Annotated in this window: 128 protein-coding genes and 2 tRNA genes (2 of these 130 only partly in view); 95 read left to right on the top strand and 35 right to left on the bottom strand. The window is 65.9% G+C overall.

Annotation, left to right across the window (positions count from 1 at the left end):
- A protein-coding gene (gene otsB, locus I5803_RS12285) for a trehalose-phosphatase (protein WP_196986635.1) crosses the window boundary here: on the bottom strand, nucleotides 1-102 show its beginning. It extends 630 nt beyond the left edge of the window; only the first 102 of its 732 coding nucleotides appear in the window; it begins with the start codon at nucleotides 100-102; its stop codon lies off the left edge, out of view.
- 136 nt (nucleotides 103-238) lie between these two features.
- Between otsB and I5803_RS12280 the strand changes: the two genes are divergently transcribed.
- From I5803_RS12280 to I5803_RS12250, 7 genes are all read left to right on the top strand, one after another.
- Entirely contained in the window at nucleotides 239-1,033 is a 795-nt protein-coding gene (locus I5803_RS12280) for an enoyl-CoA hydratase/isomerase family protein (protein ID WP_196986634.1), read from the top strand.
- Nucleotides 1,034-1,055: 22 nt separating this feature from the next.
- A complete protein-coding gene (locus tag I5803_RS12275; RefSeq protein WP_196986633.1) occupies nucleotides 1,056-1,412 on the top strand; it encodes a DUF2946 family protein in 357 nt (118 codons plus the stop codon).
- A gap of 58 nt (nucleotides 1,413-1,470) precedes the next feature.
- On the top strand, nucleotides 1,471-3,753 hold the full coding sequence (locus I5803_RS12270; protein WP_196986632.1) for a TonB-dependent receptor: 2,283 nt from the start codon (nucleotides 1,471-1,473) through the stop codon (nucleotides 3,751-3,753).
- Nucleotides 3,750-4,646 carry a copper chaperone PCu(A)C domain-containing protein gene (locus tag I5803_RS12265; RefSeq protein WP_231402399.1) on the top strand — a complete coding sequence of 299 codons (897 nt, stop codon included), beginning with the start codon at nucleotides 3,750-3,752 and terminating at the stop codon, nucleotides 4,644-4,646. Before I5803_RS12270 ends, I5803_RS12265 begins: the two co-directional genes overlap by 4 nt.
- Nucleotides 4,647-4,719: 73 nt before the next feature.
- Nucleotides 4,720-5,433, top strand: coding sequence for a PhaM family polyhydroxyalkanoate granule multifunctional regulatory protein (locus I5803_RS12260; protein ID WP_196986631.1), 714 nt, complete (start codon nucleotides 4,720-4,722; stop codon nucleotides 5,431-5,433).
- Nucleotides 5,434-5,437: 4 nt separating this feature from the next.
- Nucleotides 5,438-6,697 (top strand): FIST signal transduction protein, encoded by a 1,260-nt coding sequence (locus I5803_RS12255; protein ID WP_196986630.1) that lies wholly within the window; start codon nucleotides 5,438-5,440, stop codon nucleotides 6,695-6,697.
- A 2-nt stretch (nucleotides 6,698-6,699) separates the two neighbouring features.
- Nucleotides 6,700-7,857 carry a DUF535 family protein gene (locus I5803_RS12250; RefSeq protein ID WP_196986629.1) on the top strand — a complete coding sequence of 386 codons (1,158 nt, stop codon included), beginning with the start codon at nucleotides 6,700-6,702 and terminating at the stop codon, nucleotides 7,855-7,857.
- Between the two features lie 9 nt (nucleotides 7,858-7,866).
- On the opposite strand, the gene I5803_RS12245 is transcribed toward I5803_RS12250, so the two are convergent.
- Entirely contained in the window at nucleotides 7,867-8,598 is a 732-nt protein-coding gene (locus I5803_RS12245) for a helix-turn-helix domain-containing protein (protein ID WP_196986628.1), read from the bottom strand.
- Nucleotides 8,599-8,720: 122 nt separating this feature from the next.
- On the opposite strand from I5803_RS12245, the gene I5803_RS12240 reads away from it, so the two are divergent.
- The 4 genes from I5803_RS12240 to I5803_RS12225 are packed head-to-tail and all read left to right on the top strand — an operon-like array spanning nucleotide 8,721 to nucleotide 13,180.
- On the top strand, nucleotides 8,721-9,506 hold the full coding sequence (locus tag I5803_RS12240) for a hypothetical protein (protein WP_231402398.1): 786 nt from the start codon (nucleotides 8,721-8,723) through the stop codon (nucleotides 9,504-9,506).
- Nucleotides 9,503-11,428 carry an MFS transporter gene (locus I5803_RS12235; protein ID WP_196986627.1) on the top strand — a complete coding sequence of 642 codons (1,926 nt, stop codon included), beginning with the start codon at nucleotides 9,503-9,505 and terminating at the stop codon, nucleotides 11,426-11,428. The genes I5803_RS12240 and I5803_RS12235 overlap by 4 nt, the downstream gene beginning before the upstream one ends.
- A 39-nt stretch (nucleotides 11,429-11,467) precedes the next feature.
- The gene (locus tag I5803_RS12230) at nucleotides 11,468-12,682 is read left to right on the top strand and encodes a toxic anion resistance protein (RefSeq protein ID WP_354001657.1); all 1,215 of its coding nucleotides are present in this window, start codon (nucleotides 11,468-11,470) and stop codon (nucleotides 12,680-12,682) included.
- A 42-nt stretch (nucleotides 12,683-12,724) separates the two neighbouring features.
- The gene (locus I5803_RS12225) at nucleotides 12,725-13,180 is read left to right on the top strand and encodes a YiaA/YiaB family inner membrane protein (protein ID WP_196986626.1); all 456 of its coding nucleotides are present in this window, start codon (nucleotides 12,725-12,727) and stop codon (nucleotides 13,178-13,180) included.
- Nucleotides 13,181-13,183: 3 nt separating this feature from the next.
- On the opposite strand, the gene I5803_RS12220 is transcribed toward I5803_RS12225, so the two are convergent.
- Genes I5803_RS12220 through queA form a run of 3 tightly spaced genes read right to left on the bottom strand, consistent with a single transcriptional unit; the run spans nucleotide 13,184 to nucleotide 16,139 of the window.
- The gene (locus I5803_RS12220; RefSeq protein WP_196986625.1) at nucleotides 13,184-13,972 is read right to left on the bottom strand and encodes a hypothetical protein; all 789 of its coding nucleotides are present in this window, start codon (nucleotides 13,970-13,972) and stop codon (nucleotides 13,184-13,186) included.
- Between the two features lie 3 nt (nucleotides 13,973-13,975).
- On the bottom strand, nucleotides 13,976-15,103 hold the full coding sequence (tgt, locus tag I5803_RS12215; protein WP_196986624.1) for a tRNA guanosine(34) transglycosylase Tgt: 1,128 nt from the start codon (nucleotides 15,101-15,103) through the stop codon (nucleotides 13,976-13,978).
- Nucleotides 15,104-15,113: 10 nt separating this feature from the next.
- Nucleotides 15,114-16,139 carry a tRNA preQ1(34) S-adenosylmethionine ribosyltransferase-isomerase QueA gene (gene queA, locus I5803_RS12210; RefSeq protein WP_196986623.1) on the bottom strand — a complete coding sequence of 342 codons (1,026 nt, stop codon included), beginning with the start codon at nucleotides 16,137-16,139 and terminating at the stop codon, nucleotides 15,114-15,116.
- 60 nt (nucleotides 16,140-16,199) lie between these two features.
- On the opposite strand from queA, the gene recG reads away from it, so the two are divergent.
- From recG to ubiA, 4 genes are read left to right on the top strand one after another with little or no spacing between them, the layout of a single operon-like run.
- Nucleotides 16,200-18,263 carry an ATP-dependent DNA helicase RecG gene (gene recG / locus I5803_RS12205; RefSeq protein ID WP_196986622.1) on the top strand — a complete coding sequence of 688 codons (2,064 nt, stop codon included), beginning with the start codon at nucleotides 16,200-16,202 and terminating at the stop codon, nucleotides 18,261-18,263.
- A 3-nt stretch (nucleotides 18,264-18,266) separates the two neighbouring features.
- Nucleotides 18,267-19,220 (top strand): LysR substrate-binding domain-containing protein, encoded by a 954-nt coding sequence (locus I5803_RS12200; RefSeq protein ID WP_196986621.1) that lies wholly within the window; start codon nucleotides 18,267-18,269, stop codon nucleotides 19,218-19,220.
- 30 nt (nucleotides 19,221-19,250) lie between these two features.
- Nucleotides 19,251-20,162, top strand: a complete 912-nt coding sequence (locus I5803_RS12195; RefSeq protein WP_196986620.1) for a Dyp-type peroxidase — start codon at nucleotides 19,251-19,253, stop codon at nucleotides 20,160-20,162.
- Complete coding sequence (gene ubiA / locus I5803_RS12190; RefSeq protein WP_196986619.1) at nucleotides 20,162-21,028, top strand: 4-hydroxybenzoate octaprenyltransferase; 867 nt, start codon at nucleotides 20,162-20,164, stop codon at nucleotides 21,026-21,028. The genes I5803_RS12195 and ubiA overlap by 1 nt, the downstream gene beginning before the upstream one ends.
- On the opposite strand, the gene proC is transcribed toward ubiA, so the two are convergent.
- Complete coding sequence (proC, locus tag I5803_RS12185; protein WP_196986618.1) at nucleotides 21,025-21,849, bottom strand: pyrroline-5-carboxylate reductase; 825 nt, start codon at nucleotides 21,847-21,849, stop codon at nucleotides 21,025-21,027. The two genes, ubiA and proC, sit on opposite strands and share 4 nt — an antisense overlap.
- 50 nt (nucleotides 21,850-21,899) lie before the next feature.
- Between proC and I5803_RS12180 the strand changes: the two genes are divergently transcribed.
- The 20 genes from I5803_RS12180 (at nucleotide 21,900) to I5803_RS12085 (ending at nucleotide 33,129) form a co-directional block, all read left to right on the top strand.
- Entirely contained in the window at nucleotides 21,900-23,468 is a 1,569-nt protein-coding gene (locus tag I5803_RS12180) for a glycerol-3-phosphate dehydrogenase/oxidase (RefSeq protein WP_196986617.1), read from the top strand.
- A gap of 216 nt (nucleotides 23,469-23,684) precedes the next feature.
- Nucleotides 23,685-24,053, top strand: coding sequence for a 50S ribosomal protein L14 (rplN, locus tag I5803_RS12175; protein WP_048438475.1), 369 nt, complete (start codon nucleotides 23,685-23,687; stop codon nucleotides 24,051-24,053).
- Between the two features lie 13 nt (nucleotides 24,054-24,066).
- Nucleotides 24,067-24,384 (top strand): 50S ribosomal protein L24, encoded by a 318-nt coding sequence (gene rplX, locus I5803_RS12170; RefSeq protein WP_196986616.1) that lies wholly within the window; start codon nucleotides 24,067-24,069, stop codon nucleotides 24,382-24,384.
- A 13-nt stretch (nucleotides 24,385-24,397) separates the two neighbouring features.
- Nucleotides 24,398-24,937: a 50S ribosomal protein L5 gene (gene rplE, locus I5803_RS12165; protein WP_196986615.1), complete on the top strand. Its 540-nt coding sequence runs from the start codon at nucleotides 24,398-24,400 to the stop codon at nucleotides 24,935-24,937.
- An 8-nt stretch (nucleotides 24,938-24,945) separates the two neighbouring features.
- Entirely contained in the window at nucleotides 24,946-25,251 is a 306-nt protein-coding gene (gene rpsN / locus I5803_RS12160; protein ID WP_196986614.1) for a 30S ribosomal protein S14, read from the top strand.
- Between the two features lie 16 nt (nucleotides 25,252-25,267).
- Nucleotides 25,268-25,663: a 30S ribosomal protein S8 gene (gene rpsH / locus I5803_RS12155; RefSeq protein WP_196986613.1), complete on the top strand. Its 396-nt coding sequence runs from the start codon at nucleotides 25,268-25,270 to the stop codon at nucleotides 25,661-25,663.
- Between the two features lie 15 nt (nucleotides 25,664-25,678).
- Complete coding sequence (gene rplF, locus I5803_RS12150; protein WP_196986612.1) at nucleotides 25,679-26,212, top strand: 50S ribosomal protein L6; 534 nt, start codon at nucleotides 25,679-25,681, stop codon at nucleotides 26,210-26,212.
- A gap of 11 nt (nucleotides 26,213-26,223) precedes the next feature.
- Nucleotides 26,224-26,589, top strand: coding sequence for a 50S ribosomal protein L18 (rplR, locus tag I5803_RS12145; RefSeq protein ID WP_196986611.1), 366 nt, complete (start codon nucleotides 26,224-26,226; stop codon nucleotides 26,587-26,589).
- 18 nt (nucleotides 26,590-26,607) lie between these two features.
- Nucleotides 26,608-27,129, top strand: coding sequence for a 30S ribosomal protein S5 (gene rpsE / locus I5803_RS12140; protein ID WP_196986610.1), 522 nt, complete (start codon nucleotides 26,608-26,610; stop codon nucleotides 27,127-27,129).
- 14 nt (nucleotides 27,130-27,143) lie between these two features.
- On the top strand, nucleotides 27,144-27,329 hold the full coding sequence (gene rpmD / locus I5803_RS12135) for a 50S ribosomal protein L30 (protein ID WP_196986609.1): 186 nt from the start codon (nucleotides 27,144-27,146) through the stop codon (nucleotides 27,327-27,329).
- A 2-nt stretch (nucleotides 27,330-27,331) separates the two neighbouring features.
- Entirely contained in the window at nucleotides 27,332-27,763 is a 432-nt protein-coding gene (gene rplO / locus I5803_RS12130; protein ID WP_196986608.1) for a 50S ribosomal protein L15, read from the top strand.
- A 27-nt stretch (nucleotides 27,764-27,790) separates the two neighbouring features.
- A complete protein-coding gene (secY, locus tag I5803_RS12125) occupies nucleotides 27,791-29,110 on the top strand; it encodes a preprotein translocase subunit SecY (protein ID WP_196986607.1) in 1,320 nt (439 codons plus the stop codon).
- A gap of 89 nt (nucleotides 29,111-29,199) precedes the next feature.
- A complete protein-coding gene (gene rpmJ / locus I5803_RS12120; protein WP_011481465.1) occupies nucleotides 29,200-29,313 on the top strand; it encodes a 50S ribosomal protein L36 in 114 nt (37 codons plus the stop codon).
- Nucleotides 29,314-29,338: 25 nt separating this feature from the next.
- Entirely contained in the window at nucleotides 29,339-29,704 is a 366-nt protein-coding gene (rpsM, locus tag I5803_RS12115) for a 30S ribosomal protein S13 (RefSeq protein WP_196986606.1), read from the top strand.
- 18 nt (nucleotides 29,705-29,722) lie between these two features.
- Nucleotides 29,723-30,127, top strand: a complete 405-nt coding sequence (rpsK, locus tag I5803_RS12110; protein ID WP_013902952.1) for a 30S ribosomal protein S11 — start codon at nucleotides 29,723-29,725, stop codon at nucleotides 30,125-30,127.
- 85 nt (nucleotides 30,128-30,212) lie between these two features.
- Nucleotides 30,213-30,836 (top strand): 30S ribosomal protein S4, encoded by a 624-nt coding sequence (gene rpsD, locus I5803_RS12105; protein ID WP_196986605.1) that lies wholly within the window; start codon nucleotides 30,213-30,215, stop codon nucleotides 30,834-30,836.
- 125 nt (nucleotides 30,837-30,961) lie between these two features.
- On the top strand, nucleotides 30,962-31,951 hold the full coding sequence (locus I5803_RS12100; protein ID WP_196986604.1) for a DNA-directed RNA polymerase subunit alpha: 990 nt from the start codon (nucleotides 30,962-30,964) through the stop codon (nucleotides 31,949-31,951).
- 67 nt (nucleotides 31,952-32,018) lie between these two features.
- A complete protein-coding gene (rplQ, locus tag I5803_RS12095; RefSeq protein ID WP_196986603.1) occupies nucleotides 32,019-32,414 on the top strand; it encodes a 50S ribosomal protein L17 in 396 nt (131 codons plus the stop codon).
- Nucleotides 32,415-32,447: 33 nt separating this feature from the next.
- Nucleotides 32,448-32,524 (top strand) — tRNA-Met (locus I5803_RS12090).
- A 422-nt stretch (nucleotides 32,525-32,946) separates the two neighbouring features.
- A complete protein-coding gene (locus tag I5803_RS12085) occupies nucleotides 32,947-33,129 on the top strand; it encodes a hypothetical protein (protein ID WP_196986602.1) in 183 nt (60 codons plus the stop codon).
- Nucleotides 33,130-33,379: 250 nt separating this feature from the next.
- Here I5803_RS12085 and I5803_RS12080 read toward each other — a convergent pair whose 3' ends face one another.
- Both I5803_RS12080 and I5803_RS12075 read right to left on the bottom strand, forming a co-directional pair.
- Nucleotides 33,380-34,585 (bottom strand): ABC transporter substrate-binding protein, encoded by a 1,206-nt coding sequence (locus I5803_RS12080; RefSeq protein WP_354001656.1) that lies wholly within the window; start codon nucleotides 34,583-34,585, stop codon nucleotides 33,380-33,382.
- Between the two features lie 46 nt (nucleotides 34,586-34,631).
- Nucleotides 34,632-35,039, bottom strand: coding sequence for a response regulator (locus tag I5803_RS12075; protein WP_196986601.1), 408 nt, complete (start codon nucleotides 35,037-35,039; stop codon nucleotides 34,632-34,634).
- A gap of 200 nt (nucleotides 35,040-35,239) precedes the next feature.
- Between I5803_RS12075 and I5803_RS12070 the strand changes: the two genes are divergently transcribed.
- A complete protein-coding gene (locus I5803_RS12070; protein WP_196986600.1) occupies nucleotides 35,240-36,586 on the top strand; it encodes a sensor histidine kinase in 1,347 nt (448 codons plus the stop codon).
- 23 nt (nucleotides 36,587-36,609) lie between these two features.
- Here I5803_RS12070 and I5803_RS12065 read toward each other — a convergent pair.
- A tRNA-Arg gene (locus I5803_RS12065) sits at nucleotides 36,610-36,685 on the bottom strand.
- Nucleotides 36,686-36,823: 138 nt separating this feature from the next.
- On the opposite strand from I5803_RS12065, the gene I5803_RS12060 reads away from it, so the two are divergent.
- Nucleotides 36,824-37,747 (top strand): c-type cytochrome, encoded by a 924-nt coding sequence (locus I5803_RS12060; protein ID WP_196986599.1) that lies wholly within the window; start codon nucleotides 36,824-36,826, stop codon nucleotides 37,745-37,747.
- A 49-nt stretch (nucleotides 37,748-37,796) separates the two neighbouring features.
- Here the strand turns inward: I5803_RS12060 and I5803_RS12055 are convergent, their stop codons facing one another.
- Nucleotides 37,797-38,327, bottom strand: coding sequence for a DUF2946 family protein (locus I5803_RS12055; RefSeq protein WP_196986598.1), 531 nt, complete (start codon nucleotides 38,325-38,327; stop codon nucleotides 37,797-37,799).
- A 325-nt stretch (nucleotides 38,328-38,652) separates the two neighbouring features.
- Between I5803_RS12055 and I5803_RS12050 the strand changes: the two genes are divergently transcribed.
- Both I5803_RS12050 and I5803_RS12045 read left to right on the top strand, forming a co-directional pair.
- Nucleotides 38,653-40,095 carry an ammonium transporter gene (locus tag I5803_RS12050; RefSeq protein ID WP_196986597.1) on the top strand — a complete coding sequence of 481 codons (1,443 nt, stop codon included), beginning with the start codon at nucleotides 38,653-38,655 and terminating at the stop codon, nucleotides 40,093-40,095.
- Nucleotides 40,096-40,128: 33 nt separating this feature from the next.
- On the top strand, nucleotides 40,129-40,458 hold the full coding sequence (locus I5803_RS12045; RefSeq protein ID WP_196986596.1) for a hypothetical protein: 330 nt from the start codon (nucleotides 40,129-40,131) through the stop codon (nucleotides 40,456-40,458).
- On the opposite strand, the gene I5803_RS12040 is transcribed toward I5803_RS12045, so the two are convergent.
- Entirely contained in the window at nucleotides 40,455-42,086 is a 1,632-nt protein-coding gene (locus I5803_RS12040; protein ID WP_196986595.1) for a GMC family oxidoreductase, read from the bottom strand. The genes I5803_RS12045 and I5803_RS12040 overlap by 4 nt on opposite strands.
- Before the next feature lie 11 nt (nucleotides 42,087-42,097).
- A complete protein-coding gene (locus I5803_RS12035; RefSeq protein WP_196986594.1) occupies nucleotides 42,098-43,639 on the bottom strand; it encodes a CoA-acylating methylmalonate-semialdehyde dehydrogenase in 1,542 nt (513 codons plus the stop codon).
- A 120-nt stretch (nucleotides 43,640-43,759) separates the two neighbouring features.
- Between I5803_RS12035 and I5803_RS12030 the strand changes: the two genes are divergently transcribed.
- The 5 genes from I5803_RS12030 to I5803_RS12010 are packed head-to-tail and all read left to right on the top strand — an operon-like array spanning nucleotide 43,760 to nucleotide 47,871.
- Entirely contained in the window at nucleotides 43,760-44,878 is a 1,119-nt protein-coding gene (locus I5803_RS12030; RefSeq protein WP_196986593.1) for an MlaE family ABC transporter permease, read from the top strand.
- Nucleotides 44,878-45,702 (top strand): ABC transporter ATP-binding protein, encoded by an 825-nt coding sequence (locus I5803_RS12025; RefSeq protein ID WP_196986592.1) that lies wholly within the window; start codon nucleotides 44,878-44,880, stop codon nucleotides 45,700-45,702. Before I5803_RS12030 ends, I5803_RS12025 begins: the two co-directional genes overlap by 1 nt.
- Nucleotides 45,703-45,714: 12 nt before the next feature.
- Nucleotides 45,715-46,653, top strand: a complete 939-nt coding sequence (locus I5803_RS12020) for an MlaD family protein (RefSeq protein WP_196986591.1) — start codon at nucleotides 45,715-45,717, stop codon at nucleotides 46,651-46,653.
- Nucleotides 46,650-47,288: an ABC-type transport auxiliary lipoprotein family protein gene (locus tag I5803_RS12015; protein WP_196986590.1), complete on the top strand. Its 639-nt coding sequence runs from the start codon at nucleotides 46,650-46,652 to the stop codon at nucleotides 47,286-47,288. Before I5803_RS12020 ends, I5803_RS12015 begins: the two co-directional genes overlap by 4 nt.
- 16 nt (nucleotides 47,289-47,304) lie before the next feature.
- The gene (locus tag I5803_RS12010; RefSeq protein WP_231402396.1) at nucleotides 47,305-47,871 is read left to right on the top strand and encodes a Crp/Fnr family transcriptional regulator; all 567 of its coding nucleotides are present in this window, start codon (nucleotides 47,305-47,307) and stop codon (nucleotides 47,869-47,871) included.
- A gap of 12 nt (nucleotides 47,872-47,883) precedes the next feature.
- Here the strand turns inward: I5803_RS12010 and I5803_RS12005 are convergent, their stop codons facing one another.
- Together I5803_RS12005 and I5803_RS12000 are read right to left on the bottom strand one after the other, a co-directional pair.
- The gene (locus tag I5803_RS12005) at nucleotides 47,884-48,516 is read right to left on the bottom strand and encodes a MarC family protein (protein ID WP_196986588.1); all 633 of its coding nucleotides are present in this window, start codon (nucleotides 48,514-48,516) and stop codon (nucleotides 47,884-47,886) included.
- Between the two features lie 16 nt (nucleotides 48,517-48,532).
- On the bottom strand, nucleotides 48,533-49,279 hold the full coding sequence (locus I5803_RS12000; RefSeq protein ID WP_196986587.1) for an SDR family oxidoreductase: 747 nt from the start codon (nucleotides 49,277-49,279) through the stop codon (nucleotides 48,533-48,535).
- 69 nt (nucleotides 49,280-49,348) lie between these two features.
- On the opposite strand from I5803_RS12000, the gene I5803_RS11995 reads away from it, so the two are divergent.
- The 3 genes from I5803_RS11995 to I5803_RS11985 are packed head-to-tail and all read left to right on the top strand — an operon-like array spanning nucleotide 49,349 to nucleotide 51,574.
- Entirely contained in the window at nucleotides 49,349-50,032 is a 684-nt protein-coding gene (locus tag I5803_RS11995; protein WP_196986586.1) for a dienelactone hydrolase family protein, read from the top strand.
- 4 nt (nucleotides 50,033-50,036) lie between these two features.
- Nucleotides 50,037-50,927: an amidohydrolase family protein gene (locus tag I5803_RS11990; protein ID WP_435520851.1), complete on the top strand. Its 891-nt coding sequence runs from the start codon at nucleotides 50,037-50,039 to the stop codon at nucleotides 50,925-50,927.
- On the top strand, nucleotides 50,924-51,574 hold the full coding sequence (locus I5803_RS11985; RefSeq protein ID WP_196986585.1) for a glutathione S-transferase family protein: 651 nt from the start codon (nucleotides 50,924-50,926) through the stop codon (nucleotides 51,572-51,574). Before I5803_RS11990 ends, I5803_RS11985 begins: the two co-directional genes overlap by 4 nt.
- Here I5803_RS11985 and I5803_RS11980 read toward each other — a convergent pair.
- The 5 genes from I5803_RS11980 to hemB are packed head-to-tail and all read right to left on the bottom strand — an operon-like array spanning nucleotide 51,571 to nucleotide 55,901.
- The gene (locus I5803_RS11980; RefSeq protein WP_196986584.1) at nucleotides 51,571-52,164 is read right to left on the bottom strand and encodes a DUF1003 domain-containing protein; all 594 of its coding nucleotides are present in this window, start codon (nucleotides 52,162-52,164) and stop codon (nucleotides 51,571-51,573) included. The genes I5803_RS11985 and I5803_RS11980 overlap by 4 nt on opposite strands.
- Complete coding sequence (locus I5803_RS11975; RefSeq protein WP_196986583.1) at nucleotides 52,161-52,904, bottom strand: DUF72 domain-containing protein; 744 nt, start codon at nucleotides 52,902-52,904, stop codon at nucleotides 52,161-52,163. Before I5803_RS11975 ends, I5803_RS11980 begins: the two co-directional genes overlap by 4 nt.
- Nucleotides 52,889-53,776, bottom strand: a complete 888-nt coding sequence (locus tag I5803_RS11970) for a LysR family transcriptional regulator (RefSeq protein ID WP_196986582.1) — start codon at nucleotides 53,774-53,776, stop codon at nucleotides 52,889-52,891. The genes I5803_RS11975 and I5803_RS11970 overlap by 16 nt, the downstream gene beginning before the upstream one ends.
- A gap of 4 nt (nucleotides 53,777-53,780) precedes the next feature.
- Complete coding sequence (locus I5803_RS11965) at nucleotides 53,781-54,881, bottom strand: magnesium transporter CorA family protein (protein WP_196986581.1); 1,101 nt, start codon at nucleotides 54,879-54,881, stop codon at nucleotides 53,781-53,783.
- Nucleotides 54,882-54,899: 18 nt separating this feature from the next.
- Nucleotides 54,900-55,901, bottom strand: coding sequence for a porphobilinogen synthase (gene hemB / locus I5803_RS11960; RefSeq protein ID WP_196986580.1), 1,002 nt, complete (start codon nucleotides 55,899-55,901; stop codon nucleotides 54,900-54,902).
- Nucleotides 55,902-56,233: 332 nt separating this feature from the next.
- On the opposite strand from hemB, the gene I5803_RS11955 reads away from it, so the two are divergent.
- The 21 genes from I5803_RS11955 to I5803_RS11855 all read left to right on the top strand — a co-directional run bounded on the left by I5803_RS11955 (nucleotide 56,234) and on the right by I5803_RS11855 (nucleotide 70,700).
- Nucleotides 56,234-56,659 (top strand): CopD family protein, encoded by a 426-nt coding sequence (locus I5803_RS11955; protein WP_196986579.1) that lies wholly within the window; start codon nucleotides 56,234-56,236, stop codon nucleotides 56,657-56,659.
- Between the two features lie 6 nt (nucleotides 56,660-56,665).
- Complete coding sequence (locus I5803_RS11950) at nucleotides 56,666-57,793, top strand: VanZ family protein (protein WP_196986578.1); 1,128 nt, start codon at nucleotides 56,666-56,668, stop codon at nucleotides 57,791-57,793.
- Nucleotides 57,790-58,131: a (2Fe-2S) ferredoxin domain-containing protein gene (locus tag I5803_RS11945; RefSeq protein ID WP_196986577.1), complete on the top strand. Its 342-nt coding sequence runs from the start codon at nucleotides 57,790-57,792 to the stop codon at nucleotides 58,129-58,131. Before I5803_RS11950 ends, I5803_RS11945 begins: the two co-directional genes overlap by 4 nt.
- A gap of 4 nt (nucleotides 58,132-58,135) precedes the next feature.
- Nucleotides 58,136-58,765, top strand: a complete 630-nt coding sequence (locus I5803_RS11940; RefSeq protein ID WP_196986576.1) for an alpha/beta hydrolase — start codon at nucleotides 58,136-58,138, stop codon at nucleotides 58,763-58,765.
- A gap of 11 nt (nucleotides 58,766-58,776) precedes the next feature.
- A complete protein-coding gene (locus I5803_RS11935; protein ID WP_196986575.1) occupies nucleotides 58,777-59,934 on the top strand; it encodes a D-alanyl-D-alanine carboxypeptidase family protein in 1,158 nt (385 codons plus the stop codon).
- Nucleotides 59,935-60,124: 190 nt separating this feature from the next.
- On the top strand, nucleotides 60,125-60,502 hold the full coding sequence (gene rpsL / locus I5803_RS11930; protein WP_027101803.1) for a 30S ribosomal protein S12: 378 nt from the start codon (nucleotides 60,125-60,127) through the stop codon (nucleotides 60,500-60,502).
- Between the two features lie 161 nt (nucleotides 60,503-60,663).
- Nucleotides 60,664-61,137, top strand: coding sequence for a 30S ribosomal protein S7 (rpsG, locus tag I5803_RS11925; RefSeq protein WP_196986574.1), 474 nt, complete (start codon nucleotides 60,664-60,666; stop codon nucleotides 61,135-61,137).
- Nucleotides 61,138-61,204: 67 nt separating this feature from the next.
- Complete coding sequence (gene fusA / locus I5803_RS11920) at nucleotides 61,205-63,307, top strand: elongation factor G (protein ID WP_196986573.1); 2,103 nt, start codon at nucleotides 61,205-61,207, stop codon at nucleotides 63,305-63,307.
- Between the two features lie 144 nt (nucleotides 63,308-63,451).
- Nucleotides 63,452-64,642, top strand: coding sequence for an elongation factor Tu (tuf, locus tag I5803_RS11915; protein ID WP_196986572.1), 1,191 nt, complete (start codon nucleotides 63,452-63,454; stop codon nucleotides 64,640-64,642).
- Between the two features lie 4 nt (nucleotides 64,643-64,646).
- Entirely contained in the window at nucleotides 64,647-64,961 is a 315-nt protein-coding gene (gene rpsJ, locus I5803_RS11910) for a 30S ribosomal protein S10 (protein ID WP_196986571.1), read from the top strand.
- Nucleotides 64,962-65,175: 214 nt separating this feature from the next.
- Complete coding sequence (rplC, locus tag I5803_RS11905) at nucleotides 65,176-65,856, top strand: 50S ribosomal protein L3 (RefSeq protein ID WP_196986570.1); 681 nt, start codon at nucleotides 65,176-65,178, stop codon at nucleotides 65,854-65,856.
- Nucleotides 65,856-66,476, top strand: coding sequence for a 50S ribosomal protein L4 (gene rplD, locus I5803_RS11900; protein WP_196986569.1), 621 nt, complete (start codon nucleotides 65,856-65,858; stop codon nucleotides 66,474-66,476). Before rplC ends, rplD begins: the two co-directional genes overlap by 1 nt.
- Entirely contained in the window at nucleotides 66,473-66,808 is a 336-nt protein-coding gene (rplW, locus tag I5803_RS11895; protein ID WP_196986568.1) for a 50S ribosomal protein L23, read from the top strand. Before rplD ends, rplW begins: the two co-directional genes overlap by 4 nt.
- A gap of 3 nt (nucleotides 66,809-66,811) precedes the next feature.
- The gene (rplB, locus tag I5803_RS11890) at nucleotides 66,812-67,636 is read left to right on the top strand and encodes a 50S ribosomal protein L2 (protein ID WP_196986567.1); all 825 of its coding nucleotides are present in this window, start codon (nucleotides 66,812-66,814) and stop codon (nucleotides 67,634-67,636) included.
- Between the two features lie 12 nt (nucleotides 67,637-67,648).
- Nucleotides 67,649-67,927 (top strand): 30S ribosomal protein S19, encoded by a 279-nt coding sequence (gene rpsS / locus I5803_RS11885; protein ID WP_196986566.1) that lies wholly within the window; start codon nucleotides 67,649-67,651, stop codon nucleotides 67,925-67,927.
- Nucleotides 67,928-67,937: 10 nt separating this feature from the next.
- On the top strand, nucleotides 67,938-68,270 hold the full coding sequence (gene rplV, locus I5803_RS11880; RefSeq protein ID WP_141508352.1) for a 50S ribosomal protein L22: 333 nt from the start codon (nucleotides 67,938-67,940) through the stop codon (nucleotides 68,268-68,270).
- Between the two features lie 13 nt (nucleotides 68,271-68,283).
- A complete protein-coding gene (gene rpsC / locus I5803_RS11875; RefSeq protein WP_196986565.1) occupies nucleotides 68,284-69,198 on the top strand; it encodes a 30S ribosomal protein S3 in 915 nt (304 codons plus the stop codon).
- A gap of 2 nt (nucleotides 69,199-69,200) precedes the next feature.
- Entirely contained in the window at nucleotides 69,201-69,617 is a 417-nt protein-coding gene (rplP, locus tag I5803_RS11870) for a 50S ribosomal protein L16 (protein ID WP_196986564.1), read from the top strand.
- Between the two features lie 17 nt (nucleotides 69,618-69,634).
- Entirely contained in the window at nucleotides 69,635-69,841 is a 207-nt protein-coding gene (rpmC, locus tag I5803_RS11865) for a 50S ribosomal protein L29 (RefSeq protein ID WP_196986563.1), read from the top strand.
- A 12-nt stretch (nucleotides 69,842-69,853) separates the two neighbouring features.
- The gene (gene rpsQ, locus I5803_RS11860) at nucleotides 69,854-70,123 is read left to right on the top strand and encodes a 30S ribosomal protein S17 (protein WP_196986562.1); all 270 of its coding nucleotides are present in this window, start codon (nucleotides 69,854-69,856) and stop codon (nucleotides 70,121-70,123) included.
- 70 nt (nucleotides 70,124-70,193) lie between these two features.
- Nucleotides 70,194-70,700, top strand: a complete 507-nt coding sequence (locus tag I5803_RS11855; protein WP_196986561.1) for a peroxiredoxin — start codon at nucleotides 70,194-70,196, stop codon at nucleotides 70,698-70,700.
- Between the two features lie 12 nt (nucleotides 70,701-70,712).
- On the opposite strand, the gene I5803_RS11850 is transcribed toward I5803_RS11855, so the two are convergent.
- Both I5803_RS11850 and I5803_RS11845 read right to left on the bottom strand, forming a co-directional pair.
- Nucleotides 70,713-71,213 (bottom strand): GNAT family N-acetyltransferase, encoded by a 501-nt coding sequence (locus I5803_RS11850; RefSeq protein WP_196986560.1) that lies wholly within the window; start codon nucleotides 71,211-71,213, stop codon nucleotides 70,713-70,715.
- Between the two features lie 59 nt (nucleotides 71,214-71,272).
- The gene (locus I5803_RS11845; RefSeq protein ID WP_196986559.1) at nucleotides 71,273-71,959 is read right to left on the bottom strand and encodes a cytochrome b/b6 domain-containing protein; all 687 of its coding nucleotides are present in this window, start codon (nucleotides 71,957-71,959) and stop codon (nucleotides 71,273-71,275) included.
- 124 nt (nucleotides 71,960-72,083) lie between these two features.
- Between I5803_RS11845 and I5803_RS11840 the strand changes: the two genes are divergently transcribed.
- The 3 genes from I5803_RS11840 to I5803_RS11830 are packed head-to-tail and all read left to right on the top strand — an operon-like array spanning nucleotide 72,084 to nucleotide 74,048.
- On the top strand, nucleotides 72,084-72,539 hold the full coding sequence (locus I5803_RS11840; RefSeq protein WP_196986558.1) for a c-type cytochrome: 456 nt from the start codon (nucleotides 72,084-72,086) through the stop codon (nucleotides 72,537-72,539).
- Nucleotides 72,540-72,586: 47 nt separating this feature from the next.
- Nucleotides 72,587-73,417 (top strand): hypothetical protein, encoded by an 831-nt coding sequence (locus I5803_RS11835; RefSeq protein ID WP_196986557.1) that lies wholly within the window; start codon nucleotides 72,587-72,589, stop codon nucleotides 73,415-73,417.
- 43 nt (nucleotides 73,418-73,460) lie between these two features.
- Nucleotides 73,461-74,048, top strand: a complete 588-nt coding sequence (locus tag I5803_RS11830) for a YceI family protein (RefSeq protein WP_196986556.1) — start codon at nucleotides 73,461-73,463, stop codon at nucleotides 74,046-74,048.
- A gap of 12 nt (nucleotides 74,049-74,060) precedes the next feature.
- Here the strand turns inward: I5803_RS11830 and I5803_RS11825 are convergent, their stop codons facing one another.
- Both I5803_RS11825 and I5803_RS11820 read right to left on the bottom strand, forming a co-directional pair.
- On the bottom strand, nucleotides 74,061-74,558 hold the full coding sequence (locus I5803_RS11825) for a TlpA family protein disulfide reductase (protein ID WP_196986555.1): 498 nt from the start codon (nucleotides 74,556-74,558) through the stop codon (nucleotides 74,061-74,063).
- Between the two features lie 80 nt (nucleotides 74,559-74,638).
- Entirely contained in the window at nucleotides 74,639-75,874 is a 1,236-nt protein-coding gene (locus tag I5803_RS11820; protein WP_196986554.1) for a CaiB/BaiF CoA transferase family protein, read from the bottom strand.
- A 38-nt stretch (nucleotides 75,875-75,912) separates the two neighbouring features.
- Between I5803_RS11820 and I5803_RS11815 the strand changes: the two genes are divergently transcribed.
- From I5803_RS11815 to ptsP, 5 genes are all read left to right on the top strand, one after another.
- Nucleotides 75,913-76,431, top strand: coding sequence for a hypothetical protein (locus tag I5803_RS11815; protein ID WP_196986553.1), 519 nt, complete (start codon nucleotides 75,913-75,915; stop codon nucleotides 76,429-76,431).
- Complete coding sequence (locus I5803_RS11810; RefSeq protein WP_196986552.1) at nucleotides 76,428-77,642, top strand: MFS transporter; 1,215 nt, start codon at nucleotides 76,428-76,430, stop codon at nucleotides 77,640-77,642. Before I5803_RS11815 ends, I5803_RS11810 begins: the two co-directional genes overlap by 4 nt.
- Nucleotides 77,639-78,094, top strand: coding sequence for a PTS sugar transporter subunit IIA (locus tag I5803_RS11805; protein WP_196986551.1), 456 nt, complete (start codon nucleotides 77,639-77,641; stop codon nucleotides 78,092-78,094). Before I5803_RS11810 ends, I5803_RS11805 begins: the two co-directional genes overlap by 4 nt.
- Complete coding sequence (locus tag I5803_RS11800; protein WP_196986550.1) at nucleotides 78,063-78,332, top strand: HPr family phosphocarrier protein; 270 nt, start codon at nucleotides 78,063-78,065, stop codon at nucleotides 78,330-78,332. The genes I5803_RS11805 and I5803_RS11800 overlap by 32 nt, the downstream gene beginning before the upstream one ends.
- A gap of 82 nt (nucleotides 78,333-78,414) precedes the next feature.
- Nucleotides 78,415-80,178 carry a phosphoenolpyruvate--protein phosphotransferase gene (gene ptsP / locus I5803_RS11795; RefSeq protein WP_196986549.1) on the top strand — a complete coding sequence of 588 codons (1,764 nt, stop codon included), beginning with the start codon at nucleotides 78,415-78,417 and terminating at the stop codon, nucleotides 80,176-80,178.
- Here the strand turns inward: ptsP and I5803_RS11790 are convergent.
- The 5 genes from I5803_RS11790 to I5803_RS11770 are packed head-to-tail and all read right to left on the bottom strand — an operon-like array spanning nucleotide 80,175 to nucleotide 83,889.
- On the bottom strand, nucleotides 80,175-80,999 hold the full coding sequence (locus I5803_RS11790; RefSeq protein WP_196988541.1) for a DMT family transporter: 825 nt from the start codon (nucleotides 80,997-80,999) through the stop codon (nucleotides 80,175-80,177). The two genes, ptsP and I5803_RS11790, sit on opposite strands and share 4 nt — an antisense overlap.
- Nucleotides 81,000-81,009: 10 nt before the next feature.
- On the bottom strand, nucleotides 81,010-81,999 hold the full coding sequence (gene lipA / locus I5803_RS11785; protein WP_196986548.1) for a lipoyl synthase: 990 nt from the start codon (nucleotides 81,997-81,999) through the stop codon (nucleotides 81,010-81,012).
- A gap of 9 nt (nucleotides 82,000-82,008) precedes the next feature.
- Entirely contained in the window at nucleotides 82,009-82,686 is a 678-nt protein-coding gene (gene lipB, locus I5803_RS11780; RefSeq protein ID WP_196986547.1) for a lipoyl(octanoyl) transferase LipB, read from the bottom strand.
- Between the two features lie 2 nt (nucleotides 82,687-82,688).
- On the bottom strand, nucleotides 82,689-83,000 hold the full coding sequence (locus I5803_RS11775) for a YbeD family protein (protein ID WP_196986546.1): 312 nt from the start codon (nucleotides 82,998-83,000) through the stop codon (nucleotides 82,689-82,691).
- A 1-nt stretch (nucleotide 83,001) separates the two neighbouring features.
- The gene (locus I5803_RS11770; RefSeq protein ID WP_196986545.1) at nucleotides 83,002-83,889 is read right to left on the bottom strand and encodes an aminotransferase class IV; all 888 of its coding nucleotides are present in this window, start codon (nucleotides 83,887-83,889) and stop codon (nucleotides 83,002-83,004) included.
- A gap of 160 nt (nucleotides 83,890-84,049) precedes the next feature.
- Between I5803_RS11770 and I5803_RS11765 the strand changes: the two genes are divergently transcribed.
- From I5803_RS11765 to I5803_RS11725, 9 genes are all read left to right on the top strand, one after another.
- Complete coding sequence (locus tag I5803_RS11765) at nucleotides 84,050-84,529, top strand: ATP synthase subunit I (protein ID WP_196986544.1); 480 nt, start codon at nucleotides 84,050-84,052, stop codon at nucleotides 84,527-84,529.
- Between the two features lie 18 nt (nucleotides 84,530-84,547).
- A complete protein-coding gene (gene atpB, locus I5803_RS11760) occupies nucleotides 84,548-85,447 on the top strand; it encodes a F0F1 ATP synthase subunit A (protein WP_196986543.1) in 900 nt (299 codons plus the stop codon).
- A gap of 58 nt (nucleotides 85,448-85,505) precedes the next feature.
- Entirely contained in the window at nucleotides 85,506-85,769 is a 264-nt protein-coding gene (gene atpE, locus I5803_RS11755) for a F0F1 ATP synthase subunit C (RefSeq protein ID WP_231402395.1), read from the top strand.
- Nucleotides 85,770-85,840: 71 nt separating this feature from the next.
- A complete protein-coding gene (locus I5803_RS11750; RefSeq protein WP_196986542.1) occupies nucleotides 85,841-86,311 on the top strand; it encodes a F0F1 ATP synthase subunit B in 471 nt (156 codons plus the stop codon).
- Between the two features lie 9 nt (nucleotides 86,312-86,320).
- Nucleotides 86,321-86,851 (top strand): F0F1 ATP synthase subunit delta, encoded by a 531-nt coding sequence (locus I5803_RS11745; RefSeq protein WP_196986541.1) that lies wholly within the window; start codon nucleotides 86,321-86,323, stop codon nucleotides 86,849-86,851.
- 45 nt (nucleotides 86,852-86,896) lie between these two features.
- A complete protein-coding gene (gene atpA / locus I5803_RS11740; protein WP_196986540.1) occupies nucleotides 86,897-88,510 on the top strand; it encodes a F0F1 ATP synthase subunit alpha in 1,614 nt (537 codons plus the stop codon).
- A 25-nt stretch (nucleotides 88,511-88,535) separates the two neighbouring features.
- Entirely contained in the window at nucleotides 88,536-89,402 is an 867-nt protein-coding gene (gene atpG, locus I5803_RS11735) for a F0F1 ATP synthase subunit gamma (RefSeq protein WP_196986539.1), read from the top strand.
- A gap of 32 nt (nucleotides 89,403-89,434) precedes the next feature.
- Nucleotides 89,435-90,847: a F0F1 ATP synthase subunit beta gene (gene atpD, locus I5803_RS11730; protein ID WP_196986538.1), complete on the top strand. Its 1,413-nt coding sequence runs from the start codon at nucleotides 89,435-89,437 to the stop codon at nucleotides 90,845-90,847.
- Nucleotides 90,848-90,849: 2 nt separating this feature from the next.
- On the top strand, nucleotides 90,850-91,275 hold the full coding sequence (locus I5803_RS11725) for a F0F1 ATP synthase subunit epsilon (protein ID WP_196986537.1): 426 nt from the start codon (nucleotides 90,850-90,852) through the stop codon (nucleotides 91,273-91,275).
- A gap of 364 nt (nucleotides 91,276-91,639) precedes the next feature.
- Here the strand turns inward: I5803_RS11725 and I5803_RS11720 are convergent, their stop codons facing one another.
- The 3 genes from I5803_RS11720 to I5803_RS11710 are packed head-to-tail and all read right to left on the bottom strand — an operon-like array spanning nucleotide 91,640 to nucleotide 93,650.
- Complete coding sequence (locus I5803_RS11720; RefSeq protein WP_231402394.1) at nucleotides 91,640-92,155, bottom strand: TPM domain-containing protein; 516 nt, start codon at nucleotides 92,153-92,155, stop codon at nucleotides 91,640-91,642.
- 2 nt (nucleotides 92,156-92,157) lie between these two features.
- On the bottom strand, nucleotides 92,158-93,063 hold the full coding sequence (locus I5803_RS11715; RefSeq protein WP_196986535.1) for a TPM domain-containing protein: 906 nt from the start codon (nucleotides 93,061-93,063) through the stop codon (nucleotides 92,158-92,160).
- On the bottom strand, nucleotides 93,060-93,650 hold the full coding sequence (locus I5803_RS11710) for a LemA family protein (protein WP_196986534.1): 591 nt from the start codon (nucleotides 93,648-93,650) through the stop codon (nucleotides 93,060-93,062). Before I5803_RS11710 ends, I5803_RS11715 begins: the two co-directional genes overlap by 4 nt.
- A 47-nt stretch (nucleotides 93,651-93,697) precedes the next feature.
- Here I5803_RS11710 and I5803_RS11705 point away from each other — a divergent pair, with 47 nt between their 5' ends.
- The 9 genes from I5803_RS11705 (at nucleotide 93,698) to I5803_RS11665 (ending at nucleotide 101,367) form a co-directional block, all read left to right on the top strand.
- Complete coding sequence (locus I5803_RS11705; RefSeq protein WP_196986533.1) at nucleotides 93,698-94,441, top strand: hypothetical protein; 744 nt, start codon at nucleotides 93,698-93,700, stop codon at nucleotides 94,439-94,441.
- 24 nt (nucleotides 94,442-94,465) lie between these two features.
- Nucleotides 94,466-94,915, top strand: coding sequence for a YybH family protein (locus tag I5803_RS11700; protein ID WP_196986532.1), 450 nt, complete (start codon nucleotides 94,466-94,468; stop codon nucleotides 94,913-94,915).
- Nucleotides 94,912-95,904, top strand: coding sequence for a YheT family hydrolase (locus I5803_RS11695; RefSeq protein WP_231402393.1), 993 nt, complete (start codon nucleotides 94,912-94,914; stop codon nucleotides 95,902-95,904). Before I5803_RS11700 ends, I5803_RS11695 begins: the two co-directional genes overlap by 4 nt.
- A 98-nt stretch (nucleotides 95,905-96,002) precedes the next feature.
- Nucleotides 96,003-96,785: an ABC transporter ATP-binding protein gene (locus I5803_RS11690; protein ID WP_196986531.1), complete on the top strand. Its 783-nt coding sequence runs from the start codon at nucleotides 96,003-96,005 to the stop codon at nucleotides 96,783-96,785.
- Nucleotides 96,782-97,498: an ABC transporter ATP-binding protein gene (locus tag I5803_RS11685; RefSeq protein ID WP_196986530.1), complete on the top strand. Its 717-nt coding sequence runs from the start codon at nucleotides 96,782-96,784 to the stop codon at nucleotides 97,496-97,498. The genes I5803_RS11690 and I5803_RS11685 overlap by 4 nt, the downstream gene beginning before the upstream one ends.
- 14 nt (nucleotides 97,499-97,512) lie before the next feature.
- On the top strand, nucleotides 97,513-98,382 hold the full coding sequence (locus tag I5803_RS11680; protein WP_196986529.1) for a branched-chain amino acid ABC transporter permease: 870 nt from the start codon (nucleotides 97,513-97,515) through the stop codon (nucleotides 98,380-98,382).
- 67 nt (nucleotides 98,383-98,449) lie between these two features.
- Nucleotides 98,450-99,400 carry a branched-chain amino acid ABC transporter permease gene (locus I5803_RS11675; RefSeq protein WP_231402392.1) on the top strand — a complete coding sequence of 317 codons (951 nt, stop codon included), beginning with the start codon at nucleotides 98,450-98,452 and terminating at the stop codon, nucleotides 99,398-99,400.
- A 55-nt stretch (nucleotides 99,401-99,455) separates the two neighbouring features.
- The gene (locus tag I5803_RS11670) at nucleotides 99,456-100,682 is read left to right on the top strand and encodes an ABC transporter substrate-binding protein (RefSeq protein ID WP_196986527.1); all 1,227 of its coding nucleotides are present in this window, start codon (nucleotides 99,456-99,458) and stop codon (nucleotides 100,680-100,682) included.
- A gap of 88 nt (nucleotides 100,683-100,770) precedes the next feature.
- Complete coding sequence (locus I5803_RS11665) at nucleotides 100,771-101,367, top strand: DUF4337 domain-containing protein (protein ID WP_196986526.1); 597 nt, start codon at nucleotides 100,771-100,773, stop codon at nucleotides 101,365-101,367.
- On the opposite strand, the gene mrdA is transcribed toward I5803_RS11665, so the two are convergent.
- Genes mrdA through I5803_RS11645 form a run of 4 tightly spaced genes read right to left on the bottom strand, consistent with a single transcriptional unit; the run spans nucleotide 101,364 to nucleotide 105,968 of the window.
- Complete coding sequence (mrdA, locus tag I5803_RS11660) at nucleotides 101,364-103,442, bottom strand: penicillin-binding protein 2 (RefSeq protein WP_196986525.1); 2,079 nt, start codon at nucleotides 103,440-103,442, stop codon at nucleotides 101,364-101,366. The two genes, I5803_RS11665 and mrdA, sit on opposite strands and share 4 nt — an antisense overlap.
- A 1-nt stretch (nucleotide 103,443) precedes the next feature.
- The gene (gene mreD / locus I5803_RS11655; RefSeq protein ID WP_196986524.1) at nucleotides 103,444-103,962 is read right to left on the bottom strand and encodes a rod shape-determining protein MreD; all 519 of its coding nucleotides are present in this window, start codon (nucleotides 103,960-103,962) and stop codon (nucleotides 103,444-103,446) included.
- Nucleotides 103,959-104,876, bottom strand: a complete 918-nt coding sequence (gene mreC, locus I5803_RS11650; protein WP_196986523.1) for a rod shape-determining protein MreC — start codon at nucleotides 104,874-104,876, stop codon at nucleotides 103,959-103,961. The genes mreD and mreC overlap by 4 nt, the downstream gene beginning before the upstream one ends.
- 48 nt (nucleotides 104,877-104,924) lie before the next feature.
- Nucleotides 104,925-105,968: a rod shape-determining protein gene (locus I5803_RS11645; RefSeq protein ID WP_196986522.1), complete on the bottom strand. Its 1,044-nt coding sequence runs from the start codon at nucleotides 105,966-105,968 to the stop codon at nucleotides 104,925-104,927.
- A gap of 147 nt (nucleotides 105,969-106,115) precedes the next feature.
- Between I5803_RS11645 and gatC the strand changes: the two genes are divergently transcribed.
- Nucleotides 106,116-106,179: the start of an Asp-tRNA(Asn)/Glu-tRNA(Gln) amidotransferase subunit GatC gene (gatC, locus tag I5803_RS11640; protein ID WP_196986521.1), read on the top strand. Its footprint extends 236 nt past the window's final position; 64 of the gene's 300 nt are visible here — the first part of the coding sequence; its start codon is at nucleotides 106,116-106,118; its stop codon lies beyond the right edge, outside the window.

The raw sequence follows: 106,179 nt of genomic DNA, 5'->3' as shown, positions 1-106,179 counted from the left end.
CGGGACGATCACATCCTCGGGCGCCGGCGCGATGTCCACGAGGCTGCCGTCGAAATCGAGGAAGAGCGCGCAGGAGGGAGTCAGGAGGTCCGCCAGATTCATGGTGAACCACCCTAGCAGGGCCGCCCGCCGTGCGAAAGGCCGCAGTCGCGCTTGGCTGCGTAGGACCGCGCCTACGGCCGCATCGGAAAAGCCCCCCGGTTAAGCTTGCGCACCCCTTTTCTTGCGAGTGCCACCCATGGATTACGCCCGTTACCGCACCCTGTCCATCACCCGCCGCGGCCCCGGCGACTCCGTGCTCGACGTCCAGATGCGCGCGACCAACGGCAAGCTCCCGACGGCGGGACATGACGGGCACGCCGAGCTCGCGCAGATCTGGCGCGACGCCAACGACGATGACGAGGTGCGCTGCGTCGTGCTGCGCGGCGAGGGGCAGGGCTTCTCCGGCGGCGGCGACCTCGCGCTCGTGGAGGACATGGCGCGCGACTTCGAAGTGCGTTCCCGGGTGTGGAAGGAAGCGCGGGACCTCGTCTACAACGTGATCAACTGCGACAAGCCGATCGTGAGCGCGCTGCACGGCCCCGCGGTCGGCGCGGGGTTGGTCGCCGGGTTGCTGGCCGACATCTCCATCGCCGCGAGGACCGCGAAGATCGTGGACGGCCACACCCGGCTGGGCGTCGCGGCGGGCGATCATGCGGCCATCGTCTGGCCGCTGCTGTGCGGCATGGCCAAGGCGAAGTACTACCTCATGCTGTGCGAGCCGGTGAGCGGCGAGGAGGCCGAGCGCATCGGGCTCGTGTCCCTCGCGGTGGACGACGCGCAGCTGCTGGACAAGGCCTACGAAGTGGCGGACAAGCTCGCGAGCGGCTCGCAGAGCGCGATCCGCTGGACGAAGTATTCGCTGAACAACTGGCTGCGGCAGGCCGGGCCGGCGTTCGACACCTCGCTCGCGCTCGAGTTCATGGGCTTCGCGGGGCCGGACGTGAAGGAAGGCATCGCCTCCCTGCGTGAGCGGCGCGCGCCCAGGTTTTGAGCGCCCGGCGATAATCCGGGGGATGCAAGCCCTGCGCAACGCTGCCTTCCTCGCCCGCCTCGTGCTGGCGTGGTTCGCGTTGTCCATCGGCATCGCCGTGGCCGCGCCCGTGGTGCACCCGCAGGGCGTGGAGCTGATCTGCTCCGCGGGCGGCACCGTGAAGATGATGGCCAAGGGAGAGCCCGGCAACGCTGCGGCGGGCCACACGCTCGATTGCCCCTTGTGCGCGCCGTCGATGGCGCCGCCGGTTTCCGTGGCCGGGGTGGCGCAAGCGCAGCCTCTGGGTCATTCGGTTCAATCGATTCCGGCCGCGCGTATCGCGGCCCTGACCGCACCAGCCCTGCCTGCCCGCGGGCCTCCGCACGCCCTGGCCATCTGAAGCGTGCCCGTGTCCGCCTGCGGCGGCACGGGTGGTTCATGGTTCTGCCGGAGTCATCATGTTTGCTTCCCGGATCGCCGCGGGCATCGCCGCCGCGCTTCCATTCGCCGCCGCCGCGCACGACCCGGTGCCCGCGCCGGAACGCTCGCTCGGCACGGTGACCGTCACCGGCGGGCAGGCGACGTCGCTGCCCACCGAAATTCCCACCACGGTGGAAGGCATCTCGCGCGCGCAGATCGAACAGACGATCAACGCGACCGACAGCGAGGACGCCATCAAGTACCTGCCGAGCCTGCTCGTGCGCAAGCGCTACACCGGCGACTACAACCATGCGGTGCTGTCCACCCGGGCTTCCGGCACCGGCAACAGCGCGCGTTCGATGGTCTATGCGGACGGCATCCTGCTGTCCAACTACCTGGGCAACGGCGCGGCGTTCGCGCCGCGCTGGATGCTGGTGGCGCCCGAGGCGATCGAGCGCGTGGACGTCCTCTACGGGCCTTTCTCCGCCGCCTATCCCGGCAATTCGGCCGGCGCGGTGGTGGACTTCGTCACGCGCATGCCCCGTGCATTCGAGGCGCATGCGCGGGTGGGCTACACGCACCAGGCGTTCAGCCTGTATGCGACGGATGGGCCGTTCGACGGACGCCAGGCGAGCGCGTCGTTCGGCAACCGCAGCGGCGACTGGTCCTGGCGCTTGGCGGCCAGCCGGGGGGACGCTCAGGGCCAGCCGCTCACGTTCGCGACGCGCCTGCCCGCGCAGGGCGTGGCGGGGAGCGCCGGCGTGCCGGTGACGGGCGCCGTGCCCGGCAGCAACCGCGCCGGGCAGGACTGGTCGATCCTCGGCACGGGCACGCAGTACCGGTCCGTTCAGGACCAGCTCACCGCGCGGCTGGCCTACGAGTTCTCGCCGACGCTGCGCGCGACCTACACCGCGGGCTGGTGGCGCAACGTCAGCGAAGGCCGGCCGGAGACGTACCTGCGCGATGCGGCGGGCCACCCGGTCTATGCCGGGGCGGTGAACATCGCGGGCCGCGCTTACACGCTCGTGCCTGCCGACTTCGCGGCGTCGAACGAAGACCTCGGCCACCTGATGCAGGGCCTGTCGATCAAGAGCCATACGCACGGCGTGTGGGACTGGGAAGCCGCCTTCAGCCGCTATGACTACGCGCGCGATCGGCTGCGGGCTCCGGCGGCCGCCTACCCCGCCGCCGCTTCCGGTGGCGCGGGGCGCATCGTCGACATGCACGGCACGGGATGGACGACGATGGCGCTCAAGGGCACCTGGCGCCCGGACGGCAGGCAGGGCGCGCATGTCGTCGACATGGGACTGCAGCGCGACGCCTATGCGCTCCGCACCATCGAGAACGCGACGGCCGACTGGCTCGGTGGCGCACCCGGTGCGCGCAACCAGGCATTCGCCGGCAACACGCGGCTCACCAGCGCCTATGTGCAGGATACGTGGCGCCTGGCGCCTGGCTGGAAGACGGTGCTCGGCCTGCGCGCAGAGCGCTGGAACGCCTTCGGGGGCAGCACGTCGAATGCGCTCGTCTCGGTGGCGCAGGCCGATCGCGCGGAGACGCATGTGTCGCCCAAGCTCGCGCTGGCGTGGCAGGCGGACGAGCGCTGGGTCCTCAAGGCATCCGCCGGTCGCGCCGTGCGCATGCCCACGGTGTCGGAGCTCTACCAGGGCGGCGTCAACGCGGCCGGCGTGCTGGTCAACAACGACCCCGACCTGCGGCCGGAGCGCTCATGGACCGGCGAGCTCACGGCGGAGCGGGACCTGGGCGACGGCCTGCTTCGCCTCACCGCCTTTTTCGAGCGGACGAAAGATGCGCTGTATTCGCAGACCAATGTGGCCATTTCGCCGAACGTGACGAATATCCAGAACGTCGAGGAGATCCGCACCCGCGGCATCGAGCTTTCGCACCAGGCCGCCGATGTCGCGATCCGGGGCCTCGACCTCTCGTCCAGCCTGACCTGGACCGACTCTATCATCGCGAAGAACACCCACTTTCCCGCGAGCATGGGTCACTGGCAGCCTCGCATTCCGCGCTGGCGCGCGTCCGCCGTGGCGACCTGGAAAAGCTCGCCGCAGTGGTCCTGGACGCTCGCGGCGCGCTACAGCGGCCGGCAGTACAGCACCCTGGACAACTCCGACCCGAACGGCTTCGCCTACCAGGGCGCGAGCCGGTACTTCACGGTGGATGCGCGGGTTCGCTGGCAGGCCACGAAGACGGTGTCGGCGGCATTTGGCATCGACAACCTCAACAACTACAACTACTGGAACTTCCATCCCTATCCCCAGCGGACCTACAGCGCTGAACTTCGGTACGACCTATGAAAACACTCGCTCTCTCCTTCTTTGCCGCCGCCGTTCTGATGGCGAGCGACGGCGCGCTCGCCCATGTTTCCCTCCAGGATTCGCAGGCGCAAGCCGCCCAGCCTTACCGGGCTGTCTTCCATGTCGGCCACGGTTGCGACGGCTCGCCGACGAAGCGCATCGCCGTGCAGGTGCCGGCGGCCTTCCGCGGTGCCCGGCCGCAGCCGCGTCCCGGCTGGACGCTCGAATCGAAAGGCGGGACGGTGAGCTGGACCGCCGCCGCCGATGCGGCAGCCGGCGACAAGGAGCGCGCGCAATTCGTCCTGGAGGGTATGGCGCCCCCCAAGGCCGGCGCGGTGTGGTTCAAGGTGCTGCAGACCTGCGAGAAAGGCAGCATGGACTGGTCGCAGGTCCCCCCAGAAGGGACCTCCGCCGCGAGCCTCAAGACGCCTGCGGTGCTGCTCACCGTTTTGGGCAAGCGCGAATTTGCGGCCCTGCGGGCGCAGCCGCTGGTCGAAGGCGCGTGGGTGCGCAGCTCCGTCCCCGGACAGCAATCGACCGGCGCCTTCATGCGGCTGAAAGCGCGCGAGGCCGTGCAGCTCGTCGGTGTGGAATCGCCCGCCGCCGGCACGGCGGATGTCCATGAGATGAAGATGGACGGCGACGTGATGCGCATGCGCCCCCTTGCCGCGCTCGAGCTGAAGGCGGGCCAGACGCTCGAGCTGGCCCCCGGCGGCTACCACGTCATGCTGCAGGAACTCAGGCAGCCGCTCGCCGCCGGAGGCACGGTTCCCATGACGCTCACCTTCCGCAATGCGCAAGGCGTGCAGAGCAAGCTCGAGCTGAAAGTGCCGGTCGCCGCGCAGGCGCCGGGGGTCGCCGGCACCGCGCCGATGGAAGGACACAAACACTGACGCGGGCGGCATGGCCGTGCCGCGGCGATTGGGATAAGCTGTGGCGCACCCCCACCCTTTGCGGAGCCCGGCCATGAGCGACAACGAGAATTTCGGATTCGGCAAATTCGTCCCGGGCTTCGACTTCCTGCAGAACATCGCCAAGGGCGCGTCGCAGACCTTGCCGCAGATGCCGAACCTTTCCAACTGGATCGCGCCGACCCTGAACGTGGAGGAGCTCGACAAGCGCCTGCAGGAGCTCAAGGCCGTGCACTTCTGGCTGGACCAGAATTCCAAGGCGCTCGGCGCGACGATCCAGGCGCTCGAAGTGCAGAAGATGACCCTCGCCACGCTCAAGGGCATGAACTTCAACATGGGCGACGTCGCCAACGCGCTGAAGTTGAAGGCAGCCGACACCGTGTTCACCGGCGTGCAGAAGGCCGGGGGAAAGGCCGCGGACACCGCGCGCACGATCACGGACGCGGCCACCGGTGCGGTCGACAAGGCTCGTGCCGCGCGCAAGTCCGGGAAGGGCGCCGGGAACGCGCCGGCCGGCGTGGTCGATCCGATGCAGTGGTGGGGCGCGCTCACGCAGCAGTTCCAGCAGATCGCCGCATCCGCGATGAAGGACGCCGCAGCGCAGACCGCCATGGACACCGCGAAGAACATGGCCACCGGCGTCGCGAAGGAGGCGATGAAAACCGCCACCGGCATGGCGAAAGCCGCGACCGGCTCGATGGCCGGCAAGCGCAAGCCGGCTGCCAAGCGCGCCGCCCGGGCTCCCGCGAAGAAAGCGGCATCGCGCTGACGCCATGAAGCTCTTTCCCTTCGGTCACGCGACGCACCCGCAATGGCAGATGGCCGCCGGCCTGGTGCTGGCGCAGGTGCGCGCCCAGATGGCGCTGCACGATTACGCTCGCTCGCCCACGCTGGGCCTGCTGTACATCACGGACCATTACGCCGGGCACGCACAGGACATCCTCGACCACCTGGGCGCCGAGCTGCCGGAGATCACCGACTGGTCCGGCACCGTGGGCGTGGGCATCTCCTCGACCAACGTGGAGTATTTCGACGAGCCCGCGCTCGCGGTGATGCTGTGCGAGCTCCCCACCGACCAGTACCGCGTCTTCTCGGGCGTCGCGCCGCTCGGCGTGGGCGAAGGCATGGGCTTCGAGCCGCACACGGCGCTCGTGCATGCCGACGCTCGCACGCCCGACGTGGCGGAGCTGGTCGCGGAGATGGCGCAACGCACGGCCACGGGTTACCTCTTCGGGGGCCTCGCGGCGAGCCGCACCGACGCCGTGCAGTTCGCTGTCGGCGGCAACGGCAATATCAAGGGCCATGGGGCGGCCGGCGGGGTGTTTCGCGGCGGGCTCTCCGGGGTCGCGTTCGGCGAGGGCATCTCGCTGGTGTCGCGCGTCACCCAGGGATGCCAGCCGGTCGCGCCGCAGCGCGTGATCACGGGGGCCGACGGCAACGTGATCACCCAACTCGACGGCGAACCCGCGCTCGACGTGCTCCTGCGCGATACCGGCATTTCGCTCGACCGCCCGCAGGAGGCGATGGCGTTGCTGCGCGCCACGCTCGTGGGCCTCACGCAACCGGGCAGCGACGCGGTCGCGCGCACCGGCAACTTCGGCGCGGACGTGCTGGTGCGCCACATCATCGGGCTCGACCCGAATCGCAGCGGCGTGGCCGTGGCCGATCACGTCGAGGCCGGCATGCGCATGGCCTTTTGCCGGCGCGACGCGCAAGCCGCCCGCGCGGACCTGATCCGCATCTGCGCCGAGATCCGCGAAGAGCTCGAGCCCGAAGAGATGAGCCTTCCCGTCGCCGCTGCCCTGGCGGCGCCGGAAGCGCTGGCCGGTCCGAGCGCGGACCGCCGCATCGCGGGGGCGATCTACGTGAGCTGCGCCGGGCGCGGCGGCCCGCACTTCGGCGGCCCCAGCGCGGAACTGCAGATCGTGCGCCGTGCGCTCGGCGACGTGCCCCTGGTCGGGTTTTTCGCGGGTGGGGAAATTGCGCGCGATCACCTCTACGGCTATACGGGCGTCCTCACGGTATTCAGGTAGACATGGCAAGTACGTTCAAGCAGATCCCGGGCATCTGGGACGCGATGAAATGGGCGTGGCGGCCCGAGGCCGCCGGTGGCGGGACGTCGCGTGCGCGCATGGTGTGGCGGTCGCTGCGCGCGACTTTCGGGCATGCACCCGCCATGAAGCGATGGATGGCGGTCGCCTGCGAATTGCATTCGCGCGGTGTCGTTCAAGACCTGCGGTCCCACTACCTGCGGGCCATCCGTCCCTACGTGAAGCTCGGCACCGGCTTCAGCGAGCGCGTGGTGCAGTTGATCGACCACATGGACTGGCTCGAAACCGCGTTCCATCGCGCGGCCTTCGAGCAGATCGCCTCCGGCGGCGCGCTCGAGCTGGTCGAACTCACGGCGCCGCGCGGCTATGACTACATGCGCCTGCAGCTCGAGCCGGCGCCGCTGCAAAGCCCGGAGGGCGAAATGCTGCTCACGCTGACCCTGCAGCGCGCCGCGGACGTGCAGAACAGGGCGCAGCCGATGGAGATCGCGGTGCTGGCCTTCAGCCGGTTCCGCATCGACGACAAGGCCTGCCTCGTCATCGGCGGCGTGCGCGGCCAACGGCATCCGGTGCAGCGCCTGAGCCCCATGGAGCTGAACCAGGCGCTGCAGGGATGGAAGCCGGCGGTGCTGCTGGTGCGCGTCGCGCAGGAACTCGCGCGCTACTGGAATCTGCATCTGGTGGGGCTCGATCCGGCGGCGCACCGGCTGCACCACTGGAGCTATCGCCTGAAGAAGCGCAACCGGGACTCGGGGCAGCGGGTCTTCGCGAGCTACGACGCGCTGTGGGATCACTTCGATTGCAAGCCCGGGCCGCGCGGTTGGGTCGTGGTTCCGCTCAACTCGGACGAGAAGCTTGCCGCGACCGCGCTGTCGCCGGAGAAGCGTGCGCGCCAGACCCGCCGCGCCGACTACTGGATCCGCACGCGCAACGTGATGCGCGTGGAGTTCAAGCGCCTGCTCCAGAAACCGGAGCGCGAGGCGCGCTTCTCTCATCTCACGGAAACGATGGACCGCGAAAGCATGCGCGCGCGCCTGAACTACCTCGATGCCGATGAGCCCGAGGAGGATTTCGTGAGCGAGAGCAGCGACGACCTCGTGCCGTCACGCGTGCTGGAAACCGGGCCGGGTAGCCTCATCTGACGCGCGGGTTCAACGGCGCAAGGCCGTGAACGCCTCGAATTCCCAACTGCGCATCGCCAGGAGCAGCGTGTAGCCCTCCTTGTCTTTCTCCTGCATGCGCTGGTCCGCCTGGTGCTGTTGCGCGAAGTCCTGCGCCACGCGCTGCATGCGTTCCAGGAAAGACGGGGCGAGGCCGCGGCTCACGGAACCGTGCACGAGCAGCAGCCCCTCACCGGGCCCGTCGAAGCCGCCGGAAAAATAATCGAGCAACGCGTTTTCCCGGAAATAGTTCATCACCGGCCCGTGGGGCCGCCAGCGGAAGGTCTTGGCGAGCTTGAGCCGGTAGCGGTTGAGCGGGCGCAGCTCGATGATGCCGATGCGATCGAGCTGCACGAGGTACTTGACGCACTCGGCTTCGCTCAGGCGGTAGGTGCCCGTGACCTGCTCCAGCGTCCATTGGCTGAGGACGCAGATCGCGCAGAGCAGCAGTTTCTTGTCCGCGACCACGGCGCGCTCCTGCTCCTGCGTCAATTCCTTGAGCAGGGGCTGCGCATCCGCGACGCGCCGCGCCAGTTCCGCGAAATCCATCTTCAGCGCGCGGCAGATCGCGTCGATGCGGGACAGCGGCATGTCGCCCTTGGCGAGCATGCGTTTGACGCTGGACTCGGCCATGCCGAGGGCCACCGCGAGATCGGCGTAGGTCATTTGCGCGGACTTCAATTCCTTCTTGAGGAGGGTGACGAGATCTGCGGTGGTGCTCATGAAGGGGTGGTATCGGCAGGCGATACCCGAGGTGGAGGGATGCTGGAATTTAGCCCAATTGCGCGCCCTTCGAGCGGGGCGGCTGCGCATAGTCGGCGCGTTCGTCGATGAAAGGAATCTCCATGATGTCTCGTCTTTCGAAAGCGGAGCTCGCCTTGCTAGCCGCCGTCGCCTGCATGTCGCTCTTCGCGCTGCTTGGGCCCGCTGTGGCCTTACCTGCCGGATATCACCATTTCGCCGATGCGCGCGCCCTGGGGGGAATCCCGTTCGCCGGGGATGTTCTGTCGAACCTCCCCTTCGCCGTGATGGGCGTGGCTGGCCTGCTTTCGCTCGCACGGGCGGGCTCCGGCGCCCGTGTTACGGAACGCGCACTGGCCGGCCTGTTCTTTGCCGGCCTGGTTTTCACCGCCTTCGCGTCGAGCTGGTATCACCTGCAGCCGGACGACGAGAGCCTGGCTGTGGATCGCATCGGAATGTCCGTCGCGTTTGCCGGCTTGCTGGGTTTGGCAGCCGCAAATCGCGTCAGCGAACGCGCCGGCGCTCTGCTTGCTTTCGTCGTGCTGTGGGCTGCGCCGGCCGCAGCCTTGCACGCATCGAGTTCCGGTGACGCAGGGCCCTGGGCCGTGATCCAGTTCGGGGGCATGCTCCTCGTCGTGGCCTTTCATGGTGCGAACGCGCGGCACTCCGCCCTTCCCATCCGCTGGGCATGGGTGATCGCCGCCTATGCGCTGGGCAAAATGTTCGAAGTGGCCGACCACGAGGTGTTCGTGCTCACGGGTGGTGCAGTGTCTGGCCACACGATCAAGCACATGCTCGCGGCTCTCGCTGCCTTCCCTGTCCTGTCCGCACTTGGACCTGTTTGCAAACCAAGGCAGAATGTAACCCGAATTATGGAAACCAATTCATGACAACGCGTACCGCCCAAGGCGTCGCTGCCGCACCGGCCGGCGAGCACCCCAACCAGTTCGCGCTGCTGCGGCAACGGCGCTTCGCGCCGTTCTTCTGGACGCAGTTCGCGGGGGCCGCCAACGACAACCTCTTCAAGTTCGCCTTCACCGTGATGGTGACTTACCAGCTGCAGGTCGGCTGGCTGGAGCCGAAGATGGCCGGCCTCGTGATCGGCGCGCTGTTCATCCTGCCTTTCCTGCTGTTTTCGGCCACCAGCGGGCAGCTCACGGACAAGTACGACAAGACGACCATGATCCGCTTCGTGAAGAACCTGGAGGTCGCGATCATGATCATCGCGGCCGCCGGCTTCGCCACGGACAACGTCGCGATCCTCCTGCTCTGCACCTTCCTCATGGGCCTGCACTCCACGCTCTTCGGGCCGGTGAAGTTCGCGTTGCTGCCCCAGGTGCTGAACGAGCGCGAACTCACGGGCGGCAACGGCATGGTGGAGATGGGGACCTTCGTCGCCATCCTGCTGGGCAACGTGGTCGGCGGGTTGATCGTCGCCATCCCCGATACCGGCCGCCGCGACGTCGCCATCGCCTGCGTGCTGCTCGCCATCGTCGGGCGCGGCATCGCGCAGTTCATCCCGTCGGCGCCTGCCACCGATCCGGGACTGAAAGTCAATTTCAACCCGGTGACGGAGACGCTGCGCAACCTCAAGCTCGCGCACGGCAACCTGGTTGTATTCCGCTCGCTCCTGGGCATCAGCTGGATGTGGTTCTTCGGCGCGGTATTCCTCAGCCAGTTCCCCAGCTTCGCGAAGGAAGTCCTGCACGGGAACGAGCAGGTGGCCTCCTTGCTGCTGGTGGTGTTCTCCATCGGTATCGGCACGGGCTCGCTGCTGTGCGAAGTGCTGTCGCGCCGCCACGTGGAGATCGGGCTGGTGCCGCTCGGCGCGATCGGCATGAGCGTGTTTGCCGTCGACCTGTACTTCGCATCGCGCGGGCTTCCACCGGCGTCGGGCCTCACGCTGTCGCAATTCCTCGGCATCGGCGCGCACTGGCGTGTCATGGCGGACCTGGCGCTACTCAGCCTGTTCGCGGGCCTGTACAGCGTGCCGATGTACGCGCTCATCCAGCTGCGCAGCCAGCCCACGCACCGGGCGCGCATCATCGCTGCCAACAACATCCTGAACGCGCTGTTCATGATCGCGAGTTCCGTCATCGCGGGCGCCCTGCTCGGCGCCGGGATGACGATCCCGCAGATCTTCCTGCTGGTCGGGCTCGCCAATGCGGTGGTCGCCTTCTACATCTTCATGCTCGTGCCGGAATACCTGCTGCGCTTCGTCGCGTGGGTGGCTTCCCGCTTCGCCTACCGCTTCGACGTGAAGGGCGAAGAGAACATCCCGACGGAAGGCGCGGCCGTGCTCGTGTGCAATCACGTGAGCTTCGTCGATGCCATCTTGCTGATGGCCGCGAGCCCCCGGCCGATCCGCTTCGTCATGGACCACCGCATCTTCAAGGTCCCGGTGCTGGGCTGGCTGTTCAGGCTGGCGAAGGCGATCCCCATCGCGCCACGCAATGAAGACCCGGTGGCGTACGAGGCCGCATTCGATGCGGCGGCCAGGGTGCTGCGGGAAGGCGACCTGCTCGCGATCTTCCCGGAAGGCGCGATCACCCGCGACGGGAACCTGCAGGAATTCAAGGGCGGGATCATGAAGATCCTGGAGCGGGAGCCGGTGCCTGTCATTCCGATGGCGCTGACGAACCTGTGGGGCTCGTATTTCAGCCGCATCGAAGAGGGCGGCGCCATGGTGCGGCCGTTCCGGCGCGGGATGTTCAGCCGGGTCGGGCTGAACGTCGGCGCGGCGGTGCCCGCATCGCAGGTGCAGCCTGCCGTGCTGCAGGGCGCCGTCGCACGCCTGCTGGCCTCGGGCTGACTTCGCCCGCTGCGTTTTCTTAACCAAGGAGGAGGAACTGTGTCCACAGAAAGCGGGCCCGCGCCCATCACGAGTCCGGAATCGGCATTCCGGCTCACGCCACCCGAAGTCATCTTTCCCATCGGGGAGCAAGCCGCGAAGTCCGTGATGCCGCTCAAACCGGACACCAAGGCCGCGGTGGAGGACCAGGTCGACCGCTTCATGGACGGCCTGCTCCACGAGGACGTGCAGAGCGAGGCTTTCAAGGCCCGGCTGGATAGCGCGTTCGCGTTGGGCCGCGAGGAGGTGTCCGTGGCGTCCGGCCTTATGCAGGGGCGTCTCCTCCAGCGCAACTTTGCGGGGGTCGAGGACAGCAGCGCATTCAAGGCGATCCAGCAGATGCGCGCCCACCTCGACCAGTTGAACCCGGGCAAGGAAGGCGACCTGTTCCAGCCGCAGAAATTGCTCGGGCTGATTCCCTACGGCAACAAGCTGCAGGCTTACTTCCGCAAGTACCAGGGCGCCTCGGGCCAGCTCCAGACCAGCATGCAGCAGCTGTACGCGGCGCGCGACGACATGCAGCGGGATGTGGTCGACCTGGAGGCGACGCGGGCGAAGTTGTGGGAAGCCATGCAGAAGCTGGCCGCGGCGATTCACTTCGCGGCGACGCTGGACGAGCGCCTGCATGACAAGGTCGAAGCGCTGAAGTCCACCGATGCCGCGCGCGCCAAGGCGCTCGAACAGGAAGTTCTCTTCTACGCGCGGCAGAACCTGCAGGACATGCTGACGCAGCAGGCCGTGTGCACCAACGGCTACCTTGCACTGGACGTGCTCAAGAAGACAGGCCGCGAAATGATGAACGGGTGCAGCCGCATCGCCACGACCGGCATGAGCGCGTTGGCCGTGGCGCAGACGGTGGCGCGCGCGACCGGCAACCAGATCGCGACGATGGAGATGCTGCAGGGCGTCAACGCGTCGATCGAGGGCCTGATCGCGGAGACGGGCCGGCAGTTGAACACGCACGTGGAAAGGACGACCCAATTCGCCCAGAACCCGATGATCGGCATCGAGAAGCTCCAGGAGATGTTCGACCAGACCTTCAAGGCCATGGACGCCATGGACGACTTCCGGACCAAGGCGATCGAGGTGATGGGACAGAACAACACGATCATCAAGGAGCAGATTGCCAAGGCCGACCAGTACGTCGATCGCACGCGCCAGCGTCAGGCGCGCGAGGCCGCCACGGCGGCCCTGGCCGGGCCCGTCGCCCTCTGAACGCCGCATTCCATCGATCCATCCCCACAGAAAGAAAAAATCATGGCTACCCAATACATCATGCAACGCGACACCCACGGCTGGCGGCTCCAGGTGTGGGCGTCCTTCGCCATCGCCTTGTTTTCCGCGGGTGCCGGCGTGATCCAGTTGCCGGGTCAGGAACTGGACCGTGCCTTCCTTGCCATCGGGCTCTTCTTCTGCCTGTTCGCGAGCTTCACCGTCGCCAAGACCCTGCGCGACAACCGCGATGGCCAGGTCGATACCGCCGCCTGGGTGATGTCGGTGTGGGTCGCCTTCGCCGCCGCCATCGCGCTCACCGGCTGGGGCCTCTACCGCATGAACATCCCGGCATGGCAGAAGAACTACATGATCGTGGCGTGGTTGTTCCTCGTCAGCTCCACGTTCACGCTGGCCAAGACCGTGCGCGACAGGCACGAAGCGGACCTGATGGCGCGCGGCAGCGGCACCGTGAAAACGCAGCCGGGCGCGGCCGCCTGATCCTCAGGGCTTTCGCTTCGCCTGCAGGAAGCGTTGTTGCCGCAACAGCGAATCGGCGGCGCTTCTTGCGAGCCTGGCTTCGCGTTGTTCGAGTTCGCCTCTCAGCAACTCGAGTTGTTGCGCCAGCAGGTCCGCCGCGCTCCGGTTGCCCTCCAGCAAGACGGCATCGCGGCGATCCGACGGGATCGCGAGGTAGGCTTGCAGCGTGTCGGGCAGGTAGCGGCGCACGCACTCCGTGATGTACATGCGGTCTTCCAGGGTGAATTCGCCATCGGCGACCGCGGCCTGACCTGAGAGGCGAACAACCATCCGGTTGAACTCCGCCAGCTGCAAGGCGATGTGCTCGGGGATTTCCACGGCGACCTCGGCCAGCATCCGGTCGAGCGCCTGGAGACTGGCGTGGTCGAACAGTGGAGGTGCTTCGCCCGCCGGCGCTCGCGGGGGCCTGCGCTGTGCGTGCCACACCAGGAAGCAGCCGGCGATCACGCCCGCTCCCGCAGCCATTCCCGCCAGCGGCAAGCCCTGGATCAATGCGAAGAGTGCTGCGGCACCGCAGGCCGTGGCGAAGAGGGCAGCGGCGATAGCCGTTGGCTGAAGCCGCGTTGCATCGGGAGCGCGCGAACGAACCTGCTCCGCCAACGGACTTCCCAGGCGTGCCCTGGCTTGCGCCGCGGCAATGCGGTCGCGCAGCACGGTATTGACGGGCGGGTCGGGCGGCGCGGCGTCCCGCATGGCTGTCCGCAGATTCACCGGCCGGGAAGAAGTCACGTACTTCGATTCGCGGTCACCCATGGATCAAACGCCTCGTTGCCTGTCTTGCCTGAATCGCGCCACGAATGCGGCGAAGGCGCCGGCTTCCAGCGCGTCGCGCACCTCCTGCATCAGGTTCAGGTAGTAATGCAGGTTATGGATCGTGGCGAGCATCGGCCCCAGCATCTCGCCGCAGCGCTCCAGGTGATGCAGGTACGCGCGTGAGAAATTCGAGCACGTGTAGCAGGTGCACGTTTCGTCCAGCGGTCTCTCGTCAGTGCGGTGCTTGGCGTTTCGGATCTTCAAGTCGCCGAAACGCGTGAACAGGTGGCCGTTGCGCGCATTGCGCGTGGGCATGACGCAGTCGAACATGTCCACCCCCTGGGCCACGCCTTCGACCAGGTCTTCCGGCGTGCCCACGCCCATCAGGTAGCGCGGCTTGCCCGCCGGCAGCCGGTGCGGCGTGTGCGCCATGATGCGCAGCATTTCCTCCTTCGGCTCGCCGACGCTGACGCCGCCGACCGCGTAGCCGGGGAAGTCCATCTCGACGAGGGCGTCGAGCGATTCCTCGCGAAGGTGCTCGAACATGCCGCCCTGCACGATGCCGAAGAGGGCGTTGGGATTTTCCAGCCGCGCGAATTCGTCCTTGCAGCGCAGCGCCCAGCGCCGGCTCAGCTCCATGGAGACACGCGCCTCGGCCTCGGTGGTGACGTGACCTTTGGTGTCGTAGGGCGTGCACTCGTCGAACTGCATCACGATGTCGCTGTTCAGCAGGGTCTGGATCTGCATCGAGATCTCGGGCGTGAGGAACAGCTTGTCGCCGTTGACGGGAGAGGCGAACTTCACGCCTTCCTCGCTGATCTTGCGCATCTCGCCTAGGCTCCACACCTGGAACCCGCCGGAGTCCGTGAGGATCGGCTTGCTCCACGATTCGAAGCGGTGCAAGCCGCCGAATTGCTTCAGGACGTCCAGGCCCGGGCGCATCCACAAGTGGAAGGTGTTGCCCAGGATGATCTGCGCACCCATCTCCTCGAGCGAGCGGGGCGTGACGCCCTTGACGGTGCCGTACGTCCCCACGGGCATGAAGATCGGCGTTTCGACCACGCCGTGATTGAGCGTGAGGCGGCCGCGGCGCGCGTGGCCGTCGGTTTTCAGGAGTTCGAAGTGGAGCATGAGGTCGGTATCAAAGGCGATCGAGCAGCATGGCGTCGCCATAGCTGAAAAAGCGGTAGCCCCGCGCAATGGCATGGCGGTACGCGGCCATGATGCGGTCGTAGCCGGCGAAGGCGCTCACGAGCATCAGCAAGGTCGAGCGCGGCAGGTGGAAGTTGGTGATGAGCCGGTCGACGACGCGGTACTCGAAGCCCGGGGTGATGAAGATGCTGGTGTCGCCGCTGGCGATGCCGGTGGCCGCCCAGGATTCGAGCGTGCGGACCGTCGTGGTGCCGACGGCGACGATCCGCCCGCCGCCCGCGCGCGTCCGCGCGATCGCGTCCTGCGTCGCCGCGGGGATGTCGTACCACTCGCTGTGCATGCGGTGCTCCGCGATGTTCTCGGTCTTCATCGGCTGGAACGTGCCCGCGCCCACATGCAGCGTGACGCTCGCGCGCTGCACGCCGCGGGCCTCTAGCTCGGCGAGCAGCGCTTCGTCGAAATGCAGCGCCGCCGTGGGCGCCGCGACTGCGCCGGGGTTGCGCGCGAAGACGGTCTGGTAGCGCCGCTCGTCTTCCGCGGTGTCGCCGTGCTCGATGTAGGGGGGCAGGGGCACGTGGCCGTGCCGCTCCATGAGCGCGTAGGGGTCCTCGCTGAATCGAAACCGGAACAGCGGCCCATCCGCATCGGGCCAGCGCCCGAGGAGCGTGGCGCTGAATCCCCCGTGCATCGCGAGTGTCGTGCCCACCGGGGGCTTCTTGCTCACCTTCACGTGCGCGACCGCTTCGTTGTCTTGCAGCACGCGCTCGATCAGGAGTTCCGCCTTGCCGCCCGTGGGCTTTTCGCCGAAGAGCCGAGCCTTCACGACCTTGGTGTCGTTGAAGACCAGGAGATCGCCGCGGGACAGCAGCGCGGGAAGGTCACGGAAGATGCGATCGGCGGGAGCGTCCCCCGTGGCGTCGAGCAGGCGCGAGGCGCTTCGCTCCGGTGCGGGGTGCTGGGCGATCAGTTCGGGGGGCAGGGCGAAATCGAAATCGCCGGTGGTGAAGGTGCGCATGCTTGAGGGTTGGACGGACCCGTGCCAAGTTGGGGGGATGGGAGAAGGCAGAATTGTCCCATGCCCGCCGCCCCGGCCCTGTCCGCGCCCCAGAAAGCCTTGTTGAAGATGGGCCTCGCGCGCGACATCGACCTCGCGCTTCACCTGCCCCTGCGGTACGAGGACGAGACCCGCATCGTGAAGCTGCGCGATGCGCGCGAAGGGGAGTCCGTGCAGATCGAGGCGACGGTGACCGCCTGCGAGATTGCGTACCGGCCACGGCGGCAGCTGGTGGTGACGGTGGATGACGGCAGCGACACCTGCGTGCTGCGCTTCTTCAATTTCTATCCCTCGCAGCAGAAGGCGCTGGCGGTCGGCAGCCGCATCCGGCTGCGCGGCGAGCTCAAGGGTGGCTTTCTCGGCTGGCAGATGGCGCATCCCACGTTCAGGCCCGCGGGGGGCGATCTGCCGACGGCACTGACCCCCATCTACCCGACCGTCGCCACGCTGCCCCAGGCCTACCTGCGCAAGGCGGTGCTCGGCGGCCTCGCGCGCGCCGACTTGTCCGATACCTTTCCTCCCGGCGTCACCCAGGCGCTCAGGCCGCATCTGTGGGACCTGCGCGAGGCCCTGGCCTTCCTGCACCAGCCCGCGCCCGACGTGTCCCTGGCCACGCTGGAAGACCGGACCCATCCCGCCTGGCAGCGCCTGAAGGCCGAGGAACTGCTCGCCCAGCAGCTGTCGCAGCTCGAGAGCAAGCGCGAACGGGCCGCGCTGCGCGCGCCCGCACTGCCTGCGAAGCCGGACGGTTTGCACGAGCAGCTGCTCGCGGCCCTGCCGTTCCAGCTCACCGCGGCGCAGCGGCGCGTGGGCGACGAGATCGCGCGCGACCTCGCGAGGTCCGTGCCCATGCACCGCCTGCTGCAGGGGGATGTCGGCTCAGGCAAGACGATCGTCGCGGCGATCGCGGCGGCCGTGGCCATCGACGCCGGCTGGCAATGCGCGCTGATGGCGCCCACCGAAATCCTCGCCGAGCAGCATTTCAGGAAATTGATCGGATGGCTGGAGCCGCTGCTCGCGCCGCGGGGCCTTCGCGTCGCGTGGCTCACCGGCAGCCAGAAGAAGAAGGAACGCGCGGAGATGCTCGCGCTCATCGCCAACGGGGAGGCTGCCCTCGTCGTGGGCACGCACGCGGTGATCCAGGAGCAGGTGCAGTTCAAGCGGCTGGCGCTGGCGGTGATCGACGAGCAGCACCGCTTCGGCGTCGCGCAGCGCCTGGCCCTGCGGGCGAAGATGACGCACGATGAACAGGAGCCGCACCTGCTCATGATGTCCGCGACACCGATCCCGCGGACGCTGGCCATGAGCTACTACGCCGACCTCGACGTGTCCACGATCGACGAACTGCCCCCCGGGCGCACGCCGGTGGTCACCAAGCTGATCGCGGATGCGCGGCGCGACGAGGTCATCGAACGCATCCGGTCGCAGCTCGCGCAGGGACGGCAGGTGTACTGGGTGTGTCCGCTCATCGAGGAAAGCGAGGCGCTCGACCTCACCAATGCGACCGCCACGCACGAGAGCCTCGGCGCCGCGTTGCCGGGCGTGATGGTGGGATTGCTGCATTCGCGGATGCCCGTCCCGGAGAAGCGGGCGGTGATGCAGCTCTTCACCAGCGGGCAGATGGGCGTGCTCGTGTCGACCACGGTCATCGAGGTCGGCGTGGACGTGCCCAATGCGTCGCTCATGGTGATCGAGCATGCCGAGCGGTTCGGGCTCTCGCAGCTGCACCAGCTGCGCGGCCGCGTGGGCCGGGGAGCCGCGGCATCGGCGTGCATCCTGCTGTTTTCCGCCGGCGACAGCGGGCGCCTGGGCGAGACCGCGCGGTCGCGCCTGAAGGCGATGGCGCAGACGTCCGACGGATTCGAGATCGCGCGGCGCGACCTGGAAATCCGCGGGCCGGGGGAGTTCCTCGGCGCGCGCCAGTCGGGTGCGCCGCTGCTGCGCTTCGCGGATCTGGCCACCGACGGCGAACTGCTGTCCTGGGCGCGCGAGATGGCGCCGATGATGCTCGATCGCCATCCGCAATTGGCCGAGCGGCACGCCGGGCGCTGGTTCGGTGGAAAATCGGACTACCTCAAGGCCTGAACGATGACCCTCACCGAACTCAAGTACATCGTCGCCGTCGCGCGGGAAAAGCATTTCGGCAAGGCGGCGGAGGCGTGCTTCGTCTCGCAGCCCACGTTGTCGGTGGCGATCAAGAAGCTCGAGGATGAGCTGGAGGTCAAGCTCTTCGAGCGCAGCGCCAACGAAGTGACGGTGACCCCGCTGGGCGAGGACATCGTGCGCCAGGCGCAAAGCGTGCTGGAGCAGGCCGCGAGCATCAAGGAGATCGCCAAGCGCGGCAAGGATCCGCTGGCCGGCCCGTTGAAGCTGGGCGTGATCTACACGATCGGCCCCTACCTGCTGCCGGACCTCGTGCGCGAAGCGATCTCGCGCACGCCGCAGATGCCGCTGATGCTGCAGGAGAACTTCACGGTGAAGTTGCTGGAGATGTTGCGCACCGGGGACATCGATTGCGCCATCATGGCCGAGCCCTTCCCGGACACCGGGCTGGCGGTGGCACAGCTCTACGACGAACCTTTCCTCGCGGCGGTGCCGAGCAACCATGCGTTGGCGCAGAAGAAGACGATCACCTCGCAGGAGCTCAAGAGCGAGACGATGCTGCTGCTGGGCACCGGCCACTGCTTTCGCGACCACGTGCTCGAGGTCTGCCCGGAATTCGCGCGCTTTTCCAGCGATGCCGAGGGCATCCGCAAAAGTTTCGAGGGCTCGTCGCTCGAGACCATCAAGCACATGGTGGCGGCCGGCATGGGCGTGACGCTGGTGCCTCGCCTGTCCTTGCCGAAGGACGCGCTCGAGAGCCGTCCGCGGCGCCGCAAGGAAGACCAGTCCTTCATCAAATACATTCCGTTCGACGGGGACCCTCCTGTCCGGCGCGTGGTGCTCGCGTGGCGCCGCAGCTTCACTCGCTACGAAGCCATCGCCGCCCTGCGCAACGCGATCTACGCCTGTGAATTGCCGGGCGTCACGCGTCTTTCCTGAAACCCGATCCCCTTTTTCGAGCCTACGACGATGAATACGCTGTACCAACCCGGCATCCTCGATTCCGTGCCCGCCGTGGCGCGGTACGTGACTTTCCAGCTCTCGCACGACAGCGGAGGCGCGCAGGGCGTCAAGGATGCACTCGCGCGCCTGTCGCCGCTGGTCAATGGCAGCGATGTCGTGCTAGGCATCGGTCCCGCCCTGGTCGATGCGCTGGGCGCGGAGGTGCCGGGCCTCCACGAATTCCCGGACCTGTCGGGCCACGGCGTCAAGGTGCCGTCCACGCCCGGCACGCTGTGGTGCTGGGTCCGCGGCGACGACCTCGGCGACCTTCTGCACCTCACGCGCAAGGTGCAGAAGGCATTGGCGCCGACTTTCGCCGTGCGTCATGTGGTGGATGCCTTTCGGCATTCGCTGGGCAAGAGCGGGCATGGACGCGACCTGACTGGCTACGAAGACGGCACGGAGAATCCGACGGGTGACGCAGCGAAGGAAGCAGCATTCGTCGCCGGCCTGGGCGATGGCCTGGACGGATCGAGCTTCGTCGCCGTGCAGCAATGGGTGCACGACCTCGACGCGTTCGAGGCGCTGGCGGGCCCGGACCAGGACAAGCACTTCGGCCGCCGCCGCAGCGACAACGAGGAGCTCGACGATTCCCCCACGTCCGCGCACGTCAGGCGCACCGCGCAGGAAGATTTCGACCCCCCGGCGTTCATGCTGCGGCGCTCCATGCCCTGGATGATGAGCATGCAGGCCGGGTTGATGTTCGTGGCGTTCGGGCGCTCCCACTACGCGTTCGAGGCGCAGATGAAGCGGATGGCGGGCCATGACGACGGCGTGGTCGATGCCATGTTCGCGATCTCCAAGCCGGTCAACGGCGCCTACTTCTGGTGTCCGCCGATGCGGGGATCGCAGCTGGACCTGCGCCGTCTCGGCCTGTGATGCAGGCGCGGGCCAAGCTCTCGCTGTACCTGGACCTGATCCGCTGGAATCGGCCGGCCGGCTGGCTGCTCCTGCTGTGGCCGTCACTCTCCGCGCTGTGGATCGCCGCGCAAGGATTTCCAGGGTGGCATCTCTTGGCGGTGTTCTTCCTCGGCACGATCCTCATGCGCAGCGCCGGCTGCTGCGTGAATGACGTGGCGGATCGCGATTTCGATCGGCATGTCAAGCGGACCGCGCAGCGGCCCGTGACGCGGGGCGCCATCTCGACGCGGGAAGCCTTGGGGCTGGGCGCGGTGCTGGCGCTCGCGGCGTTCGGCCTGGTGTTGACCACCAACGCAGTGACGATCGCATGGTCCTTCGCCGCGTTGGCGATCGCGGTGGTCTATCCGTACGCGAAACGCTATGTGTCGATGCCGCAGGCGGTGCTGGGCGTCGCCTTCAGCTTCGGCATTCCCATGGCATTTGCGGCGGTTCAGTCGCGCGTGCCCCTCACCGCATGGGTGCTGCTGCTGGGGAACCTGTTCTGGGTGCTGGCGTACGACACCGAATATGCGATGGTGGACCGCGACGACGACCTGCGCATCGGGATGAAGACGTCCGCGATCACCCTCGGCCGCGCCGACGTGCCGGTGGTGATGGGCTGCTACGCGGTCTATCTGGCGATCTGGGCCTGCGTGCTGGTGGGCCGCATCGATGGATGGGTCATCGCGGCGACGTCTGCTGCGGCGGGGGCACAGGCCCTGTGGCACTACACGTTGATCCGGGGCAGGGGCCGCGAAGGCTGCTTCAAGGCCTTCCGGTTGAATCACTGGGTGGGGTTCGCCGTGTTCGTCGGCGTGGTGGCCGGCTACGCGCTGCGCGCCTAGGCGCCGAACTCGTCGCCCAGTTCCTTGGCGCGGTCGCGGGCGGCGTGCAGTGCCTTCGAGAAGAGCGCCTTCATGCCGTCCCGCTCCATCGAGGTGATCGCGGCGTAGGTCGTGCCGCCCTTGGACGTGACGCGCTGCCGAAGTACTTCGGGCGACTCGTCCGACGCGCGCGCGAGCTCGGACGCGCCGACGAAGGTGCCGACTGCGAGGCGATGCGCCTGTTCGCGCGTCAGGCCCATGTCGATGCCGGCATCCGTCATCGCTTCGAGGAAGAAGAACACGTACGCGGGCCCGGATCCCGACAGGGCGGTGACGGCGTCGAGGTCCTCTTCGCGGTTCACCCATAGCGAGTCGCCGGTCGTGGCGATGACGCGCTCCACCCAGGACTTGTCTTCCGGGGATACACCCGGCCGCGCGAAGAGGGCGGTCATCCCCTTGCCGACGAGGGCGGGCGTATTGGGCATGGAGCGCACGATGCGTTGGGTGCCGAGCCACGCGGCAATGCTGTCGGAGCGGATCCCCGCCGCGACGCTCAGGTGCAAGGCCGAGGCGGTGTGCACGCGGGATTGGAGTGCCGCTTCCTTGAAAGTTTGCGGCTTTACGGCCCAGACGACCAGGCCTGCGCGACGCAGGTGCGGACCTGCTTCGGGCTGGGCGCGCAGCCCGAATTGCGCCCGCAGCCTGTCGCGCGCCTCCGGAAAGGGCTCCACCACCTCGATCAGCCCCGCATCCATGCCCTGGCGTATCAGCCCGCCGATGATCGCGCTGGCCATGTTCCCGCCGCCGACGAACGCGATGGCCGAAGCAGTGTTTTCACTCATGCGGCGAGTCTACCGCCGCACACGGCGGATGCTCGGGGACAATCGGCTGCATGAATCGACAGGATCTGATTGCGCAACTCGGCCGCCCGAAGAAGTACGACGTGGCCATCATCGGGGGCGGTGCGACCGGCCTCGGCGTGGCCCTGGACGCAGCGGCTCGCGGCTTCTCGGTGGTCCTTGTGGAGGCCGAAGACTTCGCGAAGGGTACTTCCTCGCGTGCCACCAAGCTCGTGCACGGCGGCGTGCGCTATCTCGCGCAGGGAAACATCGCGCTGGTGAGGGAGGCCCTTCATGAGCGCACGACGCTGCTCCACAACGCGCCGCACCTCGCCCAGCCCTTGCCCTTCGTCATGCCTTCCTACCGCCTGTGGGAAACGCCTTTCTATGGCGCGGGCCTCAAGATGTACGACGCGCTGGCCGGCAAGGCCGGGCTGGGGCCGACGGAATTCCTGAGCCGCCGCGAAACGCTCGCATGCCTGCCCACCGCGCGGCCGGATGGCTTGAAGGGCGGGGTGAAGTATTGGGACGGGCAATTCGACGACGCGCGGCTGGCCCTTGCCTTGGCTCGCACGGCCGCAGCGCGCGGGGCGCTGGTCGTCAACTACTGCAGCGCGACCGGTTTGCGCCACGAATCCGGGAAGGTGATCGGCCTCACCTGCGAGGACAAGGAGACGGGCGCGCGTTTCGACATCGATGCGGGTTGCGTGATCAACGCGGCTGGGGTCTGGGTGGACGAATTGCGGCAGAAGGATGGGGAAGCGATCCACAGGCCCGTGAAGGCGATGGTCGCGCCGAGCCAGGGCGTGCACATCGTGGTGGACCGGGAGTTCCTGCCGGGCGACCACGCGCTGATGGTCCCGAAGACGGCCGACGGCCGGGTGCTTTTCGGGGTTCCCTGGCTGGGAAAAATCATCTTGGGCACCACGGACACGCCCAGGACGGACCTGCCGCGCGAGCCGCGGCCCTTCAAGGAGGAACTCGACTTCATCCTCAGCGAGTCCGCCCGCTATCTCGTTCGTGCGCCGCGCGTCGAGGACATCCGCAGCATCTGGGTGGGCCTGCGCCCGCTGGTCAAGCCGCAGAACGACGACGGCGAGGACACCAAGGCCCTCAGCCGCGAACATACGGTGCTGGTGAGCCGCAGCGGGCTCGTCACCGTCACGGGCGGGAAGTGGACCACTTACCGCGCCATGGCGGAGGACGTGCTGGACAAGTGCTTCGAACGCCGTCTGCTCAGGCCCTCCGGCAAGGGTGTGACCACTCACTTAATGCTGGTGGGGGGCGAGTCGCCGGGTACAGCCCGTCCGCGGATCAGTGAACCCCAAGGTCTGCACACGTATGGCGGCGAGTCCGCTGAAGTGGCGGCCCTGCCGGGCGCGTCGCGCCAGCTGGGCGCGGGATTGACGGAAGCCATGGTGCGGTTCGCGGCCCGCAAGGAGTACGCGAGGACGGTCGAAGACGTCCTGGCGCGGCGATGGAGGCTGCTGTTTCTCGATGCCAGAAAGGCCGGGACACTGGCCCCCGAGGTAGCCGCCATATTGCGGGAAGAGACGGGTATCGACCCCCGCGAGGAGGCGTTCCAGGAGCTTGCGCGCCTCTATGTGACCCTGCCCGCCTGACGCAGGTTGACAGCCCGGCCGGGCTGGGTCATAATCGCGGGCTGCGCTTTTAACGGCGCCTGCCATGTGGCGGGTACTTCAGGGAGCGCATTACCGCCTAATCGAAGGCTTCGCGAGTGGTTCGCGCTGCTACCGACAGGCCCAAGACTGATCCAGAGCCCGGGTTGTTGCTGTTTCGCAGTAACCGGCTCCGGGTACAAGTTGGGAATATTTGAAATGATCCAGACAGAATCCCGGCTCGAAGTCGCCGACAACACCGGTGCGAAGTCCGTTCTTTGCATCAAGGTGCTCGGCGGTTCCAAGCGTCGCTACGCAAGCGTTGGCGACATCATCAAGGTCAGCATCAAGGAGGCCGCTCCCCGCGGCCGTGTGAAGAAGGGCGAGGTCTACAGTGCCGTCGTCGTTCGCACCGCCAAGGGCATCCGCCGCTCCGATGGTTCCCTGGTCAAGTTCGACGGCAATGCCGCCGTGCTGCTCAACAACAAGCTGGAGCCCATCGGCACCCGCATCTTCGGACCGGTCACGCGCGAGCTGCGCACCGAGAAGTTCATGAAGATCGTGTCCCTGGCCCCCGAAGTTCTTTGAAGAGGACGCGTTCATGAACAAGATTCGCAAAGGCGACGAAGTCATCGTGCTCGCGGGCCGTGACAAGGGCAAGCGCGGCAAAGTGGTGCTGCGCAAGGACGATGACCATGTGGTCGTCGAAGGCATCAACCTGGTGAAGAAGCACACCAAGCCGAACCCGCTCAAGGGCTCGACCGGTGGCATCGTCGAGAAATCGATGCCGATCCACCAGTCCAACGTCGCGATCTTCAATGCCGCCACCGGCAAGGCTGACCGCGTGGGCATCAAGACCGATGGCGACAAGCGCGTCCGTGTCTTCAAGTCCAGCGGCGAAGAAATCAAGGCGGCCTAAGGGGTACACATTCATGGCACGACTGCAACAAATCTATCGCGAGAAGGTGGTCCCCGAGTTGACCGCCAAGTTCGGCTACAAGTCGCCGATGCAGGTCCCTCGCCTGACCAAGATCACGCTGAACATGGGCGTGGGCGAGGCCGTGGCGGACAAGAAGGTCATGGACAACGCCGTGGGCGACCTGACCAAGATCGCCGGCCAGAAGCCCGTGGTCACCAAGTCCAAGAAGGCGATCGCCGGCTACAAGATCCGCGAAGGCCAGCCCATCGGCACGATGGTCACGCTGCGCGGCGAGCGCATGTGGGAATTCCTGGACCGTTTCGTCACCGTGGCCCTGCCGCGCGTGCGTGACTTCCGCGGCATCTCCGGCCGTTCGTTCGACGGCCGCGGCAACTACAACATCGGCGTGAAAGAGCAGATCATCTTTCCCGAGATCGAGTACGACAAGGTCGACGCGCTGCGCGGCCTGAACATCAGCATCACCACCACGGCCAAGTCCGACGACGAGTGCAAGGCGCTCCTCGCAGGCTTCCGTTTCCCCTTCAAGAACTGAGGTTCCCAGTGGCAAAAATGGCTTTGATCGAGCGTGAGCTCAAGCGAGACAAACTGGTCGCCAAGTACGCGAAGAAGCACGCGGAGCTGAAGGCGGCATCCAACGACCAGAAGAAGAGCGAAGAAGAGCGCATGGCTGCCCGCCTGGCGCTGCAGAAGCTCCCGCGCAATGCGAACCCGACGCGTCAGCGCAATCGCTGCGCGATCACCGGCCGCCCCCGCGGCACATTCAAGCAATTCGGTCTGGCACGCGCCAAGATTCGCGAGATGGCGTTTGCGGGAGACATCCCGGGCATCATCAAAGCCAGCTGGTAAGGCAGGAGAGACAGACATGAGCATGAGTGATCCCATTGCCGACCTGCTGACCCGCATCCGCAACGCGCAGATGGTGGCGAAGGCCACGGTGTCGGTTCCGTCTTCCAAGGTGAAGGTGGCTATTGCCCAGGTCCTGAAGGACGAGGGTTACATCGACGGCTTCCAGGTCAAGACCGAAGCCGGCAAAAGCGAGCTCGAAATCGCCCTGAAGTACTACGCCGGCCGTCCGGTGATCGAGCGTATCGAGCGCGTGAGCCGTCCCGGCCTGCGCGTGTACAAGGGTGTCGGCGCCATTCCGCAGGTCCAGAACGGACTGGGCGTGGCGATCGTCACGACGCCCAAGGGCGTGATGACCGACCGCAAGGCGCGCGCTACCGGTGTCGGTGGCGAAGTTCTTTGCTACGTCGCCTAAGGGAAGGAAACAGATATGTCCCGAATCGGAAAAATGCCCGTCGATGTGCCGCAAGGCGTGGACGTGCAGATCAAGCAAGACCAGATCAGCGTTAAAGGTACGGGCGGCACGCTCGCCCTGACCCAGAACTCGCTCGTCAAGGTCACCAGCAAGGACGGCAAGCTGTCCTTCGAGCCGGCCAATGACTCCCGCGAAGCGAATGCCATGAGCGGCACGATGCGCCAGCTGGTGAACAACATGGTGCAGGGCGTGACCAAGGGCTTCGAGAAGAAGCTGTCGCTCGTCGGCGTGGGCTACAAGGCCGCCGCCCAGGGAGCCAAGCTGAACCTCACCGTTGGCTACTCCCACCCGGTCAACCTCGACATGCCTGCCGGCATCACCGTGGCAACGCCGACCCCGACCGAGATCGTGATCAAGGGTGCCGACCGCCAGCGCGTCGGCCAGATTGCCGCCGAAGTGCGTGCGATCCGCCCGCCTGAGCCCTACAAGGGCAAGGGTATCCGCTACGCGGACGAGAAGATCACGATCAAAGAGACGAAGAAGAAATAAGGAGCTGCAGCATGTTGACCAAGAAAGAGCAGCGTCTGCGTCGGGCACGCCAAACCCGGATCCGCATTGCGAACCAAGGTGTGGCCCGCCTCACGGTGAACCGCACCAACCTGCACATCTATGCCACCGTGATCTCCGGCGACGGCGCCAAGGTCATCGCGACGGCCTCCACCGTCCAGGCGGACCTGCGCAAGTCGCTCGGAGGCTCCGGCAAGGGTGCCACCACGGAAGCGGCCCAGCAGGTCGGCAAGCTGATTGCCGAGAAGGCGAAGGCCGCCGGCGTCGAGAAGGTCGCCTTCGATCGCGCAGGTTTTGCGTACCACGGCCGCGTCAAGGCGCTGGCTGAAGCCGCCCGCGAAGCCGGCCTGCAGTTCTAACGGACACGGAAACACATCATGGCAAGAGTTCAAGCGAAAACCCAAGGTGACGGTCCCGAAGACGGGATGCGCGAGAAGATGATCGCGGTCAACCGCGTGACCAAGGTGGTGAAGGGTGGCCGTATCCTCGGTTTCGCCGCACTGACCGTGGTTGGCGACGGTGACGGCCGTGTCGGCATGGGCAAAGGCAAGTCCAAGGAAGTGCCTGCCGCCGTGCAAAAGGCGATGGAAGAAGCCCGCCGCAACATGACCAAGGTGTCCCTCAAGAACGGCTCGCTGCACCATACCGTATTCGGCCAGTGGGGCGCAGCGCGCGTGATGATGGCCCCGGCGCCCAAGGGCACCGGCATCATCGCTGGCGGTCCCATGCGGGCCGTGTTCGAAGTCATGGGCATCACCGACATCGTGGCAAAGAGCCACGGTTCGACCAATCCCTACAACATGGTTCGCGCCACGTTCGACGCTCTGAGGAATTCCACGACTCCCTCCAACGTCGCTGCGAAGCGCGGCAAGTCGGTCGAAGAACTCTTCACCGCCTGACCGGAGCACATCAAATGGCATCCCAACAGAAAACCGTCAAGGTCCAGCTGGTGCGCAGCCCCATCGGGACCAAGGTCGACCACCGCGCCACGGTGCGCGGGCTCGGCCTGCGCAAGCTCAACAGCGTGAGCGAGCTGGAAGACACGCCCGCCGTGCGCGGAATGATCAACAAGATCGACTACCTCGTGAAGGTGCTTTGATCATGGAACTCAATACCATCAAGCCGGCAGACGGCGCCAAGCATGCTAAGCGCCGTGTCGGCCGCGGCATCGGCTCGGGCCTGGGCAAGACCGCGGGTCGCGGTCACAAGGGCCAGAAGTCCCGCGCGGGCGGCTACCACAAGGTTGGCTTCGAAGGCGGCCAGATGCCGCTGCAGCGCCGCCTGCCGAAGCGCGGCTTCAAGTCGCAATCGGCCAAGTTCAACGGGGAGATCTCGTTGGCTGCGCTCGAGCGCCTGGGCGCCGCCGAAGTGGATCTGCTCACGCTGAAGCAAGCGGGCCTGATCGGCCAGCTCGTGAAGTCCGTGAAGGTCATCAAGGCAGGCGAATTGAAGAAGGCCGTCAAGATCACCGGCCTGTCCGCGACGGCCGGTGCCAAGGCGGCGATCGAAGCGGCCGGTGGAAGCTTGGCCTGAACTTGAATAGCACGAAGGAACGTACGGGTGGCAACTAGCGCTGCACAAATCGCGAAGACCGGCAAGTTCGGCGACCTGCGTCGCCGGCTGGTTTTCCTTTTGCTCGCGCTGGTTGTGTACCGGATCGGCGCGCACATTCCCGTACCCGGCATCAACCCCGACCAGCTCGCGCAGCTGTTCAAGGGCCAGCAGGGCGGCATCCTGAGCTTGTTCAACATGTTCTCGGGCGGGGCCTTGTCGCGCTTCACCGTGTTCGCGCTGGGCATCATGCCCTACATCTCGGCTTCGATCATCATGCAGTTGCTCACATACGTCGTCCCGACGTTCGAGCAGATGAAGAAAGAAGGCGAAGCTGGTCGTCGCAAGATCACGCAGTACACGCGCTACGGCACGCTGGGCCTCGCCTTGTTCCAGTCCATGGGCATCGCCCTGGCCCTGGAAGGTTCGGCCGGTCTCGTCATGAATCCCGGCTTCGGGTTCCGCATGACTGCCGTGGTCAGCCTCACTGCCGGAACGATGTTCCTGATGTGGCTGGGCGAGCAGATCACCGAGCGCGGTTTGGGTAACGGGATTTCGATCCTGATCTTTGCTGGAATCGCGGCGGGCCTGCCCAACGCGATCGGCGGGTTGCTCGAGCTGGTGCGTACGGGTGCAATGAGCATCCTGGTGGCGATCTTCATCGTGGCGCTGGTGGCCCTGGTCACCTACTTCGTGGTGTTCGTCGAACGGGGCCAACGCAAGATTCTCGTGAACTATGCGCGGCGCCAAGTCGGCAACAAGGTCTACGGCGGCCAGTCGTCGCACTTGCCCCTGAAGCTGAACATGGCCGGCGTGATCCCCCCGATCTTCGCGTCCTCGATCATCCTGCTGCCGACCACAGTGGTGAGTTGGTTTGCCACGGGCGATAGCCTGCGATGGCTCAAGGACATCGCCGGCACTCTGACACCCGGGCAGCCGATTTACGTCATGCTGTATGCCAGTGCGATCGTGTTCTTCTGCTTCTTCTACACGGCGCTTGTGTTCAACAGCCGCGAGACCGCTGACAACCTGAAGAAGAGCGGGGCGTTCATTCCGGGGATTCGGCCTGGCGAACAAACGGCCCGCTATATCGACAAGATCCTGGTACGCCTGACGCTTGCGGGTGCGGTGTACATCACCTTCGTTTGCCTGCTACCGGAGTTCCTGATCCTGAAATACAACGTGCCGTTCTATTTCGGCGGCACCTCGCTCCTGATCATCGTGGTCGTGACCATGGATTTCATGGCGCAGGTCCAGAATTATTTGATGTCGCAGCAATATGAATCGTTGCTGAAGAAGGCGAACTTCAAGACTTCGCCCGGCGGTTAGCGTCCGCCTTCCCCGCCCTGCGATTTGTCGAGGGTACGAACAGTTTTCCGCGCGAAGTCGCGCATTGGTTGGTTTTAGGAGAAACGAACATGAGAGTTTCGGCTTCGGTCAAGAAAATTTGCCGCAACTGCAAGATCATCCGCCGCAAGGGCGTTGTGCGCGTGATCTGCACGGATCCGCGTCACAAGCAGCGCCAGGGCTGATTAGAGAGTTATAGGAAAGACGAACATGGCACGTATCGCTGGCATTAACATTCCGCCGCATCAGCACGCCGAAATCGGCCTGACGGCGATCTTCGGCATTGGCCGCACGCGCGCTCGCAAGATTTGCGAGGCCACGGGCATTCCGTATTCGAAGAAGGTGAAGGACCTGACCGACGCCGACCTGGAAAAGCTCCGGGACGCCATCGGACAGTTCACCATCGAAGGCGACCTGCGCCGCGAAACGACCATGAACATCAAGCGCTTGATGGACATTGGTTGCTACCGGGGCTTCCGTCACCGCCGCGGGCTGCCGATGCGCGGCCAACGCACGCGCACCAACGCCCGTACCCGCAAGGGTCCGCGCAAGGCCGCTCAGGCCCTCAAGAAATAATCGGGAAAGAGATAAGTCATGGCAAAAGCTCCCGCCAATAACGCCGCGCAGCGAGTGCGCAAGAAGGTCCGCAAGAACGTGTCCGACGGCGTCTGCCACGTGCATGCATCCTTCAACAACACAATCATCACGATCACCGACCGCCAGGGCAACGCCTTGTCGTGGGCGTCCTCGGGCGGCCAGGGCTTCAAGGGCTCCCGCAAGTCGACGCCGTTCGCGGCCCAGGTGGCTTCGGAAGTCGCTGGCCGCGCGGCGATCGAGCAGGGCATCAAGAACCTGGACGTCGAGATCAAGGGCCCCGGCCCGGGCCGCGAATCGTCGGTGCGCGCGCTGGCCGCGCTGGGCATCCGCATTACGTCGATCGCCGACGTGACGCCGGTCCCGCACAACGGCTGCCGCCCGCAAAAGCGTCGTCGTATCTGATTTTTTAACCAAGCCCACCGCCAGTCGCGCACGCGCCGCTGGCTCCCCCGGGAATAGCCCGGGGCAGAATTGAAAAGGAAGCAAAGTGGCACGTTACCTCGGCCCCAAGGCCAAACTCTCCCGCCGTGAAGGCACCGACCTGTTTCTGAAGAGCGCGCGCCGCTCCATCAGCGACAAGTCGAAATTCGACTCCAAGCCCGGCCAGCACGGCCGCACTTCCGGCCAGCGCACGTCCGATTTCGGCCTGCAGCTGCGCGAGAAGCAGAAGGTCAAGCGGATGTACGGCATCCTGGAGCGCCAGTTTCGCCGCTACTTCGAGGAAGCCGCCCGTCGCAAGGGCAATTCCGGCGCCAACCTCCTGTTCATCCTGGAGTCGCGCCTCGATAACGTGGTGTACCGCATGGGCTTCGGCTCGACGCGCGCCGAAGCACGCCAGCTGGTGTCGCACAAGGCGATCACCGTGAACGGCTCGCCGGTCAATATTCCGTCGTACTTGGTCAAGACCGGCGATGTGATCGCGGTCCGCGAGAAGTCCAAGAAGCAGAACCGCATCGTCGAGGCACTGGAACTGGCCAAGCAGGTCGGTATCCCGGCCTGGGTCGAGGTCAACGCTGACAAAGCCGAAGGCACCTTCAAGAAGGTCCCGGATCGCGACGAATTCGCTGCCGATATCAACGAGTCGCTGATCGTGGAGCTGTATTCCCGTTAAGGGAGCGAGGCAGCTTCGGCGCCCCGAGTTCGAGTTTTATTGTTCCCTGCCGCGGGGCACCGCTGCGGGGCACTTCACCAGCCTTACCGGTGTAACGAGCCGGGGGTATTGAGAGGAAGTCCTGAATGCAAACCAACCTGCTGAAACCCAAAGCCATCAACGTGGAACAGCTTGGCACCAACCGTGCCAAAGTGACCCTGGAGCCTTTCGAGCGCGGCTACGGCCACACGCTCGGCAACGCCCTGCGTCGCGTGCTGCTCTCGTCGATGGTGGGTTATGCGGCCACTGAAGTGACCATTGCCGGCGTGCTGCACGAGTACTCGTCGATCGACGGAGTCCAGGAAGACGTCGTCAGCATCCTGCTGAACCTCAAGGGGGTGGTCTTCAAGTTGCACAACCGCGATGAAGTCACCCTGTCGCTGCGCAAGGATGGCGAAGGTGTCGTCACCGCCGCCGACATCCAGACGCCGCACGACGTCGAGATCATCAACCCTGACCATGTGATCGCCCATCTGTCGCAAGGCGGCAAGATCGACATGCAGATCAAGGTCGAGAAGGGCCGCGGCTACGTGCCTGGCACGATGCGCCGCTATGCAGACGAGCCGACGAAGTCGATCGGCCGCATCGTGCTGGATGCCTCGTTCTCGCCCGTCAAGCGCGTGAGTTACACGGTCGAAAGCGCCCGCGTCGAACAGCGTACGGACTTGGACAAGCTGGTCGTCGAAATTGAAACCAATGGCGCCATCACGGCCGAGGACGCGGTTCGCGCCTCGGCCAAGATCCTGGTGGAACAGCTGGCGGTGTTTGCGCAGCTGGAAGGAAGCGAGCTGGCTGCGTTCGACGCGCCGGTGCAGCGCACGTCGCAGCAATTTGACCCGATCCTGCTGCGTCCGGTTGACGAGCTCGAGCTCACGGTGCGCTCAGCGAACTGCCTGAAAGCCGAAAACATCTACTACATCGGTGACTTGATTCAGCGCACCGAGAACGAGCTTCTGAAGACCCCGAACCTGGGTCGCAAGTCGCTCAACGAAATCAAGGAAGTGCTCGCATCGCGCGGCCTCACCTTGGGCATGAAGCTGGAAAGCTGGCCGCCTGCCGGCCTGGACAAGCGTTAATTACAACTGGTGAAACTGGCAGTACCTGATACGGCTGCCTTTTATCGATAACGAAAGGAACATCACCATGCGCCACGGACACGGACTCCGCAAACTCAACCGCACCAGCGAGCACCGCCTCGCGATGCTGCGCAACATGATGAATTCGCTGCTCGAGCACGAAGTCATCAAGACCACGGTCCCCAAGGCCAAGGAACTGCGCCGCGTCGTCGAGCCGATGATCACGCTGGCCAAGGAACCCACGGTCGCGAACCGCCGCTTGGCGTTCGACCGCCTGCGCGATCGCGACATCGTGACCAAGCTCTTCGGCGAACTTGGCCCGCGCTACCAAGCGCGCCCGGGTGGCTACACCCGCATTCTCAAAATGGGTTATCGCGTGGGCGATAACGCGCCGATGGCGCTGGTCGAACTCGTCGACCGCCCGGAGATTTCGGGTGAAACGGATGCCCCTACAGAAGCATAAGCCGGCGTGAGCCGCGTATAATTCAGACATCGACGCGCGATGGAGCAGCCTGGTAGCTCGTTGGGCTCATAACCCAAAGGTCGCAAGTTCAAATCTTGCTCGCGCAACCAAACATGCTGGCGATTTTCGCTGGCAGCAAACGCCCACTTGTTAGTGGGCGTTATTGTTTGTGGCGTGCGCAGCCGCCAATCCGCACACCAGGCGCTGGCCGCTCTGGCCATCAAATCTAGCTAAAGCGGTCCCTAGTGCCGCGTTATGCGTTGACTGACACTCCCGCGCAAGTCGCAGTTTTTAGCGACAACGGTCGGGGAGCGATCTTCATTCAGCGTGCCTTGTTGCGACCTACTGATCGTCAGTTGCGGGTAGACCTTGGCGAGTCGGCATCACTGGCGAAGGCCGTCCAATCAATTGCGAGCTGGTCCCCGTCCAGTTCGACGAAGACGCTCGTGCGCTCCCGTGGCTTCAATATTTTTAACTTACTCGTCACGCATCGGGGCAAAACGCTTGGCTACGCTACCACGGCGCCAAATGTATGGCAGGCACAGTCCCTGAACAAGGTTGCCGCCACCCCGACGATCTGGCCGCCACCTTCGCGTGCGGCGGGGAACCCATTGCGCACGCGCTGGTGCAATGCACGCTTCTGGAAATGGATGCGTCCGCGGAGTTGGTGCCGCCTGTCCTGAGCGGCTGGCTCGAAACCAAAATGCTCGGCTAGACACCGGGTCTCCGAGCTCACTTCGCGTCCAAAAACCGTCCAGATGGCCGGACGCGACCGCTGGGCTCGCGAGCTGGCACCTCCGCCATGCCGTGGTGAATTGCGTGGGTTCTCCCGAGTTATGAAGGCACGTATGCCGTGTGGTGCTGGTCGGTGCGCTGGGCTCGGGCATTGTGTCGAACCTGGCCAATGATCTTGGCGCCTGAGCTGGAGTTGTAGGAGCCGTCATCCGTCGCCGGACGAGGGCTCTTCAGCGAAGGATCTTGCCGTCCGGCGTGATCGTCACCAGATCCACGGCCCGCGCGGCGTCGCGCACGCCGGCGCGCAGGTTGATGTGGAAGCCGCCGACGTCGTAGTCGGTGACGGAGGACATGGCTTTCTGCAAGCTTTCCTTGTCGAAACTCTTGCCCGAGCGACGCACCGCTTCGGCCAGGGTCTTGGCCGCGATGAAGCCTTCGAGGCTTTCGTATGAAGGCGTCTGGTCGGAGCTGTCGATCGCCGCCAGGTATTCCTTGACGATGGGCGTGGCGGAACTGCGCGGCGAAGGCACCACTTGCGAGATGACGACGCCACCGATCTCCTTGCCGAGCGCCGTGAAGAGCGGGTCGATCCCCACGACCGAGAAGTTCAGGAATGTCCCGCCGTAGCCGGCCTTGCGCATCTTCCGGATGAAGGCCGCCGTGGTGTTGAAGAGGGAAACCTGGATGACCGCCTGGGGCTGGGACTTGAAGAGCGACGCCACTGCCGCATCGACCTTGTCGCTGCTTACGGGCACAAAGGCCGACGCTATCAGAGGCGGCAGCTTGTTCTCCGCCAACACCTGCGTTACTGCGGCAAGGCCGGCGCGGCCCATCGCGTCATCCTCCGCCACCACGGCAATACGCGTCTGTCCGAGTGTCGCGCAATGGCGCACCATCTTCGCGGCCTCGTCGGCTAGGCTTGGGCGCACATGGAACACGTTGGCGTGCGACGTATCGCGCAACGGGTCCGATGCGGCGAAGGGGGCAAAGAAAATTGCGCCTTCCTTGCCCGCGATCTCGGCGCCGGCTTCGCTGCTCGCGGTGCCGACGAAACCGAACAGCACGTCGGCCCCTTCGGCGAGCAGCTTCTGCGCATTCGCTGCGGCCTTCGCAGGGACGTAGCCATCGTCGAGCTGGCGAAGCTCCAGACTGAAACCGGGGCTTGCCTTGCGGCCGTTGAAGGTGTCGATGTACAGCTTGGCCCCGGCCGCGAACGCCAGCCCGATCTCGCTGGCGGGACCGGTGAGGGGTGCGGATTGCCCGAGGACGATCTTGCGCGTGGGCGATTTCGTCTGGCCCCAAGCGGGTACGGTGATGCCAAAGCCCGCAAGGCCGGCGGCCGCGAGGCCCGTTGCGAGCACTGTTCTTCGCTGCATGGTCATGACTCTGCGCCTCTCGGAGTGTTCGTCGAATGCTAGGCTGATTGCCGCGAACACTCATTTCCGTTCGATGACGAAGTCATGACGGAATCATCTGGTATCCCTATCCCGAAGACATGCTGCCCAGCTGCGGACTGAGGTAGCGGCCACCTTTCATGACGGCGTCCAGCGCAAGGACAAGTTCCTCGCCTTTGCCGTCCTTCAAGACGAACCCATCGGCCCCGGCGGCAGTGCCATCCTGTGCGAGCAGTGGCGAGGCCTCACCGGTCACGACCACGATCTTCAGCTGGGGAAATGTGCGGCGCAGGAGCGAGGTGAGGCCCAGGCCGGCGCAGTCGCTCAAGGACAGGTCCAGAAGCACGAGCTGTGCGTCGTGTGCACGCACCAGCGATTCCAGGTCCTTGCCGGCGGCGGTCTCTGCGACCACTTGGTACCGCCGGGTCCGCGTGAGCAGCATCCTCACGCCCAGCCTGACCAGCTCATGGTCCTCGGCCACCACAACGCGGATCATTGCTTCGTCACCCCGCCGTTTCCCAACGGTGACAATGTCATTAATTTGGCCCAAGAAGTGAGATCAAAATCGCACATGTTTGTACTAACGTTTCTTTTGCGGCGCGGGTTGACCGGCCCCCGCCGGGCGGAAGATTGCAGGCCTTGACCCCACTCCCACCTCACACATCGCCACGCGAGTCAGTGGATGCGCGCCTCTTCGTGGCGAAGATCGATCTGCTCGCGCGCCACATTCCTGCTCTGTCCGTCGGCAACTCGGTTCTTGGCGTTGGCGCGGCCTGCATCCTGATCTACCAGGGCTTGCCGGCGCGCCACGTCCTGGCCTGGCTGGCAACGTTGTTCGTCCTCACTGCCGCGCGGCTCCTGGCTTATCGCCACTATCGCCAACTGCCGGTGCCGGCGATCGACGCGAAGCGCTGGGCCTGGGCGCTGTGCGGCTTTTCGTTCATCGCAGGTGTCGTCTGGGGCATGTTGGGCGTGCTCTTCTTCGTTCCGCAGGACCCTCTCACGCTCGCGCTGGTGGTCATCCTGGTCGCCGCGATCCTGTCGGCTGCGCTCAACTCGCTTGGCCCCTATTGGCCGGCGCACCTGGCTTTCGCCCTTCCATGTGCCCTGCCCTTCGCCATCGAATGCGTGACCTCCGGCGTTCCGTCGCTGGCGGTCCTGGGCATACTCGCATTCTTCTACCTTGTCTTCGCCGAGACCTATGCGCGCTCCATCGCGCGCTCCATCGAGCGCTCATTGCGCCTGCGCTTCGAAAACCTGGACCTGCTGCGCGAGGTCACGCTCTCCAAGCAGCGCGCGGACGCTGCCAACCTGGCGAAGACACGCCTGCTCGCGGTGGTGAGCCACGATTTGCGGCAGCCGCTTCACGGGTTGGGTCTCGCGGCAGGGACAGTCGAGGCGGCTTTGCGCGAAGGACTCACGGGCGATCCTCGCGAGGTTTCGGATATCGCCGAAATCGTCCGCCGGATGCGCCAGGAGTGCGAGGGCATGGAACAGCTCGTGAACCAGCTGCTCGGCACGGCCCGCCTCGAAGAGGGCCGCATCCAGGCCAACCCGCAGCGCTGCGATGTGTCCGAGTTGCTGCGGACCATCACGGCGGGCGCGGGGCAACAGGCGAGAAACAAGGGTCTGGAATTGAGGCTGTTTGCGCGTGGCGCGCACTGGGTCTGGACGGACCCGGTGCTGCTCCACAGCATCGTCAGCAATCTCGTATCGAATGCAGTCAAGTACACGTCGTCGGGCGGCGTCCTCGTGGCCTGCCGGCGAGGCCGAGGCAGCCTTCGCATCGAAGTGTGGGACACGGGCATCGGCATCCCGGCGGATGAACTCGAGCTGATCATGGGCGACTACTATCGCGCGCGCAATGCCAACGAGGAGGACGGGGCGAGTCGCGGCTTCGGCCTGGGCCTGTCCATCGTGAGCCGCCTGGTCGCGGTGCTGGGCCTGAAATTCGAAGTCGCCTCGCGGCTCGGCAGGGGGTCGCGCTTTGTCGTCGAACTGCCGGGAGCAGGCGCTGCGGGGCCGGTCACGAAGCGGGAGTGATGCGCAGGGATTGCGCGAAGGCGTGGTGCGGCTGGCGGGGATCGAACCCACGACCCTTGGCTTCGGAGGCCAATACTCTATCCACTGAGCTACAGCCGCGCATGGAACTTGGGTGCAGCGCGCATTATCGCCCATGGCGCCTCCCGCTTTGCGCCGCGCCGGCTCGTGCGATCCCGCCAACCCCTCACAGCTATAATCAAAGGTTGATTTGCAACGCCCCGCCATTTTGAGGACGCCATGAGCGACAGCACGCACGAAGAAGCCCACACCGGCCCAATCAAGACCCCCCAACAGCTCCTGCTCGCGGTGTTTTTCTCGTTCGTCGCCCCGGTGTTCATCATCATCGGGCTCGTGGCGTACGTCGTGTCCGAGAACAAGCCTTCCGGCAGCACGCAGGCCGAAGCCCACGCGCTGGGCGGCGTGACCACCCAGGACCTGGATCGCGGCGTGGCCGAGCGCATCCGCAAGGTGGGCATGGTCGAGATCCGTGACGCCAACCGTCCGCTCAAGAGCGGCGAGGACGTCTTCAAGGCCCAGTGCACCACCTGCCATTCCACCGGCGCCGCCGGCGCGCCCAAGCTGGCGGACGCCGCCGCATGGGGCCCTCGCATCCGCACCGGCTTCGAAGCACTGGTTAATTCCGCGCTGCACGGCAAGGGTGCGATGCCCGCGCAGGGCGGCGGCGATTTCGACGATGTCGAAGTGGCGCGTGCCGTGGCCTACCTGGCCAATGCCGGCGGCGCGAAGTTCGCGGAGCCGAAGGCGCCGGCCGCGCCCGTCCAGGCGTCGGCTGCTTCCGGTGCCGCGATGGTGCAAACCTCGGTGCCTGCCGCCGCGGCGGCTCCTGCTGCTGCGGCCGCACCTGCCCCCACGACTGTCGTGGCAGCAGCTCCCGCTGCTGCCGCACCCCAGGCAGCTGCCGGCGGCGCGGGCGAGGCGCTCTACAAGCAAGCCTGCTTCGCGTGCCACGCCACGGGCGCCGCGAATGCTCCCAGGTTCGGCGACAAGGCCGCGTGGGCGCCGCGCATCAAGACGGGCCTCCCCGCCCTCGTGAAGAGCGTCCTCGCCGGCAAGGGGGCCATGCCCCCCAAGGGCGGTACCGCAGCCCCCGAAGCGGATATCCGCGCGGCGGTGGAATACATGGTGAACGCCGCCAAATAATTCGGCGGCGCATCGAACACAAGGCCGGTCTGTGACCGGCCTTGTCGTTTCAGGCGGCGGCTTTAGCGGCTGCGGGGCTTGCGATGAATCCAAAGCGCACCGGCAATTCGCTGGACTGCACCTCGGCGGGTGTCCATCGGCCCTGCTCGATCGCCTCGGCCGCCTGCGCGACGTCGAGCGTATGCACCAGGCCGAAGCCCACGTCGCAGTCGAAATAGAGTCGCCCGGCTTCATCCGTGAAGCACGCATGGGGCACGGCAGCTCTGCCCGTGTGCGCACTCACCGAAAAGTCCGCGTCGATCCTCCAGATGAAGGGCGCCGCTTCGAGTTCCACGTAGACGCGCTGCGGGCCGTTCTGGAAGAACCACTGGCCCCGGTCGTCGTGGTCGTAGTTGCGGTGGATGAATTCCACCAGCTTTTCATGGCGCAGCAGCGATCCCTTGCTTTGGGGAAACGGGCCCGCGGCCTGCATCCGGTCATCGCGCATGTACCAGTTGCCGCGCGCGTCGAGTCCGAGCCAACCGTAGCAGTGCGGCACGTTGGGCCACTTGGCGAGGGCCTGCCTGACGATGTCATCCATCCTCGAATTATCCGGCGGGCGCCATAAAAAAGGCGCCGCATGCGGCGCCTTGCAAACAACACATCCGACAAGGATGAGCCGAACAAATTCGATTCTGGGTTTTCTTGGTTTGTCTCCTCGGTCCCTCGCCCTCGCTGACCTGTGGGGGCCCGCAGTCGAGTGCACGCACTGTACCTGCCCGCACTTCGATAGTGCATCGGGACTTTCCCACCCTGCGTTCTCGTCCCCTGTGCCCGCTGCTGGTGCTATTCGTAAGAACACGTAGCTTCTGGCACGACTTATGCACTCCCGCTCCCACGTTGGGAAATTCCGAAGGACACACTCCATGCGCTTCGCCGCACCTCTCGTCGCAATCGTCGCCTGCCTGTGCCTCCACGGCGCGGCCTGGAGCCAGGCGGCCGCACCCGCATCCGCCCCCGAACCTGCGAGCGTCGCGTCGTCACCGGTGACGCTCGCACCTGCCGATGCCGTCCCCGCCGCCAGCGCTGTCGCGAAGCCCGCATCGGCCCCAGCGCCCGCGCCACTCACGCACCCGACGCTGGTGGGCACGGACACCATCAATGGCGCGGACACTGCGTGGATGATGACGTCCACCGCTTTGGTGCTTCTCATGACACTGCCGGGCATCGCGCTCTTCTACGCCGGCATGGTGCGCAAGAAGAGTGTCATCAACACCATGGCAAGCGTCGTCGCGATTACCGGGCTGGTCAGCATGCTTTGGTACACGGTGGGCTATTCGTGGGCATTCACGCCCGGCAACGGCTTCATCGGCGGCAACTCGCGCCTCTGGTTCAGCGGCATGGAATACCTGAAGGACGCGGGCAAGGTCGTCGTGAGCCATGTCGCGCCCAACATCCCCGAGTCGGTCTATTCCATGTTCCAGCTCACCTTCGCGATCATCACGGCCGCGCTCGTGGTCGGCTCGTTCGTGGAGCGCATGAAGTTCTCCGCGATGCTGTGGTTCATCGCACTGTGGTCGATGTTCGTCTACGCGCCGATCGCGCACTGGGTGTGGGAGCCGGGCGGCTGGCTCGCGCAGATGGGTGCGCTCGATTTCGCGGGCGGCTCCGTCGTGCACATCAACGCGGGCATCTCCGGCCTGGTCTGCGCGTACTTCCTCGGGCCGCGCCGCGGCTACGGCCGCGAGGCGTTCGAGCCCTTCAACCTCGGCCTCACCATGGCAGGCGCCGGCATGCTGTGGGTCGGCTGGTTCGGCTTCAATGCCGGCTCCGCCGTGGCCGCCGACGGCCGCGCGGGCATGGCGATGCTGGTCACACACATCGCGGCCGCGGCCGGCGCGATGGCCTGGATGTTTGGCGAGTGGGTGATCCGAAGCCGCCCATCCTTGCTCGGGTTGTGCTCGGGCCTCGTCGCGGGACTCGTGGCGATCACGCCCGCGTCGGGATTCGTCACGCCCTCTTCGGCGCTCGTGATCGGCGTGGTCGCGGGTCTCGCGTGCTACTGGGGCGCTACCGCGCTCAAGCGCTTGCTGCGCGCCGACGATTCGCTCGACGTCTTCGGTGTCCACGGCATCGGCGGCATCGTGGGCTGCCTGATGACCGGCCTGCTTGCCAACAAGGGCGTGTCCGGTGTCGAGGGCAGCGTGCTGGTGCAGGCCATCGACGCGGGCGCTGTCCTCCTCTATAGCGGCGGCATGACGGCGGTCCTGCTGCTCCTCACCAAGTGGATTGTCGGCCTGCGCGTGGAAGAGAACGCAGAGCTGACCGGGCTGGACATCTCGCAGCACCGCGAGCGCATCACCACCTGATGCGGGCCCCCTGAACATCGCAAGGAGCTCTTCATGCTGGTCAGCCAGAAACTTGCCATTGCCGCCCACCTGCACGTGCTGCTGAGGCGCAAGACGGGCCGCGTGACGGACACGGAGTGGATGGCGGTGAACCTGGAGTACGCGATGGAAGTCATCCGCTTCGCGCGTGCCAAGGCCCTGGAGGATGGGCACGACGAACTGAACGAATGGGCCGACAAGCTCGAACTCGCGGTGCTCGAGCCGACGCCCGAGAAGCGCGTGCCCCTGGCCCAGACCGCGGCGCAACTGCTGCGCGAGCGCTCCGCTGCGCCGCCGCCGTCGCCCGCGGATCTGCCCTCGTCCTACGTGGGGCGCATGCGCTAGCGCGCCGCGTCGCGCAGGATCCAGCCCGCGGCCTTCTCGGCCATCATCAGCGTGGGTGAGTTGGTGTTGCCGCTCGTGATGGTGGGCATCGCTCCCGCATCGACGACGCGCAGCCCGGCCACGCCGCGCACGCGCAATTGCGAATCGAGCACCGCCATGGCGTCGCCGTCCGCGCCCATCTTCGTGGTGCCCACCGGATGGAAGATGGTGGTGGCGATGTCACCGGCGAGCGTCGCAAGCTCTTCGTCGCCCTGGTACTGGGTGCCGGGCTTCCACTCCTGCGGCTCGTATTTCGCGAGCGCGGGCTGGGCCACGATGCGGCGCGTCACCCGCAGCGAATCCGCCGCCACCTTCCGGTCTTCCGGCGTGCTGAGGTAATTGGGCGCGATGGCTGGCGCATCCTGGAAGCGCGGGCTCCTGATGCGCACGCTGCCGCGGCTCGTCGGATTCAGGTTGCACACGCTCGCGGTGAAGGCATTGAACGCATGCAGCGGCTCACCGAAGGCGTCGAGGCTGAGCGGCTGCACGTGGTATTCGATGTTCGGATGCGCCAGCTCGGGCGAACTGCGCGTGAACGCGCCGAGCTGCGAAGGCGCCATGCTCATCGGCCCGCTGCGCTTGAAGGCGTACTCCAGCCCGATCTTCGCCTTGCCCCACCAGCTGTTCGCGAGGGTGTTGAGCGTCGTCACGTCCTTCACCTTGAACACGGCGCGGATCTGCAGGTGGTCCTGCAGGTTCTCGCCCACGCCGGGCAGCTCGTGCACCACGTCGATGCCGTGCCGGCCCAAGAGCGGTGCGGGGCCTATGCCCGAGAGCTGCAAGATCTGCGGCGAGCCGATGCTGCCGGCGCACAGCAGCACTTCGTGCTCCGCGGTGACCGTCGCCATTTCATCGCCCGTCCACACCTGCGCGCCCGTGCAGCGCTTCGTACCGTCGGCCTGCACTTCGAACAGCAGCCGGCTCACGTGGGCCGAAGTCCACATTTCGAAATTGGGACGGCCGTAGCAGGTGGGACGCAGGAAGGCCTTGGCCGTGTTCCAGCGCCAGCCGTTCTTCTGGTTCACCTGGAAATAGCCGACGCCTTCGTTGTCGCCGCGGTTGAAGTCCTCGCTGTGCGGAACGCCGGCTTGTTGCGCCGCCTGCGCGAAGGCGTCGAGGATGTCCCAGCGCAGCCGCTGGCGCTCCACGCGCCATTCGCCGCCTTCGCCGTGCAAGGCGTCGGCGCCCTTGTAGTAGTCCTCGTGCTTCTTGAAATCCGGCAGGCATTGCGCCCACGTCCAGTTCGCATCGCCGACCGCCTGCGCCCAGCTGTCGTAGTCGCGGGCCTGGCCGCGCATGTAGATCATCCCGTTGATGCTGGAGCAGCCACCGAGTGTCTTGCCGCGCGGATAACGCAGCTGCCGCCCGTTGAGGCCCGCGTCGGGCTCCGTGTTGTACAGCCAGTCGGTGCGCTCGTTGCCGATGCAGTACAGGTAGCCGACCGGGATGTGGATCCAGTGGTAGTCGTCCTTGCGGCCCGCTTCGAGGAGCAAGACGCGCTTGCCGCGGTCCGCGGTCAGGCGATTGGCCAGCAGGCAGCCGGCCGTGCCGGCGCCGATGATGATGTAGTCGAAGTGGGTGTCGCTCATGCAGGCGCGGGTTACTTCGCCGTCGGCATCACGAATTCCGCGCCCTTGGAGATGCTCTCCGGCCAGCGCTGCATGATCGACTTCTGCTTGGTGTAGAAACGCACGCCTTCTTCGCCATAGGCATGCATGTCGCCGAAGAGGCTCTTCTTCCAGCCGCCGAAGCCGTGCCACGCCATCGGCACCGGGATCGGCACGTTGATGCCGACCATGCCAACTTGCACGCGGCGCGAGAACTCGCGCGCCACGTTGCCATCGCGCGTAAAGCAGGCGACGCCATTGCCGTATTCGTGCGAATTGATGAGCCCGGTCGCTTCGGCCAGGTCTTTCACGCGGATGCACCCGAGCACCGGGCCGAAGATTTCTTCCTTGTAGATCTTCATCTGCGGCGTGACGTTGTCGAAGAGCGTGCCGCCGACCCAGAAGCCGTTGTCGCATCCCGCACCGGCCTTCGCCGCCTGGAACTTGCGGCCGTCCACCACGAGCTTCGCGCCTTCGTTCTCGCCCACGCCGATGTAGCCCGTGATGCGCTGCTGCGCAGCGCTGCTGACGATCGGGCCCATCTCGGCGTCGAGCTCGACGCCGTTCTTGATCTTGAGCTGCTTCGTGCGCTCGGTGAGCATCGGCATGATCTTGTCCGCGGCGTCGCCCACGAGCACGCCCAGCGAGATCGCCATGCAGCGTTCGCCGGCGGAGCCGAAGGCCGAGCCGATCAGCGCGTCGACGGCCTGGTCCATGTCGGCGTCGGGCATGACGACCATGTGGTTCTTCGCGCCGCCGAGCGCCTGCACGCGCTTGCCGTGACGCGCGCCCGTCTCGTAGATCTTCTGCGCGATGGCTGTGGAGCCCACGAAGGAGATCGCCTTCACGTCGGGATGCACGAGCAGCGCGTCGACCGCGTCCTTGTCGCCCTGCACGACGTTGAACACGCCGTCGGGCAGGCCCGCCTCCTGCAGCAGGCGCGCCATCATCAGCGAGGCGCTCGGGTCGAGCGGGCTGGGCTTGAGCACGAAGCAGTTGCCCGCGGCGATCGCCACGGGGTACATCCACATCGGCACCATCACCGGGAAGTTGAAGGGCGTGATGCCGGCGACCACGCCGAGCGGCTGGCGCATCGTCCAGTTGTCGATGCCGGTGGAGACCTGGTCGGTGTAGTCGCCCTTCAGGAGCTGCGGGATGCCGCAGGCGAACTCCACGATGTCGATGCCGCGCGTCACTTCGCCCTGCGCGTCGGTGAACACCTTTCCGTGTTCCGCCGTGATCGCGTGGGCGAGTTCGTCGCGGTGGCGATTGAGCAGTTCCAGGAACTTGAACATCACGCGCGCGCGGCGGATGGGCGGCGTGTCGGCCCACGCCGGAAAGGCCGCCTGCGCCGAAGCGACAGCCGCCGCCACTTCATCGGTGTTCGCCAGCGCGACCTGGCCCGAGACCGCGCCGGTCGCGGGGTTGAAGACGTCCGCGCGGCGGCCGCTGCGGCCCGGTGCGATCCTGCCGCCGATCCAGTGTTCGATCGATGCGGTGCCGGTCTGGGGAAGGGACTTGTCGGGTGCGTTCATGGCGGACTTCTTTCGTGGAAACGGTCGGCGCGGCCCCGCCGCGCGAGCCCTCCAGAATACCGCTTTCCGCGGCGCATACCCGTTAGGATGCGGGGTTCAACCAGGAAGTACCCCGCCTACATGCCGGACACCACGCCTCGCATCGAGCAGCAGCCCGCAGCCGACGGGTCGCGCCTGCGGGTGATGGGGCAGTGGACGGCGGCTCAGTTCGCACGTCCCCAGGTGCTCAAGGATCTGGCGGCGAGCCTGAAGGGAGCCGATGCCCGGCAAGGCTGGGACTTGAGCCAGGCCGACCAGCTCGACCACGTCGGTGCGCAACTGCTCTGGGACCATTGGGGACACCAATGGCCGCCCCAGGTGGAAGTCGCCCCGGCGCAGCGCGCGGTGATGGAGCGCGTCGAGAAGTTCACCGTTGCGCCCCCCGAGCGGTGCAAGGCCAGCTGGCGCCGCAGTTACCTCTCGGTGGGCGGCGCGGTTCTGCGCACGATCGGCCACCTGCGTTCGTTCGTGCGCCTCATCGGCCAGCTTGCCATCAACCTCGTGCGCCTCGCGAAAGCGCCGCACGAAGGCCCGTGGCGCGACCTGTCGGGCCATCTCTATCGCATCGGCGCCACGGCACTGCCCATCACGGCGCTGGTGGGCTTCCTGATCGGCGTGGTGCTTGCCTACCTCACGTCGCAGCAGTTGCGCCAGTTCGGCGCGGATGCGTACATCGTGAACATCCTGGGCATCGCGCTCATCCGCGAACTCGGGCCGATGCTGGCCGCCATTCTCATCGCGGGCCGCTCCGGCTCCTCGATCACGGCGCAGATCGGCGTCATGCGCGTCACGGAAGAGCTGGACGCGATGCGCGTGATGGGCATCTCGCACAGCTTCCGCCTCGTCATGCCCCGCGCCATGGCCCTCGCCATCGCGATGCCGCTCATCAGCGTCTGGACGACGTTGTGCGCGCTCGCGGGAGGCATGCTCGCCGCCGACATCTCGCTGGGCATCACACCCACTTTCTTCATCAACGCGTTGCCCCAGGCCGTGAGCCCGGGCAACCTCTGGCTGGCGTGCAGCAAGTCCGTCGTGTTCGGAATCCTGATCGCGCTGATCGGGTGCCACTTCGGGCTGCGCGTGAAGCCGAACACCCAGAGCCTGGGCGAGGGTACGACCTCGTCGGTGGTCACCTCCATCACCGTCGTGATCCTGGTGGACGCCCTGTTCGCGGTGCTCTTCAAGGAAGTGGGCCTCTGATGGCGGTGGAACTCGCCGGCACCTACCTTCCGGCCAGCGGCGCGCCCATGGTCGACATCAGGAAGCTGTGGACCGTCTTCACGACGCCGGAAAGCCGCTTTGTCGTCCATGAGAACCTCGACCTGTCGGTGCAGCGGGGCGAAGTCCTGTCCATCGTCGGCGGCTCCGGCACGGGCAAGACGGTGCTGCTGCGGCAGATCCTCGGCCTGGAGACGCCGTCCAAGGGTGAGATCTTCGTCCTGGGCCAGCCGGTGGCGCAGATGGGGCAGAAGGGCGCCGCCAGCCGCATCGGCATGCTCTTCCAGCACGGCGCCCTGTTCTCCGCTTTCAGCGTGCTGGAGAACATCGCGTTTCCGCTGCGCGAACTGAAGACCCTGCCGTCCGCGCTGGTGCGCGAGGTCGCGATGGTCAAGCTGCAGATGGTGGGCCTGCGGCCCGAGGACGCGGACAAGATGCCGTCGGACCTCTCGGGCGGCATGATCAAGCGCGTCGCCCTGGCGCGCGCGCTCATCATGGACCCGCCGCTGCTGCTGCTGGATGAACCCACTGCCGGCCTGGACCCCGAGAGTTCCGATGGTTTCGTGACGCTCTTGCGCTCGCTGCACCGGGACCTGGCGCTGACTGTGATCATGGTCACGCACGACCTCGACACGCTGTTCGAGCTGTCCACCCGCATCGCGGTGCTGGCGGACAAGCGCGTGATCATCGCGGCGGCGCCTAAGGACGTGATCGCGTTCCAGCATCCCTTCATCCACGATTTTTTCCTTGGCGAGCGGGGCCAGCGCGCGATGGAGCTACTGCGCGAATACCCCTTCGCGGTGTAAAAAGGACGACCTATGGAAAACAAAGCTCATGCGCTGGCGGCCGGCATCTTCGTCGTGGTGGTCGCCGCGATGCTCGTCGCGCTCGCGTCGTGGCTGACCCGCGACACGGGCGAGCGCGATCCCTACGAGATTTCGACACGCGAGACGGTGACGGGCCTGCAGGCGCAGGCCGCGGTGCGCTACCGCGGCGTGGACGTGGGCAAGGTGGCCGCGATCGGGTTCGACCCGAAGGCGCAGGGCAACGTGCTCATGCACCTGGAGATCGACCGCGAAGCCCCGGTCTCGACCGACACCTTCGCGACACTGAGTTTCCAGGGCGTGACGGGCCTGGCCTTCGTGCAGCTGGACGACACCGGCCAGGCCAACGCGCCGCGGTTGAAGCCGCAGGACGGCCATCCCCCGCGTATCCCGCTCAAGCCCGGCCTGCTGTCCAAGCTGCAGGCGAAGGGCGAGGTGATCCTCGATCGCGTCGAGCAACTGACGGGCCGCATGAACCAGCTTCTGGGCGACGACAACCAGAAACGCTTCTCCAGTGCGCTGGACAACCTGAACAATGCCGCAGGCGATGCGAGCAAACTGGCCCAGCGGCTCGACGCCACCGTCGCCTCGCGCGTCGACCCCGCGCTCCAGTCGGTGCAAAAGAGCGCGGACCAGATCGGCCAGACCGCCGCCGATTTCAGCCAGACCGCCAAACGCCTCAATGCGAAGGACGGACCGATGGACAGGCTGGCGGAAGGCACACAGGCGCTTTCGCACGCGGCGGACTCCTTCAACTCCGCGACCTTGCCTCGCATCAACCGCGTGGCGGAGGACGCTTCCCGCGCGGTGCGCCAGCTGGGCCGCACCGCCAACAACATCAACGACAACCCGCAGTCGCTCATCTTCGGCGGCGGCCCCGTCGCGCCGGGTCCGGGCGAGCCGGGCTTTACCGCACCGGGGGCAGGCAAATGACACGCGACACCTTCACTCGCCTCTCGTCGGCCCTGCTGTTGGCAGCCTTGCTGGGCGCATGTTCCGCGCTGCCGGACAAGCCGGTGCGCGCGACGCTGTACGACTTCGGCCCTCTGCTTGAGGCGGCGGCGCCGGCCCGGTTGACCGGGGCGCCCATCGCGCTCGCCGACGTCGAGGCCGCGGGTGCGCTGGACGGCTCGTCGATCCTATACCGCCTCGGCTACGCGGACGACCACCAGCTGCGCCCCTATGCCAACTCGCGCTGGAGCGCGACGCCGCCGCAGTTGATGCGCCAGCGCCTGCGCCAGCAGCTGGGGCGCGAGCGCGCCGTGCTCGATCTCGTGGACACCGCGGCGCTCGCGCGGTCGGGCGGCGCGTCGCCGCGCGTGCTGCACATCGACCTCGAAGAGTTCTCGCAGCTGTTCGAGACGGCGGCGAGCAGCTTCGGTGTGGTGCGGATCCGTGCCACGTTGATGGACAACACGGCCGGGGGCGAAGTGCTCGTCGCGCAGCGCGCGTTCACCGCGCGCCGGCCGGCGCCGACCGCCGACGCTTCGGGTGGCGTGCGGGCACTGGCGCAGGCGAGCGACGCCGTCGCGGATGAGCTCGCGCAGTGGCTCAATGCCCAGCGCTGATTCGCGGAACATCGCCATGGCCGAACGAGAGCTGCAGGAACAACTCGCAGCGCGCGGGCTGGAACTGCTCGGTTCTTGCGACCGGCTGTCCCAGCGTCCCGGGCTAATGGAGCAATCCGCGCTGCTGCGCGACTTCACGCCGGCCGAGGCCGACCTGCTGGGGGCGAACATGCAGCTGGTGCGGGCACGTCCCGGCCAGTTGCTGATCGCCGAGGACGAGGCGAGCGACTGGATGATGCTGCTCCTGCGCGGGACGGTGGACGTGGGCAAGCGCCGCATCGCGGCCTCCGATACCGACGAGGCGAGCGAAGTGACGCGCCTGGCTGTCCTCAAGGAAGGTGCGACGCTCGGCGAGATGTCGATGCTGGATGGCGAGCCGCGTTATGCGAGCTGCTGGGCGCTGAGCGAAGTCGAGGCGGCGGTCCTCAGCCGCGTGGCGGTGGGACGGCTGATCACTTCGCAGCCCGCCGTCGGCGCGAAGTTGCTCGTCAAGATCACCCAGTTGCTGGCGCAGCGCCTGCGCAACACCAGCAGCCAGCTGGTCAAGGCGATCCAGAAGGCCGCGGAGCCTCCGCCGGCCTGACCTGTCGCGCGTTCAATGCGCAAGCGCGGGAAACAGCTTGGTCAATCCCAGCGCCATCACTTCCACCGCCAGCGCGGCGAGGATGAGGCCCATGAGGCGGGTCATGACGTTGATGCCCGTCTTGCCCAGCACGCGGGCGATCGGGTCCGCGAGCGCGAAACACACCGCGGTCGCCAAGCCGATCACGACACCGTAGCCCACCAGCGCGGCCATCTGCCAGAAGGTTTGCGCCCGCTCGGCGTAGATCACGACCGTGGAGATGGTGGCTGGGCCCGTCAACAGAGGAATGGTAAGCGGCACCACGGCGATGCTCGCGCCCATCGCTGCTTTCTCGGCGCCCTGTTCCAGCTCCTTGGTGAGCGGTTTGGCTTCCGCAGGCTGGGCGTTGAGCATGTTCATCGAGCTGATGAGCAGCAGCATGCCGCCGCCCACCTGGAAGCTGGCCAGCGAGATGCCGAAGAATTCCAGGACTTCCAGCCCGAGGATCGCGCTCGTGGCGATCACCAGGAAGGCGCTGAAGGACGCCGTCACCACCGTGTCGCGCCGCTGCTGCGACGAAAACCCCTGCGTGTAGTGGATGAAAAACGGGACGATCGCCAGCGGATTGACCACCGCCAGCAATGTCACGAGCGGCTTGAAGTCCATCACGCGGCGCGCCCGTTCACCGGCCGCCCGACACGTCCACCAGCGACATGGTCGTGTAGCTCGCCTCGGGCGACAGCAGCCACACGATGGCCTGCGCCACTTCCTCCGCGCTGCCGCCGCGCTGCATCGGCACCTGGTGCGCAAGCTGTTTCACGCGATCGGGAATTCCGCCCGAGGCATGGATGTCCGTCTCGATCAGCCCGGGCCGCACCGCATTGACCCGGATGCCCTCGGCGGCAACTTCCTTGGCCAGGCCGATGGTGAAAGTGTCGATCGCGCCTTTCGCCGCCGCGTAATCCAGGTACTGGCCGGGTGCGCCGATGCGCGCCGCCGCGCTCGACAGGTTGACGATCGCGCCGCCGCTGCCGCCGTGCCGTGTGCTCATCCGCCGAACCGCCTCGCGTGCGCAGAGGAACGAGCCGATCACGTTGATGTCGAACATGCGCCGCAGCCGCGCGAAGCTCATGTCTTCCAGCCGCGAGGTGGCATCGACCACGCCCGCGTTGTTGACGAGCGCCGTAAGCCGCCCGAGCTTGGCGTCCACGGCCTCGAACATGGCGAGCACGTCTTCCTCCCGCGCCACGTCGCCGGGAATGGCGATCGCCTTTCCGCCCGCCGCCTCGATGGCGGAGACGACGTCCGCGGCGGCGTCCGGACGGGACGCATAGTTGACGGCGACGGCATAGCCTTTGGCGGCGGCGAGCTTCGCCGTCGCGGCGCCGATGCCCCGGCTACCGCCCGTGACCAGTAGTACCTGATTCAATGCGAACTCCTCGTGGTAGCGGTAAGCTTGCCGCCTTCCGCCCCGCCATTACAGCAAAAGGAGATGCATATGGGTAATTTCATCGACCTGAAGGCCGCCGACGGCTTCACCTTTCCTGCCTATGTGGCCCAACCCGCCGGTCCCGCCAAGGGCGGCATCGTGGTGGTGCCGGAAATCTTCGGCGTCAACTCGCACATCCGTTCGGTCGCAGATGGCTATGCGGCCCAGGGCTACCTCGCCGTGGCGCCATCGACGTTCCACCGCGTGAAGCCGGACGTCGAGTTGGGGTACTCGCAGGAGGACATGGGCGCGGGCTTCGCGCTCAAGACCGCCGTGGAGGCGCTGCCCGCGCCCGGCGTGCTGCAGGACATCCAGGGGGCGATCAAACACGCGGCGCAGGCCGGCAAGGTCGGCATCGTCGGCTATTGCTGGGGCGGCCTGCTCACCTGGCGCGCGGCCTGCACGCTCGACGGCCTGAGCGCCGCGGCGCCTTACTACGGCGGCGGCATGACGACCCCCGACGAGATCGCGCGCCACCCCAAGGTGCCGGTGATGGTGCATTTCGGCGACCAGGACCACTGGATCCCGATGGACAGCGTGGAGGCGTTCAAGAAGGCGCATCCGGAAGTCGAAGTGCACGTCTACAACGCCAACCACGGCTTCAACTGCGACCAGCGCGCGTCGTACAACGATGCCGCAGCGAAGCTGGCGCGCGAGCGCACGCTGGCGTTCTTCGCCAAGCACCTGCGCTGACGCCATGGGCCGCGCATGGGGCATCGCAGGGAGCGCATGCATCGCGGCAGCGATGCTCTGCGTGCCTGCGGTTCGCGCCGCCGACTACACGGGCCCGCTCTTCGATGCGCACCTGCATTACAACGTCGAGGCGCAGGGTCCGTATCCCCTGGCCGACGTGCTCGCGCGCATGCAGCGCAGCGGCGTACGCGCCATCGTCGCGAACTCGCGGCCCAACGACGGAACGAAGCTGCTCGCGTCCTCGCCCCTGACCCGGCAGGCGGGTGTCACGGTCGTGCCGTTCGTACGGCTCTATCGTGATCGGGCCGATTACGACAACTGGTTCCGCGATGAATCCATCCACGAGATGGTGCTGGCCGAGCTCGCGCGCGGGACGGCTGCTGGCGCCTTCCGCGGCATCGGGGAATTTCACCTCTACGACAGCAGGAACGCCAACGGCGCGGTCGCGAAGAAGCTGATGGCGCTCGCGGAGCAGCGGGATCTCGCCGTGCTCGCGCACGTGGACGACCCGGCCATCGACCTGTTGATGGCCAACACCCCCTCGCGCGGGCAGAAGACCCGGCTCATCTGGGCGCACACGGGCATCGGCGGGCCTTCCGTGGCGCGGGTGGACCAGCTGTTCGCGAGATATCCGCTGCTGATGGGCGAGCTGTCCTACCGGCCGGGCCTCGCCTGCGAGGGCGGCAAGCTGTGCGCGCAGTGGCGCGACTTGCTGTTGAAATATCCCTCGCGCTTCATGATCGGCTCCGACACCTGGGTGAACCAGCGCTGGGAATCGTACGAGGACCTCATGCGCGGCTACCGTGCCTGGCTCGGCGATCTTCCGCCGGACGTTGCACGCAGGATCGGCTGGGAGAATGCGGCGTCCCTCTTCGGCGTCACAATCCGGCCATGATCCGCCTCCACCATTGCCCCAGCACCGCAGCGATGATCCCGCACATCGTGCTGGAGGAAATCGGCGTGCCCTACGAACGGGTGCCGGTCGACCGGCAAGGCGGCGCGCACAAGCAGCCCGCCTACCTGCAGCTCAATCCCAACGGCCTGATTCCCGTGCTGGAAGACGGCGACCTCGTGGTCTACGAAACGGCAGCGATCGTGATGCACCTGTGCGACACGCATCCGCAGGCGCATCTCGCACCGCCGCCGGGCGGTGCGGAGCGCGCGCACTTCTACCAGTGGATGGCGTGGCTCACCAATACGCTGCAGGCGGCGCTGATCGTGTATTTCTATCCGGAGCGCTGGATGAACGACGGCAATACAACCGGTGTGGCGGAGCTGAAGTCGAATGCCGAACGCCGCATCGTGGGGATGCTCGGGCTGCTCGACACGGAGCTCGCCCGCCATGGGGGACCGTGGTTCGCGCCGGGCGGCTACAGCGCCCTGGACGCCTATGTGTTCACCCTGTGCCGCTGGACTCGGAATTTCCGCTCGACCCCCGCGCGCGCCTTGCCGGACCTGGGTCCCTACCTCCAGCGCATGCTGGAGCGCCCCGCGGTGAAGCGCGTGATCGCGAACGAGCAGCTCTCGCCGCCGCTGGTCTAGCCGGCCGGTTTGCCGCCGGTCGGCGGGTTGCCCGCCCTGTACGCGTCCTCGATCTGCTCGACCAGCGATTCGGGCCGTGTCGCTTCTTCCAGCGCGCGGATTTCCGGGTCGTCGCCCAGGTTCGCCCCGACCTTCTTGGCGATGCGCTGCAGGATCTGCAGGATCTTCGTGTTCTCCTGCTCGGCGAGCAGGTTGATCTGCAGGTCGAGCTGGTTGCGCCGCTCGGCGATGCGCATGTCGTAGTTCTGGCTGATCAGGATGAACGTGGACAGGAAGATCGCCTCGAGCGAGACCACGAGCGTGAGGAAGGTGAACGGATAAGGGTCGAATGGGTGGAGGCCCGGCAGGGTGTTGAAGAGGATCCACCCCGCGAACAGCACCACGTGGATGGTCACGAAGGTCATGCTGCCGCAAAAGCGGGCGATGGCCGAGGCGACGCGGTCGGCGCGCGTGCGCCTGGCCAGCGCCGCCTCTTCCAGCTGGCGCATGGCGAGGACGTTCTGCCGTGTGACGTCGTCGCCGGTCTCGGCGTGGCGGTAGGCCTCGTTGCCGGCCTTCGACGCCTCCGTCCTGGAAGGGGTTGAGCTCATGAGGGGTCCTGCTGGATCGCCTGCTGGAGCGCCAGGGCGTTGTCGGCCGCGGCGCCCGACGCGGTGTTGTCGAAGATGCACCAGACTTCCGTCCCGCACTGGCGCGCATGTTCGATGCGCCGCGCGAGTGCCGCGATCAGCTCGGGCGCGTAGGCGGAGTAGTAGGTGCGCGGCGAGCCATGCAGGCGCAGGTAGGCCAGCTGCGGCGTTCCACCGGGCATGGCGCCGCCGGTATGGCGAACCGGATCGGCCAGCACGCGCGCCACGCGATGGCGCTTGAGCAGGGCATCGCCCGCCTGCGTGAACCAGGACGCATGGCGCGGCTCCACCGCGATGCCTTTTGCCCATCGCTCCCTGAGCGCGGTGAGGAAGTCCGCTGCCGCGCGCGCATCGAGCGCGAGGCTGGGCGGCAGCTGGACCAGCAGACAGGACAGCTTGTCCCCGAGCCCGGCAGCCTGGCCGAGAAACTCGTCGAGCGCGGCCTCGCAGCCTGCCAGCCGGCGTTCGTGGGTGATGGCTTCAGGCAGCTTTACGGAAAAGCGGAAGCCTTCCGGCACGCTGTCGGCCCAGCGTCGATAGGTGTCGACGCCGTGGGGGCGATAGAAGGACGAGTTGATCTCGCACGCGTGCAACCGGGACGCGTACCGCTCCAGGTGCGAGCCCTCCGCGCTGAAGCGGGACTGCAGTGCATGCGGCAGGCTCCAGCCCGCGCAGCCGATGTGGATCAGGTCTTGTGCCATTTTGCTTCGAGAAATGCCAGAAGCGCCTTCAGGGCCGCGCTATTGTGCCGTCTCTGCGCATAAGCGGCGTAGAGCCAGACGTCGCGCGGAAGAAAACCCTGCAGCACGCCGCGCAGCGCGCCGCTTTCCAGGTGCGGCGCCACGACGCTGCGCGGGACGCACAAGACCCCGAGTCCCTGCAACGCGAAGCCCACCAGCGGCATCGGGTCGGTCGCGTTCATCCGGCTGCGCACGGGGACGATGCACGGTTCCCCATCGACCTCGAAGCGCCATTCATGGCCCGCATCGCGCACGGAGAAGGTCAGCGCCTCGTGGTCGGCGAGGTCCTCCGGGTGGGCGGGGACACCTCGCCTTTCCCAGTACGCGGGCGATGCGCAGACGACGAACTCCAGCTGCTGCAGCTTGCGCACGATGAGATTGCCGTTGTCCACGCGGCCCACGCGCAGGGCGATGTCGATGCCTTCGCCGACCATGTCGATCACCTGGTTGCTGAGGTCGAGGCTCACCGTCACGTCGGGGTACTGCGCCATGAATTCGATGAGCAGCGGCGGCAGCTCGTTGTGCCCGAGGCCCTGCGGTGCGGTCAGGCGCAGGCGGCCGCTCGGCAGCTTCGAGCGGTGCTGGAATTCCTGGCGCGTGAGCTCGATCATCTCCACGAGCGGCGCGCTGCGTTCCATCAGCAGGCGCCCGGCGTCGGTGAGGCTGACCGTGCGGGTCGAGCGATTGAGCAGGCGCGCGCCCAGGCGGGTCTCGAGCTCGGCTACGTACTTGCTGACGTTGGCCTTGGAAACGTCGAGCGCCTGCGCGGCCATGGAAAAGCTCCCCCGGCTGGCGACCTCGCGAAAGGTGCGGATCAGCTCCAGCGTGTCCATCGGGTCAGCGCCCGACGCGGGAGATGTAGCGCTTGCGCCAGAAGACCAGCAGGACGACGAGCGCCACGAAGGCCATCACGCCCAGCATGATCCACATCGCCTCGGCGGAGTGGATCAGCGGCAGGTATTCGAAATTCATGCCGAAGAAGCCGGTGATGAAATTCAGCGGCAGGAACACCGCGGTGAGCGCGGTGAGGACGCGCATGATTTCGTTGGTGCGGTGGCCGAGGGCGGAGAAGTGCAGCTGGACGGCGGTTTCCGCACCCTGTTCCATACGCCGCACGTGGTGCAGGACGCGCTGGATGTGCTCCATCACGTCGCGGGCGCGCGCCAGCAGGCCGTCGCGCTCGGCCTGCGGCATCGAGGGAGCGGGTTGCTCGCGCTGCGTGTCCAGCCATTCCTGCATCGCGTCGTTCTGGCCTTCGCAGAGGTCTTCCAGCGTGTGCAGCGCCGATCGCGCGGACAAGAGCGCGCGCCAGTCCGACGCCCGCGATCTCGGCGCGAGCAGGTGCTGCTGCCACGCGTCCAGGCCCCCGCTCAGTTCCTTGCGGATGTCGAGGTAACTGTCGACCATCAGGTTCAGCATGCGCAGCATGAGGTCCGAGGTGCCGGTGGGCAGGCGGCTGCGCGCGGCGGCGCTCAGGCCTTCGGCCTGCACGGCGTCGCTGAGGAACCGTTCGATGAAGGTCTTCGCGGCGAAGCAGCCGGCCGGGTGCACGGTGATCAGCAGGCGGTCGAACACGGCGAAGCCTACCGCCTGCGTGCGCACGCGCGCGAAGGGCGCGAGCGGCCCGTCGGCGGGGATCGTCGCGGGCTTGTTTTCGGCCAGCACCTCGGCCTCGGTGGCGAGGCGGCGGAAGATGACCAGGTCGTAGATCGAGGTGTAGTCGTACTGCGACGGATGCGCACCGTTCAGCAGGTCCTTCACGTGCAGGTCGAGCAGCGGCGAGCCGCCGAGCGTCTGTGCCGCGCGTTGCAGGCCGGCGATCTCGCCTTCCAGCGATTCGCGCTCCACGTAGATCCAGACGAATCCGTTCGATGGGGCCGAGGCGGGAACCTGTTCCAGGAACCGGAGGGTGCCGGATGCGAATTCGACGATGTGCATGTGTGCCGCGCCCGCGCTTCAGCGCGCGAGTTGCCTTGCGGCGTCCAGGGCGAAGTAGGTCAGCACGCCGTCGGCGCCCGCGCGCTTGAAGGCGAGCAGGCTCTCCAGCATGACCGCGTCGTGGTCCAGCCAGCCGTTCTGGGCGGCCGCCTTGAGCATCGCGTATTCCCCGCTCACCTGGTAGGCGAAGGTCGGGACGCGGAATTCGTCCTTCACGCGCCGCACGACGTCCAGGTAGGGCATGCCGGGTTTCACCATCACCATGTCCGCGCCTTCCGCGATGTCCATGGCGACTTCGCGCAGCGCCTCGTCGGTGTTGCCGGGGTCCATCTGGTAGACCTTCTTGTTGCTCTTGCCGAGGTTGGACGCGGAGCCGACCGCGTCGCGGAAGGGGCCGTAGAACGCGCTCGCGTACTTGGCGCTGTAGGCCATGATGCGCGTGTGGATCAGGCCCTTCGATTCCAGGGCGAAGCGGATGGCGCCGATGCGCCCGTCCATCATGTCCGAGGGCGCCACGATGTCCACGCCCGCCTGGGCCTGCGTGAGCGCCTGCTTCACCAGCACCTCCACCGTTTCGTCGTTCAGGATGTAGCCGGTGTCGTCCAGCAAGCCGTCCTGTCCGTGGCTGGTGAAAGGGTCCAGCGCGACGTCCGTCATCACGCCCAGGTCGGGGAAGCGGTCCTTCAGCTGCCGCACCACACGCGGCACGAGCCCGTCCGGGTTCCATGCTTCCCGTCCGTCGGCGGTCTTCAGGGCAGGATCGATCACCGGGAACAGCGCCATCACCGGGATGCCCAGGGACACGCACTCCTCGGCAACCGGCAGCAGCAGGTCCGGGCTCAGGCGTTCCACCCCCGGCATGGAGGCGACGGCTTCGCGCCGCTGCCGGCCGTCGAGGACGAAGACGGGGTAGATCAGGTCGTGGGCGGTGAGGCGGTGTTCCCGCACCAGGTTCCGGGTGAAGTCGTCGCGGCGAAGGCGCCGGGGTCGGCCTTGCGGATAGGGGGCGTGAGCGCTCATGCCGGAAATTGTCCATCATTCCCCAGCCCGGTGCGGTCTGTGGCCATCCCATCAGGTGGCAGTCAGCTCGGGCGGCCTTCGCGCCCGACATCCCGGTGGTTTATGGATGATTTGGATGACATGTCCCCTCATGGACAAGGCGGAAGCAACACTTTGCTTGTATCCGACCGGCCGGTTTGTTAAATTACGAGTGGGCGGTTTGCCGCTCCCCGCTTTTCCTCCCTGAGCGGGTGCCTTAATGTGTGACAGCAAAAAGGCTTGCCACCCCGGCTTTTGAGCCGGGGTTTTTTTTGCGCGTCCGATTCACGCGGACGCCCCCGTAAACTCGGGCGATGCTCTGGGTCAAGTCTTTCCACATCGTATTCGTCGCGAGCTGGTTCGCGGGCTTGTTCTACCTTCCGCGCATCTTCGTGAACCTGGCGATGGTTCCGGCCCAGTCGGTGGCGGAGCGCGAGCGCTTGCTTCTGATGGCGCGGAAACTGCTGCGCTTTACCACCATGCTCGCGGTCCCCGCGCTGGCCCTGGGCTTGTGGCTGTGGCTGGGCTGGGGCATCGCGCGCGGTACGGGATTCGACTGGCTGGGCGCCAAGATGGTGGTGGTGGCACTGGCCGTGGGCTATCACGCCGCATGCGCCGGCCAACTGCGTCGGCTGGCCGCCGGCTCGGGTCATGGCCACGTCTGGTATCGCTGGTTCAACGAAGCGCCCGTTCTGCTTCTCGCGGCGGCGGTGATCCTCGCCGTCGTGAAGCCTTTCTGACGGCGCATGCACAAGTCTTCAGCCTGGCCGCTGTCGCAAGCCTATGTGGCGCTGGTGTTCTACGCGAGCCTCTACCCGTTTTCGGGCTGGCGTGACCAGGGCATCGCCCCCTGGGAGTTCCTCTGGGCGGCCTGGCCCAAATACTGGACCGGCTTCGACATCGCGGTCAACATCTCGGGTTACGTGCCCCTGGGTTTCCTGCTGGCACTGAGCTTCCTGCGCAGGGGCAGCCCCGGCGACCGTCAGGTGTCCACCTGGGCGGCGATCACGGTGTCGACCGCCGCGGCGGCCGTGCTCTCCTTCTGCATGGAGTCGCTGCAGACCTACCTTCCCGCACGGGTGCCGTCGAACGTGGATTTCGGGCTCAACACCGTGGGCGCCTTGCTGGGCGCCGTCGCCGCCGCGGCCCTCGAGTTCGCGGGGGGAATCGACCGTTGGGACCGCGTCCGGGGGCGGTGGTTTGTCGATGACGCGCGTGGCGGGCTGGTTCTGCTCGCGCTTTGGCCGTTCGCGCTGCTGTTCCCCGCCGCGGTACCCCTGGGCCTCGGGCAGGTGTTCGAACGGGTCGAAGCGGCGTTGGTCGACTGGGTGATGGACACGCCTTTCCTGGAGTGGGTGCCGGTTCGCGACGTCGAGCTGCAGCCGCTCGCTCCGGGCGTCGAATTGCTGTGCGTCGCACTGGGCATGCTCGTGCCCTGCCTGTTGGGCTTTTCCGTCATGCGATCCGTGATGCGCCGCACGGCGCTGGCTGTCTGCGCGCTCGGCGTCGGCATCCTGGCAACCGCGTTGTCGGCCGCGCTCAGCTGGGGCCCGTCGCACGCCTGGGCCTGGCTCAGCCTTCCGGTGCAGATCGGCCTGGGCTTCGGTTTTGCGCTCGCGTTGATGGCGTTGCCGCTTCCGCGGCGTGGCTGCGCGGCACTGGTCATCCTTGCGCTCGTGCTGCACCTGTCGCTGCTCAACCAGGCGCCGGCGAGCGCGTACTTCGCACAAACATTGCAAACGTGGGAGCAGGGACGCTTCATCCGCTTTAACGGGCTCGCGCAGTGGCTGGGCTGGCTCTGGCCTTACGCCGCGCTGGTTTATGTGCTCGTGCGCGTCTCGCGCGCGGAGCCGCAAAATAGAATCGGTGCATGACGCAACCGAACTCCTCGTACTACGAGCGGCACATCTTTTTCTGCCTGAACAAGCGTGAGAACGGCGAAGCCTGCTGCGCCGACCACAACGCGCAGGAAGCCTTCGATCATTGCAAGTCGCGCGTGAAATCGCAGGGCCTCTCGGGGCCGGGCAAAGTTCGGGTGAACAAGGCCGGCTGCCTCGACCGCTGCGCCGCCGGACCCGTGGCCGTGATCTATCCGGAGGCGGTCTGGTATTCCTACGTGGACAAGAACGACATCGACGAGATCGTGGAGTCGCACCTTAAGAACGGCCGTGTGGTCGAGCGCCTGCTGACGCCGCCCCACCTCGGGCGGTGAGCCGATGAATTCGCGCACACAGCGCTTCACCATGGACGGGGCCGTGGGGGCCATCGAAGCCTTGCGCGACGAGCCGTTGTCGGACGCTCCGCCAAAGGGCACTGCGGTGATCGCGCATCCGCATCCCCTCTTCGGCGGCACGATGGAAAACAAGGTCGTGCAGACGATCGCGCGCGCGTTCGTGCAATCGGGTTGGGTCGCGCTGCGCTTCAACTTCCGTGGCGTCGGGGCGAGCGAGGGCGTGCACGATGACGGCGTGGGAGAAACACAGGACCTGCTGGATTTCATTTCGGCCCAGGCTGCGCAAGGCCCCCTGGCGCTGGCTGGCTTCTCCTTTGGCTCTTACGTGGCCGTGCGCGCCATCGAGTCGCTGTGGCCTTCCTGGCCGGTGGAAAAAGTCGTGCTCGTCGGAACCGCGGCCTCGCGATTCCAGGTGCCGCCTCTGCCATCCGAGGCACATGACCGCGCTCTGGTGGTTCACGGAGAGGTGGACGACACGGTCCCGCTGGCGGCGGTGATGGATTGGGCGCGACCACAGTCACTTCCGGTTACGGTGGTGCCGGGGGGCGAGCATTTCTTTCACGGACAATTGCCCCTCCTGAAAAGCCTGGTGCTGAGGCACCTTCGTTCCTGATTTACCTCCCCATGAACAACTTGCTGCGCGCGTTTGCCGCGCCTCTTCTCGCCTTCTTCTGCCTGGCCGCCTCGGCGCAGGCGCCCCAGCCCCCGGAAATCGCCGCCCGCAGCTACCTGCTGCTCGACGTGACCGCCAACCAGATCTTGGCGGCCCGTGACCCGGACATGCAGGTGGAACCGGCTTCGCTCACCAAGCTGATGACGCAGTACCTGGTGTTCGATGCCCTGCGCGCGAAGAAGATCGACCTGCAGCAGGCCTTGCCGGTCAGCGAGCGCGCCTGGAAGATGCCGGGGTCGCGCATGTTCATCGACCCGAAGATGAAGGTGCCGGTGGACGACCTGATCAAGGGGATGATCGTGCAGTCGGGCAATGACGCCACGATGGCGCTGGCCGAAGCGGTCGGAGGCACGGCCGAACGCTTCGTCCAGCTCATGAACGAGCAGGCCAAGGCACTGGGGATGAAATCCACGGTGTACAAGAACCCGGAAGGGCTGCCGGAACCCGGCCACCTGACGACCGCGCGCGACCTGTCGGTTCTCTCCACGCGGCTGATGCGCGAATTCCCCCAGTACCTGCACTATTACGCGATCAAGAAATACCGGTACGAGGGCACGCCAACCTCCAACGATACGAATCGCAACCTGCTCCTGTTTCGGGACCCCACGGTCGACGGCCTGAAGACCGGCCACACCGATGCGGCCGGCTACTGTCTCATCGCCACGGCGAAGCGCGATTTCCCCAACCTGGGCTCCCGGCGACTGCTCACGATCGTCCTGGGCACGTCCAGCGAGAATGCGCGGGCGAACGAGGCCCAGAAGCTGCTCAACTGGGGCTACACGGCATTCGAAGCCGTGAAGCTGTTCGATGCGAACCAGGCCGTGGCGACGCCGGACGTCTGGAAGGGCGTGGAAAAGACGGCGAAGCTCGGACGCCAGGAGCCGGTGGTGGTGGCGGTCCCGGCAGGCACTGCCGCACGCATCAAGACCCAGGTGGCGCGGCCGGATCCGCTGATCGCACCGCTGACCAAAGGCCAGCAGGTCGGAACCCTGAAGGTTTTTGCCGGCGACCAGCCATTGCTGGACCTGCCGCTGGTGGCGCTCGAGTCGGTGGAGCAGGCGGGTGTCCTGCGCCGGGCCTGGGATGCGATGCGTCTTTGGATCAAGTGAGCATTAGCCGAATTTAGTACTGCTTTTTACTTCACTGCGTGCCGGGCGCTGCAGCAGTGGCCGAGCGGTCATTGAGCATTTCCGTCGGCCGGGATATACTCGAGGGCTTTCCCGCATTTGGGGTGGGAGAGGTTTTCTCATTTTCTGCCGCATCCGCGGCGATCAGTTTCACGACGTTTAGGGACGTTCAATGCCAACCATCAATCAACTCGTGCGTCAGGGGCGGGAGGTCGAAAAGACCAACTCGAAGAGCCCCGCGATGCAGAACAGCCCCCAGCGCCGGGGCGTGTGCACTCGCGTGTACACCACGACGCCGAAGAAGCCGAACTCGGCACTTCGTAAAGTCGCCAAGGTCCGCCTGACCAATGGCTTCGAAGTCATTTCCTACATCGGCGGTGAAGGCCACAACCTGCAGGAGCACTCGGTCGTGCTCGTGCGCGGCGGCCGCGTGAAGGACCTGCCCGGTGTGCGTTACCACATCGTGCGCGGTTCGCTGGACCTGCAGGGCGTGAAAGACCGCAAGCAGTCCCGCTCCAAGTACGGCGCCAAGCGCCCGAAGAAGGCTTGAGAGTTTCGTAGTTTGTCGGTGCTGCCTGGGCCCTGGCAGGCTGAGTCAGCGTAGTGACCCGAAGCGCGGAATGTCCCGCGTGGGTCGAGTAAGCGAGAGCCTGATGGCCTCAAGGCCCCCGAAAGGGAACAGCCAGCTGAAGCAAGTTAAGAGGTGAAAACATGCCACGTCGTCGCGAAGTCCCTAAACGTGAAATCCTGCCGGATCCCAAGTACGGCAATGTCGAGCTCGCCAAGTTCATGAACGTCATCATGCAAGGCGGCAAGAAGGCGATCGCCGAGCGCATCGTCTACGGCGCGCTCGAGCAGATCGAGAAGAAGAACCCGGGCAAGGACCCGGTCGAAGCCTTCACCATGGCGATCAACAACGTCAAGCCCATGGTCGAGGTGAAGTCCCGCCGCGTCGGTGGCGCGAACTACCAGGTGCCCGTCGAAGTGCGCCCGGTCCGTCGCCTGGCGCTGTCCATGCGCTGGCTGAAGGAAGCCGCCAAGAAGCGCGGCGAAAAGTCCATGGCGATGCGCCTGGCCAACGAACTCATGGAAGCCACGGAAGGCCGTGGCGGCGCCATGAAGAAGCGCGACGAAGTGCACCGCATGGCAGAGGCCAACAAGGCCTTCAGCCACTTCCGCTTCTAAGAACCGTCCCCATCTGGAGTGCGGGCCCGCCTTGAGCGGGCCTGTCCCCTTTTAACGAAAGATCACCATGGCCCGCAAAACGCCTATCGAGCGCTACCGAAACATCGGTATTTCGGCGCACATCGACGCCGGCAAGACCACGACCACCGAACGCATCCTGTTCTACACGGGCGTGAACCACAAGATCGGCGAAGTGCACGACGGCGCCGCCACGATGGACTGGATGGAGCAGGAGCAGGAGCGCGGCATCACCATCACGTCCGCGGCGACGACCTGTTTCTGGAAGGGCATGGATCTGTCGTTCCCCGAGCACCGCATCAACATCATCGACACCCCCGGCCACGTGGACTTCACCATCGAGGTGGAGCGTTCCATGCGCGTGCTGGACGGCGCCTGCATGGTGTACTGCGCCGTGGGCGGCGTGCAGCCGCAGTCGGAAACCGTCTGGCGCCAGGCCAACAAGTATCGCGTGCCGCGTCTCGCGTTCGTCAACAAGATGGACCGCACGGGCGCGAACTTCTTCAAGGTCTACGAGCAGATGAAGCTGCGCCTGAAGGCCAATCCGGTGCCCATCGTCATCCCGATCGGCGCGGAAGAGAACTTCACGGGCGTCGTGGACCTGCGCAAGATGAAGGCCATCTACTGGGACGAGGCGTCGCAGGGCATGAAGTTCAACTTCGCCGAAATCCCGGCCGAGCTGCTGGAGCAGGCCAAGGAATGGCGCGAGAAGATGGTCGAGGCCGCCGCCGAAGCCAACGAAGAACTGATGAACAAGTACCTGGAAGAGGGCGACCTCTCCGAGGAAGAGATCACGCACGGTCTGCGCACGCGCACGATCGCCGGCGAGATCCAGCCGATGCTGTGCGGCACCGCGTTCAAGAACAAGGGTGTGCAGCGTATGCTGGACGCCGTGATCGAACTCATGCCTTCGCCGATCGACATTCCCCCGGTGAAGGGGACTGACGAGGACGAGAAGGAAACGAGCCGCAAGGCCGACGACAACGAGAAGTTCTCGGCGCTGGCGTTCAAGCTGATGACCGACCCGTTCGTGGGTCAGCTCACGTTCGTGCGCGTCTATTCGGGCGTCCTGACCAAGGGCGATAGCGTCTACAACCCGATCCGCGGCAAGAAGGAGCGCATCGGCCGAATTGTGCAGATGCACGCGAACAATCGCCTCGAAGTGGACGAGATCCGCGCCGGCGACATTGCCGCCTGCGTGGGCCTGAAGGACGTCACGACTGGTGAAACGCTGTGCGACCCGGCTTCCATCGTCATGCTCGAACGCATGGTGTTCCCGGAGCCCGTGATCGCGCAGGCGGTCGAGCCGAAGACCAAGATGGACCAGGAAAAGATGGGCATTGCGCTCAATCGCCTGGCCCAGGAAGACCCGTCGTTCCGCGTTCGCACGGACGAGGAATCCGGTCAGACCATCATCGCGGGCATGGGCGAGCTCCACCTGGAAATCATCGTCGACCGCATGAAGCGCGAGTTCGGTGTGGAAGCCAACGTCGGCAAGCCGCAGGTTGCTTACCGCGAAACCATCCGCAAGACGGTGGAAGACGCGGAAGGCAAGTTCGTGCGCCAGTCCGGCGGCAAGGGCCAGTATGGCCACGTCGTGCTCAAGCTCGAGCCCAACGAACCCGGCAAGGGCATCGAGTTCGTCGACGCCATCAAGGGCGGTGTGGTCCCGCGCGAATTCATTCCGGCGGTGGAAAAGGGCATCAACGAAGCTGTCACGCAGGGCGTTCTGGCTGGCTACCCTGTCGTGGACGTCAAGGTGACGCTCCACTTCGGCTCCTACCACGACGTGGACTCGAACGAGCTCGCATTCAAGATGGCCGCGATCTTCGGCTTCAAGGAAGGCGCCAAGAAGGCCGGCCCGGTCATTCTGGAGCCGATGATGTCGGTCGAGGTGGAAACGCCCGAGGACTACGCCGGCAACGTGATGGGCGACCTGTCTTCGCGTCGCGGCATGGTGCAGGGCATGGAAGACATGGTTGGTGGCGGCAAGGCCATCAAGGCGGAAGTGCCCCTGTCCGAAATGTTCGGCTACTCGACGACGCTGCGTTCGATGTCGCAAGGCCGCGCAACGTACACCATGGAGTTCAAGCACTACAGCGAAGCTCCCCGTAACGTGGCCGAAGCCATCGTGGCGTCCCGGGCCAAATAAAAAGAAGAACAAGGCGGCGAAGCTGCCTTGTCAACTCCTTCATCCTTGTCTGCGACCGTGTGCCCCCCGTTGCCCGTGGCGGGGGAATCAGCAACACAGTGCAGACGTTAAACCCGACACGGGCATGCTCTTTGGAGAATTGAAATGGCAAAAGGAAAATTCGAGCGGACCAAGCCGCACGTCAACGTGGGCACCATCGGACACGTGGACCACGGCAAGACGACGCTGACGGCGGCCATCACCTCGGTGCTGGCGCAGAAGTTCGGCGGCGAGGCCAAGGCGTACGACCAGATCGACGCGGCCCCGGAAGAAAAGGCGCGCGGCATCACGATCAACACGGCGCACGTGGAGTATGAGACGGCGAACCGCCACTACGCCCACGTGGACTGCCCGGGCCACGCCGACTACGTGAAGAACATGATCACCGGCGCCGCCCAGATGGACGGCGCGATCCTGGTGGTGTCGGCGGCCGACGGCCCGATGCCCCAGACGCGCGAGCACATCCTGCTGGCGCGCCAGGTGGGCGTGCCCTACATCATCGTGTTCCTGAACAAGTGCGACATGGTGGACGACGCCGAGCTCTTGGAGCTGGTGGAGATGGAAGTGCGCGAGCTGCTGTCCAAGTACGAGTTCCCGGGCGACGACACCCCGATCATCCACGGCTCGGCCAAGCTGGCGCTCGAGGGTGACAAGGGCGAGCTGGGCGAGCAGGCGATCATGAAGCTGGCCGATGCGATGGACAGCTACATTCCCCAGCCCGAGCGCGCGATCGACGGTGCGTTCCTGATGCCGGTGGAAGACGTGTTCTCCATCTCGGGGCGCGGCACGGTGGTGACGGGCCGCGTGGAGCGCGGCATCGTGAAGGTGGGCGAGGAAATCGAGATCGTGGGCATTGCCCCGACGCAGAAGACCACCTGCACGGGCGTGGAGATGTTCCGCAAGCTGCTGGACCAAGGTCAAGCGGGCGACAACGTGGGTATTCTGTTGCGCGGCACCAAGCGCGAAGACGTGCAGCGCGGCCAGGTGCTGTGCAAGCCGGGTTCGATCAAGCCGCACACGCACTTCACCGCCGAGGTGTACGTGCTGAGCAAGGATGAGGGCGGGCGCCACACGCCGTTCTTCAACAACTACCGTCCGCAGTTCTACTTCCGCACGACGGACGTGACCGGCGCGATCGAGCTGCCCAAGGACAAGGAAATGGTCATGCCGGGCGACAACGTGTCGATCACGGTCAAGCTGATCAACCCGATCGCCATGCAAGAAGGCCTGCGCTTCGCCATCCGCGAAGGCGGCAAGACCGTGGGCTCGGGCGTCGTCGCAAAGATCCTGGAGTAATCGAATGGCTGCCCAACAAAAGATCCGCATTCGCCTCAAGGCGTTCGATTACAAGTTGATCGACCAGTCCGCCGCCGAGATCGTCGACACCGCCAAGCGCACCGGCGCCATCGTCAAGGGCCCCGTGCCCCTGCCGACGCGTATGAAGCGCTTCGACATCCTGCGCTCGCCGCACGTGAACAAGTCGAGCCGTGACCAGTTCGAAATCCGGACGCACCAGCGCCTGATGGACATCGTGGACCCCACGGACAAGACAGTCGACGCGCTGATGAAGCTGGATCTGCCGGCTGGCGTGGACGTCGAGATCAAGTTGCAGTAACGGGTTGGCGGGGCCCAAGGCCCTTGCGCCCAGCACAACAATAAGAAGCTTTGGGGCCCGCCCTTGGCAGAAATGCCGGGGGCGGGCTATAATTTGCGGCTTCGCCTTTATTGGGCGAAGTTTTATCAACCTTCTTTCGCAGGCGCCGTGGCGACACGGCGGCAAACGCAGAAGCCAATTGAAGCGGCTGCGGCGAGAGTTACGGAGCAACAACATGAGTCTTAGCAAATCCCTCGGATTGCTGGGCCGCAAGGTGGGCATGATGCGCCTGTTCACCGATGACGGGGATGCAGTTCCTGTCACGGTGATCGATGTGTCGAACAACCGCGTGACCCAGGTCAAGACCGAAGAGAACGACGGCTACGTGGCCCTGCAGGTCACGTTCGGCACCCGCCGCGCATCGCGCGTCATCAAGCCCGCCGCCGGCCACCTGGCCAAGGCCGGTGTCGAAGCCGGTGAAATCATCCAGGAATTCCGCGTGACCGCCGACACTGCAGGCAAGTACGCCGCAGGCGCCACGGTGCCCGCCGCCGAGGTCTTCACGGTCGGCCAGAAGGTGGACGTGCAGGGCACGACCATCGGCAAGGGCTACGCCGGCACGATCAAGCGCCACCACATGTCCTCGCAGCGCGCGTCGCACGGCAATAGCCGTTCGCACAACGTGCCCGGCTCGATCGGCATGGCGCAGGATCCCGGCCGCGTGTTCCCCGGCAAGCGAATGACCGGCCACCTGGGCGACGACACCGTCACGACCCAGAACCTGGACGTGATCCGTATCGATGAAGCCCGCGGCCTGCTGCTGGTCAAGGGTGCGATCCCGGGCTCCAAGGGTGGTTTCGTCACCGTCCGACCCGCCGTCAAGGCCAAGCCTTCGGCTGAGAAGGGAGCCAAGTAATGCAACTCGAACTCCTGAACGAACAAGGCCAGGCCTCGTCGAAGTACGACGCGCCCGAGACCGTGTTCGGCCGTGAATACAACGAAGACCTGGTCCACCAGATCGTCGTCGCCTTCCAGGCCAATGCCCGTCAAGGCACGCGCGCCCAGAAGGACCGCCAGCAGGTCAATCACTCGACCAAGAAGCCGTTCAAGCAAAAGGGAACGGGCCGCGCCCGTGCCGGTATGACGTCCTCGCCGCTGTGGCGCGGAGGCGGCCGGATTTTCCCGAACAGCCCGGAAGAGAATTTCACCCAGAAGATCAACAAGAAGATGTACCGCGCCGGCATGGCCGCCATCTTCTCGCAGCTGGCCCGCGAAGGCCGCCTCGCTGTGGTTGATTCGATCAAGGTGGACTCGCCCAAGACCAAGCAACTCGCCGCGCGCTTCAAGGCCATGAACCTGGACTCCGTCCTGGTGATCGCCGAGGAAGTCGACGAGAACCTCTACCTCGCCTCGCGCAACCTGGTGAACGTGCTCGTCGTCGAGCCGCGTTTCGCCGATCCGCTGTCGCTGGTGCACTACAAGAAGGTGCTCGTCACCAAGGGCGCCATCGACAAGCTCAAGGAGATGTTCGCATGAGCCGCGTCAATCCCACTCCCGCACAGCGCAGCTTCGACGAAGGCCGGCTGATGCAGGTCCTGGTGGCCCCGATCGTGTCCGAAAAGGCCACGCACGTCGCCGACAAGACCAACGCCGTCACCTTCAAGGTGCTGCAAGATGCCACCAAGCCCGAGATCAAGGCGGCTGTCGAACTGATGTTCAAGGTCGAGGTCAAGGGTGTTTCGGTGGTCAATACCAAGGGCAAGACCAAGCGCTTCGGCCGCTCGGTGGGCCGCCGCGACAACGTTCGCAAGGCCTACGTGACGCTCAAGCCCGGTCAAGAGCTGAACCTCGCAGGGGAGGCCGCGTAAATCATGGCTGTCATCAAGATGAAACCCACCTCGCCAGGCCATCGCGGCATGGTGAAGATCTCGCGGGACCACCTGTACAAGGGTGACCCGTACGCGCCGCTGCTGGAACCACAGTTCCAGAAGTCCGGCCGCAACAACAATGGCCACATCACCACCCGTCACAAGGGCGGTGGTCACAAGCATCACTACCGTGTTGTCGATTTCGTTCGCAACAAGGACGGCATTCCGGCGAAGGTCGAGCGCATCGAGTACGACCCGAACCGCACGGCCCACCTGGCACTGGTGTGCTACGCCGACGGCGAGCGCCGCTACATCATCGCCCCGCGCGGCCTCGAGGTCGGCTCGGTGCTGATGAGTGGTGCCGAGGCCCCGATCCGCGCCGGCAATACCCTGCCGGTTCGCAACATCCCGGTGGGCTCGACCATCCACTGCATCGAGCTGCAAGCCGGCAAGGGTGCGCAGATCGCGCGTTCCGCCGGTACTTCGGCGACGCTGCTGGCACGCGAAGGCACTTACGCACAGGTCCGCATGCGCTCCGGTGAGGTTCGCAAGATCCACATCGAGTGCCGCGCCACCATCGGCGAAGTGGCTAACGAAGAGCACAGCCTGCGCCAGTTGGGCAAGGCAGGCGTGAAGCGCCACATGGGTATTCGCCCGACCGTTCGCGGTGTGGTGATGAACCCGGTCGACCACCCGCACGGTGGCGGCGAGGGCAAGACCGGCGAAGGCCGCCATCCTGTCGACCCGTGGGGCAACCTGACCAAGGGCTATCGCACCCGCAACAACAAGCGCACGCAGGTCATGATCGTGTCGCGTCGCAAGAAATAAGGGGATAGCACCATGACTCGCTCTCTCAAAAAAGGTCCGTTCGTTGACCACCACCTCGTGGCCAAGGCCGACAAGGCCGTGACCACGAAGGACAAGAAGCCGATCAAGACCTGGTCGCGCCGCTCCATGATCCTGCCCGAGTTCATCGGGCTCACGATCGCCGTCCACAACGGCAAGCAGCACGTGCCGGTCTATATCACCGACCAGATGGTGGGCCACAAGCTGGGCGAATTCGCCCTGACGCGCACCTTCAAGGGTCACCCAGCCGACAAAAAAGTCGTGAAGAAGTAAAGGTAGCACCATGTCTGAAACACGTGCAGTCCTTCGCGGCGTCCGCCTCTCGGTCGACAAGGGCCGTCTGGTGGCCGACCTGATCCGCGGCAAGAAAGTGGACCAAGCCCTGAACATCCTGAACTTCACGCAGAAAAAAGCTGCGGGAATCGTCAAGAAGGTTCTGGAGTCCGCCATTGCCAACGCCGAACACAACGACGGCGCCGATATCGACGAATTGAAGGTCAAGACCATCTACGTCGAGCAGGGCGCTTCGCTCAAGCGTTTCACCGCGCGCGCCAAAGGCCGCGGCAATCGCATCGTCAAGCCCACGTGCCACGTGTACTTGACCGTCGGCAACTAAAGGCTCGAAGACCATGGGACAAAAAATCCATCCGACCGGCTTCCGTCTTTCGGTGAGCCGCAACTGGGCCAGCCGCTGGTACGCGAGCAATCGCGACTTCGCCGGCATGCTGGCCGAAGACATCAAGGTGCGCGAGTACCTGAAGGCCAAGCTCAAGAACGCCGCCGTGTCGCGCGTGCTGATCGAGCGTCCCGCCAAGAGCGCCCGCATCACGATCTTCTCGGCTCGCCCGGGGGTCGTGATCGGCAAGAAGGGCGAAGACATCGAAGCGCTCAAGAAAGAACTCGGCAAGCGCCTGGGCGTGCCGGTGGCAGTGAACATCGAGGAAGTGCGCAAGCCCGAAATCGATGCCCAGCTGATCGCCGACTCGATCACCCAGCAGCTCGAAAAGCGCATCATGTTCCGCCGCGCGATGAAGCGCGCGATGCAGAACGCGATGCGCCTGGGCGCGCAGGGCATCAAGATCATGTCCGCTGGCCGCCTGAACGGCATCGAGATTGCGCGCACCGAGTGGTATCGCGAAGGTCGCGTGCCGCTTCACACGCTGCGCGCCGACATCGACTACGGCTTCTCGGAAGCCAAGACCACCTACGGCGTCATCGGCGTCAAGGTCTGGGTCTACAAAGGTGACACGCTGGGCCGCAACGATGCGCCTTCGCTGGACTCGACGCCGCGCCCCGAAGGCGAAGAGCGCCGTGGCCCGCGTGGTCCGCGCCGCGACGCACGTCCGGGCGACCGTCCTTCGGGCGACCGCCGCGGCGGTCCCGCCCCCCGCCGTACCGCAGCTGGTGCGGGCAACGTCGCGCCGGTTGACGGCACCGACAAGCCCGCCGAGGCAACCCCAGGTGCTGACGCACCGAAAACTACCGTTAAGCGCGTGCGTAAAGCAGCCGCGCCGGCCGCCCCGGCCGACGGTAAAGGAGAGTAAACATGCTGCAACCCGCTCGTCGCAAATACCGCAAAGAGCAAAAGGGCCGTAACACCGGCGTCGCCACCCGGGGCAACTCGGTGGCTTTCGGTGACTTCGGCCTGAAGTGCACGGACCGTGGCCGCCTGACGGCCCGCCAGATCGAAGCCGCGCGCCGCGCGATTTCCCGCCACGTGAAGCGTGGTGGCCGCATCTGGATCCGTGTGTTCCCCGACAAGCCGATTTCCCACAAGCCTGCCGAAGTGCGCATGGGTAACGGCAAGGGCAACCCCGAGTACTACGTGGCCGAAATCCAGCCGGGCAAGGTCGTCTTCGAGATCGTCGGCGTGACCGAAGAGCTCGCGCGTGAAGCGTTCCGCCTGGCCGCCGCCAAGCTGCCGCTGCGCACGACGTTCGTCAGCCGCATGATCGGCGCGTAATTCAGGAGTGATGAAACATGAAAACGACTGAACTGCGCCAAAAAGACGTTGCCGGCCTCAAGAACGAAGTGAAGGACCTGCAGAAGGCCCACTTTGGCCTGCGGATGCAGAAGGCTACGCAACAACTCACCAACACCGGCACGCTGCGCATCACGCGCCGCGACATCGCCCGCGCCAAGACCATCCTTGCCCAGAAGCAGGCTGAGTCGAAGTCGGCGAAGTAAGGGAGCAAACACATGACCGAAGCCAAAACTTCCCTCAAGCGCACCCTGATCGGCAAGGTGGTGAGCGACAAGCGCTCCAAGACCGTCACGGTCCTGGTTGAGCGCCGCGTCAAGCACGAGCTGTACGGCAAGATCGTTGCCAAGTCCAGCAAGTACCACGCACACGACGAAAAGGGCGAGTTCCATACCGGAGACGTGATCGAGATCACCGAGAGCCGCCCGATCTCCAAGACGAAGAACTGGGTCGCGACCCGCCTGGTCGAGAAGGCCATCGAAGTCTGATCCTGCAGTACCTGCAAGCTCACCAAAAACGGCCCACAATGTGGGTCGTTTCTTTTTTGGAGAGCACTTCATGATCAAGGTCGGAGACACCATTCCCGAGGCCACCCTGCAGGAATATTCCGAAGTCGAGGGCAACGGCTGCAGCATCGGGCCGAACCCCGTGAAGACGCGGGAAGCGGCCGCCGGCAAGACCATTGCGGTGTTCGCACTACCGGGCGCCTTTACCCCCACCTGTTCGGCCAAGCACGTGCCGGGCTACGTGGAAAAGTTCGACGACCTCAAGAAGGCGGGCGTGGACGAGATCTGGTGCGTGAGCGTCAACGATGCATTCGTCATGGGCGCATGGGCGCGCGACCAGAAGACCAACGGCAAGGTGCGCATGCTCGGCGACGGCAGCGCGGAATTCGCGAAAGCCACCGGCCTGACGATGGACCTCACGGGCAAGGGCATGGGCGTACGCAGCGCGCGCTATTCGATGCTGATCAAGGACGGCAAGGTCGCGACCCTGAACGTCGAAGCGCCCGGCAAGTTCGAAGTGAGCGACGCCGGCACCATGCTGGCCCAGGCGAAGGGCTGAGACCAGGCCGCGCTAGTCGAGCGTGGCCTTCAGGTAGTGCGCTCCCGCGATGGGGTTGTGATAGTAAGGCGGAATGTCTTCGAACCCCAGGTCTTCATAAAGTGTGCGCGCGGCTTCCATGTCATCCAGCGTATCGAGCAGCACGCAGGCGTAGCCGGCCTGCCGTGCGGCATCGAGCGTGGCCTCCACCAGTTGCCGCCCCAGGCCCAGCCCCCTGTATCCATCGCGCACATAGAGCCGCTTCATTTCCGCCGCGTTGGGATAGTCGGCATTGTCCAGCGGACGCAGCGCGCAGCAGCCAGCCAACCGGCCGTCGACTGTGGCCGTCAGCAATGCGCCCCGCGGGGCGCAGTAGTCGCCCGGCAGGCTTTCGAGTTCAGCGTCGAAGTTCTGGAAGCAAAGATCGACGCCCAGCCCGCGGGCGTACTCGCGAAAGATCTCGCGCACGGCATGAAGTTCGTCGGGGGTGCGCGGCGTGGAGAGCCGTACCTGCGGAAGCTGCTGCGTTTGCACGCGTGTGGGGGAGCTGTTGGGGGGCAGCCAGTTTACTGCTTTGCGCCCCCGGTTGCAGCTCAGCCGACCGCTACGGTGCCCAAGCGTACGATGAAGCCCATCAGCACGCAGCACAGGGCGAACAGTCCGAGCGCCTTCCAGCGGGTCTTCGCATCGTCGGCCGAGGCAGAGACTTCGAAGGGCAGGTCCTTGTCTCCATGGATCATCGCCGCCGTGAGGTCGCGGCCCTGCCTGAATCGGTAGTAGAAAATGGCCGCCACGTGCAGCAAGGCCAGCACGATCAGAATGTATTGCCCGACCTGGTGGTAGCTCGTGAGGAGCTTCGCAGTGCGATTGGACACCAGAATGTTCAGCGGGCCGGTGAAGTCCGCTTGGTCATCGCTGAACAAGCCCGAGGTGACCTGCAGCCCGAGGAACAGCAGGAAAGCGTAGACAGACAACGCGCCGATCGGGCTGTGCCCGACCGTCGCTCGCGCGTCCCCCCCATGGCGCAGGTACCGCAGGGCCGCGCCAGGCGACGGCTTGAATGCGGCGAAGCGCGACCAGTAGCCGCCCACGAACCCCCAGGCCAGCCTGAATAGGAGCAAGGCCCCGGTGGCGTAGCCGAGGCGCCCGTGCCAAGGCATGGCGTCCCCTCCGATTTTTCCTGTGACGACCAACGCCACCACGCAGACGGCGAGGGCCCAATGGAACAGCCGTGTCGGCAAATCCCAGATGCGGATCGATCGAAGTGGCTCGTCAGGCATTGGCGTTGCGTAGGTCGTTCGCCGTTCGAACAAGGTGTTGGTAGTTTCCCGGGGCGCGCCAAGTCAGCTGAACTTAAGCGGACTCGCAGACTCAGCAGCTTACCGGTGCAAACGAAAGGGTGCCATGAAAGCTTCGCATGCAGCGATCGTATCGATCATCGCGATGATGACGGCAACTGGCACCATGGCGCAATTCCGGAAGCCGGAAGATGCGATCAAGTACCGGCAAAGCGTCATGTTCACCATGGGGAACCACTTCTACTCGCGCATCGGGGCGATGGCCAATGGTCGCGTGCCCTTCGATGCGAAAGTGGCCGCTGACAATGCAGACATTGTCGTGATGCTGTCCAGGTTGCCCTGGATCGCATTCGGGCCCGGAACCGAACACGGCATCACCGATGCAAAACCGGCCATCTGGACGGAGCAGGCCAAGTTCAAGGACCTGGGAGAGAAAATGCAATCCGAAGTGCTGAGACTCCAGGCGGCAAGCCGCACGGGCGATCTCGACGCGCTGAAGTCGGCGTACCGTTCCGCGGCGAATGCATGCAAGTCCTGCCACGATACATTCACTACCCAATAAGGCTCGGTGAGGCAGGGGATCACAAGAACACGGAGGGAAGGGGAGAGATGGACGAGTGGAGAGGATTGCTGGATCACCCGGCGGTGCAGGCTGCCGCGATCCCCTTTTTGGTGAGCCTTGCAGTTGCGGCACCGATGCGGCGGGCGCGATTTCTGGCTCTCGGGATCGTCGTGGCCTTCGTAGCCGCCGTTGGACTGACCGTCGGGTATTCGTTCGAACCGCTGACGGCCACCCGCAAGCTGATTCTCGCCGGCGCGGCCACCGCGATTGCGATTGCGGGACTCTCGCGCACGCACGGGAATGGCGGCTTGGCCGTGCGCTGTGCCATTTCCGCCGCCGCAGCTGCTGCAGCGTTGTGGATGCTATGGCGGGTGCTTCAACAAGAGGAAGTCCCCGGTGCTTACTGGAAGGGCCTGGCCGCCGCCGCCTACGTGGCTGCCCTTGTCGGGTCCAGCCTGAGCGTGGAGGGCGATCCAGCCCGCACGGCCGCCATGTCCATGGTCCAGGGGTTGAGCGCGGGGGGTCTCGCATTGCTCGGTGCGTCGGCCCTCCTTGCGCAATTCGGCATTGCGATCGGGGCGGGCGCGGGCGCTGTGCTCCTCGCAGTGCTGTTGCGCCGGCAGCAGGGCGCTGTCGGGGCTGGATTCTCATTGCCATCTTCCGCGATAGCCGCCATGGTTGGGCTGCTCATCGTGTTCACGGGCTCACTGCCGTGGGTTGCCCTGCTGCCGACGCTCCTCATTCCCTGGGCCGCCCTCATGATCCGCGCCGAACGCTTCGCCCCCTGGCCACGAGCCGTCCTGACTGTGCTGGCTTGCGCGGTGCCGATGATCGCGGCGCTCGCCCTTGCGTGGTACGTGGGCGCGCCGCCGGCTTGATGCCCCATCCACTATTTTTGTTCGTCAACAGAGAAAGCCAACCATGCACAAACTTCTTTCCACCTTGCTTGTCGCCGCTCTGCCCATGGGTGCCTTCGCGACACCGCAGACCTATGTGATCGATTCCCAGCACTCGTTTCCGAATTTCACCGTGAACCACCTGGGGATGACGACCATCCACGGCCGCTTTGACCGGATGACCGGCAAGATCGTCTTCGACCCGGCAGCCAAGAACGGGAACCTCGAAGTCAAGGTCGCGACCGCCACGATATCGACCGGCGACGCCAAGCGTGCAGACGGGGCGCGGTCGCGTGACGAGCACCTGCGCTCGCCCGACTTCTTCAACGCTGCGGAATTTCCCGAGATGACCTACAAATCGACCCGCTTGAATTTCAGCGGCGAGAACCTCGAGAGCATCGAAGGCAACCTGACGCTCCTGGGGGTCACGAAGCCGATGAAATTGACGGTGGCCTCGTTCAAGTGCGGGCCGCATCCCTTCAACAAGAAACCCATGTGCGGTGCTTACGCCGAAGGCACGCTCAAGCGGTCGGACTTCGGCATGAAGTTCGGCGTGCCCGCCATCTCCGATGAGGTCAAGCTGGCCATCGGCATCGAGGCGTACCCGGAATGATCGAGGGAGGGCCTAGCCCTCCACCAGCAGTTTCTCGATCAACTGGTGCAGTTCGGCGAAATTCGGTTCTCCGACATAACGCTTGACGATTTCCCCGCGCTTGTTCACCAGGAAGGTCGTGGGGGTGAGCTGCACGTCGCCCCATGCCCTGGCGACATCACCCGTGTTGTCGATGGCGACATTGAACGGCAGCTTGCGGGTCTCGGTGAAGTTGACGACGTAGCTCGGGGGGTCGTAGCTCATGGCCACTGCCAGGGTGTCGTAGCCCTTCGGGTGGTACTTGTCGTAGGTGGCGATGACTTTGGGCATCTCGCCCACGCAGGTGACGCAGCTGGTGGCCCAGAAGTTCACGAGCGTCACGCGGCCCTTGAGGTCCGTCGTGGACTTTCTGGATCCGTCCAGCAACACGAAAGTCGATTGCGGCGCGGCTGCGCTTGCCGTCCCCATATACAGGGCGGCACCCATTGCCAGCACGGCCGCTGCCGCGGCGCCATACAACATTCGCTTCATCCGGACTTCCTGTGGACCGACGCCATTTTAGTGGACGTCCACAGGCGGCGGGCAAGGCCCTGGGGATGGGCCTGCGGTGATCAGGTGATCCCCTGGGAGCGCAGGGCCGACAGCCGCTGCGCGGAGTAGCCCAGCATTTCGGCCAGCACTTCGTCCGTGTGTTGTCCGAGCAGCGGTGGCGGCAGGTCCGTGCGCACGGGCGTCCCGGAGAGTTTCATGGGGCTGGAAACGAGCCGCAGGTCCGGCTGCAACGGATGCGCCCACGGCGTGATCATGCCGCGTCCGAGGATGTGCGGGTCGGCGAAAACCTCCGCGAGGTTGTTGATGGCACCGCAGGGCACCTTCGCGGCTTCCAGCGAGGACAGCCAGTCGGACTTGCTGCGCTGCCTCAGGACGCCTTCGAGCAAGGGGACGAGCACGGTCCGGTGCCGCACGCGATCCTGGTTCTTGGCATAACGCGGGTCCTTCGCGAGCTCTGGCTGCCCCGCGACGGCACAGAACTTGGCGAACTGCCCGTCGTTGCCCACGGCGAGGATGATGTATTCCTTGCTCCCGTCCGGCGCGGGCGCCACTTCGAACACCTGGTAAGGGACGATGTTCTGGTGCGCGTTGCCCGCACGCCGCGGAACCTGGCCGCTGACGAGGTAGTTGGCACCAAGGTTCGCCAGCATCGCCACCTGCGTGTCCAGCAGCGCCATGTCCAGGTGCTGTCCGGTGCCGGTGCGTTCGACATGGCGCAGCGCGGCGAGGATGGCGACTGTCGCGTACATCCCGGTGAAGAGGTCCGCCACGGCCACGCCCACCTTCTGCGGGCCGCCGCCCAGGTCATCGCGCTCGCCCGTGATGCTCATCAGGCCGCCCATGCCCTGGATTGCGTAGTCGTAGCCCGCGCGTTCGCGGTAGGGCCCGGTCTGTCCGAACCCGGTGACGCTGCAATAGACCAGGCGGGGATTGACGGCATGCAGCGAATCGAAGTCAAGACCGTAACGCGCCATGTCGCCGACCTTGAAGTTCTCGACGAACACGTCGCACTTCGCGGCGAGTTCGCGGATCAGCTGCTGGCCATCCGGCTGGGCGATATCGCAGGTGACGCTTCGCTTGTTGCGGTTGGTCCCGAGGTAGTAGGCGGCCTCTGCCGTGTCCTGGCCCTGCGCATCCTTGAGGAAGGGCGGACCCCAGCCACGCGTGTCGTCCCCGCTGCCCGGCCGTTCGATCTTGATCACGTCGGCGCCCAGGTCCGCCAGGGTCTGCGTGCACCAGGGACCCGCGAGGACGCGCGAGAGGTCGAGAACGCGGATGCCATCGAGTGAGTTCATGTCAGCGGCATTGTGCCGCCCCCGCACATAATCGTGTGATGCCCCGTTTGTACATCGGCACGATCGCGCTGGCTTTCGCCGCCGCAGCCTGCAGCCCCACGTTCAACTGGCGTGAAGTCCGTGTGGAGCCTGCCCGTCTGAAGGCGATGCTTCCCTGCAAGCCGGACCACGCGGACCGCGAGGTGCCCATGGCCGGCAGGTCGGTAAAGCTCGAGGTGGTCGGCTGCGACACGGGCGGTGCCACGTTCGCCCTGATGTCCGCGGACATCGGCGACGCCGCGCAAGCCGGCGCGGCCCTCGCGCAATGGAAGCGCGCCAACCTCGCGAACATGCGCAGCACCGGATCGAGCGAAACGGCATTCGCGCCCGGCGGGGCATCTCCGCTGCGGGAATCGCTCCAGGTCGTCGCCGGCGGGACGCGGGCGGACGGCAGCCCGGTGGAAAGCCGGGCTGCCTATTTCGCCCAAGGCAGCCGTGTGTTCCAGGCCGTGATCTTCACCAACCGCCTCCAACCCGAATTCTCGGAGCCGTTCTTCGGCGGACTGCGCTTCGAATGAGCCTGCTCGAGCGCCGTCCGGCCGTCACGGTATTCCTCGCCTTCGCGTTCGCGTATTTTTTCTCCGCGCTGCTGCGCGGGGTGACGGCGACGCTCTCGCCCACGCTGACGAGGGAGTTCTCGCTCAACGCCACCGAGTTGGGCCTCCTCGCCGGAGGCTACTTTCTCGGGTTCGCGGCCACCCAGCTGCCGCTGGGGACCTGGCTGGATCGGCACGGGCCGAAAAACGTGATCCTTTGCTTCCTCCTGGTGGCGGTCGCCGGCTGCCTCGCGTTCTCGGCCGCAACCAGTTTCCCTGCGCTCATGGTGGCCCGGATCCTGTGCGGGGTAGGCGTCAGCGCCTGCCTGATGGCGCCGCTCACGGGGTATCGCCGCTGGTTCACGGCACCCGCGCAGCTGCGCGCGAACTCATGGATGCTGATGACCGGGTCGTTTGGCATGGTGGGCTCCACCTTGCCCGTGCAGTGGATGGTGCCCGTCGCGGGCTGGCGCCCCGTGTTCTGGCTGCTCGCCGGCGCACTCGGACTGGCGATGGCCCTCATTGCCTGGGCGGTGCCGGCCTGGCCATCGACTCCAGCAGGCAAGGAGCCGCATCCCGGGGGGTACGCCGACGTCTGGCGGCACCCGCTCTTTCGACGCATGAGCCCGATCGGCTTCTTCAGTTACGGCGGCCTGCTTGCGATGCAGACCTTGTGGGCCGGCCCGTGGATGGTGCGCGTGTCGGGCTACGACCCGCTGCAAGCGGCGCAGGGCCTCTTCCTGATCAATGTGAGCATGCTCTGCACGTTCTGGCTGTGGGGCATGCTCAATCCGTGGTTTGCGCGCCGCGGATGGTCGGCGCAACTGATGATCACCTGGGGCCTGCCGCTGAGTTTCATCTCGCTTGCTACGATTATCATAGCTGGACCTGCAGCAGGAGCATGGGCTTGGGCCGCGTTCTGCATCACGTCCACGTTCGTGTCGCTGGCCCAGCCCGCGGTGGGCCTGGCCTTCCCGGCCGAGCTGTCCGGCCGGGCGCTATCGGCCTTCAACCTGGTCATCTTCGCGGGGGTGTTCGTCATCCAGTGGGGCGTGGGCCTCCTGATCGACGGCTTCGGTGCCGCGGGCCTCGGCGAGACCGGCGCCTTTCGCTGCGCATTGGCCGTGTTCCTCGGTTGCGGCGTTATGTCCTATGGGTACTTCGTGCTTGCAAAGGATAATTCCCGCCAATGAACGCGATCCTGATCATCGCCCACGCTCCGCTGGCGCACGCACTGCGCAGCTGCGCGCTGCACGTCTTTCCGGACTGCGGGCCGCAGCTCGCGGCGGTCGACGTGCAGCCCAACATGCCGCCCGAGGAAACCCTGGCGACCGCGCGCATCTCCCTGCGCCAGCTGACGCAGGCGACCCAGGTCAAGGGGGTGCTGGTCCTCACGGACATCTTCGGCGCGACGCCGAGCAACGTCGCGCAGAAACTCGTGGACGGTGTGACTTCGCGGCTCATCACCGGCGTGAACCTGCCGATGCTGCTGCGCGCGGTGAGCTATCGCAATGAACCCCTGGAGGCCCTGGTTTCGCGCGCCGTAGTGGGCGGCACCCAGGGTGTGATGCAGGTCGCGATCACCGCGCCGCAGAATCAGGCACGCAAGAACCATGATCAAGACAAGCACGACCATCAACAATAAGCTGGGCCTGCACGCCCGCGCGTCCGCCAAGCTCACCAAGCTGGCCGGCAGTTATCCCTGCGACGTGTGGATCAGCCGCGGCGACCGTCGCGTCAATGCCAAGAGCATCATGGGCGTGATGATGCTGGCCGCCGGCATCGGAAGCGAAGTCGTCATCGAGACGAGCGGCGAGAAAGAGCAGGAGGCAATGGATGCCCTGCTCGCCTTGATCGCGGACAAATTCGGCGAGGGCGAATGATGACCACCCTCACGGTCGGCCGCTGCGCGTGGCTCCCTGCCCCCCACGGGGGCTCTTCGCCTTGGGGCGGCCGGGCGGCGAGATGACGTTCTCGGTCCACGGCCTCGCAGTCGCCCGCGGCATCGCCATCGGGCGCGCTGTGCTGATGGCATCCAGCCGCGTCGACGTGGCGCACTACTTCATCGACGCAAGCCAGATCGAGGACGAGATCGGCCGTGTGCGAGCGGGGCGCAACGCGGTCGTCGACGAGTTGCATCGGCTCCAGCACACCATCGCGCAGATGGGCCCGAAGGAAGCACCGCACGAGCTGGCCGCCTTGCTGGACGTTCACCTGATGCTGCTGCAGGACGAGGAGCTCATCAGCGGGGTCAAGCACTGGATCAGCGAGCGCCTCTACAACGCCGAATGGGCGCTGACGACGCAGCTGGAAGTGCTCGCGCGGCAGTTCGACGACATGGAGGACGACTATCTGCGGGGCCGCAAGGCCGATCTCGAGCAGGTGGCCGAACGCATCCTGCGCTACATGAAGGGCGTGCCCCTGCCGGTGGTGCCGCCGGGCGGTCCGCGGCGCAAGACCCAGCAGGACCTGCTCCTGGAAGACGGCATGGATGTGCCGCTCGTGATGGTGGCGCACGACCTGTCGCCCGCCGACATGCTGCAGTTCAAGCAGAGCGTGTTCGCGGGATTCGTCACCGATGTCGGCGGGCGCAACTCCCACACTGCGATCGTCGCGCGCAGCATGGACATTCCGGCGGTGGTCGGTGCGCGCAGCGCGAGCCAGCTGGTGCGGCAGGACGACTGGATCATCATCGACGGCGACGCGGGGGTGATGATCGTCGATCCATCGCCCATCATCCTGGCCGAATACGGGTTCAAGCAGCGGCAGGGCGAACTGGAGCGCGGGCGGCTTTCCCGCTTGCGCCACACGCCGGCCATCACGCTCGATGGCCAGAAGATCGAACTGCTCGCCAACATCGAGTTGCCGGAAGACGCGGCGGCCGCGGTGAAAGCGGGAGCGGTGGGTGTCGGCCTGTTCCGCAGCGAATTCCTGTTCATGGGGCGGCGGGGTGCGCTGCCCGACGAGGAAGAGCAGTACCAGGCTTACCGCCGGGCGGTGGAGGGCATGGAGGGATTGCCCGTCACGATCCGCACGGTCGACGTGGGCGCCGACAAGCCGCTGGACGATTCGGTGCGCGACGCCGCGCACCTGAACCCCGCGCTCGGCCTGCGCGCCATCCGCTGGAGCCTGGCGGACCCAGCGATGTTCCTCACGCAATTGCGAGCCATCCTGCGTGCCGCATCGCACGGGCAGGTGAACATGTTGATTCCGATGCTCGCGCATGCCAGTGAAATCCGTCAGACCCTGTCGCTCATCGACTTCGCGCGTGCCGAGCTGGACAACCGCGGCGTGGCGTACGGCCCCATCCGCATCGGCGCGATGATCGAGATTCCGGCGGCCGCGCTCACCCTCAAGATATTCCTGAAGTACTTCGATTTCCTCTCGATCGGCACGAACGACCTGATCCAGTACACGCTGGCGATCGATCGGGCCGACGAGTCGGTCGCGCATCTCTACGATCCCCTGCACCCCGCTGTGCTGCGCCTGGTCGCAGAGACGATCGCGGAATGCAATGCCCAAGGAAAGGGCGTGAGCGTCTGCGGCGAGATGGCCGGCGACACCACCCTCACACGGCTGCTGCTGGGCCTGGGACTGCGGAGCTTCTCCATGCACCCGGCGCAAATCCTTGCCGTCAAGCAGGAGGTGCTTCGGGTCGATACCACGCGCATGGCGGCGTGGGCGAAGCAGGTGCTCGAGTCCGAGGACCCGTCCTCGATGGTGGGTTAGCGCACGCGCGTGCCGACCACTGCGGCACCGATGATGAGCGCAGCCGCCACCACGATCCCCGCGCTGAAACCGCGGCCCGTGAAGACGACCAGCAACGCCGTCGATGCGAGCGGTGTGAGATAGCTCAGGATGCCGATCTGCCTCGGATCCCCGCGCTTCAGCGCTGCGTCCCACAGGAAGAACGCCGCACCGAGTGGCCCGAGGCCCATTGCCGCCAGCAAGGCCCAATCTCGTGCCGCCAGTGTCGCGGGGGGCTCGAGGAGTGCATGGCAAAGCAGGGAAAGAACGCCTGATACGAGGCCGAACAGCCCGATGGCGGCTGTCGGGAAGGCAGCGACGCGGCGAGTCATCAGGGAATAGGTGGCCCAGATGAATGCCGAGCCGAGCGCAGGCAGGTAGCCCCACGCCCATCCGCCGCCCGTGGCGTCGCGTGAGCCGAGGATCGCGATCGCCGCCCCGGCAAAGCCCGCGATGGCGGCCAGCGCGTGCGCCGCACGCAAGCGCAATCCCGCCAGCAGCACGGGCGAAAGGACCACGATCAGCAGCGGCCACAGGTAGTTGACGAGGTTCGCCTCCACGGCAGGGGCGTGCCGCAGTGCGATGAAGAGCAGGAAGTGGAACCCGAAGAGCCCGTAGATGCCCAGGGCCAGTGTCGAGGCGGGCACCCGCCACTGGCGCGCCAGCGGCCAGGCGGGAATGCTGCCGATCACCAGGGCGAGGCCCGTCAGCAGGAAAGGCGGAACGTGCGCGAGCGAGACTCCGAGCACGGCCAGCGTGGCCCACAACGCGATCGCGCCGAGCGCGTACAGGTTCGCGTGCAGGTGCGCGGCCTCAGGTGTTCGCGACGCCCGCTGCGTGGGCCTGCTGGTCTGCGTGATAGCTCGAGCGAACCATGGCGCCGACGGCGGCGTGCGAGAAGCCCATCTCCAGCGCGCGCGCCTCGAACATCTTGAAGGTGTCGGGGTGCACGTAGCGCCGCACAGGCAGGTGGGAGCTCGAGGGCGCGAGGTACTGTCCGATGGTCAGCATGTCGATGTCGTGTTCGCGCATGTCGCGCATGACCTGCAGGATCTCGTCGTCGGTTTCGCCGAGACCGACCATGATGCCGCTCTTGGTCGGCACCTGGGGATGCAGCGCCTTGAACTTCTTGAGCAGGTTCAGGCTGAACGCGTAGTCGGAACCCGGCCTCGCTTCGCGATAGAGCCGCGGGATGGTCTCCAGGTTGTGGTTCATTACGTCGGGCGGCGCCGCCTTCAGGATCTCCAGCGCGCGGTCGTCGCGGCCGCGGAAATCGGGCACCAGCACTTCGATGGTGGTGCCGGGCGACAGCTCGCGCGTCTTGCGGATGCACTCGACGAAGTGGCCCGCACCGCCGTCGCGCAGGTCGTCGCGATCCACGGAGGTGATCACTACGTACTTGAGCTTCAGGCGCGCAATGGTCTTTGCCAGGTTCTCCGGCTCGTTCGGATCGAGTGGGTCCGGGCGGCCATGGCCCACGTCGCAGAACGGGCAGCGCCGCGTGCACTTGTCGCCCATGATCATGAACGTGGCGGTTCCCTTGCCGAAGCACTCGCCGATGTTGGGGCAGGAGGCCTCTTCGCACACGGTGTGCAGGTTGCTCTCCCGCAGGATCTGCTTGATCTCGTAGAACCGTGTCGTCGGGGAGCCGGCGCGCACGCGGATCCAGTCGGGCTTCTTGAGGACCTCGGCCTGCTCCACCTTCACGGGAATGCGCGACAGCTTGGCCGCGGCCTTCTGCTTGGCGCCGGCTTGGTAGTTTTCGGTGGATTGCGCTTCGCGCACGACTTCGGAGGAGCTCATGGAGTGCTTTCAGGCAGCGAGGTGCTGGGTGAGCTTGCGGCCCAGCACGCCCGCCGCGTCGTCCCAATGGGTGGAGACCCCGATTGTAGAAAGGTCCACCGTTTTCAGCCCGGGGTAGCCGCAAGGGTCGATACGGGAGAAGGGCTCCAGGTCCATGGCGACATTCAGGGCCACGCCATGGTAGGTGCATTGCCGGCTGACCTTGAGCCCCAGCGCGGCGATCTTGCCGAGGCCGGAGAAGTCGGGGCTCCCCGCCGGCGAAGCTTGGGAAGGCGGCAGCACGGCATGGGAGGAAGGATCGTCGAGCCGAACATAAATCCCGGGGGCACCGCGTACCCGATGCCCCGTGACGCCGAAGTGCGCCAGCGTGCGGATCACCGCCTCCTCGATACGGTAGACGTATTCCTTGATGAAGTAGCCGGCCCGGCGCATGTCCACCAGGGGGTAGGCAACCACCTGGCCGGGGCCGTGGTAAGTCACCTGCCCACCGCGGTTCGTCTGCACCACCGGAATGCCGCCAGCGTCGGTGACATGTTCCGCGCGCCCCGCGAGGCCTTGTGTGAAGACAGGCGGGTGTTCGCACAACCACAGCTCGTCGACCGTTGCATCCGTCCGCGCCGCCGTGAACGCCTGCATCGCCTCGTAGGTGGGCAGGTAGTCCACGCGACCGCGGACCCGCGTGTCCATGGCTAGAGGACGACCTTCACCATCGGATGCGTCGACAGGGTGCGGTAAAGCTCGTCGAGCTGGTCGCGGCTGGTGGCATTCACCGTGATGGTGATGCCCAGGTACTTGCCTGCCTTGCTGTCGCGCAGTTCGATGGTGGACGCGTCGAAGGCCGGGTCGAATTGCCTGGCGATCGTCGTCACCGCATGCACGAACCCGTCGACCTTCGTTCCCATCACCTTGATGGGAAAGCGCGATGGATATTCGATCAGCGACTCGCGCGCGGGCTCGCTGCCGATCACTTGCGGAATGGGGCTCGGGGTAGGGGTGGTCATGTCAGGCGCTTTGCTTGGCACGCTGGTAGCCGGCGTACATCTTTTCGTAGATGGGGCCGGGCTTGCCGTTTCCAACCGGCTGCCCGTCCAGGCGCGTGACCGCGAGAATCTCCTTGGAGGCGTTGGACAGCAGCAACTCGTCGGCGGCCAGGACCTCGGCGCGGCTGATCCGCCGCAATTCGAACGGAACGCCCGCGTCCCGGCATAGCTCTTCCATCAGGCCATACCGAATGCCTTCAAGGACCAGGTTGTCCTTCGGCGGACCGGACAGGGTGCCGCCTTTCACGACCCAGACGTTGGCGGCCGCTCCTTCGCTCAGCCACCCGTCGCGGAACATGATGGTCTCGAGCGCGCCGGCATCCGCGCTGATCTGGCGCGACAGCACGGCGCCCGCGAGGCTGATGCTCTTCAGGTGCGCCTTCTTCCAGCGGAAGTCGTCCGCGGTGACGCAAGCCACACCTGCCGCGCGGTCGGCAGCCGACAGCGCGGCGATGCGGTTGGTCATGGCGAAGACCGTGGGCGTGATTCCCTGGACCATCGCATGGTCCCGCATGGCCACGCCGCGGGTCACCTGGATGTAGACGATCTGGTCGGTCTGCGCCGGCGTCTTTCCCTGCTCCTGCGCATAGGTCGCGGTCAAACGGTCGACCAGCGCGCGCCATTCCTCGCGCGTCTTCGGGTTCTCGATGCGCAGCTCGCGCAGGCTGCGCTCCAGCCGGGCCATGTGATGCTCGAAACGGAAAGGCCGGCCGGCATAGACCGGCACCACCTCATAAATGCCGTCGCCGAAGACGAAGCCCCGGTCCATGACGCTCACCTTCGCATCGCGCAGGCGGGTGAATTCGCCGTTGAGGTAACACGGAAGATCGGTAAGTTCTGAAGGGTTCATCAGTCGATTGTGCCGCCTCGGCGATTCCACTGCCCTGTGCAAAAGACCTTTGACGTTGCACCAAAGCCGAGCACTTGGTCGGGTATTGGTCAGCCGGAGGGGGTTTCTACTTATAATCAGGGGCTTTGTAAAAATCAGGGTCCAAAGGCGACAAGAATTCATGAAAACCGTCGCTCCCCTGGTGGATTCGGAGGAAGAGCTCCCGTTCAAGCAGCTGACCGCCGACGAGGCGCGCAGGCTGCGCGAACAAAACCCCCCGGTTTCCCCCTGGTGGGTGGTTGCGGGGCAGGCTGTGGTGGGTCTCGTCGTGGCATTGGCCGCATGGGGCGTCACCGGGAGGCAAAACGTTGGGTGGTCCGCCGGATACGGCGCGCTGGCCGTGGTGATTCCCGCGGCCATTCTGGCGCGCGGCATCTCCAGCCGTTTTTCCTCCCTGAACGCGGGCACCGCGGCGGTCGGGTTCATGGCGTGGGAAATGGTCAAGATCGCTTCGGCAATCGCCCTGTTGATGGCGGCGCCGAAGCTGGTGGCAGACCTGAGCTGGCCGGCATTGCTGGTGGGCCTGGTTCTGACGATGAAGGTGTATTGGCTCGCGCTGGCGTACGCGCCCAAAAAGAAGCGTGAGCCGGTGAACGGCTAACTTTTGATTTGAAGAAACATGGCTGCTGAAAACGTCGCTGCTGAAGCTGCAGAACACGGACAGACCGCGGGGGAATACATCCTCCACCACCTGACCTTCTGGCAAAACCATCCGGCGAAGTCGGTGGCGGATTTCACGGTCTTCAATTTCGATTCGATGATCTACGCCATCCTGCTCGGCGTGATCAGCTGCTACCTCCTCTGGCGGGCCGCCCGCAAGGCGACTTCCGGCGTGCCGGGCCGCTTCCAGGCGGCCGTGGAAATCCTGGTGGAGATGGTCGATGCCCAGGCCAAGGGTATCGTGCACAACGCGCAGAGCCGCAAGTTCATCGCCCCGCTCGCGCTCACCGTGTTCGTGTGGATCTTCATGATGAACGCGATGGACCTGCTGCCCGTCGACCTGCTGCCGGCCGCCTGGCAGTGGCTGAACGGCGCCGCGGGCCACGATCCTCATCACGCCTATATGCGCTCCGTGCCGACGGCAGACCTCTCGATGACCATGGGTCTGTCGGTGTCCGTGCTGCTGATCTGCCTGTACTACAACGTCAAGATCAAGGGAATGGGTGGTTGGGCGCACGAGCTCGTCACCGCTCCCTTCGGCACGAGCAAGAACCCCGTGTTCGCGGTGATCCTCGGCATCCTCAACTTCGCGATGCAGATGATCGAGTTCGTGGCCAAGACGGTGTCGCACGGCATGCGACTGTTCGGCAATATGTATGCCGGTGAACTCATCTTCCTGCTGATCGCCCTGCTGGGCGGCGCGTGGTCGCTGTCCGCGACCGGCATCAGCCTGGCGCTCATCCACATCATTGCCGGCACCGCCTGGGCAATCTTCCACATCCTGATCATCACGCTTCAGGCGTTCGTGTTCATGATGCTGGCGCTCGTGTACCTCGGCCAGGCGCACGACGCGCACTGAACAAGAACACAACCGGTCCTTCTTTTTTTTACGTCAACCAAGTCCTTTAGGAGCAATCATGCAAGTTATCAGTTTCGTCGCACTGGCCGCCGGCCTCATCATCGGCCTGGGTGCCATCGGTGCCTGTATCGGTATCGGCATCATGGGCAGCAAGTACCTCGAATCCGCCGCGCGCCAGCCCGAGCTGATGGGCGAACTGCAGACCAAGATGTTCCTGCTCGCCGGCCTGATCGACGCCGCTTTCATTATCGGTACCGGTATCGCCCTGTGGTTCGCCACCGCGAACCCGTTCCTGAGCCAGCTGGCCAACCTCCCGAAGTAAGCGCTGTCCTGGCATCCCCCAATCTCATGTCCCGCGGCTTGCCATAGCGCGGCGGGGCGAAGGATGAACAAGTGAGCATTACCGCAACCCTCATCGTCCAGATGATCGTGTTCCTGATCCTGGTCGGGTTCACGATGAAGTACGTGTGGCCCCCCATCGCCGCCGCGCTCGACGAGCGCGCGCGGAAGATCGCCGACGGCCTGGCCGCCGCCGACAAGGCGAAGGCCGACCTGGCTGCCGCCGACAAGCGCGTGGAAGCGGAACTCGGCAAGACGCGCAACGAGACGGCCGCCCTGCTGGCCGACGCGGAGCGCCGTGCGCAGCACATCGTCGAGGAAGCCAAGGGCCGGGCCACCGAAGAGGCCAACAAGATCATCGCAGCGGCGAAGGTCGAAGCCGACCAGCAGACCGTCCGCGCGCGCGAAACCCTGCGCGAGCAGGTCGCCGGCCTGGCCGTCAAGGGCGCCGAGCAGATCCTGCGCAAGGAAGTCAACGCCGGCGTTCACGCCGAGCTGCTGAACCGCCTCAAGGCCGAGCTGTAAGAGGAACACATGGCTGAACTCGCGACCATCGCCCGTCCTTACGCCGAAGCGTTGTACAAGTCGTCCAAGGGTGACTTGAACGCGGCTTCGCAGTGGCTCGACGCCCTCGGCGCCGTGGCCGGCAACGCGCAGCTGCTGCAGTTCGCCGACAACCCCAAGGTCACGAGCCAGCAGGTCTTCGATGTCATCTCCGACGTCGCCAAGGTGCAATTGCCGGAGAGCGCGAAGAATTTCCTGCGTGCGGTCATCGAAAACGGCCGCGTCTCCGCCTTGCCCGAGATCGCGACGCAATTTCGCGCGCTCAAGAATGCGCAGAGCGGCTCGTCCGATGCCGTGGTCTACAGCGCGTTCCCGATCGATGCGCAGGCCCTCGCGGGTGTCTCGGCCGCACTGGAAAAGCGCTTCGGCCGCAAGCTGAACGTGAGCGTCAAGGAAGACCCGTCCCTCATCGGCGGAATTCGCGTGGTGGTCGGCGACGAGGTGCTCGACACCTCCGTCAAGGCCCGCCTGGAACAAATGAAAGTCGCCCTCACCGCCTGACCGGCGGGATGAGACGGAGTCACAACATTAGGAAAGGAAAGAGTCATGCAACTCAATCCCGCAGAGATTTCTGAACTGATCAAGAGCCGCATCGAGGGCCTGAGCGCCAGTGCCGACATCCGCAACCAGGGCACGGTCGTATCCGTGGCCGACGGTATCTGCCGCATCCACGGCCTGTCCGACGTGATGGCCGGTGAGATGCTGGAGTTCCCGCCGACCGCGGACGGCACGCCGACCTTCGGCCTTGCGTTGAACCTCGAGCGCGACTCCGTCGGCTCGGTGATTCTGGGCGAATACGAGCACATCTCCGAAGGCGACACCGTGAAGTGCACGGGCCGGATCCTGGAAGTGCCGGTGGGGCCCGAGCTCGTGGGCCGCGTCGTCAACGCGCTGGGCCAGCCGATCGACGGCAAGGGTCCGGTCAACGCCAAGATGACCGACGTGATCGAGAAGGTTGCGCCGGGCGTGATCGCCCGCCAGTCCGTGAGCCAGCCGATGGCCACCGGGCTGAAGTCCATCGACTCCATGGTGCCGATCGGCCGCGGCCAGCGCGAGCTGATCATCGGCGACCGCCAGACCGGCAAGTCGGCCGTGGCCGTCGATGCGATCATCAACCAGAAGGGTCAGAACATGACCTGCGTGTACGTCGCCATCGGGCAGAAGGCGTCCACGATCAAGAACATCGTCCGCTCGCTGGAGCAGGCCGGCGCGATGGAATACACCATCGTCGTCGCGGCTTCCGCTTCCGAGTCGGCCGCCATGCAGTACGTTTCCGCGTACTCCGGCTGCACGATGGGCGAGTATTTCCGTGACCGCGGCCAGGATGCCCTGATCGTCTATGACGACCTGTCCAAGCAGGCCGTCGCGTATCGCCAGGTTTCGCTGCTGCTGCGCCGCCCGCCGGGCCGCGAAGCCTACCCCGGCGACGTGTTCTATCTCCACTCGCGCCTGCTCGAGCGCGCCGCACGCGTGAATGCCGACTACGTCGAAGCGTTCACCAAGGGCGAAGTCAAGGGCAAGACGGGTTCGCTGACCGCACTGCCGATCATCGAGACGCAGGCGGGCGACGTGTCCGCTTTCGTGCCGACGAACGTAATCTCGATCACGGACGGGCAGATCTTCCTGGAAACGTCGCTTTTCAACGCCGGCATCCGCCCCGCCATCAACGCCGGTATCTCGGTGTCCCGCGTCGGTAGCGCCGCCCAGACCAACTGGATCAAGGGCCTGTCGGGCGGTATCCGTACGGACCTCGCGCAATATCGTGAGCTGGCGGCCTTCGCGCAGTTCGCCTCCGACCTGGACGAAGCCACCCGCAAGCAGCTCGACCGCGGCGCCCGCGTGACCGAATTGCTCAAGCAGGCCCAGTACAGCCCGCTGCCGATCTCGCTGATGGGCGCGACACTCTTCGCGGTGAACAAGGGGTACCTCGACGACATCGAGGTCAAGAAAGTCCTGGCCTTCGAGCACGGCCTGCATGCCTACCTGAAGGACAAGCACGCCGCCCTGCTCGCGACCATCGAAAAGAACGGCGCCAAGTGGGACAACAAGCCCGCCAAGGATTCGGACGCGGACGACAAGAAGGCCTTCAAGAAGGTCTGCATCGACGCCGAGACCGAATTGAACGCCGCCATCGCGGCGTTCAAGAAGTCCTTCGCTTGACGTCTCTGAATTAACAGGAGCCAACGTGGCTGCAGGTAAAGAGATTCGGGGCAAGATCAAATCGGTGGAGAACACCAAGAAGATCACCAAGGCCATGGAAATGGTGGCCGCCTCCAAGATGCGCAAGGCGCAGGAGCGCATGCGCCATGCCCGGCCTTACGCCGACAAGGTGCGCAATATCGCGGCCAACCTCGGCAAGGCGAATCCGGAGTACACGCACCCGTTCATGAATGTGAACGACGCGAAGACCGCCGGCTTCATCGTGGTCACGACGGACAAGGGCCTGTGCGGCGGCATGAACACCAACGTGCTGCGCATGGTCACGACCAAGCTGCGCGAAATGCAGTCCGCCGGGATGGACGCGAATGCGGTCGCCATCGGCAACAAGGGCCTGGGCTTCCTGAACCGCATCGGCGCCAAGGTGGTTTCGCATGTGACGCAACTGGGTGACACGCCGCATCTGGACAAGTTGATCGGGCCGGTGAAGGTGCTGCTCGATGCTTACGCCGAGGGCAAGGTGAGCGCCGTGTACCTTTCGTACACCAAGTTCATCAACACCATGCGTCAGGAGCCGGTGCTCGAGCAGCTGTTACCTCTCACCGCGGACAATTTCAAGTCCGACGAGGGCCAGCACGGCTGGGACTACATCTACGAACCCGATGCGCAGACTGTCATCGACGAATTGCTGCTGCGCTACGTAGAGGCGCTGGTGTACCAGGCCGTGGCCGAGAACATGGCGTCCGAGCAATCGGCGCGCATGGTGGCCATGAAGGCCGCCACCGACAACGCCGGCAACGTGATTGCCGAGCTCAAGCTGGTCTACAACAAGACGCGCCAGGCGGCGATCACGAAAGAGCTTTCGGAGATCGTGGCCGGAGCGGCTGCGGTTTGAAGACCCTACAGATTATTTTTGGAGCACCGTAAATGGCTCAAACACAAGCAACCCAAGGCAAGATCGTCCAATGCATCGGCGCCGTGGTCGACGTGGAATTTCCGCGCGACCAGATGCCCAAGGTGTACGACGCCCTCAAGATGGAAGGCACGGCCCTGACCCTGGAAGTGCAGCAGCAGCTGGGCGACGGCATCGTCCGCACCATTGCGCTCGGTTCTTCCGACGGCCTGCGCCGCGGCAACATGGTCTACAACACCAATGCACCGATCACGGTGCCGGTGGGCAAGGCCACGCTGGGTCGCATCATGGACGTGCTGGGCAACCCGATCGACGAGCGTGGCCCCGTCGACTCGACGCTGACCGCGTCGATCCACCGCAAGGCCCCAGCCTATGACGAGCTCTCGCCTTCGCAGGAGCTGCTCGAAACCGGCATCAAGGTGATCGACCTGGTGTGTCCCTTCTCGAAGGGCGGCAAGGTCGGTCTGTTCGGCGGCGCCGGAGTCGGCAAGACCGTGAACATGATGGAGCTGATCAACAACATCGCCAAGGCGCACTCCGGCCTGTCGGTGTTCGCCGGCGTCGGTGAACGCACCCGTGAAGGCAACGACTTCTATCACGAGATGGCCGACTCCAAGGTCGTCGACCTCGAGAACCTGCCGAACTCCAAGGTGTCGATGGTCTACGGCCAGATGAACGAGCCGCCGGGTAACCGCCTGCGCGTCGCGTTGACCGGCCTCACGATCGCCGAGTCGTTCCGCGATGAAGGCCGCGACGTGCTGTTCTTCGTGGACAACATCTACCGCTACACGCTCGCCGGCACGGAAGTCTCCGCGCTGCTGGGCCGCATGCCTTCCGCCGTGGGCTACCAGCCGACGCTGGCCGAGGAAATGGGTCGCCTGCAGGAGCGGATCACGTCGACCAAGGTCGGCTCGATCACCTCGATCCAGGCCGTGTACGTGCCTGCGGACGACTTGACCGACCCGTCGCCCGCGACGACGTTCGCCCACTTGGACTCCACCGTCGTGTTGTCCCGTGACATCGCCGCGCTGGGCATCTATCCCGCCGTGGACCCGCTGGATTCCACGAGCCGCCAGCTCGACCCGTTGGTCGTGGGCGAGGACCACTACAACACCGCCCGCGCCGTGCAGAACACGCTGCAGCGCTACAAGGAACTGCGCGACATCATCGCGATTCTCGGCATGGACGAGCTCGCGCCCGAAGACAAGCTGGCCGTGGCCCGCGCCCGCAAGATCCAGCGCTTCCTGTCGCAGCCCTTCCACGTCGCCGAAGTGTTCACCGGTTCGCCCGGCAAGTACGTGCCGCTGGCGGAGACGATCCGCGGCTTCAAGATGATCACCGCCGGCGAATGCGATCACCTGCCCGAGCAGGCGTTCTACATGGTCGGCACGATCGACGAAGCTTTCGAGAAGGCCAAGAAGGTCTAAAGATGGAATCCACCCACACCATTCATGTGGACGTGGTGAGTGCCGAGGAGTCGATCTTCTCGGGTGAGGCGCGTTTCGTCGCATTGCCCGGCGAGGCCGGCGAGCTCGGCATCTATCCGCGTCACACGCCGCTGATCACCCGCATCAAGCCGGGTACCGTGCGGATCGAGAAAGCCGACGGCACCGAGGAATTCGTGTTCGTCGCAGGCGGCGTGCTGGAAGTCCAACCGACCACCGTCACCGTCCTGTCCGACACCGCCATTCGCGGCAAGGACCTCGACGAAGAAAAGGCCAACGCCGCCAAGGCGGCTGCCGAGGAAGCCCTTCGCAACGCCAAGGGCGAGCTCGACATCGCCAAGGCGCAGTCGGAACTGGCCGTCATGGCTGCGCAGATCGCGGCACTGCGCAAATATCGGCAGAAGAAATAGATGGATGGCAGGTGCGTCTTCGGATGTTTCCCGCCGATCCGGTTCCCATAAGAAGCGCTAAAAATCGCGCCCTCAAGCCCCGTTCGAAAGAGCGGGGCTTTTTTATTGCCAAATGCTAATGCCGGCCTGGCCGAACGACATAAATAGAGGTCGAAAGTTACCTGGTAAATAGAATCATCGACTTCAAGGTGAGGATGGGAAGACAGGTCAATGAAAAAGTTCGATATGCACGCGTCATCGCGTCGTCATCGGCCACTGCGGGGCAGGCGAGTCCGAAGCATCGGTGTCCGGCACCCGCGTCCACAACGTGTCGACGCGACGAGCTGCGACGCACTAAGCTCCGAGTCGCCAAAGCGGCGTCACCTCACCCCAGCACGGGCTCGTCGGGCAACTCGTTCACGTTCTCCGCGCCGTCGGGAGCCGGGAAGTGCGCCACCAATAGCGCGGACACTTCCTCCAGCGCTTGCGTGATCCCGTCCTCGAAGCGGCCTTCGTGCAGCGCGGCGCCCATGCGGCCAACGATCGCCTGCCACTCGGCAGGCGGAACCGCCCGGTGCACCGCCCGGTCGGCAACGATTTCGATGGCGCGCTCGGCGAGCAGCAGGTAGATCAGCACGCCGTTGTTCTGCTCGGTGTCCCACACACGCAGCTTGCCGAACATCGCCACCGCTCGCTCCCGTGCCGAAGCGCCACGCCACAGGTAGCTCATCGGAAGCCCGGCCTCGACGTAGATCCGCACTTCGCCGGTGTGGCGCTTCTCGCTCGCCGCCACCCGCCGCGCCAGTCGCTCCACCAGTTCGGGTGGAATGGCCTTGCGCGTGTCGGATTCGTCCAGCCAGCGGTGGCGCAGCACGCGGGAGATCAAGTTGCCCTGCGCCATCATCACCAGTCCCCCGAGGCGCCGCCGCCCCCGAAATCGCCGCCGCCCCCGGAGCCGCCCCAGCTGCTTCCACCGCCTCCGCCCCAACCGCCTCCGCCCCCGCCGCCACCGATCCACGGCACGCCGCCGTTGCCGCCGCGCCTGCCGGGGGACATGCCGCCCAGGCCGCCGGAGATCATCGTGAACAGCAAGGCGATGAACGCCGCGATCGCGGCGACGACGATGCTGGAAGTGATGAACATGGCGATGACGCCGACGCCCGCGCCTGTCGCGAAGGAGCCCAGCTTGCGGCCGAGCATGCCGCGCAGGATGCCGCCCACCACCGGAACGCCGATGAACAGGAAGATCGCGAGGTCCATCCAGTCGAAACCGCCGAGTCCGGCTTGCGGGGTGGGCTTCGTCGATCGTGCCTTGGGCGCCGGCAGTGCTTCGCCGTTGATGCGCGCAATCAACTGGTCGGCAGCCGCCTGCAGGCCCGCTGCGTAATCGCCCTTGCGGAAGTTCGGGGTGATCGCATCCTCGATCACCTGCCGCGCCGCGAGGTCGGGGATGGCGCCTTCGAGCGTCTTCGCGACCTCGATGCGCACCTTGCGGTCATCCTTCGCGACGACGAGGAGCACCCCATCGCCCACGCCTTTGCGGCCGATCTTCCAGCTGTTGGCCACGCGGTTCGCGTAGCTCGCGATGTCTTCCGGTTGCGTGGTCGGGACGATCAGCATCGCAAGCTGCGTGCCCTTGGATTGCTCCAGGGCCATGAGCTTGTCCTCCAGCCCTTTTTGCTGGATCGCGTCGAGCGTGCCCGTCTGGTCGACGACGTGCGCCGTAAGCGCGGGGATGGGCTTGAGGTCCTGCGCGAAGCCGCAGGCCGCCCACAGGGCGACGAAGGCGAACGCGAGGAGCCGCCTCACTTCTTCGTGCCGAAGTCCACTTGGGGAGGCGTCGAAATCTGGGCCTCGTTCTGCACCGTGAAGGTGGGCTTCGGCTCGTAATGGAACACCATCGCCGTCAGGTTATTGGGAAAGCTGCGCGCGAGCACGTTGTACTCCTGCACCGACTGGATGTAGCGGTTGCGCGCCACGGTGATGCGGTTCTCCGTGCCTTCGAGCTGTACGCGCAGGTCGCGGAAGCTCTGGTTCGCCTTCAGGTCCGGGTAGCGCTCGCTGACGACGAGCAGGCGGCTGAGCGCGCTCGACAGCTCGCCTTGCGCCTGCTGGAATTTCTTGAACGCCTCGGGGTTGTTGAGCGTCTCGGGGGTGACCTGCACCGCGGTAGCCTTGGCCCGCGCCTCGATCACCTTGGTCAGCGTGTCCTGCTCGAAGTTCGCCTCGCCCTTGACCGTGGCGACGAGGTTGGGCACCAGGTCGGCGCGACGCTGGTACTGGTTGAGCACCTCGCTCCACGCCGATTTGCTCGCCTCGTCGAGGCGCTGGAAGTCGTTGTAGCCGCAGCCGGAGAGCGACAGGGCCGCCAGGAGGATGAGGAGCCAGCGTTTCATTCGGGAAGTTCCTTGTGGGAGGGGTTGGCAACGGTAGCATAGATGGGATGCATTCCGGGCCGGTTCAAGTCCTCGCGGGCGCACTTCGGCCCGGCAAACCCATCCGTCAGCCGACCTTGCTGGTCGCCGGTGCCACCGGCACGCTCGGCAACGAGGTCATGCGCCGGCTGGTGGGCCATCAGCGCTTCGGAGCGACGTACGTGCTCGCCCGCGAGCCCATCCAGGCGGGCCTTCGCGGTGTCGCGCTGCACCGGGTCGAATCCGACTCGCCGCGGCAATGGCCGTTGCTGCCGGCAGACACGGGGGTGATCCTGTTCGAACCGCCGAGGCTCTTCCATGACCGCGAGCGCGCGTTGTGGACGCCCCAACCCGGGCAGCTGGTCGAACTCGCGCTGTGGATGCGGCGCAGCGGTGTGACGACGCTCGCGGTCGTGCTGCCGCACGCGCAGGGCCGGCTGCCCGAAGCACTCAAACGCGGACTGGCGGGACTGGATGAGCACGCGGTCAGCACGCTGGGTTTCGAACGCCTCCTCTTCGTGCGGTCCGCACAAAGGCCGGGCGCGGCGAAAGAGAGGGGCTTCCTGCCGTCGACGGCCCGCTGGATGCTGTCGATCTTCCGCTACATGATCCCCAGCAGCGAGCAGCCGGTGCGCTCGGTCAAGGTCGCGGAGTTCGTCGCGTCGGCGCTGCGTCACGCGACGCCGGGCATCCACGTGGCCGAGCCCGCGGTTGTGTGGCGCGCCGCGCAGGGCGACGTCGACGCCGTCGTGCGCGAGTGGCTCGCACGCTGAATCCACGGCAAAATCCCCGCACCCATGCGCAAGTCCAAACTCCAGGCCGCCAGCCTCGAAGGCAACGCCGACGATGTCGAAGCCGCTTTCTACGACGCCCTGCAGAACGGCGATATCGACAAGCTCATGGCCTGCTGGGCGGACGACGACGACATCGTGTGCATCCACCCCGGCGGCCCCCGCGTCGTCGGCGCGATGGCGATCCGCGCCACGTTCGAGGCGATGTTCGGCAACGGCAGCATCCGCGCATGGCCCGAGCAGGCGCGCAAGGTGCACGCGGCGGCGGCGGCGGTGCACAACGTGCTCGAACGCGTGGAAGTCCTGGGCCCGGAAGGCCCGCTGAACGCCTGGGTGATCGCCACCAACGTCTACCACAAGACCACCCAGGGCTGGCGCATGGTCGCGCATCATGCGAGCCCCGGCACTCCCAGCGAAATCCAGGAGGTCTCCGGCTCACCCCAGGTGCTGCATTGAGCGACGGGCCGGGGTTCGATTACCGCGCGCCGTGGTGGCTGCCCGGCGGCAACCTGCAGACGATCTGGGCCGCGCTCTTCGCGCGTCGCGTCTTCGGCGCCGTGCCGCAGTACCGGCGCGAGCGCTGGCGCACCCCCGACGGCGACTTCATCGATGTCGACTTCCTTGCAGGCAAGCCGGTCGGGCCCCGGGCGCCGCTGCTCGTCATGTTCCATGGGCTCGAGGGCTCGTCGCGCAGCCACTACGCCGAGGCCTTCGCCGACTTCGCCGCCGAACGCGGGGCCGCCTTCGTCATTCCGCATTTCCGCGGATGCGGCGGCGAGCTCAATGCCGGGCCCCGCGCCTACCATTCGGGGGACTACGAAGAGATCGGGTGGATCCTCTCGCGGCTGCGCGAGCGGCACGAAGGCCCGATCGTCGCGGCAGGCGTGTCCCTCGGCGGCAATGCCTTGATGCGCTGGGCCGGCGAGGCAGGCAGCGACGCATCGCGATTCGCGAGCGCCGTGGCGTCGGTCTGCTCGCCGCTGGACCTGGCGGCGGGGTCGGTGGCCATCGGCCGCGGTTTCAACCGGCTCGTGTACACCACCATGTTCCTGCGCACGATGAAACCCAAGGCGATGGACAAGCTCGCGCAGCATCCCGGCCTCTTCGACGGCAAGCGGTTGATGGCCGCGCGCAACCTGTACGAATTCGACGACATCTTCACCGCGCCGCTGCACGGGTTTCGCAACGCGGACGACTACTACGCGCGGGCATCGGCCAAGCCGCACCTGCATCGGATCCGCATTCCCGCACTCGCGCTCAATGCACGCAACGATCCTTTCGTGCCGGCCGCCAGCCTGCCGGAGGCCGGTGAAGCCGGCTCGCATGTGACGCTGTGGCAGCCGGCCACGGGCGGCCACGTGGGCTTTCCCGACGGACGCATGCCCGGGCATGTGAGGACGATGCCGGACCGCGTCGGCGCGTGGCTGCTGCAACACGCGGCCTGACGCCTGCGCGACGGCCCGCCGCCGTGCGCGCGGGTTTCCACTGTTGGTCGGCCACGGGGGCGGGAGCATAAAGGCCAGCGAAACGTCCCACACCATCCATGCAAGAACCGCGCGCCCAGGCCCTGCTCGAAGTCACCGGCGTCACCGTGCGCTTCGGCGGCATCACGGCGCTCGACGGCGTGTCGTTCAAGGTCATGCGCGGAACCATCGCCGGATTGATCGGGCCGAACGGCGCGGGCAAGACCACGCTGTTCAATTGCCTGTCGCGCCTGTACGGCTTCAGCGAAGGCGAGATCCTCTTCGAAGGAAAGCCGCTCACCGACACGCCGCCGCACGGCATCGCGGCGCTGGGCATCGGCCGCACTTTCCAGAACCTCGCGCTGTTCCGCACGATGAGCGTCCGCGACAACGTGATGCTGGGCGGCCATGCGCGCAGCGCGAGCGGATTCCTGTCGAATGCGCTGCGCCTGCCGCATGTGCAGCGGGAAGAGCGGCAGCTCGGCGCGAGGGCGTCGCAGGTCATCGACCTTCTCGATTTGCAGGCCGTCGCGGCGACGCCGGTCGCGGACCTGCCGTTCGGGACGCAGAAGAGGGTGGAGCTCGCGCGTGCGTTGATGAGCCAGCCCAAGCTGCTCCTGCTCGACGAACCTGCGGGCGGCCTGAACCACGAAGAGGTCGACGGCCTGCGCCTGCTGCTGCGACGCATCCAGTCGGAACTGCAGCTGACGATGCTGCTCGTCGAGCACCACATGAACCTCGTGATGCGCGTGAGCGACCAGGTCATCGCCCTGGACTTCGGACGCAAGATCGCCGACGGCACGCCGGCGGAGGTTCGCGAGAACCCCGATGTCGTGCGCGCGTACCTCGGGGTGGAAGCATGAGCTCGCCGCTGCTGCAGGTGCGCGGGCTGCATGCCTATTACGGCAGCACCCATGTGTTGCACGGCATCGACTTCGAAGTGCGCCAGGGGGGCATCACCACGATTCTCGGCGCCAACGGTGCGGGCAAGACGACGACGCTGCGCGCCATGTGCGGCATGGTGCGGACGCAAGGTGACATCATCCTCGGCGGCGATCGCATCGACGGCAAGCCCACCGAAAGCATCGTGCGCATGGGCGTCGCGCACGTGCCTGACGGGCGGGGCACCTTCCTGAACTTCACCGTCGAGGAGAACCTGCGCATCGGCGCGTACACGCGCAAGGACAAGGCCGGGGTGCAGGCCGACTACGAGCGCATGTTCAATTATTTCCCGCGCCTGCGCGAGCGCCGCCGGCAGCAGGCGGGCACGCTGTCGGGCGGTGAGCAGCAGATGCTGGCGGTGTCGCGCGCGCTGATGCTCCAGCCCCGCCTGCTGCTGCTCGACGAGCCGTCCTTCGGCCTCGCGCCGCGCATCGTGCAGGAGCTCTTCGAGATCTTCCGCGAGATCAACCAGGCCTCGGGCATCAGCATGCTGCTGGTGGAGCAGAACGCCGCGCTCGCGCTGCGCCTGGCGGACCATGCCTACCTGCTGGAGACCGGCCGCGTGGTGATCTCCGGATCGGCGGAATCGATCCGCAACGACGAGTCGGTGCGCCGCTCCTACCTGGGTTACTAGAAAGACCGCCGCGCATGGACCTGCTGATCCACCAAGTGCTCTCCGGCCTCGCGACCGGCGGCATCTACGCGAGCGTGGCGCTGGCCCTCGTGATGATCTACCAGGCCACGCACCTCGTGAACTTCGCGCAAGGCGAGATCGCGATGTTCGCGACCTACCTCGCCTGGACGCTGATGCAGGCAGGCGTGCCGTACTGGGGCGCGTTCTTCATCACGGTGGCCGCGGCCTTCGTCGGGGGCGTGATCCTGGAGCGCGTGGTGATACGCCCTGTGGAAAACGGCCCCATCCTCTCGCTCGTGATCGTCTTCATCGGCCTGCTCGTGATCTTCAACAGTGTCGCGGGCTGGATCTACAGCTACACGATCAAGCCTTTCCCGAGCCCGTTCCCCACGCAGCCGCTCTTCGGCAACACCTACGTGACCTCGCACGAGCTCGGCTCGGCGGGCGTGACGCTCACGGTGCTGCTGCTCGTGTTCCTGTTCTTTCGCTTCACGCCCCTGGGCCTCGCGATGCGCGCCGCGGCCCAGAACCCCGTGTCGAGCCGGCTCGTCGGCGTGCGCGTCGGATGGATGCTCGCGCTGGGCTGGGGCCTCGCATCGGCCATCGGCGCGGTCGCCGGCATCATGGTCGCGCCCATCGTGTTCCTGGAGCCCAACATGATGGGCGGCATCCTGCTCTACGCCTTTGCGGGCGCGCTGCTCGGCGGCATCGACAGTCCCGGCGGCGCGGTGCTCGGCGGCTTCGTGGTCGGCGTGCTGGAGAACGTCGTCGGGGTGTACCTGGGCACGGAGCTCAAGCTCACCGTGGCGCTCGTCATCATCGTCGGCGTGCTCGTCGTGCGTCCCGCCGGCCTGTTCGGCAAAGTCCATGTGGCGAGGGTCTGACGCGATGGACCAGCCGCCCGTCTCTTCCGTCACGCCACCCGCCGCCGTTCCCGCGAAATTACGCGCCATGGGCACACGGCAACTGCTGCTGCTCGGCATGCTGGTCGTGGTCGCCTGCGTGCTGCCCTTCGTGCTGGGCAACTACCGCGTCTTCCAGCTCACGCTCGCCCTCGCCTATGCCATCGCGCTCCTGGGGCTCAACATGCTCACGGGCTTCAATGGACAGATCTCGCTCGGCCACGGGGCGTTCTACGCGATCGGCGCATATACCGCCGCGATCCTCATGGACAAGGCCGGGTTTCCCTATTGGGCGACGATCCCCGTCTCGGGCGTGGTGTGCCTCGTCGCGGGCTTCCTCTTCGGCTTACCGGCGCTGCGCCTGGAGGGCCTCTACCTGGCGCTCGCGACCTTCGCGCTCGGCGTCGCGATGCCGCAGATCCTCAAGCACAAGTCGCTGGAGCACTGGACCGGCGGCGCGATGGGCGTGGTGATCGTCAAGCCCGATGCGCCCGAGGGCATCCCGCTCTCGCAGGACCAGTGGCTTTACTTCTTCACGCTCGCCTGGGCGCTGCTGCTCTTCTGGGTCGCCTGGAATCTCCTGCGCGGGCGCGTCGGGCGCGCGCTGGTCGCGATCCGCGACCAGCCCATCGCCGCGCAGGCCATGGGCGTGAACACCGCGATCTACAAGTCGCTCACCTTCGGCGTCTCCGCGTTCTATACCGGCGTCGCGGGCGCGCTCGGCGCGATCGCGGTGCAGTTCGTCGCCCCGGATTCGTTCACGATCTTCCTGTCGCTCACGCTGCTGATCGGCGTGGTGATCGGCGGGCTCGCCTCGATCAGCGGCGCGATCTACGGCGCCCTCTTCATCCAGTTCGTTCCCAACATCGCCGACCAGATCTCCAAGGCCGCGCCCTGGGCGATCTACGGCGTGTTCCTGATCCTGTTCATGTACGTGATGCCTTCCGGCGTTGCAGGCATGGTGAAGATGCTGCGCCACCGGTTGTCGCGGAGCAAGTGAGCGGCGCCTGCGGGGCGCGATGTGCAAGTGTGGTGGAGACTCGAAAGGAAGCAAGATGAGAAGCGTCCAATTTCCCAAATCGCTCTGGCTGGCGGCCGCGATCGCCGTTGGCGGATCGCTGTTCGCCTCCGGCGCGCTGGCCCAGGCCAAGTACGGGCCCGGCGCCTCCGCGAAGGAGATCAAGCTCGGGCAGACCATGCCCTACAGCGGCCCCGCGTCGGCCTACGGCACCATCGGCAAGGTGCAGCAGGCCTACTTCAGGAAGGTCAACGAGGAGGGCGGCGTCAACGGCCGCATGATCAACCTGCTGTCGGTGGACGACGGCTACAGCCCGCCCAAGGCCGTCGAGCAGGTGCGCAAGCTGGTGGAGCAGGACGAAGTGCTGGCGCTCTTCCAGACGCTGGGCACGCCGAGCAACTCGGCGATCCACAAGTACGTCAACGCCAAGAAAGTGCCGCACCTGTTCCTGGCGACCGGCGCGACGAAGTGGAACGACCCGAAGAACTACCCCTGGACCATGGGCTTCAACCTGAGCTACCAGACCGAAGGCGCGATCTATGGCCGCTACCTCCTGAAGAACAAGCCCAACGCGAAGGTCGCGATCCTCTACCAGAACGACGACTACGGCAAGGACGTGCTGGCCGGCGTGAAGCAGGTGCTGTCGGGCGCGAACGCGAAGATGATCGTCGCCGAAGCCACCTACGAGGTGACCGACCCGACGGTGGATTCGCAGATCCTCACGCTGAAGGCATCGGGTGCGGATACGTTCATCAACATCACCACGCCGAAATTTGCGGCGCAGGCGATACGCAAGGTGTACGACTCCGGCTGGAAGCCGCTGCACCTGCTGAACAACGTCGGCGCATCGGTCGGCTCCGTGCTGACGCCCGCCGGCCTGGACAAGTCCATCGACATCGTCACGGTGCAGTACTACAAGGACGCGACGGACCCGCAGTGGAAGGACGACCCGGCGATGCTCGAATGGCGCGCGTTCATGGCGCGCTACTACCGCGAAGGCAACGTCGAGGACGCGAGCAACATCTACGGCTACATCGCCGCGCAGGCGATGGTGCAGGTGCTCAAGCAGTGCGGCAACGACCTCACGCGCGAGAACGTGATGAAGCAGGCGGCCAACCTGAAGAACTTCAAGCAATCGCTGCTCCTGCCCGGCATCACGCTGAACACCAGCCCGACGGACTTCGCGCCGGTCGACCAGGCGCAGCTGTCGAAGTTCAACGGCAAGCAGTGGGTGCTGTTCGGCGACGTGATCGGCGGCAACTGATGGCGGCTGGGCCCTGCTTCACCCCGATGCGCCGCGGCGTCAAGGGCAAGTAGGGCTCCCTTCAGGTTGCGGCTTGCACAATGCGGGCATGGACATCAATCCCCTCGACAGCGTGGAGCCTGCAACCCAGGCCCCCGAGCGGGTCTCCCGGCTGAACGCCAGCGTCGCGATTTCGGTCGCGCTCCTGAGCACGCTCATGGGTATCTGCAAGGTGAAGGACGACAACATCGTGCAGGCCATGCAGCAGGCGCAGGCGGACAAGATCGATCACTGGTCGTTCTACCAGGCGCGCAACCTGCGCGAGGAAGTGGCGAAGGCCGCCCTCGTGCAGCTGCGCCTGCAGGCCGCCGAGAAGGCCGGCGCGGCACGCGCGCCCTACGACGCCGCGATCGCGCAGTACGAGAAGCTCGCGGCCGACCAGTCGCAAAAGAAGGAGGAGTTGCGCAAGCAGGCGCTGGCAGACCAGGAAACCTACGACGCGCTGAACTACCGCGACGACCAGTTCGACCTGACGGACGCCGCCATCGCCATCGCGATCGCGATGCTCGCGGTGGCGTCGCTCACGCAGCAGTGGTGGTTGTTCGGCCTGGCCATGCTGCCGGCCGCCTTCGGGACGCTCATGGGGATCGCGGGCCTCGCCGGGCTGCGCATCCACCCCGGCTTTCTCGCGCAGTTGCTCAGTTAGCGGCTCGCTGCGGAAGCCGCGGACGTGGCGCGAGCAGGCGGGCTCGCCGCCTTGACGGCAGGAGCGGACGCGGGCCCCGACGCCATCGCAACGGGCGACAGCGCCACCGAGGCCGATGCGGTACTCGACGGTGGCCATGCCACCTCGGCCACGGGACGCGGCTTGCCGATCGGCGTGGTGGCCTTGCCCACCGACACCGCGGCCATGTCTTCTTCGCTCGGGTACACGTTCGCGAGCCAGTAGTCGAATGCGCGGCGGGCAATCGGCGCGGAGTTCTGCGCGCCGAAGCCCGCGTTTTCCACGACCATCGCCAGCACGATCTTCGGATCGTCCGCCGGCGCGTACGCCATGTACAGCGCATGGTCGCGATGTCGCTCGTCGAGCTGGGACGCGTTGTATTTCGCGCCCTGCGCGATGGTGATCACCTGCGCGGTCCCTGTCTTGCCGCCGCTCGTGTACGCGGCGCCCTTGAATGCGCTGGCCGACGTGCCCTCGATGTTCACGCCGACCAGCGCGTTGCGGATCACGGCGATGTTCTCGGGTTTGGCGGCGAGTTGCCCGAGGGTCTCGTGCGCGGTGGTGGTGGGCGCGTGGGTGACGATGTCCACGACGTCCTTCACCAGGTGCGGCTTCATCTTCACGCCGTTGTTCGCCACGGTGGCGAGCGCCTGCGCGATCTGCAGCATCGTGAAGTTGTTGTAGCCCTGCCCGATGCCCAGGGAAATCGTTTCGCCCGCGTACCACTTCTGCTGCTCCGGCTTCCGGTAGGCGTTGCGCTTCCAGGTGGTGGAGGGCAGGAGGCCGCGGGCTTCGCCCTGGATATCGATGCCCGTGGGGTCGCCGAAACCCAGGTGCCGCATCTGCTCGTGGATCAGGTCCACGCCCATGTCGTTCGCGAGCATGTAGTAGTAGGTGTCGCACGACTGCACGATGGAGCGGTACATGTCGACCGAGCCGTGGCCGCCTTCCTTGTCGTCGCGGAAACGGTGGCCGCCGAAGTTGAAGAAGCCCGGGTCGGAGATGGCCTGCTGCGGCGTGCGCTTGCCGGTCTCCAGAGCCGCCAGCGCCATGAAGGGCTTGTAGGTGGAGCCTGGCGGGTAGGTGCCGCGCAGTGCGCGATTGAGCAGCGGCTTGTCGATCGACTCGTTGAGCGCCTGCCAGTTCTCGCTGTCGATGCCTTCGACGAACAGGTTGGGGTCGAAGGTCGGCTTGCTCACGAAGGCCAGCACCTCGCCGCTCTTCGGGTCCAGCGCGACGAGCGCGCCGCGGCGGTTGCCGTACAGGTCCTCGATCAGCTTCTGCAGCTTGATATCGATGGACATGCGCACGGTGTTGCCCGGCGTCGCGGCGTTGCTCGCGAGCTTGCGCACCGCGCGGCCGCCGGCGGAGGTCTCTACCTGCTCGACGCCCGTGACGCCGTGCAGCTGCTTCTCGTAGCTTTGCTCGACACCCAGCTTGCCGATGTAGTCGGTGCCGCGGTAGTTGGCCTGGTCCTCGTCGCTCCACTCCTCGATCACGGCTTTTTCGGCTTGGTTCACGCGGCCGATGTAGCCGATGACGTGGCTCGCGAGCTCGCCATAGGGGTAATTGCGAAAGAGGCGCGCCTTGATGTCCACGCCGGGGAAGCGCCAGCTCTGCGCCGCGAAGCGCGCGACTTCCTCGTCGGTCAGGCGCGTGCGCACCGGCAGCGACTCGAAGCTCTTGGATTCCTCGAGCAGCTTCTTGAAGCGCCGCCGGTCGCGCGGCTCGATGGTCACCACCTGCGCGAGATCGTCGATGGTCTGCTCCAGGCTGGCGGACAGGCGCGACGGCGTGACCTCCAGCGTGTAGGCCGAATAGTTGGTGGCGAGCACGATGCCGTTGCGGTCGGTGATGAGGCCGCGGTTCGGCACGAGCGGGACGATCGAGGTCCGGTTGTTCTCGGCCTGCTCGTTGAGGTCGGTGTGACGCACCACCTGAAGGTACACGAGGCGCGTCGCGAGCAGGATGAAGCAGATCAGCACGACGATGCTCGCGACGAACACGCGCATGCGAAACCGGGAGAGGTCGTGCTCGATGTCGCGAAGGACGGTCATGCTAGAGCGGTCGGTTGGCGTCGGGATCGGGGGCGCGGCGCTGCGGGGCGAGCAGGAGGATGCTGACGACGGGCCACAGCAGCGCCTCGGCGAAGGGCGCGACGATCACGCTGAAGCCGGGAAACACCCCGCCCGCCAGCATGCGCACCGCGAGTTCGATCGCGTGCGCCACCGCGAAGATCGGCAGCACCTGCACCGCCTGCGAAGGCACGGAGAACCACAGCAGGCGCCGGTGGATCATGATCGCGAGGAAGCTGAGGGCGGTGTAGGCCAGCGCGTGCTGCCCGAGCAGCGCCGTCTGGTGCACGTCCATGCACAAGCCGAGGAAGAAGGCGGCGCCGATGCCCACGCGCAGGGGCTGGTGCACGCTCCAGAACACGAGCACCAGCGCCACCATGTCGGGCATCCACGGGGTGCGGCCGAGCGGCAGCATGTTGACCAGCAGCGCGAGCAGCAGGCTGCCCCAGATGAAGAACGGGTTGGCGGGCAGCAGCAGTTGCTGGCCGGGGCGCATGATCATTTGCGGCCCCCTTTCTTCAGCGGCACCGGGTCCTCGGGCGCAGGCCGCGGCGGAATCTGCTCGGTCATCGGCTTGAGCACCATCACGTGCCGCGCCCCTTCGACGAGCGCCTGGGGCGTACAGGCGATGCGGGCGAAGCCGGAGTCGGCCCGGCGCTCCACCTTGTCGACCTTGGCCACCGGCAGCCCCGGCGGGTAGACGCCGTCCACGCCGCTGGTGGTGAGCAGGTCACCCGCTTTCACATCGGCATTGCCGGCCATGAAGCGCAGCTCCAGCGAGCCGCCGTGGGTGGACGCGTCGCCGTAGGCGACACTGCGCGCGCCGGTGCGCACGTTCAACACCGGGATCGCATGCTCGCGGTCCGTGACAAGCGTGACCTCGCTGATCAGCGGCAGCACGCGCGTCACCTGCCCGAGCACGCCCGACTCATCGATCACCGGCGAGCCGGCCTGGATGCCCTGCGTCAGGCCCTTGTCGATGATCACCTTTCGCGTGTAGGGGTCGGCGGCGTCGTAGAGCACTTCGGCGGCGATGGCGGGTGTGGTCACGCGTTCGCGCAACTGCAGCAACTTGCGCAGGCGCTCGTTCTCGAGGGCGAGCTGCTCGACCTGGTTCGCGCGTTGCGACTGCAGCGCGAGCTTGGCGCGCGCGCCTGCTTCGGACGTTTGCGCGCTGCTGAGCGATTCGAAGTACTGGCCGCCGTAGCGTGCCAGGAACACCGGCCGCATCGCGAGCCACTGGACGGGGTACAGCACGGTTCCCACGACGGAGCGCAGCGGCTGGCCGATGCGGAACTTGGTATCCGCGACCATGAGGAACAGCGCGAGCGCGCTGCACACCATGAGCTTCGACAGCGCCGACGGGCCTTGCTTGAAGAAAGGCGGCGGGTTTCTGTCGAGGGTACCTAAGGGCATGGCTGATTCTGCTCCCTCTCCCAGCCGGGGAGAGGGCTGGGCAACCCGTTACTCGCTCGTGAAGATCGAGCCGAGGCGCTCCATGCTTTCCAGCGCGATGCCGCAGCCGCGCACGACGCAGGTGAGCGGGTCTTCGGCCACGAGCACGGGCAGGCCGGTCTCTTCCGCGAGCAGGCGGTCGAGGTCGCGCAGGAGCGCGCCGCCGCCGGTGAGCATCATCCCGCGCTCGGCGATGTCCGCGCCGAGTTCGGGCGGCGTCTGCTCCAGCGCGTTCTTGACGGCCGACACGATGTTGTTCAGCGGGTCCGTCAAGGCTTCCAGAATTTCGTTGGAGGAAATGGTGAACGAGCGCGGCACGCCTTCGGAGAGGTTGCGGCCCTTGACTTCCATTTCCTTGACTTCGCTGCCGGGGAAGGCGGAGCCGATGTTCTTCTTGATCGATTCGGCCGTGGGCTCGCCGATCAGCATGCCGTAGTTGCGGCGGATGTAGCTGATGATGGCCTCGTCGAACTTGTCGCCGCCCACGCGCACGCTGCCCTTGTAGACCATGCCGCCTAGGGAGATCACGCCGACTTCGGTCGTGCCCCCGCCGATGTCGACGACCATGGAGCCGGAGGCTTCGGAAACGGGCAGGCCGGCGCCGATCGCGGCGGCCATCGGCTCCTCGATCAGGTACACCTCGCTCGCGCCGGCGCCGAGCGCCGATTCGCGGATCGCGCGGCGCTCCACCTGGGTGGAGCCGCAGGGCACGCAGATGATGATGCGGGGGGAGGGCCTCAGGACGGACCGGGGATGGACCATCTTGATGAATTGCTTGAGCATCTGCTCGGTGATGGTGAAGTCGGCGATCACGCCGTCCTTCATCGGGCGGATCGCCTCGATGTTGCCCGGGACCTTGCCGAGCATGGCCTTGGCTTCGTGGCCGACGGCCTGGATCGTCTTCTTGCCCTGGGGGCCGCCTTCGTGGCGAATCGCGACGACCGATGGTTCATCGAGGACGATGCCCTTGTCGCGCACAAAGATCAGGGTGTTCGCGGTGCCCAGGTCAATGGCGAGGTCGGTTGAAAAATACCGACGGAAAGCTCCGAACATGGGGGAATTCCTCGTTTCTTCTGCAAAAAGGGCCCCTCTGGGGGCCGCTGCGCTAAAGGCGGGATAATACCCGATCCCCTGTGAATAACTGGCCCCAACGGGGCCGAAATTTCCGTTTACATCTGCTTTCGCGAGCCGTTTTTCCCCATGGCCCTCACATCCCAAGACATCGCCCGGATCGCCAATCTCGCCCGCCTGGAGCTCAACCCTG

Source organism: Caenimonas aquaedulcis (genome assembly GCF_015831345.1).
GTDB classification, from domain to species: domain Bacteria; phylum Pseudomonadota; class Gammaproteobacteria; order Burkholderiales; family Burkholderiaceae_C; genus Ramlibacter; species Ramlibacter aquaedulcis.
Note: the sequence above shows the minus strand (reverse complement) of the source record. Positions and strands in the feature narration are given on the sequence as shown.

Excerpts from the sequence above, each read along its gene's own strand:
- I5803_RS12195 (WP_196986620.1), top strand. The coding sequence starts at position 19,251 with ATGAATACGCTGTACCAACCCGGCATCCTCGATTCCGTGCCCGCCGTG.
- rplR (WP_196986611.1), top strand. The coding sequence starts at position 26,224 with ATGTTGACCAAGAAAGAGCAGCGTCTGCGTCGGGCACGCCAAACCCGG.
- I5803_RS11665 (WP_196986526.1), top strand. The coding sequence starts at position 100,771 with ATGGACATCAATCCCCTCGACAGCGTGGAGCCTGCAACCCAGGCCCCC.
- I5803_RS11690 (WP_196986531.1), top strand. The coding sequence starts at position 96,003 with ATGCAAGAACCGCGCGCCCAGGCCCTGCTCGAAGTCACCGGCGTCACC.
- I5803_RS11710 (WP_196986534.1), bottom strand. The coding sequence starts at position 93,650 with ATGAAACGCTGGCTCCTCATCCTCCTGGCGGCCCTGTCGCTCTCCGGC.
- rplO (WP_196986608.1), top strand. The coding sequence starts at position 27,332 with ATGGAACTCAATACCATCAAGCCGGCAGACGGCGCCAAGCATGCTAAG.
- I5803_RS11855 (WP_196986561.1), top strand. The coding sequence starts at position 70,194 with ATGATCAAGGTCGGAGACACCATTCCCGAGGCCACCCTGCAGGAATAT.
- rplV (WP_141508352.1), top strand. The coding sequence starts at position 67,938 with ATGTCTGAAACACGTGCAGTCCTTCGCGGCGTCCGCCTCTCGGTCGAC.
- I5803_RS11955 (WP_196986579.1), top strand. The coding sequence starts at position 56,234 with ATGCTCTGGGTCAAGTCTTTCCACATCGTATTCGTCGCGAGCTGGTTC.
- I5803_RS11970 (WP_196986582.1), bottom strand. The coding sequence starts at position 53,776 with ATGGACACGCTGGAGCTGATCCGCACCTTTCGCGAGGTCGCCAGCCGG.
- I5803_RS12265 (WP_231402399.1), top strand. The coding sequence starts at position 3,750 with ATGAAAACACTCGCTCTCTCCTTCTTTGCCGCCGCCGTTCTGATGGCG.
- I5803_RS11685 (WP_196986530.1), top strand. The coding sequence starts at position 96,782 with ATGAGCTCGCCGCTGCTGCAGGTGCGCGGGCTGCATGCCTATTACGGC.
- I5803_RS11805 (WP_196986551.1), top strand. The coding sequence starts at position 77,639 with ATGAACGCGATCCTGATCATCGCCCACGCTCCGCTGGCGCACGCACTG.
- I5803_RS11825 (WP_196986555.1), bottom strand. The coding sequence starts at position 74,558 with ATGAAGCGAATGTTGTATGGCGCCGCGGCAGCGGCCGTGCTGGCAATG.
- I5803_RS12035 (WP_196986594.1), bottom strand. The coding sequence starts at position 43,639 with ATGAACGCACCCGACAAGTCCCTTCCCCAGACCGGCACCGCATCGATC.
- I5803_RS11940 (WP_196986576.1), top strand. The coding sequence starts at position 58,136 with ATGAATTCGCGCACACAGCGCTTCACCATGGACGGGGCCGTGGGGGCC.
- rplB (WP_196986567.1), top strand. The coding sequence starts at position 66,812 with ATGGCTGTCATCAAGATGAAACCCACCTCGCCAGGCCATCGCGGCATG.
- I5803_RS12010 (WP_231402396.1), top strand. The coding sequence starts at position 47,305 with ATGGCCGAACGAGAGCTGCAGGAACAACTCGCAGCGCGCGGGCTGGAA.
- rplF (WP_196986612.1), top strand. The coding sequence starts at position 25,679 with ATGTCCCGAATCGGAAAAATGCCCGTCGATGTGCCGCAAGGCGTGGAC.
- rplP (WP_196986564.1), top strand. The coding sequence starts at position 69,201 with ATGCTGCAACCCGCTCGTCGCAAATACCGCAAAGAGCAAAAGGGCCGT.
- mreC (WP_196986523.1), bottom strand. The coding sequence starts at position 104,876 with ATGCCCTTAGGTACCCTCGACAGAAACCCGCCGCCTTTCTTCAAGCAA.
- I5803_RS12045 (WP_196986596.1), top strand. The coding sequence starts at position 40,129 with ATGCTGGTCAGCCAGAAACTTGCCATTGCCGCCCACCTGCACGTGCTG.
- I5803_RS11745 (WP_196986541.1), top strand. The coding sequence starts at position 86,321 with ATGGCTGAACTCGCGACCATCGCCCGTCCTTACGCCGAAGCGTTGTAC.
- I5803_RS12180 (WP_196986617.1), top strand. The coding sequence starts at position 21,900 with ATGAATCGACAGGATCTGATTGCGCAACTCGGCCGCCCGAAGAAGTAC.
- fusA (WP_196986573.1), top strand. The coding sequence starts at position 61,205 with ATGGCCCGCAAAACGCCTATCGAGCGCTACCGAAACATCGGTATTTCG.
- hemB (WP_196986580.1), bottom strand. The coding sequence starts at position 55,901 with ATGAGCGCTCACGCCCCCTATCCGCAAGGCCGACCCCGGCGCCTTCGC.
- rpsG (WP_196986574.1), top strand. The coding sequence starts at position 60,664 with ATGCCACGTCGTCGCGAAGTCCCTAAACGTGAAATCCTGCCGGATCCC.
- queA (WP_196986623.1), bottom strand. The coding sequence starts at position 16,139 with ATGCGCACCTTCACCACCGGCGATTTCGATTTCGCCCTGCCCCCCGAA.
- rpsC (WP_196986565.1), top strand. The coding sequence starts at position 68,284 with ATGGGACAAAAAATCCATCCGACCGGCTTCCGTCTTTCGGTGAGCCGC.
- I5803_RS12050 (WP_196986597.1), top strand. The coding sequence starts at position 38,653 with ATGCGCTTCGCCGCACCTCTCGTCGCAATCGTCGCCTGCCTGTGCCTC.
- I5803_RS12020 (WP_196986591.1), top strand. The coding sequence starts at position 45,715 with ATGGAAAACAAAGCTCATGCGCTGGCGGCCGGCATCTTCGTCGTGGTG.
- rpmJ (WP_011481465.1), top strand. The coding sequence starts at position 29,200 with ATGAGAGTTTCGGCTTCGGTCAAGAAAATTTGCCGCAACTGCAAGATC.
- rplN (WP_048438475.1), top strand. The coding sequence starts at position 23,685 with ATGATCCAGACAGAATCCCGGCTCGAAGTCGCCGACAACACCGGTGCG.
- I5803_RS11975 (WP_196986583.1), bottom strand. The coding sequence starts at position 52,904 with ATGGCACAAGACCTGATCCACATCGGCTGCGCGGGCTGGAGCCTGCCG.
- tuf (WP_196986572.1), top strand. The coding sequence starts at position 63,452 with ATGGCAAAAGGAAAATTCGAGCGGACCAAGCCGCACGTCAACGTGGGC.
- I5803_RS11720 (WP_231402394.1), bottom strand. The coding sequence starts at position 92,155 with ATGGCGCAGGGCAACTTGATCTCCCGCGTGCTGCGCCACCGCTGGCTG.
- proC (WP_196986618.1), bottom strand. The coding sequence starts at position 21,849 with ATGAGTGAAAACACTGCTTCGGCCATCGCGTTCGTCGGCGGCGGGAAC.
- I5803_RS11800 (WP_196986550.1), top strand. The coding sequence starts at position 78,063 with ATGATCAAGACAAGCACGACCATCAACAATAAGCTGGGCCTGCACGCC.
- I5803_RS12220 (WP_196986625.1), bottom strand. The coding sequence starts at position 13,972 with ATGGGTGACCGCGAATCGAAGTACGTGACTTCTTCCCGGCCGGTGAAT.
- I5803_RS12100 (WP_196986604.1), top strand. The coding sequence starts at position 30,962 with ATGCAAACCAACCTGCTGAAACCCAAAGCCATCAACGTGGAACAGCTT.
- I5803_RS12005 (WP_196986588.1), bottom strand. The coding sequence starts at position 48,516 with ATGGACTTCAAGCCGCTCGTGACATTGCTGGCGGTGGTCAATCCGCTG.
- rpsQ (WP_196986562.1), top strand. The coding sequence starts at position 69,854 with ATGACCGAAGCCAAAACTTCCCTCAAGCGCACCCTGATCGGCAAGGTG.
- rpsE (WP_196986610.1), top strand. The coding sequence starts at position 26,608 with ATGGCAAGAGTTCAAGCGAAAACCCAAGGTGACGGTCCCGAAGACGGG.
- ubiA (WP_196986619.1), top strand. The coding sequence starts at position 20,162 with ATGCAGGCGCGGGCCAAGCTCTCGCTGTACCTGGACCTGATCCGCTGG.
- rpsJ (WP_196986571.1), top strand. The coding sequence starts at position 64,647 with ATGGCTGCCCAACAAAAGATCCGCATTCGCCTCAAGGCGTTCGATTAC.
- rpsK (WP_013902952.1), top strand. The coding sequence starts at position 29,723 with ATGGCAAAAGCTCCCGCCAATAACGCCGCGCAGCGAGTGCGCAAGAAG.
- rplC (WP_196986570.1), top strand. The coding sequence starts at position 65,176 with ATGAGTCTTAGCAAATCCCTCGGATTGCTGGGCCGCAAGGTGGGCATG.
- I5803_RS11705 (WP_196986533.1), top strand. The coding sequence starts at position 93,698 with ATGCATTCCGGGCCGGTTCAAGTCCTCGCGGGCGCACTTCGGCCCGGC.
- rplD (WP_196986569.1), top strand. The coding sequence starts at position 65,856 with ATGCAACTCGAACTCCTGAACGAACAAGGCCAGGCCTCGTCGAAGTAC.
- rplX (WP_196986616.1), top strand. The coding sequence starts at position 24,067 with ATGAACAAGATTCGCAAAGGCGACGAAGTCATCGTGCTCGCGGGCCGT.
- I5803_RS12015 (WP_196986590.1), top strand. The coding sequence starts at position 46,650 with ATGACACGCGACACCTTCACTCGCCTCTCGTCGGCCCTGCTGTTGGCA.
- I5803_RS12085 (WP_196986602.1), top strand. The coding sequence starts at position 32,947 with ATGGCAGGCACAGTCCCTGAACAAGGTTGCCGCCACCCCGACGATCTG.
- I5803_RS12255 (WP_196986630.1), top strand. The coding sequence starts at position 5,438 with ATGAAGCTCTTTCCCTTCGGTCACGCGACGCACCCGCAATGGCAGATG.
- atpB (WP_196986543.1), top strand. The coding sequence starts at position 84,548 with ATGGCTGCTGAAAACGTCGCTGCTGAAGCTGCAGAACACGGACAGACC.
- I5803_RS11985 (WP_196986585.1), top strand. The coding sequence starts at position 50,924 with ATGATCCGCCTCCACCATTGCCCCAGCACCGCAGCGATGATCCCGCAC.
- rplW (WP_196986568.1), top strand. The coding sequence starts at position 66,473 with ATGAGCCGCGTCAATCCCACTCCCGCACAGCGCAGCTTCGACGAAGGC.
- I5803_RS11645 (WP_196986522.1), bottom strand. The coding sequence starts at position 105,968 with ATGTTCGGAGCTTTCCGTCGGTATTTTTCAACCGACCTCGCCATTGAC.
- I5803_RS12235 (WP_196986627.1), top strand. The coding sequence starts at position 9,503 with ATGACAACGCGTACCGCCCAAGGCGTCGCTGCCGCACCGGCCGGCGAG.
- I5803_RS11680 (WP_196986529.1), top strand. The coding sequence starts at position 97,513 with ATGGACCTGCTGATCCACCAAGTGCTCTCCGGCCTCGCGACCGGCGGC.
- I5803_RS11810 (WP_196986552.1), top strand. The coding sequence starts at position 76,428 with ATGAGCCTGCTCGAGCGCCGTCCGGCCGTCACGGTATTCCTCGCCTTC.
- I5803_RS12275 (WP_196986633.1), top strand. The coding sequence starts at position 1,056 with ATGCAAGCCCTGCGCAACGCTGCCTTCCTCGCCCGCCTCGTGCTGGCG.
- rpsS (WP_196986566.1), top strand. The coding sequence starts at position 67,649 with ATGACTCGCTCTCTCAAAAAAGGTCCGTTCGTTGACCACCACCTCGTG.
- I5803_RS12260 (WP_196986631.1), top strand. The coding sequence starts at position 4,720 with ATGAGCGACAACGAGAATTTCGGATTCGGCAAATTCGTCCCGGGCTTC.
- rplQ (WP_196986603.1), top strand. The coding sequence starts at position 32,019 with ATGCGCCACGGACACGGACTCCGCAAACTCAACCGCACCAGCGAGCAC.
- I5803_RS11775 (WP_196986546.1), bottom strand. The coding sequence starts at position 83,000 with ATGACCACCCCTACCCCGAGCCCCATTCCGCAAGTGATCGGCAGCGAG.
- I5803_RS11965 (WP_196986581.1), bottom strand. The coding sequence starts at position 54,881 with ATGCACATCGTCGAATTCGCATCCGGCACCCTCCGGTTCCTGGAACAG.
- rpsH (WP_196986613.1), top strand. The coding sequence starts at position 25,268 with ATGAGCATGAGTGATCCCATTGCCGACCTGCTGACCCGCATCCGCAAC.
- rplE (WP_196986615.1), top strand. The coding sequence starts at position 24,398 with ATGGCACGACTGCAACAAATCTATCGCGAGAAGGTGGTCCCCGAGTTG.
- rpsL (WP_027101803.1), top strand. The coding sequence starts at position 60,125 with ATGCCAACCATCAATCAACTCGTGCGTCAGGGGCGGGAGGTCGAAAAG.
- I5803_RS11820 (WP_196986554.1), bottom strand. The coding sequence starts at position 75,874 with ATGAACTCACTCGATGGCATCCGCGTTCTCGACCTCTCGCGCGTCCTC.
- mreD (WP_196986524.1), bottom strand. The coding sequence starts at position 103,962 with ATGATCATGCGCCCCGGCCAGCAACTGCTGCTGCCCGCCAACCCGTTC.
- I5803_RS11945 (WP_196986577.1), top strand. The coding sequence starts at position 57,790 with ATGACGCAACCGAACTCCTCGTACTACGAGCGGCACATCTTTTTCTGC.
- I5803_RS12055 (WP_196986598.1), bottom strand. The coding sequence starts at position 38,327 with ATGGATGACATCGTCAGGCAGGCCCTCGCCAAGTGGCCCAACGTGCCG.
- lipB (WP_196986547.1), bottom strand. The coding sequence starts at position 82,686 with ATGGACACGCGGGTCCGCGGTCGCGTGGACTACCTGCCCACCTACGAG.
- I5803_RS12030 (WP_196986593.1), top strand. The coding sequence starts at position 43,760 with ATGCCGGACACCACGCCTCGCATCGAGCAGCAGCCCGCAGCCGACGGG.
- I5803_RS11980 (WP_196986584.1), bottom strand. The coding sequence starts at position 52,164 with ATGAGCTCAACCCCTTCCAGGACGGAGGCGTCGAAGGCCGGCAACGAG.
- I5803_RS12240 (WP_231402398.1), top strand. The coding sequence starts at position 8,721 with ATGATGTCTCGTCTTTCGAAAGCGGAGCTCGCCTTGCTAGCCGCCGTC.
- I5803_RS11950 (WP_196986578.1), top strand. The coding sequence starts at position 56,666 with ATGCACAAGTCTTCAGCCTGGCCGCTGTCGCAAGCCTATGTGGCGCTG.
- atpD (WP_196986538.1), top strand. The coding sequence starts at position 89,435 with ATGGCTCAAACACAAGCAACCCAAGGCAAGATCGTCCAATGCATCGGC.
- tgt (WP_196986624.1), bottom strand. The coding sequence starts at position 15,103 with ATGCTCCACTTCGAACTCCTGAAAACCGACGGCCACGCGCGCCGCGGC.
- I5803_RS12250 (WP_196986629.1), top strand. The coding sequence starts at position 6,700 with ATGGCAAGTACGTTCAAGCAGATCCCGGGCATCTGGGACGCGATGAAA.
- I5803_RS11835 (WP_196986557.1), top strand. The coding sequence starts at position 72,587 with ATGGACGAGTGGAGAGGATTGCTGGATCACCCGGCGGTGCAGGCTGCC.
- I5803_RS11990 (WP_435520851.1), top strand. The coding sequence starts at position 50,037 with ATGGGCCGCGCATGGGGCATCGCAGGGAGCGCATGCATCGCGGCAGCG.
- I5803_RS12245 (WP_196986628.1), bottom strand. The coding sequence starts at position 8,598 with ATGAGCACCACCGCAGATCTCGTCACCCTCCTCAAGAAGGAATTGAAG.
- I5803_RS11845 (WP_196986559.1), bottom strand. The coding sequence starts at position 71,959 with ATGCCTGACGAGCCACTTCGATCGATCCGCATCTGGGATTTGCCGACA.
- rpmC (WP_196986563.1), top strand. The coding sequence starts at position 69,635 with ATGAAAACGACTGAACTGCGCCAAAAAGACGTTGCCGGCCTCAAGAAC.
- I5803_RS11670 (WP_196986527.1), top strand. The coding sequence starts at position 99,456 with ATGAGAAGCGTCCAATTTCCCAAATCGCTCTGGCTGGCGGCCGCGATC.
- I5803_RS12060 (WP_196986599.1), top strand. The coding sequence starts at position 36,824 with ATGAGCGACAGCACGCACGAAGAAGCCCACACCGGCCCAATCAAGACC.
- I5803_RS12040 (WP_196986595.1), bottom strand. The coding sequence starts at position 42,086 with ATGAGCGACACCCACTTCGACTACATCATCATCGGCGCCGGCACGGCC.
- I5803_RS11770 (WP_196986545.1), bottom strand. The coding sequence starts at position 83,889 with ATGAACCCTTCAGAACTTACCGATCTTCCGTGTTACCTCAACGGCGAA.
- I5803_RS11935 (WP_196986575.1), top strand. The coding sequence starts at position 58,777 with ATGAACAACTTGCTGCGCGCGTTTGCCGCGCCTCTTCTCGCCTTCTTC.
- recG (WP_196986622.1), top strand. The coding sequence starts at position 16,200 with ATGCCCGCCGCCCCGGCCCTGTCCGCGCCCCAGAAAGCCTTGTTGAAG.
- I5803_RS11700 (WP_196986532.1), top strand. The coding sequence starts at position 94,466 with ATGCGCAAGTCCAAACTCCAGGCCGCCAGCCTCGAAGGCAACGCCGAC.
- lipA (WP_196986548.1), bottom strand. The coding sequence starts at position 81,999 with ATGAGCTCCTCCGAAGTCGTGCGCGAAGCGCAATCCACCGAAAACTAC.
- I5803_RS12280 (WP_196986634.1), top strand. The coding sequence starts at position 239 with ATGGATTACGCCCGTTACCGCACCCTGTCCATCACCCGCCGCGGCCCC.
- I5803_RS11815 (WP_196986553.1), top strand. The coding sequence starts at position 75,913 with ATGCCCCGTTTGTACATCGGCACGATCGCGCTGGCTTTCGCCGCCGCA.
- I5803_RS11725 (WP_196986537.1), top strand. The coding sequence starts at position 90,850 with ATGGAATCCACCCACACCATTCATGTGGACGTGGTGAGTGCCGAGGAG.
- I5803_RS12270 (WP_196986632.1), top strand. The coding sequence starts at position 1,471 with ATGTTTGCTTCCCGGATCGCCGCGGGCATCGCCGCCGCGCTTCCATTC.
- I5803_RS11830 (WP_196986556.1), top strand. The coding sequence starts at position 73,461 with ATGCACAAACTTCTTTCCACCTTGCTTGTCGCCGCTCTGCCCATGGGT.
- I5803_RS12075 (WP_196986601.1), bottom strand. The coding sequence starts at position 35,039 with ATGATCCGCGTTGTGGTGGCCGAGGACCATGAGCTGGTCAGGCTGGGC.
- mrdA (WP_196986525.1), bottom strand. The coding sequence starts at position 103,442 with ATGACCGTCCTTCGCGACATCGAGCACGACCTCTCCCGGTTTCGCATG.
- I5803_RS12225 (WP_196986626.1), top strand. The coding sequence starts at position 12,725 with ATGGCTACCCAATACATCATGCAACGCGACACCCACGGCTGGCGGCTC.
- atpA (WP_196986540.1), top strand. The coding sequence starts at position 86,897 with ATGCAACTCAATCCCGCAGAGATTTCTGAACTGATCAAGAGCCGCATC.
- I5803_RS12025 (WP_196986592.1), top strand. The coding sequence starts at position 44,878 with ATGGCGGTGGAACTCGCCGGCACCTACCTTCCGGCCAGCGGCGCGCCC.
- ptsP (WP_196986549.1), top strand. The coding sequence starts at position 78,415 with ATGACGTTCTCGGTCCACGGCCTCGCAGTCGCCCGCGGCATCGCCATC.
- atpE (WP_231402395.1), top strand. The coding sequence starts at position 85,506 with ATGCAAGTTATCAGTTTCGTCGCACTGGCCGCCGGCCTCATCATCGGC.
- I5803_RS11840 (WP_196986558.1), top strand. The coding sequence starts at position 72,084 with ATGAAAGCTTCGCATGCAGCGATCGTATCGATCATCGCGATGATGACG.
- rpmD (WP_196986609.1), top strand. The coding sequence starts at position 27,144 with ATGGCATCCCAACAGAAAACCGTCAAGGTCCAGCTGGTGCGCAGCCCC.
- I5803_RS11995 (WP_196986586.1), top strand. The coding sequence starts at position 49,349 with ATGGGTAATTTCATCGACCTGAAGGCCGCCGACGGCTTCACCTTTCCT.
- I5803_RS12200 (WP_196986621.1), top strand. The coding sequence starts at position 18,267 with ATGACCCTCACCGAACTCAAGTACATCGTCGCCGTCGCGCGGGAAAAG.
- I5803_RS11675 (WP_231402392.1), top strand. The coding sequence starts at position 98,450 with ATGGGCACACGGCAACTGCTGCTGCTCGGCATGCTGGTCGTGGTCGCC.
- rpsM (WP_196986606.1), top strand. The coding sequence starts at position 29,339 with ATGGCACGTATCGCTGGCATTAACATTCCGCCGCATCAGCACGCCGAA.
- I5803_RS11765 (WP_196986544.1), top strand. The coding sequence starts at position 84,050 with ATGAAAACCGTCGCTCCCCTGGTGGATTCGGAGGAAGAGCTCCCGTTC.